Annotated in this window: 91 protein-coding genes and 2 pseudogenes (2 of these 93 only partly in view); 75 read left to right on the top strand and 18 right to left on the bottom strand. The window is 41.8% G+C overall.

What is annotated here, in order from left to right:
* The 5 genes from MHH63_RS13660 to MHH63_RS13640 form a co-directional block, all read left to right on the top strand.
* Positions 1-882: the 3' portion of a sensor histidine kinase gene (locus tag MHH63_RS13660; protein WP_341171668.1), read on the top strand. The gene continues 120 nt to the left of window position 1, outside the view; the window shows 882 of its 1,002 coding nt (coding positions 121-1,002); its start codon lies beyond the left edge, outside the window; the stop codon is at positions 880-882.
* A 95-nt stretch (positions 883-977) separates the two neighbouring features.
* Positions 978-1,661 carry an ABC transporter ATP-binding protein gene (locus MHH63_RS13655; protein ID WP_076125806.1) on the top strand — a complete coding sequence of 228 codons (684 nt, stop codon included), beginning with the start codon at positions 978-980 and terminating at the stop codon, positions 1,659-1,661.
* Positions 1,658-4,261 (top strand): ABC transporter permease, encoded by a 2,604-nt coding sequence (locus MHH63_RS13650; protein WP_341171667.1) that lies wholly within the window; start codon positions 1,658-1,660, stop codon positions 4,259-4,261. Before MHH63_RS13655 ends, MHH63_RS13650 begins: the two co-directional genes overlap by 4 nt.
* Before the next feature lie 143 nt (positions 4,262-4,404).
* Complete coding sequence (locus MHH63_RS13645) at positions 4,405-5,799, top strand: protoporphyrinogen oxidase (protein WP_340394269.1); 1,395 nt, start codon at positions 4,405-4,407, stop codon at positions 5,797-5,799.
* A gap of 187 nt (positions 5,800-5,986) precedes the next feature.
* On the top strand, positions 5,987-6,253 hold the full coding sequence (locus tag MHH63_RS13640) for a CD3324 family protein (protein WP_076184530.1): 267 nt from the start codon (positions 5,987-5,989) through the stop codon (positions 6,251-6,253).
* 64 nt (positions 6,254-6,317) lie between these two features.
* On the opposite strand, the gene MHH63_RS13635 is transcribed toward MHH63_RS13640, so the two are convergent.
* Entirely contained in the window at positions 6,318-7,115 is a 798-nt protein-coding gene (locus MHH63_RS13635; protein WP_076184531.1) for a hypothetical protein, read from the bottom strand.
* Positions 7,116-7,366: 251 nt separating this feature from the next.
* A pseudogene (locus MHH63_RS13630) lies at positions 7,367-8,006 on the bottom strand (DUF2935 domain-containing protein).
* A gap of 325 nt (positions 8,007-8,331) precedes the next feature.
* Here MHH63_RS13630 and MHH63_RS13625 point away from each other — a divergent pair.
* Positions 8,332-8,883 (top strand): GNAT family N-acetyltransferase, encoded by a 552-nt coding sequence (locus tag MHH63_RS13625; protein ID WP_076184532.1) that lies wholly within the window; start codon positions 8,332-8,334, stop codon positions 8,881-8,883.
* Positions 8,884-9,073: 190 nt separating this feature from the next.
* Here the strand turns inward: MHH63_RS13625 and sleB are convergent, their stop codons facing one another.
* Positions 9,074-9,715, bottom strand: a complete 642-nt coding sequence (gene sleB, locus MHH63_RS13620; protein ID WP_076184533.1) for a spore cortex-lytic enzyme — start codon at positions 9,713-9,715, stop codon at positions 9,074-9,076.
* 175 nt (positions 9,716-9,890) lie between these two features.
* On the opposite strand from sleB, the gene MHH63_RS13615 reads away from it, so the two are divergent.
* On the top strand, positions 9,891-10,442 hold the full coding sequence (locus MHH63_RS13615) for a YdhK family protein (RefSeq protein WP_076184534.1): 552 nt from the start codon (positions 9,891-9,893) through the stop codon (positions 10,440-10,442).
* Positions 10,443-10,533: 91 nt separating this feature from the next.
* On the opposite strand, the gene MHH63_RS13610 is transcribed toward MHH63_RS13615, so the two are convergent.
* Together MHH63_RS13610 and MHH63_RS13605 are read right to left on the bottom strand one after the other, a co-directional pair.
* On the bottom strand, positions 10,534-12,168 hold the full coding sequence (locus tag MHH63_RS13610) for an MDR family MFS transporter (RefSeq protein ID WP_076184535.1): 1,635 nt from the start codon (positions 12,166-12,168) through the stop codon (positions 10,534-10,536).
* Positions 12,169-12,197: 29 nt separating this feature from the next.
* Positions 12,198-12,626, bottom strand: a complete 429-nt coding sequence (locus tag MHH63_RS13605) for a MarR family winged helix-turn-helix transcriptional regulator (protein ID WP_036678010.1) — start codon at positions 12,624-12,626, stop codon at positions 12,198-12,200.
* A 205-nt stretch (positions 12,627-12,831) separates the two neighbouring features.
* Between MHH63_RS13605 and MHH63_RS13600 the strand changes: the two genes are divergently transcribed.
* The 8 genes from MHH63_RS13600 (at position 12,832) to MHH63_RS13565 (ending at position 21,476) form a co-directional block, all read left to right on the top strand.
* Complete coding sequence (locus MHH63_RS13600; protein ID WP_341171666.1) at positions 12,832-13,320, top strand: hypothetical protein; 489 nt, start codon at positions 12,832-12,834, stop codon at positions 13,318-13,320.
* Between the two features lie 129 nt (positions 13,321-13,449).
* Positions 13,450-14,511: an AAA family ATPase gene (locus tag MHH63_RS13595; RefSeq protein ID WP_076125793.1), complete on the top strand. Its 1,062-nt coding sequence runs from the start codon at positions 13,450-13,452 to the stop codon at positions 14,509-14,511.
* Positions 14,512-14,513: 2 nt separating this feature from the next.
* On the top strand, positions 14,514-16,313 hold the full coding sequence (locus MHH63_RS13590; protein WP_341171665.1) for a vWA domain-containing protein: 1,800 nt from the start codon (positions 14,514-14,516) through the stop codon (positions 16,311-16,313).
* A gap of 36 nt (positions 16,314-16,349) precedes the next feature.
* Positions 16,350-16,811, top strand: a complete 462-nt coding sequence (locus tag MHH63_RS13585) for an NUDIX hydrolase (RefSeq protein WP_076184650.1) — start codon at positions 16,350-16,352, stop codon at positions 16,809-16,811.
* Between the two features lie 72 nt (positions 16,812-16,883).
* Positions 16,884-17,954, top strand: coding sequence for a stalk domain-containing protein (locus MHH63_RS13580; protein ID WP_341171664.1), 1,071 nt, complete (start codon positions 16,884-16,886; stop codon positions 17,952-17,954).
* A gap of 170 nt (positions 17,955-18,124) precedes the next feature.
* A complete protein-coding gene (locus MHH63_RS13575) occupies positions 18,125-19,990 on the top strand; it encodes an acyltransferase family protein (RefSeq protein ID WP_341171663.1) in 1,866 nt (621 codons plus the stop codon).
* A gap of 90 nt (positions 19,991-20,080) precedes the next feature.
* Entirely contained in the window at positions 20,081-20,587 is a 507-nt protein-coding gene (locus tag MHH63_RS13570) for an RNA polymerase sigma factor (protein ID WP_341171662.1), read from the top strand.
* Position 20,588: 1 nt separating this feature from the next.
* On the top strand, positions 20,589-21,476 hold the full coding sequence (locus MHH63_RS13565) for an RsiV family protein (protein WP_341171661.1): 888 nt from the start codon (positions 20,589-20,591) through the stop codon (positions 21,474-21,476).
* Between the two features lie 342 nt (positions 21,477-21,818).
* On the opposite strand, the gene MHH63_RS13560 is transcribed toward MHH63_RS13565, so the two are convergent.
* Positions 21,819-22,403 (bottom strand): AAA family ATPase, encoded by a 585-nt coding sequence (locus MHH63_RS13560; RefSeq protein WP_076302040.1) that lies wholly within the window; start codon positions 22,401-22,403, stop codon positions 21,819-21,821.
* 231 nt (positions 22,404-22,634) lie between these two features.
* Between MHH63_RS13560 and MHH63_RS13555 the strand changes: the two genes are divergently transcribed.
* Both MHH63_RS13555 and MHH63_RS13550 read left to right on the top strand, forming a co-directional pair.
* Positions 22,635-24,191, top strand: coding sequence for an ABC-F family ATP-binding cassette domain-containing protein (locus MHH63_RS13555; protein WP_036677991.1), 1,557 nt, complete (start codon positions 22,635-22,637; stop codon positions 24,189-24,191).
* A gap of 110 nt (positions 24,192-24,301) precedes the next feature.
* On the top strand, positions 24,302-25,417 hold the full coding sequence (locus MHH63_RS13550; protein WP_076302041.1) for a phosphotransferase: 1,116 nt from the start codon (positions 24,302-24,304) through the stop codon (positions 25,415-25,417).
* A 72-nt stretch (positions 25,418-25,489) separates the two neighbouring features.
* Here MHH63_RS13550 and MHH63_RS13545 read toward each other — a convergent pair whose 3' ends face one another.
* Positions 25,490-27,157 carry a ribonuclease J gene (locus MHH63_RS13545; protein ID WP_248548233.1) on the bottom strand — a complete coding sequence of 556 codons (1,668 nt, stop codon included), beginning with the start codon at positions 27,155-27,157 and terminating at the stop codon, positions 25,490-25,492.
* A 123-nt stretch (positions 27,158-27,280) separates the two neighbouring features.
* Here MHH63_RS13545 and MHH63_RS13540 point away from each other — a divergent pair, with 123 nt between their 5' ends.
* The 6 genes from MHH63_RS13540 to MHH63_RS13515 all read left to right on the top strand — a co-directional run bounded on the left by MHH63_RS13540 (position 27,281) and on the right by MHH63_RS13515 (position 33,544).
* Positions 27,281-27,757: a GNAT family N-acetyltransferase gene (locus tag MHH63_RS13540; RefSeq protein ID WP_076302042.1), complete on the top strand. Its 477-nt coding sequence runs from the start codon at positions 27,281-27,283 to the stop codon at positions 27,755-27,757.
* Between the two features lie 117 nt (positions 27,758-27,874).
* Positions 27,875-28,408 carry a TetR/AcrR family transcriptional regulator gene (locus MHH63_RS13535; RefSeq protein ID WP_076278425.1) on the top strand — a complete coding sequence of 178 codons (534 nt, stop codon included), beginning with the start codon at positions 27,875-27,877 and terminating at the stop codon, positions 28,406-28,408.
* Between the two features lie 13 nt (positions 28,409-28,421).
* On the top strand, positions 28,422-28,748 hold the full coding sequence (locus MHH63_RS13530; protein WP_076125773.1) for a DMT family transporter: 327 nt from the start codon (positions 28,422-28,424) through the stop codon (positions 28,746-28,748).
* A 17-nt stretch (positions 28,749-28,765) separates the two neighbouring features.
* Positions 28,766-29,125, top strand: coding sequence for a DMT family transporter (locus MHH63_RS13525; RefSeq protein ID WP_076217536.1), 360 nt, complete (start codon positions 28,766-28,768; stop codon positions 29,123-29,125).
* Between the two features lie 290 nt (positions 29,126-29,415).
* Positions 29,416-32,946, top strand: a complete 3,531-nt coding sequence (locus MHH63_RS13520; RefSeq protein ID WP_076302043.1) for a discoidin domain-containing protein — start codon at positions 29,416-29,418, stop codon at positions 32,944-32,946.
* 256 nt (positions 32,947-33,202) lie between these two features.
* Positions 33,203-33,544 (top strand): DUF1801 domain-containing protein, encoded by a 342-nt coding sequence (locus MHH63_RS13515; protein ID WP_076125767.1) that lies wholly within the window; start codon positions 33,203-33,205, stop codon positions 33,542-33,544.
* 80 nt (positions 33,545-33,624) lie between these two features.
* On the opposite strand, the gene MHH63_RS13510 is transcribed toward MHH63_RS13515, so the two are convergent.
* Positions 33,625-34,047: a MarR family winged helix-turn-helix transcriptional regulator gene (locus MHH63_RS13510; RefSeq protein ID WP_256721010.1), complete on the bottom strand. Its 423-nt coding sequence runs from the start codon at positions 34,045-34,047 to the stop codon at positions 33,625-33,627.
* Between the two features lie 276 nt (positions 34,048-34,323).
* Between MHH63_RS13510 and MHH63_RS13505 the strand changes: the two genes are divergently transcribed.
* Positions 34,324-35,847 (top strand): MDR family MFS transporter, encoded by a 1,524-nt coding sequence (locus MHH63_RS13505; RefSeq protein ID WP_076184547.1) that lies wholly within the window; start codon positions 34,324-34,326, stop codon positions 35,845-35,847.
* Positions 35,848-35,925: 78 nt separating this feature from the next.
* Here MHH63_RS13505 and MHH63_RS13500 read toward each other — a convergent pair whose 3' ends face one another.
* On the bottom strand, positions 35,926-37,011 hold the full coding sequence (locus tag MHH63_RS13500; protein ID WP_076302045.1) for a helix-turn-helix transcriptional regulator: 1,086 nt from the start codon (positions 37,009-37,011) through the stop codon (positions 35,926-35,928).
* Positions 37,012-37,139: 128 nt separating this feature from the next.
* Here MHH63_RS13500 and MHH63_RS13495 point away from each other — a divergent pair, with 128 nt between their 5' ends.
* The 10 genes from MHH63_RS13495 (at position 37,140) to MHH63_RS13450 (ending at position 48,381) form a co-directional block, all read left to right on the top strand.
* The gene (locus MHH63_RS13495) at positions 37,140-38,219 is read left to right on the top strand and encodes a saccharopine dehydrogenase family protein (RefSeq protein WP_076184549.1); all 1,080 of its coding nucleotides are present in this window, start codon (positions 37,140-37,142) and stop codon (positions 38,217-38,219) included.
* A 35-nt stretch (positions 38,220-38,254) separates the two neighbouring features.
* Positions 38,255-38,821, top strand: coding sequence for an adenylyl-sulfate kinase (gene cysC, locus MHH63_RS13490; protein ID WP_076302047.1), 567 nt, complete (start codon positions 38,255-38,257; stop codon positions 38,819-38,821).
* 166 nt (positions 38,822-38,987) lie between these two features.
* The gene (locus MHH63_RS13485) at positions 38,988-39,758 is read left to right on the top strand and encodes a flavodoxin family protein (RefSeq protein WP_076302048.1); all 771 of its coding nucleotides are present in this window, start codon (positions 38,988-38,990) and stop codon (positions 39,756-39,758) included.
* A 76-nt stretch (positions 39,759-39,834) separates the two neighbouring features.
* The gene (locus MHH63_RS13480) at positions 39,835-42,219 is read left to right on the top strand and encodes a polyprenyl synthetase family protein (RefSeq protein ID WP_339282091.1); all 2,385 of its coding nucleotides are present in this window, start codon (positions 39,835-39,837) and stop codon (positions 42,217-42,219) included.
* 166 nt (positions 42,220-42,385) lie between these two features.
* Positions 42,386-42,883, top strand: coding sequence for an RNA polymerase sigma factor (locus MHH63_RS13475; RefSeq protein WP_076125874.1), 498 nt, complete (start codon positions 42,386-42,388; stop codon positions 42,881-42,883).
* Between the two features lie 17 nt (positions 42,884-42,900).
* Positions 42,901-44,382 carry a DUF4179 domain-containing protein gene (locus tag MHH63_RS13470; protein ID WP_076184553.1) on the top strand — a complete coding sequence of 494 codons (1,482 nt, stop codon included), beginning with the start codon at positions 42,901-42,903 and terminating at the stop codon, positions 44,380-44,382.
* A gap of 58 nt (positions 44,383-44,440) precedes the next feature.
* Complete coding sequence (locus MHH63_RS13465) at positions 44,441-45,067, top strand: HAD family hydrolase (protein ID WP_076184554.1); 627 nt, start codon at positions 44,441-44,443, stop codon at positions 45,065-45,067.
* A gap of 223 nt (positions 45,068-45,290) precedes the next feature.
* Positions 45,291-46,658 (top strand): Na+/H+ antiporter NhaC, encoded by a 1,368-nt coding sequence (gene nhaC / locus MHH63_RS13460; RefSeq protein ID WP_076302050.1) that lies wholly within the window; start codon positions 45,291-45,293, stop codon positions 46,656-46,658.
* Between the two features lie 94 nt (positions 46,659-46,752).
* Positions 46,753-47,973, top strand: coding sequence for a GNAT family N-acetyltransferase (locus MHH63_RS13455; RefSeq protein WP_076302051.1), 1,221 nt, complete (start codon positions 46,753-46,755; stop codon positions 47,971-47,973).
* A gap of 84 nt (positions 47,974-48,057) precedes the next feature.
* Positions 48,058-48,381, top strand: a complete 324-nt coding sequence (locus MHH63_RS13450; protein WP_076302052.1) for a hypothetical protein — start codon at positions 48,058-48,060, stop codon at positions 48,379-48,381.
* 44 nt (positions 48,382-48,425) lie between these two features.
* On the opposite strand, the gene MHH63_RS13445 is transcribed toward MHH63_RS13450, so the two are convergent.
* Complete coding sequence (locus MHH63_RS13445) at positions 48,426-49,301, bottom strand: deoxyribonuclease IV (protein WP_076302053.1); 876 nt, start codon at positions 49,299-49,301, stop codon at positions 48,426-48,428.
* Positions 49,302-49,501: 200 nt separating this feature from the next.
* Positions 49,502-50,533 carry a M23 family metallopeptidase gene (locus MHH63_RS13440; RefSeq protein WP_076302054.1) on the bottom strand — a complete coding sequence of 344 codons (1,032 nt, stop codon included), beginning with the start codon at positions 50,531-50,533 and terminating at the stop codon, positions 49,502-49,504.
* Between the two features lie 191 nt (positions 50,534-50,724).
* Here MHH63_RS13440 and MHH63_RS13435 point away from each other — a divergent pair, with 191 nt between their 5' ends.
* From MHH63_RS13435 to MHH63_RS13400, 8 genes are all read left to right on the top strand, one after another.
* Positions 50,725-51,480, top strand: a complete 756-nt coding sequence (locus MHH63_RS13435; protein WP_076125728.1) for a response regulator transcription factor — start codon at positions 50,725-50,727, stop codon at positions 51,478-51,480.
* On the top strand, positions 51,477-53,228 hold the full coding sequence (locus tag MHH63_RS13430) for a sensor histidine kinase (RefSeq protein ID WP_076302055.1): 1,752 nt from the start codon (positions 51,477-51,479) through the stop codon (positions 53,226-53,228). The genes MHH63_RS13435 and MHH63_RS13430 overlap by 4 nt, the downstream gene beginning before the upstream one ends.
* Before the next feature lie 196 nt (positions 53,229-53,424).
* Positions 53,425-54,291 (top strand): SDR family oxidoreductase, encoded by an 867-nt coding sequence (locus MHH63_RS13425; RefSeq protein ID WP_076184560.1) that lies wholly within the window; start codon positions 53,425-53,427, stop codon positions 54,289-54,291.
* 212 nt (positions 54,292-54,503) lie between these two features.
* Positions 54,504-55,049, top strand: a complete 546-nt coding sequence (locus MHH63_RS13420; protein WP_076125722.1) for a CueP family metal-binding protein — start codon at positions 54,504-54,506, stop codon at positions 55,047-55,049.
* Between the two features lie 413 nt (positions 55,050-55,462).
* On the top strand, positions 55,463-55,975 hold the full coding sequence (locus tag MHH63_RS13415; protein ID WP_076125721.1) for a DinB family protein: 513 nt from the start codon (positions 55,463-55,465) through the stop codon (positions 55,973-55,975).
* A 279-nt stretch (positions 55,976-56,254) separates the two neighbouring features.
* Positions 56,255-57,163, top strand: coding sequence for an NAD(P)/FAD-dependent oxidoreductase (locus MHH63_RS13410; protein ID WP_341171660.1), 909 nt, complete (start codon positions 56,255-56,257; stop codon positions 57,161-57,163).
* A gap of 301 nt (positions 57,164-57,464) precedes the next feature.
* Positions 57,465-58,946: an Lsa family ABC-F type ribosomal protection protein gene (locus MHH63_RS13405; protein ID WP_341171659.1), complete on the top strand. Its 1,482-nt coding sequence runs from the start codon at positions 57,465-57,467 to the stop codon at positions 58,944-58,946.
* A 180-nt stretch (positions 58,947-59,126) separates the two neighbouring features.
* Complete coding sequence (locus MHH63_RS13400; RefSeq protein ID WP_341171658.1) at positions 59,127-61,916, top strand: glycoside hydrolase family 3 C-terminal domain-containing protein; 2,790 nt, start codon at positions 59,127-59,129, stop codon at positions 61,914-61,916.
* A 91-nt stretch (positions 61,917-62,007) separates the two neighbouring features.
* On the opposite strand, the gene MHH63_RS13395 is transcribed toward MHH63_RS13400, so the two are convergent.
* Complete coding sequence (locus tag MHH63_RS13395) at positions 62,008-65,487, bottom strand: sugar-binding domain-containing protein (protein ID WP_341171657.1); 3,480 nt, start codon at positions 65,485-65,487, stop codon at positions 62,008-62,010.
* 471 nt (positions 65,488-65,958) lie between these two features.
* Here MHH63_RS13395 and spoVB point away from each other — a divergent pair, with 471 nt between their 5' ends.
* Positions 65,959-67,515: a stage V sporulation protein B gene (gene spoVB, locus MHH63_RS13390; protein ID WP_340395611.1), complete on the top strand. Its 1,557-nt coding sequence runs from the start codon at positions 65,959-65,961 to the stop codon at positions 67,513-67,515.
* A gap of 1,214 nt (positions 67,516-68,729) precedes the next feature.
* Here spoVB and shc read toward each other — a convergent pair.
* Both shc and MHH63_RS13380 read right to left on the bottom strand, forming a co-directional pair.
* A complete protein-coding gene (gene shc, locus MHH63_RS13385) occupies positions 68,730-70,622 on the bottom strand; it encodes a squalene--hopene cyclase (RefSeq protein WP_341171656.1) in 1,893 nt (630 codons plus the stop codon).
* Between the two features lie 134 nt (positions 70,623-70,756).
* The gene (locus MHH63_RS13380; protein ID WP_076125698.1) at positions 70,757-71,203 is read right to left on the bottom strand and encodes an OsmC family protein; all 447 of its coding nucleotides are present in this window, start codon (positions 71,201-71,203) and stop codon (positions 70,757-70,759) included.
* A 154-nt stretch (positions 71,204-71,357) separates the two neighbouring features.
* Here MHH63_RS13380 and MHH63_RS13375 point away from each other — a divergent pair.
* The 11 genes and pseudogenes from MHH63_RS13375 to MHH63_RS13325 form a co-directional block, all read left to right on the top strand.
* Positions 71,358-71,564: pseudogene (locus MHH63_RS13375) on the top strand (formylglycine-generating enzyme family protein); the annotation flags it as partial.
* Between the two features lie 113 nt (positions 71,565-71,677).
* Positions 71,678-72,007: a hypothetical protein gene (locus MHH63_RS13370; RefSeq protein WP_248548249.1), complete on the top strand. Its 330-nt coding sequence runs from the start codon at positions 71,678-71,680 to the stop codon at positions 72,005-72,007.
* A gap of 219 nt (positions 72,008-72,226) precedes the next feature.
* Entirely contained in the window at positions 72,227-73,582 is a 1,356-nt protein-coding gene (locus tag MHH63_RS13365) for an ABC transporter substrate-binding protein (RefSeq protein WP_339248688.1), read from the top strand.
* A 57-nt stretch (positions 73,583-73,639) separates the two neighbouring features.
* Complete coding sequence (locus MHH63_RS13360; RefSeq protein ID WP_076125692.1) at positions 73,640-74,539, top strand: carbohydrate ABC transporter permease; 900 nt, start codon at positions 73,640-73,642, stop codon at positions 74,537-74,539.
* Positions 74,539-75,378, top strand: coding sequence for a carbohydrate ABC transporter permease (locus MHH63_RS13355; protein WP_076125690.1), 840 nt, complete (start codon positions 74,539-74,541; stop codon positions 75,376-75,378). The genes MHH63_RS13360 and MHH63_RS13355 overlap by 1 nt, the downstream gene beginning before the upstream one ends.
* A 104-nt stretch (positions 75,379-75,482) precedes the next feature.
* Positions 75,483-77,249: a cache domain-containing sensor histidine kinase gene (locus tag MHH63_RS13350; RefSeq protein WP_341171655.1), complete on the top strand. Its 1,767-nt coding sequence runs from the start codon at positions 75,483-75,485 to the stop codon at positions 77,247-77,249.
* A complete protein-coding gene (locus MHH63_RS13345; protein WP_076125686.1) occupies positions 77,239-78,843 on the top strand; it encodes a response regulator in 1,605 nt (534 codons plus the stop codon). The genes MHH63_RS13350 and MHH63_RS13345 overlap by 11 nt, the downstream gene beginning before the upstream one ends.
* 201 nt (positions 78,844-79,044) lie before the next feature.
* Positions 79,045-79,437, top strand: coding sequence for a hypothetical protein (locus MHH63_RS13340; RefSeq protein ID WP_076125684.1), 393 nt, complete (start codon positions 79,045-79,047; stop codon positions 79,435-79,437).
* Complete coding sequence (locus tag MHH63_RS13335; RefSeq protein WP_076184571.1) at positions 79,424-79,909, top strand: nitroreductase family protein; 486 nt, start codon at positions 79,424-79,426, stop codon at positions 79,907-79,909. Before MHH63_RS13340 ends, MHH63_RS13335 begins: the two co-directional genes overlap by 14 nt.
* Before the next feature lie 18 nt (positions 79,910-79,927).
* The gene (locus tag MHH63_RS13330) at positions 79,928-81,667 is read left to right on the top strand and encodes an ABC transporter ATP-binding protein (protein WP_076309405.1); all 1,740 of its coding nucleotides are present in this window, start codon (positions 79,928-79,930) and stop codon (positions 81,665-81,667) included.
* A complete protein-coding gene (locus MHH63_RS13325; RefSeq protein WP_076125678.1) occupies positions 81,654-83,513 on the top strand; it encodes an ABC transporter ATP-binding protein in 1,860 nt (619 codons plus the stop codon). The genes MHH63_RS13330 and MHH63_RS13325 overlap by 14 nt, the downstream gene beginning before the upstream one ends.
* 318 nt (positions 83,514-83,831) lie before the next feature.
* Here the strand turns inward: MHH63_RS13325 and MHH63_RS13320 are convergent, their stop codons facing one another.
* Positions 83,832-84,311: a TetR/AcrR family transcriptional regulator gene (locus tag MHH63_RS13320; RefSeq protein ID WP_341171654.1), complete on the bottom strand. Its 480-nt coding sequence runs from the start codon at positions 84,309-84,311 to the stop codon at positions 83,832-83,834.
* A 115-nt stretch (positions 84,312-84,426) separates the two neighbouring features.
* Between MHH63_RS13320 and MHH63_RS13315 the strand changes: the two genes are divergently transcribed.
* The gene (locus MHH63_RS13315) at positions 84,427-84,654 is read left to right on the top strand and encodes a dihydrofolate reductase family protein (RefSeq protein ID WP_248548337.1); all 228 of its coding nucleotides are present in this window, start codon (positions 84,427-84,429) and stop codon (positions 84,652-84,654) included.
* 76 nt (positions 84,655-84,730) lie between these two features.
* Here MHH63_RS13315 and MHH63_RS13310 read toward each other — a convergent pair whose 3' ends face one another.
* A complete protein-coding gene (locus MHH63_RS13310) occupies positions 84,731-85,861 on the bottom strand; it encodes a glycosyltransferase family 61 protein (RefSeq protein ID WP_341171653.1) in 1,131 nt (376 codons plus the stop codon).
* A gap of 352 nt (positions 85,862-86,213) precedes the next feature.
* On the opposite strand from MHH63_RS13310, the gene MHH63_RS13305 reads away from it, so the two are divergent.
* The gene (locus tag MHH63_RS13305; protein WP_076125870.1) at positions 86,214-87,194 is read left to right on the top strand and encodes an aldo/keto reductase; all 981 of its coding nucleotides are present in this window, start codon (positions 86,214-86,216) and stop codon (positions 87,192-87,194) included.
* A gap of 460 nt (positions 87,195-87,654) precedes the next feature.
* Here MHH63_RS13305 and MHH63_RS13300 read toward each other — a convergent pair whose 3' ends face one another.
* Entirely contained in the window at positions 87,655-88,518 is an 864-nt protein-coding gene (locus MHH63_RS13300; protein WP_076125669.1) for a helix-turn-helix domain-containing protein, read from the bottom strand.
* 143 nt (positions 88,519-88,661) lie between these two features.
* Here MHH63_RS13300 and MHH63_RS13295 point away from each other — a divergent pair, with 143 nt between their 5' ends.
* On the top strand, positions 88,662-90,158 hold the full coding sequence (locus MHH63_RS13295; RefSeq protein WP_341171652.1) for a glycoside hydrolase family 43 protein: 1,497 nt from the start codon (positions 88,662-88,664) through the stop codon (positions 90,156-90,158).
* 503 nt (positions 90,159-90,661) lie between these two features.
* Here the strand turns inward: MHH63_RS13295 and MHH63_RS13290 are convergent.
* Positions 90,662-91,570: an AraC family transcriptional regulator gene (locus MHH63_RS13290; RefSeq protein ID WP_341171651.1), complete on the bottom strand. Its 909-nt coding sequence runs from the start codon at positions 91,568-91,570 to the stop codon at positions 90,662-90,664.
* 156 nt (positions 91,571-91,726) lie between these two features.
* Here MHH63_RS13290 and MHH63_RS13285 point away from each other — a divergent pair, with 156 nt between their 5' ends.
* From MHH63_RS13285 to MHH63_RS13200, 18 genes are all read left to right on the top strand, one after another.
* Positions 91,727-92,317 carry an SDR family oxidoreductase gene (locus MHH63_RS13285; RefSeq protein WP_341144311.1) on the top strand — a complete coding sequence of 197 codons (591 nt, stop codon included), beginning with the start codon at positions 91,727-91,729 and terminating at the stop codon, positions 92,315-92,317.
* A gap of 15 nt (positions 92,318-92,332) precedes the next feature.
* Positions 92,333-93,316, top strand: coding sequence for an aldo/keto reductase (locus MHH63_RS13280; RefSeq protein WP_076309411.1), 984 nt, complete (start codon positions 92,333-92,335; stop codon positions 93,314-93,316).
* Between the two features lie 290 nt (positions 93,317-93,606).
* A complete protein-coding gene (locus MHH63_RS13275; RefSeq protein ID WP_341171650.1) occupies positions 93,607-95,421 on the top strand; it encodes a hypothetical protein in 1,815 nt (604 codons plus the stop codon).
* Positions 95,422-95,591: 170 nt separating this feature from the next.
* Positions 95,592-97,952 carry a glycoside hydrolase family 95 protein gene (locus MHH63_RS13270; RefSeq protein WP_341171649.1) on the top strand — a complete coding sequence of 787 codons (2,361 nt, stop codon included), beginning with the start codon at positions 95,592-95,594 and terminating at the stop codon, positions 97,950-97,952.
* A 179-nt stretch (positions 97,953-98,131) separates the two neighbouring features.
* Entirely contained in the window at positions 98,132-99,025 is an 894-nt protein-coding gene (locus MHH63_RS13265) for an ABC transporter permease (protein WP_076190487.1), read from the top strand.
* An 18-nt stretch (positions 99,026-99,043) separates the two neighbouring features.
* A complete protein-coding gene (locus MHH63_RS13260; RefSeq protein ID WP_076125649.1) occupies positions 99,044-99,907 on the top strand; it encodes a carbohydrate ABC transporter permease in 864 nt (287 codons plus the stop codon).
* 171 nt (positions 99,908-100,078) lie between these two features.
* Positions 100,079-101,104, top strand: coding sequence for a response regulator transcription factor (locus MHH63_RS13255; protein ID WP_341171648.1), 1,026 nt, complete (start codon positions 100,079-100,081; stop codon positions 101,102-101,104).
* The gene (locus MHH63_RS13250; RefSeq protein WP_341171647.1) at positions 101,104-102,930 is read left to right on the top strand and encodes a cache domain-containing sensor histidine kinase; all 1,827 of its coding nucleotides are present in this window, start codon (positions 101,104-101,106) and stop codon (positions 102,928-102,930) included. The genes MHH63_RS13255 and MHH63_RS13250 overlap by 1 nt, the downstream gene beginning before the upstream one ends.
* Positions 102,931-103,138: 208 nt before the next feature.
* Positions 103,139-104,701, top strand: coding sequence for an extracellular solute-binding protein (locus tag MHH63_RS13245; RefSeq protein WP_111504065.1), 1,563 nt, complete (start codon positions 103,139-103,141; stop codon positions 104,699-104,701).
* Between the two features lie 59 nt (positions 104,702-104,760).
* Positions 104,761-105,960 carry a glucuronate isomerase gene (locus MHH63_RS13240; RefSeq protein ID WP_341171646.1) on the top strand — a complete coding sequence of 400 codons (1,200 nt, stop codon included), beginning with the start codon at positions 104,761-104,763 and terminating at the stop codon, positions 105,958-105,960.
* Positions 105,961-105,976: 16 nt separating this feature from the next.
* Positions 105,977-107,008, top strand: coding sequence for a glycoside hydrolase family protein (locus MHH63_RS13235; protein WP_341171645.1), 1,032 nt, complete (start codon positions 105,977-105,979; stop codon positions 107,006-107,008).
* Positions 107,009-107,055: 47 nt separating this feature from the next.
* Positions 107,056-108,222, top strand: coding sequence for a glycoside hydrolase family 88 protein (locus MHH63_RS13230; protein WP_076125641.1), 1,167 nt, complete (start codon positions 107,056-107,058; stop codon positions 108,220-108,222).
* Positions 108,216-110,018, top strand: a complete 1,803-nt coding sequence (locus tag MHH63_RS13225; protein WP_341171644.1) for an alpha-L-fucosidase — start codon at positions 108,216-108,218, stop codon at positions 110,016-110,018. The genes MHH63_RS13230 and MHH63_RS13225 overlap by 7 nt, the downstream gene beginning before the upstream one ends.
* 235 nt (positions 110,019-110,253) lie before the next feature.
* On the top strand, positions 110,254-111,000 hold the full coding sequence (locus MHH63_RS13220) for a metal ABC transporter ATP-binding protein (protein WP_341171643.1): 747 nt from the start codon (positions 110,254-110,256) through the stop codon (positions 110,998-111,000).
* Complete coding sequence (locus MHH63_RS13215) at positions 110,993-111,835, top strand: metal ABC transporter permease (RefSeq protein WP_036677866.1); 843 nt, start codon at positions 110,993-110,995, stop codon at positions 111,833-111,835. The genes MHH63_RS13220 and MHH63_RS13215 overlap by 8 nt, the downstream gene beginning before the upstream one ends.
* Positions 111,832-112,752: a metal ABC transporter substrate-binding protein gene (locus tag MHH63_RS13210; RefSeq protein ID WP_038571008.1), complete on the top strand. Its 921-nt coding sequence runs from the start codon at positions 111,832-111,834 to the stop codon at positions 112,750-112,752. The genes MHH63_RS13215 and MHH63_RS13210 overlap by 4 nt, the downstream gene beginning before the upstream one ends.
* Before the next feature lie 212 nt (positions 112,753-112,964).
* Entirely contained in the window at positions 112,965-113,855 is an 891-nt protein-coding gene (locus MHH63_RS13205; RefSeq protein WP_339174258.1) for a hypothetical protein, read from the top strand.
* Between the two features lie 221 nt (positions 113,856-114,076).
* Positions 114,077-115,343: the 5' portion of a BglG family transcription antiterminator gene (locus MHH63_RS13200; RefSeq protein WP_339174261.1), read on the top strand. It continues 656 nt past the right edge of the window; 1,267 of the gene's 1,923 nt are visible here — the first part of the coding sequence; its start codon is at positions 114,077-114,079; its stop codon lies beyond the right edge, outside the window.

The raw sequence follows: 115,343 nt of genomic DNA, 5'->3' as shown, positions 1-115,343 counted from the left end.
GTTCTGCTTATAGGTTGTTGTTTATTATTTACCCGCTGGAGATACCGCGAAATTGAGAAGCTTTCAGGGTATCTACGTCAAATTAGCAGTGGTAATTATTCGCTCGATGTTCGTGATAATCAGGAAGGCGAGCTTAGTATCCTGAAAAATGATATTTATAAGGTGACGTTGATGTTATCGGAGCAGCGTTTGCTTTTGCAAGAGGATAAAATAAAGCTTACCAATGCGATCTCCGACATCTCCCATCAGCTCAAAACACCACTTACCTCCATGACCGTGATGGCAGATTTATTAAGCGATCCTGATCTGGACGTTGAGAAAAGAATAGAATTTACGCGGAAAATCAGCCTTCAGCTCGATCGGGTTGGCTGGCTGGTTTCTTCATTATTAAAGTTCTCAAAGATCGATGCCGGAACCATTCAATTTAAAAAAGATTCAATAAAAGTAAAGAAGCTTGTTCAGAAATCTATGGAGCCCATACTGATTCCAATGGATATTAAGGAGCAACGGATCCTAATCGAAGGTGAAGACGCTACCTCATTAATAGGCGATTACAATTGGACAACTGAGGCGATGATTAATATTCTGAAAAACTGTGTAGAGCATACACCTGCTGGGGGAGAGATTACGATTTCTTTTGCAGAAAACACGCTGTTCACGGAAATTGTCATTACTGATAATGGCAAAGGAATTCCTAAGGCAGAGATCCCCTATATTTTCAAACGATTCTACAAGGGTACAAATGCAAACGAAGACAGCGTTGGAATTGGACTTGCCTTGGCGCAAAGTATTATCACTGAACAAAACGGCACGATTGATGTGGTGAGTGAAGTAGGAAAGGGTACACAATTTCGGATCAAATTTTACAAGCAAGTGATTTAACACTTATGGCTTAGTGACTAGAATGTCACTTAAGAGTCACTGAAGAGTCATTGTAGACAGATATACTGATCTCATCAACAAATGGGGGTCTAACAATGGATATTTTAAAGATTGAACATCTGTCTAAAACATATGGTAAAGGCGAGACCGCAGTAAAGGCTCTGGATGATGTATCTTTTTCAATTAAAAAAGGTGAATTCGTAGCGATTATTGGACCATCCGGCTCAGGAAAATCAACGATTCTGCATTTATTAGGTGGGGTGGATAGACCGACAAGTGGTAAAGTATTTGTAGATAACACGGATATTTATGATTTGAATGAAACACAGCTGGCGATCTTTAGACGCAGACAAATTGGTCTTATTTATCAGTTCTATAATCTCATACCGGTGCTGACGGTTGAAGAGAATATCACACTTCCGTTGCTGCTCGATCAGCATAAAGTGGATAAGAAGCAATTTGCAGATACCGTGAAGGCGTTAAATTTGGAAAATCGTTTAAACCATCTGCCGAATCAGCTATCAGGCGGACAGCAGCAGCGGGTATCCATAGGCAGAGCATTAATTAGTAACCCTGCAATTATGCTGGCAGATGAGCCAACTGGTAATCTTGACAGCAAGAATAGCAGTGAAATTATTGAATTATTAAAAATGTTTAATAAAACGTATAATCAAACACTGATTGTGATTACTCACGATGAACGTATTGCCTTGCAAGCAGATCGGGTCATTACTATTGAAGATGGAAGGATCGCTAAAGATGAGGTGATTCGTCCGTGAATATCGTAAACAAATTAACTATAAGACATTTGAAACAGAATAAGCGAAGAACATTGGTAACTATCATTGGAGTTATCATTTCAGTAGCTATGGTAACGGCTGTGGCGACGTTAGGTTTTTCTTTTATGGAATTAATGAAGAAGCAAAGTATCTCTACAAATGGAGAATGGCATGTCCAATATAGAAATGTTACTAAAGCTCAGCTCAAAGCGATAGAAACAGATGATGCGACAAAAGCCCTAGTGATCTCCAACGATCGTGGCTACGCCCCTTTAGAGGGTGGGAAGAATGAGAATAAACCCTATTGGTATATCAAGGAATATAATGCAGCTGGTTTTAAACAATTTCCGATTGAACTGCTGGAAGGTAGACTCCCGAAGACAAACCACGAAGTAGTCATTTCTGAGGAGATTGCAAAGAATGCAAAAGTCTCTTACAAGATTGGTGAAACTTTAACGCTTGATGTGGGTGAACGTGTCACTAGCGATGATGAAAATAGTGGCCAACCCCTATCTCAGAATGAACGATTACGGACTGAAGAGGATACCTTGCTTGAAAAGATTATTCATAAAAAATCAATGAACTATACGATTGTGGGAGTGATAAAACGTCCTACTTGGGAACCAACATGGTCTCCGGGTTATACTGCCATAAGTTATGTGGATGAAAGCATGATTGGAGCAGCTGAAAAAACCACAGCGACGGTTGTATTAAAAAAGGTGGACAGCTCCATATACAAGCATGCAGAGGAATTAGCAAAAGAAAATAAGATCGAGTCGATCTCTTATAATAATAGTCTGCTCCGCTATTATGGTGTGACGAATAACGATGGCTTACGTAACACACTTCTTTCATTGTCAGTAATTATTATGGTTGTGATTATCATTGGTTCCGTTTCTTTAATCTATAATGCTTTTGCGATCTCTGTCTCGGAGCGTGCACGTCATTTAGGGATGCTCTCCAGTGTAGGGGCTACAAAGTGGCAAAAGCAGAATTCAGTGTTTTTTGAAGGAATGATTATCGGTTTAATTAGTATTCCAATTGGGATCATTTGCGGTATAGCAGGCATCGGGATCACTTTTATGTTTATCAATTCGATGATTCAAGATGTATTAGGGATAACTCAGAGATTAACGTTGATTGTTACACCTCTGTCTCTACTAACCGCTTGTTTAGTTTCAATACTGACAATTTTTATATCCACCTATCTTCCAGCCAGAAAGGCTTCAAAGATCTCGGCAATTGATGCGATCAGACAAACAACCGATGTTAAGCTCTCTGGTAAAGCGGTGAAAACATCCAAGTTCGTGCGCAGATTGTTTGGTATTGAAGCAGAAATTGGTTTGAAGAATTTAAAGAGAAATAAACGCAGGTACCAAGCAACCGTGTTCTCACTTGTCATTAGTATTGTTTTGTTTTTATCTGTATCAGCGTTCACTTCTAATATGAGAAGATCGGTAGAACTCTCACAGGATGGTTTGAACTATGATATCCAAGTATATATGGGGACTGAGGACGCTCAAAAAGTGGACCGGTTGACGAACTCGATATCCAAATTACCTAATATAACGGAATATAATGTGACTAGGGAACTCAGTGTGAGTTCATGGATTGATGAGAAAAATATGGCAAAAGAATTGCAAGAGATTGTGCAGGCGGATAAGAGTGTTCTAAAGAACGGGAAATATCCTTACTATATTCAGATCTATGCACTAAATGAACAGAGTTTGAAAACCTATGCAGAAACGGTCGGTATAAATTATGAACAACTAACGAAGCTTGATCAGATGACTGCTATTGTGAATGATACGGTTACCTTTGAGGATGAGAAAGCCAAAAAAATTGTTGAGACCAAAGCTTTTCACTCTGAAGTCGGCCAAAAGCTTGAGCTTATTTATACGGATTGGGATACCAAAAAAGAGACGGATTTATCACCAGTAAAAATTGTCGCTTTAACTGATAAACGTCCAATGGGAGTACATTCAGCAATGGTTGGTGGAATAAACATCATCGTCTCTGAACAAGTCTTCGATAGACTAACAAATGATGCGATGAGCAAAGATATTCAAAGCCGGCTTAACTTGAACAGCACAAACCCATTAGCAACACAACAAGCCATAGAGGAAATGAAAGAGCGGAATATCTATGTTCAAAATGTGTATCAAAATAGACAAAATAGTGAGCAGATGATCATGTTAATGTCTATTTTCACCTATGGTTTTATTGCTTTGATTACTTTAATATCAATTGCGAATATTTTTAATACGATATCAACTAGCATATCTCTTCGTAAAAGAGAGTTTGCGATGCTGAAGTCTGTGGGCATGACGCCAAATGGTTTTAATAAAATGATTAATTACGAAAGTGTTTTTTATGGAATAAAGTCACTACTATATGGGCTTCCGATTAGTATCGTTATTATGTACTTGATCTATAGATCAATGATGAGCAGCTTCTCTTATGGATTCACACTTCCGTGGATGAGTATCTTGTGTGTCATATTGGCAGTGTTTATCATCGTTAGCGCAGCCATGTTATATTCAAGCTCAAAAGTGAAAAAAGAGAACATTATCGATGCATTGAAACAGGAAAATATATAACTATTACCCCAACATTGCCGCGTTTAACGCGGCTTTTTTGTGTCATATCTGACACGTTGGTATGTAAATTCTTATAAATTCCTATGATATAATGTACACAATTGAATTGAACAGATTATAACCACGAGGTAGGTGTCAACGAATTGAGAACAGTTGTCGTGATTGGCGGGGGAATTACTGGATTGTCTACCGCTTACTATTTACAGAAATCTATAGAGCATAACAAGCTAGATGTAAAAATCATTTTGGTTGAAGCCAGCGATAGACTGGGCGGCAAAATCAGAACACTAAAACAAGAAGACTTCATTATGGAGTCTGGGGCAGATTCTATTGTCACTCGCAAAACGAATGTTGCACCTCTGATTGAAGAGTTGGGTATTCAAAATGAGGTTGTATATAACGCGACAGGAATATCCTTTATTTATACAGAAGGTAAACTGAAGCAAATTCCTAAAGATGCAGTCTTTGGCATTCCGCTCAGTATGGAGTCGCTTGCTACAACAGAACTGATCTCAGCTGAAGGAAAGGTTGAAGCACTCAAAGATTTCTACACTCCCAATAATAAGTTTACGAAAAACGATTCCGTGGGTGATTTTCTAGAAGCATTCTTTGGAAAAGAACTTGTCGAGAAGCAAATTTCACCGGTTCTTTCAGGTGTATATTCCGGGAAGCTAAGCGAACTTACAATAGCCTCAACGCTGCCTTATTTGATTGATTATAAGAATGAATACGGCAGTATTATTCAAGGCTTATCCGCAAATAAAGCCAAATTTCAAGGGAATGGTGATAAGAAGTTCATGTCATTCAAGGGAGGTGTATCTGCCTTGATCGACTCTATGGAAGAACATCTTTCTAATTCGGAGATCATCAAAGGGATTCGTGCCGAAAGAATTGAGAAGCGTGGAGAGCAGTACCAGGTAACTTTGGCAGATGGACGAATCATAGACTCCGATGTTGTCGTACTTGGAACGATGCATTCTACTGCACAAGCGCTACTTCAAGACGAAGAACTAAATGAAGATTTCAATCAGTTATATAATAGTTCTATGATTAGTGTATATTTAGGATTTGATATCCCCGACAGTCAGCTGCCTGCGAATGGCACAGGGTTCATCACTGCCAACAGCGATGATGTTCTATGTAATGCGTGTACGTGGACAAGTCGTAAGTGGGAGCATACGTCAGGACAACAGCGTCTGCTTGTCAGACTCTTTTATAAAAGCTCAAACCCTCATTATGATTCGTTGATCAAGCTATCTGAAGAGGAACTATTGAAGGTGGCTTTGAAAGATATACAGACCAGTCTCGGGATAACAGGACAGCCAGCTACCTACGATGTGACCAAATGGCATGATGTAATGCCAAATTACCATAAACTTCATCATCAAATTGTAGTATCCTTAGAGAAGAAGATGACAGACAGGTATCCTAATGTTATCCTTGCTGGATGCTCCTATTATGGTGTAGGCATTCCAGATTGTATTGCGAATGGAGAAAAAACAGCAGAGCGTATTTTGGAACAAGTAATTACACATTAAAAAGGAGGGTGTACAATCGTGAGAAGATTAGCGATCAGCTCTATGCAAAGTCTAGACTTATAAACAACGGCGGTTGTTTGTATAGAGCGAAAAATTGATTTTACCGCTAGTGCAGTGTGCATGGGTTGTTTAAAGAATAGACTTTGCTACCTTCAAACTCATAAAAAGTTTAAGGAGCAGAGCGATTATGAAATATGTAAATGCAGATACGATTTTCCCAAAAGAATTATTAGAGGAAATTCAGAAATATATCAACGGGGGTATGGTTTATATCCCTAAACCTGAAGAATCACATGTAAAATGGGGCGAAAAGTCAGGGAGCAGAAAATACTTAAGATCTAGAAACATCGAAATCTGTCTAAGGTTTGCTGTGGGTGCAACGGTTGACCAGCTTTCAGATGAATATTGCCTATCTAGGGATAGTATTAAGAAAATCATTTATTCAAAAAAATAGCTTATCATCCAAAAAAACCACGTTAGAGGAAACTCTGACGTGGTTATTGGAATTTAATTATAATTTAATCTGAAATACCATACTTTTTCCGATATTTATTGATCCCATCTACAAACTGTCCTTCATACTTCACGCCTTCTTCCATCTTTTTATTTGCGGCATTAATAGCTGTACTAGAAACCTTTGTTTTGTATAGTGCTTCTTTCATCATTGTCATTGCTTCTAATTGCAACTTAATCGCTTTTAAGTAGATTTCATGTAACGCCTGCAATTCTGTATTGGGTGCTTTAATCTTTTTCGCCTCTATTACCAACTTAGTGTAATTAGGAATGATCACATTATTAAAAGCTGTATAGCGTTGTTTTCTATTGTTACCTGTATCTATTCTGTTCTTTACATATGCCTCAGAGGCAATTTCGTCAAATTTAAAAATCGCTGCTATTTGATTAGAATAGGTTGTGAAATCTATTACTTCTTGTGGCGTTTTCATCTTTTCTTCATAATCTGCCTCAGATAGAACGGTAATAGGGAATCTTTCTTCAGACCAACCAGGAATGTTGAAGACTACTTCTGCAGAACCTTCTTGAACTCCTGTAATAATATAATCTGAGTAACCATCCAATTCAATGGTAAGTATAGATTCATCAGAAACTTCAGGTGTCAATTTTGCATATGTAAGACTGGTCATTTCAGCTAGTAAGCGAACTTTTATTTTTGTGGTCCCACCCACGGGAATAACATCACTAGATAAAGTAATACTCGCTTCGTTGAGCAATTTCTTATCAGCAGCAAACACAGTGGATGGCATTAATAGAGCAATAACCATAGTGCATAGTATCAAATATCGACCAAACCTTTTCATTTTCAATCATCCTTATCTATTGATTTTGTATTTACTGGTAGCAATCTCGTCTTCCATAAACTTACTATTCCTCCCTGAGTTTTACTATAAAGTGTTTCTTCTCAAATACCAACTACTTTTTGTGCTTTAAATCTCTATACATCGATTGGGAATGGATTACTGAATTAAATGAAGTCAAATATAAAGATAGATAGGGCGACAACCTGTATTTTTTGATACAAGTAGTAGCCCTATCCATTAAATATGTAATGCTATACGATTTGTTTATTCATATTCAAAGAGGCTTCAAATGCATCAATTATATACAGGAATCGTTCTGCTTCTCGGAATACATGATCCGCAAGCAATGGATGGATGATGCTCTTTATTCGGCATTCCTCAATAAGATCACGTGCCGCTTTCTTAAAGTCACGGAGAGATTTAACTGAGACTTTATTCTCGTCAAGTTGCTGACTGAGCAGGGGTTTGGTTTTCATTAATAATTGCGTCTGATAAAAGATCTAACCTACCCTGATTCAGTTCTTCCAGTCGATTTCGAAAATAGTTGGCTTCCCTACTGACATGATCCACTAATAAGGGAAAGTTCGTTCCGCCTGGAAGCTTACATTGTAGAATTAGACCTAGTATTTTCCTTTTAAACGCCCAGATATGTGAAGCTGCACTATGAACTTCCTCATTAAACTTCCATATTACTGCTGGATCAGAATCCACAGTGAATCCGAGTGATTTATTCTCTATGGCTTCGAATGTGGCATAGAAATGGTTTGCTTCATTAATTAGTTGCGTATCTTCACAACGAAACCCTAATTTAAGAAAAAAAGAGTGTTCTTTCATGATTCGTGACCAGAATCTTATTTCATCTAGAGGTCTCGAAACAAAAGGATCCGGCATATCTGAGTACACCCCCCATTTTCATACAATTATAATCTGCGTGAGGTTTGTACTATATCCGCAAAAGTTAAGACGAGTATATAGAAGTACAGTAGGTACGCTTAACTTAATTATCAAATATAAATGGTGACATTATATAAAAATCAATTCTAATCGAATATGGCATATAACTAGAGCGAGGTCGTAATTATACTAAAAAAGAAGTGACAATAGACAAGAAATTGTGGAGGTATGATGGAGATTAAGCTTGTTCCAGTAACCATAATATTTGAGTGATCTCCATAAATATATTCAGGAATTCGACAGAAGGTAAGGAGGGAACGACATGAATATCACAATCACCTTAACTGACAGTGCCTCGAAGTTTATTATTAACAACCTTTACCCACTATACTTACACGATCTATCAGAAATATGGGGGACGATTCCTAATCGATATGGGATATTCGAGGAGGACGAGACACAGTCACTGCAGGAACAGAATAAAGTCTTCGACATTTGGTGGGAGAAAGCTGGCATTTTGTATCCTTATTTAATAAAAGAAAATGATATTCCAGTAGGGTTTGCATTAGTTGCTACACCACCATACACACCGTCTGCTTGTGAATTCTATTTGAATGAATTTTTTATTCTACGGCCCTTCCGTGGTAAGGGGATCGCTGAATATGCGGCTAAGGAAGTCTTTAAGCTTCATTTGGGTAACTGGGAGCTGCAAACGAATCCCACGGATACAAATAGGAGAGCACAGCATTTTTGGAGGAAAACTTTAAAAGAATACACTGGTGATAGTTATTTAGAGGAATGCGGGAAGTCATATGATGATGAATTAAAGATGATTTTTACATTCAATAACCAAACAAAATTATCGAATCCATAAAAGGGGATTTCGAAGTTATGTTTAAGAATTCATTCCTAAAGGCAAAAGCTTATAAGTACAATTCACTGCAATATTTAGTGGCTTTAGTGCTTGGAATGGATTCTAACACAACCGAATAGGTTTTATAATAAAAGCCGATCTAACTATCGTAGTTAGATCGGCTTTTGTTGATCTTAACTATTTGAAGTATTTAACTCGCAAATATATGCTTACCAATTTTTAAGTTTTGCGGACGTGACCAAATCCATGCACTAGTTGCTGTATCGGGATTGAAATAATAGATTGAATGGTTTGTCGGGTCCCAACCTCGAACAGCATCAAGAGCAGCTAAATAAGCTGTCTGATTTGGTGTAAGCCAATACTGGCCGTCAGATACGGCTGTGAAAGCTCCTTTTTGGAATACAACTTCTTTGATATTGTCAGGAAATTGACTAGATTGTATACGATTCATGACTACTGCACCCACTGCAACTTGTCCAACATAAGGCTCACCGCGAGACTCACTGTAGATAACTTTAGCCAAAATATCCATTTCATTAATATTAAGCGTGTGTTTTTTTAAAATATTCCAAGTTTTTGTCCCCGAAATCCCATCAGCGCTTATGCCATAGGCCTTTTGAAATTTAGCAACCGCTGCTTTCGTCTGTGATCCGTATACCCCATCTAAGGGCTCAGTATAGAAATCAAGGGTTTTTAATCTATATTGTAGATCCCATACATCTCCTGAAGAACTTCCTATGGTTAATACCGGAGCTGCATTAGCAGAACCGATCATAGTAGCCATGCTCACCAGACCCAAAAGAAGCAACAAAGTGAATATTTTAGTCTTCATTATAGCAGCCTCCTTTCTGAAAACATTATAAATATAGTTTAAGCATTGAGACAATACTCATTTAATGGAAAATAAATTACTGTTTTACAAACTGTGAATCCTTAGTTCCGTTTGTGATTTTCTGAAATGGGTAAAATAATACTTATAGGCAGATAAAATTTCGGAGGTCTTTTATATGAAAAAGCAATTATTTCTACTAGTCGTCGCAGCTGCTTTCAGCTTAAGTGCTTGTAGTAATGACAATAGCTATGGCAATCAGATGTCTTCTAACGATACACAAATGGAACATAACTCACATTCAAGTTCAGGTGAAGTTCCAAAAGATCTGAGGGTAGCGGAGAATCCTACTTACAAAGAAGGAAGTGAAGCTGTGATCCAAACTGACCATATGGAAGGGATGAAGGGAGCCATTGCGACAATTGTGGGAGCTTATGAGACGACAGCATATAATGTTTCCTATAGACCTACTACAGGAGGTCAGCCGGTCACAAATCATAAGTGGATTATTCATGAAGAAATAAAAGAAGCAGAGGATATATCCTATCAACCAGGCTCAGAGGTCATTATGGAATCTGATCATATGAAGGATATGAAGGGTGCAACGGCTCAGATTAACTCAGCAGAAAAAACCACTGTCTATATGATTAATTACAAACCTACTACGGGTGGAGATGAAGTGAAAAATCATAAGTGGGTAACAGAAGATGAGCTTTCACCTGTAAAATAATAGATCAACACAAAAACTGCAACTTACTCAGTTACGCATGAGTACGTTGCAGTTTTTGTTGTTTTATAGTCAGTTTCAAAGTAATTTGCGGTTAGGCTTTATCCACTGCAAGTTTTGAAGATTTCATGTTTGACGGGTCCTGTTCAGCTTCTTCAGGAACTGGCATTTGGTTAGAAGTACGAAGTGGAAGCTCCTTCAGGAAGAAGACAAGCACGAAAGCTACAACAAGCACAATGGTCCCGGTTAAGAACACGGATGACAATGTCTGTCCTAAAGCGTCACGGATACCCTCAATCATTTGTAAGAAGACAGGCTGCACATCGGCTGGCAGACTAGCTTGAGTCTGTTCAAGCAATGGTTTGTTCATTAATGCCTGTGGATTAGCGAAGGAGAGCATTTGCTCAGCAAGTTTTGGATCAATCTGTGTGAAATCCGGTGCTGATGACGATTGCAGAGCTTCCTTCAAGTTTTTGGTAAGACTATTGGACATAACGGTACCCATGACTGCGATACCGATCGTACCGCCTAAATTACGGAATAATTGTGAGGAGGCCGTTACTACACCCAGTTCGGTGTGTGAAACCGCATTTTGAGTAGCTAGTGAGAATACTGGCATCCCCAATCCCAACCCAAGACCAAACACAATCATACTTAGGACAGCCATCGGTACATTATTCATAAATACCATAATTGTCATACCAGCAATCATAATGGGTATTCCAATTAATGCGTAACGTTTATACTTCCCTTTTTTCGCCATCTTTTGTCCGGTAAGGGCACTGGCTACAACCATAACGATCGACATTGGCATAGTAACATACCCTGCATATGTCGCGGAGATCCCCAGAACACCTTGTACGAAGAAGGAAAGATAGATCATAGCTCCCATCATACCGAAGTTCATAATAAAACCAATAATATTAGATATGGTAACTACACTATTCTTAAATAGATGAAGCGGAAGGATTGGATTTTTAGCTTTGGATTCGACAAAAATAAAGAGAAGTGCCGAAACGACAGTTCCCGCCAACAGGCCGAGAATTTGCGAAGAACCCCAATCATATTCTGTACCTGCCCAGGTGAAGGCAAGCAGTAGAGGCACGATGGTGGTTGTCATTAGCAAGGAACCTAAATAGTCGATGCTGGTTGACTCCCCGCGTTTGCCTTTAGGAAATAAGGTAAGAATCATGACGAAGGCTACTACACCTAGCGGTAGGAAGATCCAGAACAGCCAATGCCAATCCATATTGTCAATCAAAAAGCCTCCAAGCGTTGGTCCAAGCACACTGGAGAAACCGAATACGGCCATCATCAACCCCATCCATTTACCACGTTCACGCGGAGGGAATAAGTCACCTACGGCAGTAAATGCGGTGGATTGAATAATACCTGCACCTACCCCTTGAATCCCACGATAAATGATAAATTGATAAACATCGGAAGATGTTCCTGTCAGAAAAGCCCCAACCATAAATAATAGAATACCTGCTAATAGAAAGGGTTTACGTCCGAACATATCAGATAACTTACCGACAAGAACGGTTGCTATTGTTGATGTTAATAAATAAATGTTAATAGTCCAAGTATAGTAATCCATGCCATCAAGAATTGCGATTATACGCGGCATAGCAGTACTTGTAATTGTCTGATTAATCGCTGCGAACAGCATTGCAGCCATAATAGCTATCATAATACTAAGTTTTCGTTTGCTGGATAAATGTTCCATTCGATTGTTTCCCCGCCACTTTTTAAATTTTATCTCTTGTCTAAATCAGAAATTATAACTGCGAAAATTCTTCTTAAATGCTCAATATCTTCATCGGGCAGTATCTTAAAGTAAGATTCCATAAGTTCTTGATGGCGTTCCTGCACCTCTTTAATCGTTGCTTCTCCTTTCTGCGTAATGGTGATGTGTACCACCCTTCGATCATCCTTGGCGCGTTCCTTATTTACGTAATCTTCAGCGATTAATTGGTCTGTTACGCCTGTAATTGCTGCTGAGGTAATACCAAGAGCTGCAGCAATCTGTGATACGTTTTGTGGACCGTTCTTAGATAAAGTCCTGAGGGTCTTGAACTGTGTAATATTTAGGGGGTAGTCTTGTTTGTTCCAATCTTGAGAGATTCCTTTTAAAAAGGATTTGAACATAGTAGAAATCTGAAGAAAATCTTCATTATTAGCCAAATCACGCCTCCTAAAGTTATGAAATAGGGCGGAATAAGTAATTCCATTAAATTTTAGATAACAACTAAATGATTAACTACTTAATTATTAAAGCGTGAAACAATATATCATCCTTTTTTATATCTCGTCAAGAAAAGGTTTGTTTTTTCGAATGAAATAGAGTGGGTTGATAATATATATAGGGAAAGGATCGGGGGAGTTTATATTGAGAGAATGGGTTAAGCATCAAGATCCAAACAATAAGTACGGTGCAAAGTTCACTTTAGGCGATAGAGATGTAGAGTTACCCCAAACGGCGATTATCTCAGTAACACGAGGAGAAAATTTCAATATATTCAGAATTATGATTAATGGAACTATTAATAATTTCGTTAAGAAGCAACTTCAGAAAAATGAAAATCTCCTATATGCTGAGCTCTCTGGACAACTTCAGGGAGGTGTCGGGCAGACTATAACGGTGTGGAAAAAAGGAAGCTCCATGAATAATTTCAGGAAAAAAGGTGCGCATAAATTTGCTATGAGATTTTTTTCATGGGTTTTTTATGGCGGGAAAGTACAGGCTTACTATTTAACATGGAAAATCTCAAACTCAATTCCTGAAGATAATGAAATTAAAGAAATAGTGAAAAAATATGGGAAACATTATGACGGTGGGAAATTATTAAAATCTGCGCAACAACCTCCCCTGATATAAATAGTAACCCTCGACTTAGGATGTGGGGTTATTCATCTGTTGTTGAAGTTCGTTCCTGAGCTAATGAATTATTTGTTATACTGTGTATAGTTATCGTTATTATCATTTCATTAAAAAAGGAGCATTTATTTGAATCTAGCAACGCCTGTAACACCTATTCAACTTATGCAAGTACTTCTAAACGTTTCTGTGATTCGCCCTGTTTTTATCTGGGGGGCGCCTGGTATTGGGAAATCTTCGCTAGTAGAAGCTTTTGCTGATCAGGTGGGTCTTCCTTGTGTGTCTCTATTAGGTTCTCAATTAGCACCTGAAGACATCATTGGAGTCCCGCAAATCGTTAACGGTAAGAGCCAATTCTGTCCTCCAAAAATGATTGCTCGGGATGAACCTTATTGTTTGTTCCTGGACGAGCTTAATGCCTGTTCTCAAGAAGTGCAAAAAGCTTTTTATAGTCTCATCCACGAACGCCGCATAGGCGATTATCACCTACCTGAGGGCTCTATAGTAATAGGAGCTGGTAACCGTGCACAAGATAGTGCAATTGTTAAACCTATGTCATCCGCGCTTATCAATCGGATGTTCCATATACAGTTAAATGTATCGTTTCAAAATTGGATCTCTTGGGCATATGAGCATAGCATTCATCCTATGGTTATTGAATATCTGGAATTGCGTCCCGATCATTTGTGGAGTGCACCTCCAAAGACTGAAGAGCCTTTCTCCACGCCACGCTCTTGGCATATGCTTAGTGATGCACTACATGAGTTTGGCGATGATATAAATGCGGATACCGTGGGGATTTTAGCGAATGGTTCACTGACACCTGCTCACGCCACACAATTCAGGGCTTTTTATAAAAATCTAACTGGAAAATATGAACTTAATCAAATTATAGATGGTAAATCCTCATTTCCAACGGCTCCAGAAGATCGGGATCTCCTGTATTTCCTGGCGCAATCCTTGCGTGCCCAGATTATCAAAGAACTCCCTCCGATTAAAGATAACGTACGAGATGGACATCGCCAATTTGCACACACTGTTAAAAAGCTGATTAAAGACCTGTCCGTCATTAGCTTTGAAATTGCACAGCTAGTAGTTGCTAAGCAGGAGCAAAGTGATAATATTCCAGATTGGTTAATGGTTGAAATTGTACGTGATTTACCACGTCTTGCAATAAAAGAGCGGGGGTAAATATGGCTAAAAAAACAACTCCAGATAATCCCGCTTTGAAAAATTTTAATGAAGCATGTTCGTTAATCGCGGATCATCCTATTTTTGCGCCGTTATCTGTTCGAGCTTCGATTATTCATAATGAAAATAGTCCCTATCCTGAAGACGGCTGGGCAATTGTCACTAATAACGGTTATATTTACACTCATCCTAAACGGCGTGGCGAGGTTGCTGAATGGATGTACGTTTTGGCACATTGTTTTCTTCATTTAGGTCTTGGACATTTAAAGATTAAAGAGAATCAAGTGGCGTGGAACGTTGCATGTGATGTGTACATAGCAAAGTTTTTAAATGACTTGAAGCTTGGGAAAGTACCCGCAGATATGGAGTCGCGAATTGATCTTACAATTAAAGATGAACAACAGCTTTACGAGCAGTTTATGATAAAAGGAATTCCGGACACCTCCAGATATTTTGGGACTGCGGGTGTTTCAAAACTGGATATGAATGTTAGAGAAATCACCAAAAGATACTGGGGAAAAGCACCGGATTGGGAAGCCTATTTTGCTTATGGGTTATCTAATGCTGTGACGAATGCAGTAAGTGTTGCTGGAGGCCATGCTAATACTATTAGTGACCCTGCACTTTCATTAACCGCTCCACAACGTGCAAAACGATGGTTTATGGACAGATATCCTTTATTAGGTGCGCTTGCCGCCGGCTTTGAGATTATAGAAGATCCAGCGATATGTCGGCGATTTGATATTTCCATAGCTGCCATTGACGTTATTGAGCGCAAAATATTTATGAACCCTGCAGCCGGACTAAACGATGAGGAGTGTATTTTCGTGATGGCGCATGAGCTTCTGCACGCGGGGCTTCAGCATCACGAGCGATGTCTTGGCCGGGATCATTATCTTTGGAATGTGGCTTGTGACTTCGTAATAAATCTATGGCTAGTAGAAATGAGTGTAGGGCAGTATCCGCGAATTGGACTCTTATTAGATCCTGAGCTTAAAGGTTTATCTGCTGAAACGATTTATGATCGTATGGTCGGAGATATCCGCACTTATAAGAAACTGGCGACCTTGAGAGGGAATGGACTTGGTGACATTTTAGATAACGGTTCATCAAGTTTTTGGGATGCGAGAGAAGGACAGACGTTAGATGATTTCTGTAAAAATGCTATGCAACAAGGACTGATGTATCATGAAGAGCAAAGCCGCGGTCTTTTGCCATCAGGCCTAGTTGAAGAGATTAGAGCGCTAGGCCAGCCACCTATTAAATGGGATGTAGAGCTTGCTCGGTGGTTTGATCATTATTTTTCACCGCTTGAGAAGACCAGATCTTATTCACGAATTAGCAGACGTCAATCTTCTACACCTGATATCCCTCGACCACAGTGGGTTCATAGCGGTGCTGCAGATGATGGCCGTACTTTTGGAGTTATTTTAGATACCTCAGGCTCAATGGATAAAAAGCTTCTGGCCAAAGCATTAGGAGCCATTTCAAGTTATGCGCAGGCTCGTGATGTTCCTTTTGCACGGATTATCTTTTGTGATGCTTGTCCTTATGATGCAGGTTTCATGCCCCCGGAGGCTATCGCGGATCGGGTACAAGTGAAGGGAAGAGGGGGAACGATCTTACAACCAGCTATTGATTTGATTCAACAAGCTGAGGATTTTCCGAAAAAAGGACCACTTCTAATTATTACAGATGGTTATTGTGACAAGCTGACCATTAAAAGAGACCATGCTTATATTTTGCCCAAGGGAAATGACTTACCTTTCTCACCCAAAGGACCTGTATTCAGAATAAATTAGGGCTTAGAATAAATTTAGAGAGAGGTAACAATGGATATGAATCCCCCCAAACATATTCTTTCAGCAGCTACAGTTGTATTCAATGATCAAGAAGAAATCTTATTAATAAAAGGTCCACGTAGAGGCTGGGAGTTGCCAGGTGGACAGGTTGAAGAGGAGGAGTCCCTTATAGAAGCAGCAATCAGGGAAGCCAAAGAAGAATCGGGCATTGATATAGAGATAAATAAGTTCTGCGGAGTTTTTCAAAATGTTGATCGATCTATTTGTACTAACCTATTTCTAGGGAAAGCCATCGGCGGCGAACCTGCTACTAGTTCCGAGAGCTTAGAAGTTGGTTTTTTTTCGATAGAACAAGCATTGGAAATGGTCACATGGAAAAACCTCAGACTGCGGCTGGAGTATTGTCTAAATGATAAGGTGCAGCCTTTTTACGTAGAGTTACGGGGTACAGAAGTTGAAAAAATTATATTTAAATTAGAAAACCAGCAAACTTTTTAGAGGTCCTCCTGCGTCCTAGCTAATGAGTGTCATCGGAAGGCACTTATAAATAGAGATGGAGGATGACGAGATATGAACAAAAGAACAAAAAATCTATTTAAAATGAGTGCAGTTGGATGTGTAGCCATTATGGGAGTGAGTGCAGCTTCTTTACCGGTTCATGCTATGGTTTCCACACAAGTAACAGCTAATGTTTCTGCGGCTTTACCGTCGAAGGCACCAGCCCTTGCTGGCATTGAAGTACAAGAAAAAGTACTTAACACAACAAGTAAATACCTGATTGCAGATTTAAAAGTACCACAGCTAACAGGAATGCTGGATACTCATTATCAAGATGAACTGAACGATATTATCCTCTCTCATGCTGAAAAGGATCTGGCACAGTGGGAGAAAGACGCCGCAGAAATGGGCAAAAAAGCACAGGCTGATCAAATGGAATTTCATCCTTATACTCTTTACATTACTTATGATCTGAAATCAGATGGAACAGGTTCTCCAGCAGGCGTTATCTCCTTGACTGTTACTACTGAAGGTTCTGAAGGTGGAACAAGCATGCCGCGGATCGATACTTATAATGTGAAAAATATAGCTGAGGCAGAACCTGTTGCACTAACGGATCTACTGGGCGCTAACTACAAAGAGAAGCTCGATGCAGACATTCTGGCAGAGATTAAAAAGGATTCAGATAAGTATTTCTTAGAAGAGTACACAGGAACTTCAACTGAGCAGTCGTTCTATATCGATAAAGGTGACTTAGTAATCGTATTCCCTAAATACAGCATTGCACCAGGTTATGTAGGTTCACCAGAGTTTCGGTTCAGCTTAAATCATAGTTCAACGGATACAACTAAGCTAGATTTGAAAAAAGTAGCTACTTTCACGAATAAGAAAGGCGTGCTCATGGTATCGCTTCGTGATGTGGCCAGTCAACTAAACTATGAATTGAAATGGAATCAGTCTACCAAAACCGCTGAGTTGATGAAAGGAACGCAGTGGACAAGTGTTACGCTTAACAAAGATTCATACTTCTTCGCAAAAATGACTCCTAAAGCTTTAGGTGCCGCACCTGTTCTGCAAGATAACAAAACCTATGTACCTGTTCAATTTGTATCAGAAATTCTACAGGTTGAAGTTCAGAAATAACCATTTAGAAGTTTGTGAAAGTAGTTAGATTTATTAAAAACATCCCGCAGGGTAATTCTTGCGTGGGTGTTTTTTACTTTTGATAACAGATTAGCCAGTTTAAAGAACTTTTTGAGCTGCTCCTGCGTCCTGCCTATGAACAACAAATTAAGGGTAAGGACTGAAACAGAATGAATGACAACAAGCGTTATATGCCTGGTATTGATGGACTAAGAGCTTTTTCCGTACTCGCTGTCATAGCCTATCATTTGAATTTGAAATGGGCTGGGGGTGGACTGCTGGGAGTGGGAATCTTTTTTGTGATCTCGGGTTATCTCATCACAGACCAAATCATTAACCAATGGGAGCGTCATCGAAGATTGGACCTTCTGGACTTTTGGATACGTAGAGCACGGAGGTTGCTGCCGGCGACGATAGTCATGCTGATCGTTGTCACCATATGGCTCTTAATCATAGATCCCACGAGATTAAATGGGCTGACAGGAGATTTCATGTCATCACTATTTTACGTTAATAACTGGTGGTTAATATTTCATGATGTTTCGTACTTTGAAAGCTTTGGACCTCCTTCACCGATCGGACATTTATGGTCACTTTCTATTGAAGAACAGTTTTATATTCTATGGCCGCTGCTGCTCGTATTAGGACTAAAGATCATACCTCGTCGAAGTAAACTTATTGCCTGGATTCTGGCTTGTGCTGCTGTCTCAGCTTTAGCCATGGCTATGTTCTATGTACCGGGCACAGATCCAAGCAGGGTCTATTATGGAACAGATACTCGCATATTTGCACTTCTAATTGGAGCGGCGCTTGCCGTTGCATGGCCTAGTCAGAAACTTAAAAATACAGTCACAGAAAGATCTCGTTATATGTTTGATATCATTGGTGCTCTGGGACTGCTGGTATTAATGGTGCTAGTTTACCGGGTTAACGAGTTTGATGAATCACTATATCGGGGTGGATTTTTGATCATCTCTATCATTACTGCAGTAGTGATTGCTGTGCTTGCTCATCCTGCCAGCTCTCTTGGACGGAAAATGGGCTGTAAACCCTTGCGATGGATAGGTATACGTTCATATAGCTTATACCTTTGGCATTATCCCGTAATTATTCTTACCAGCCCTAATGGGAATCCAGATGAGAGCGGCGTGCTTCGAATTATCCTTCAGTTAGCAGGAAGTTTTCTACTGGCAGCCTTATCATACAAATATGTGGAGGAGCCGCTCCGGCGGGGATCATTAAGAGATATTTGGAACAATTGGAGTGCAAAGCAACGCCGCAGCTACCGCCCAGTCTTTCTTATGACCATGATCTTTTTGGTTCTTATTCCGATTGCCTGCAATGGATATTTATCCAATGCTGAATCTGACACACCTACAATCGAAGTTGCAGATAAGCAGAATGTACAGCAAGAGGGAACAGCGCAAGATCCAATAGATCACAACTCATTGGCACCACCCGTAGAAAAAGATACGACTGATGTTGAGAAGCAAAAACCTGACACTGAAGAGCAACAAGTTGAACCAGAAGGAAACATAGCGGTAACCGAGAAAAATCAAACCGGAAAGAATATTACGGCCATTGGTGATTCTGTCATTTTGGATGCAGCTCCGTTTTTAGTAGAAAGTCTCCCTGGTATTGTCATCGATGGAAAGGTCGGCAGACAGATGATGCAGGCACAGGAGGTAGTTGATCAGCTTAGAGCACAAGGACGGTTAGGGAAGCGGATGATCATAGAGCTGGGGACGAATGGAGCTTTTAACTCCAAGCAATTACGTAAACTACTAAATTCGTTAAGCGATGCGGAGCAGATTATTTTGGTCAATACACGTGTGCCGAGAAAGTGGGAGCAGACAGTGAATTCCACCCTTTCAAAAGTTTCCAGTGAATTCAGGAATACGACCATAGTAGACTGGTACTCAGCTAGTGAAGGAAAAGACGACTACTTCTACAAAGATGGTGTTCATTTGAAACGTGAGGGTGCCAAGTATTATGCATCAATTCTAATTAAAGCTTTGGAAAAAGAAAATAAATAATTTATTTGGAATCTCCAAACTTTTTTATACTCACCAAACGTCTTACTCCTGTTACAACACCAGATCACAAACAGAGAAGGATAATCGACCATGTTGAATAGGAAAACCGAGAAAATATTGACGCGATGTATCAAAGAAAACAAAGAAAATGTATACCGGCTTGCTTACAGTTATGTGAAAAACAAAGAGGATGCCCTCGACATTGTGCAGGATTCTATTTATAAAGCGATGACACGAATGGATTTGCTAAAGGATCACGATGCCGTGAAAAGCTGGTTTTACAGGATTGTCGTGAATACTTCCTTAGACTTTTTGCGCAGAAACAAGAAGATTCAGACGATGGAGCCAGAGATAATAGAAACCTATAGTCCGGCTGTTGAGGATAGCTATACAGATATGGATTTGAAAAGAACACTGGAAGAGCTGCCGGCGAAATACCGAAGTGTGATTGTGCTTAGATATTTTGAGGATATGAAGATTAATGAAGTGGCTGAAGTTCTTAACGAGAACACCAATACAATAAAGACAAGGCTGTATCAGGCCCTTCAGTTATTGCGGGTGAAGCTGAATGATGAAGCCTTAAAGGAGATAAAGTAAGATGGACGAAAGAATACAAGAATTACATAAAGAGTATACCGATATTCCCATTCCGGATGAACTTGATTTGATTGTAAACCGTTCTATAAAGCAGTCACTTAAAGCCAATAGAAAAAAACACACGACAACTAAGTGGGTGGCTAGTGTTGGTGCGGCCGCAGTTATTTTTCTAGTAGCCATAAACACCAGTACAACCGTAGCTAGTGCATTATCTTCCATTCCAGGCGTAGATCGGATAATAAAAGTGCTGACTATTAAAGAATACGTTGTAGAAGAAGAGAACTACGATGCAAATATCAAGGTTCCAGCCGTTACGGATATGGAAAATAAAGAACTGGAGCTTGGATTGAACAGCAAATATTTAAGTGAGAATAAAGCACTATACGAAAAGTTCCAAGCGGAGATCGAAGCGTTGAAGGAACAAGGTGGGGGCCATTTGGGGCTGGACGTAGGTTATGAAGTGAAAACGGATAATGAGCGCATTTTCTCCATTGGCAGATATGTTGAGGAAACCGCTGGTTCATCTTCAATGGAAGTTACTTTTGATACGATAGACAAAGAGAACCAGATCCTTATTACATTGCCAATGCTATTTAAAGATGATCAATACATTGAACGCATCAGCGAAAATATTAAAGAACAGATGATTGCCCAAATGAAAGCAGACTCTGAGAAAGTTTACTGGATCCCTGAGTATGGCGATGATGTACCAACGGATCAGTTTACCTCCATTACGAAGGATCAGAGCTTTTATATCAACACCGAAGGTAAGCTTGTGATTGTGTTTAACAAATACGATGTCGCACCGGGTTATATGGGCTCAGTTGAATTTGTGATACCAACCGCGGTGCTTGCTGATGATTTAGTCAGTAAGAAGTATATTCAATAAAAGAATTGTGGGAATAACGTCATCTGCGGTCCGAAACTTTGCAGAAAAGGGGATATAAGCGGAAATAAGGTCATCTGGGTCCGATAGTCTAACCAAAACGCTTCGTCAAAGCCTCAAACATCGTTTGCTCTCGTTATTTTACGGGGGACGCAGCAGCTATCGGACTCAACTGACCCTAAACGCAGCATTATCGCACTTTTACAATTCTAACGGACCGCATCGTCGCTATTGGCACGAAAAACACGCCCCAAGCGCACTTTTCTAACGAATAGCTGCACTGGGGTCCGAAACCCTGCACAAAAGGTGATAAATGTGGAAATAAGGTCATCTGAGACCGAAAGTTTAGCCGTAAATAAATCGTTCTACTGCCGCAGCAGTAGCAGTAATATCCGGGTTAGAATTGTCGATCAACACAATATTTTCAGCCGGGAGCGGCCATTCTACCGTACGGTTGCCAAGAGAAGTGCGGAATTCATTCCAATGCTGGAACTTCCATTCATCTAGTGGTGATTGTCTGTCTTGAATTCGTTCCCGGTACAATTCCTCGTTGGCTAACCCTACCAAGACAACCTTGACCTCAACATCATGAAGGGAACGCCCGATCCGAGCTAATTCATGGCTGATCCAGTCAGAACTGGCCGCCTCTTTGGTAAAGGGACCAACCACAAAAGCATCGACGTCCAAGCTTATATTATCCAGCGCAGCATCCATAGTGATTCGATAACCTAAATCGCGGCATAACCTTTTGTACTCTGCTGAGTCTCTATCTGCCGGATCCAGTCCGTGTAAAGTCATTATCGCGTCAGCAGCAGGCCGTAGTAGGATATCCATATCGAAAAAAGGTATTTTGCGCCGCGAAGCAATCGCTTTAGCTAACGTTGTTTTGCCTGCTCCAGCTGGACCAAGAAAAAATACAAGTTTATTCATTTTTAATTCTCCTTAGTTCTCAAGTCAACTCCAATGTGTATCTATGCATACTATCATATAAAAGATGACGAGCAATCGCCAGCGCAAACCCATTCTCGGCAAGTGACGGTCCACAAAACTAAAATTGCTCGCAAATTAGCCCATAAAATGATAATTTTTTGCTTCTCCATTGAGTTTTTAGTTAATCCTGCTTATAATATAGCGAGAAAAATAAGAAAAAGGTGTCCATAAATGAGCATATTAAATGTTGAAGGATTAAGTCATGGCTTTGGAGATCGTGCGATCTTTAAGGATGTTTCATTCCGTCTCCTAAAAGGCGAGCATATCGGATTATTCGGCGCTAACGGCGAAGGGAAATCCACTTTTATGAATATTGTTACAGGCAAACTGCAACCTGATGAAGGTAAAGTCGAATGGTCCAAGCGGGTGCGTGTTGGCTACCTCGATCAGCATGCAGTGTTAACCAAAGGAATGACGATTCAAGATGTACTCAGAAGTGCTTTCCAGTACCTGTTCGATCTTGAGCAAGAGATGAACGATATGTATGGCAGAATGGGTGACGTTTCACCTGAAGAGCTGGAAAAGCTGCTTGAAGAAGTAGGTACCATCCAAGATACACTTACAAATCAAGACTTTTACATGATCGATGCGAAAGTACAAGAAACCGCGCGTGGACTAGGGATCACTGACATTGGATTGGATCGCGATGTAGCCGATCTTAGTGGTGGTCAACGTACCAAAATCTTGCTTGCTAAGCTATTGCTTGAAAAACCAGATATTTTGCTCCTCGATGAGCCTACGAACTATCTGGATGAGCAGCATATTGAATGGCTGAGACGTTACCTTCAAGAGTACGATAATGCTTTTATTCTGATCTCACATGATATGCCATTCTTGAACAGTGTTATCAACCTGATCTACCATATGGAAAATCAAAAGCTGACCCGATATGTGGGTGATTATGAGCAGTTCCAACAAGTCTACGAAATGAGAAAACAGCAGCTTGAGTCTGCTTACAATCGCCAAAAGCAAGAAATAGCAGAGCTGAAGGATTTCGTAGCTCGTAACAAAGCCAGCGTGGCTACCCGTAACATGGCGATGTCCAGACAGAAGAAGCTCGACAAGATGGAGATCATCGAGATTGCCAAGGAGAAACCGAAACCACAGTTTAACTTTAAAGAAGGTAAAACTGCCGGCAAGATGATTTTCGAAGCAAAAGAATTGGTTATCGGCTACGACTCTCCATTGTCCAGACCGCTTAATTTGTTGATGGAGCGTGGACAGAAGATCGCGTTGGTTGGGGCAAACGGAATTGGTAAAACAACTTTGCTGCGCAGTATTTTAGGTGAAATCTCTGCATTGTCTGGTTCAGTAGAACGTGGATATCATCAGGAGATTGGCTATTTTGAGCAAGAGATGAAGGAAGGCAATTACAAGACTTGTATTGAGGAAATCTGGGATACATTCCCGTCTCTGTCACAATTCGAAGTACGTGCTGCTCTAGCTAAATGCGGATTAACCACGAAGCATATTGAGAGTAAGATTGCTGTACTAAGTGGTGGGGAAAAAGCTAAAGTTCGTCTATGTAAGCTGATTAATAGCGAAACTAATATTCTTGTATTAGATGAGCCAACGAACCACTTGGATATCGATGCCAAAGATGAACTGAAACGCGCTCTAAAAGCATACAAAGGAAGCATTCTTATGATTTCTCACGAACCCGATTTTTATCAGGACATCGTAACCGATATCTGGAATTGCGAAGATTGGACAACGAAAGTATTCTAATAAGTAAGTCTTTGATGAACAAGCCTATGAGTGATAACGAATCTGTTACGCTTCATAGGCTTTTTTTAGTGGAATAGAATGGGATCTTAACAGAGACAGGGAGGGTCTATGTGCTAGAGAATAAAATGGATCAGCTTAACAGCTGTGTTCAGCGGATTTTTGAAGAATCCGAAGCAAAGATAGTCAATTTTACATGTGAAGATTTAGATTATAAAACACCTAACTTTACAACAGCGGGTATCTTTCGTCTAAGCGGTTTTGCATCTATTAATCATAAGCAGCTTCCATGGTCAATCATATTAAAGATAATCAAGCCAGATAGTGCGGAGAAAGATAATCTTCAGCATCACAATTACTGGCGACGAGAAGCTCTAGTCTTTGAATCCAAGATTCTCGACGAGCTTCCTAGCTCAATCAAGGCACCTAAGTGTTATCTTGTTGAGGAACAAGCAGATGGTACCGTATGGTTATGGATGGAACGAATAGATGGGGAATATGCTTACACAAAGGAACAGTTTGATTACATCGCTGAACAGTTAGGTCGTTTCAATGGAACTTATCTGACAGGAAAGAAAATTCCTGATGAGAAGTGGATTTGCAGAAACTGGCTTAAATCATGGACTACCTCGAGTAAAATCTACGCCCCTAATCCAGCAAAATATATAAATCAATTACACAATGATAATGAACGTAGTATCTGGACATGGTTCCAAGACTTCACAGACCAGATTGACAGAAGCTTGCGTTCTTTGAATAGCTTGCCGCGAGTGCTTGCACACCAAGACCTCAGTCAAATGAATATGCTGCTAACTCAAAGTGATACGGACGGCGAACGGCTAATATTAATTGACTGGCAATTTATGAGTATATCGGGGATAGGTGAAGACCTTGGCAAAATGTTTGGCGTAAATATGAGCTTAGGAGTTTTTCCTAATCATCGCTACGAGGAATATAAAGAGTCTTTATTCCAAAACTATATCGAGGGATTAAAAGATTCAGGATGGCAGGGGGACGAGTCCCTTGCAAGATATGGTTATTGTTTAGGCACTGCTTTACGTTGTATCTGGGAAGTGCCTCAATACTTTTCATTGGCCGCACAGTTAAAAACGGATCCAACTAACCTAAAGCTTCAAGATCGAGTTTCCCAATTGGAGCAAATTATTAATATTCAACGGAATATGGCGACAGAATGTATCAAGATGAATACATGGGCGCAATTTAGTTAAAATGTAGTTAAAATCTATCCTCTACAACTGGATACAAAGAGAAAAGGAGCTCCCCACGGGAACTCCTTTTTATTAAACCTCAATGATGATTGGAAGAATCATTGGCCGCCGTTTCGTTTTTTCGTATAGGAACTTACTTAATGATTCTTTGATGGTCTGCTTGATGATATTCCATTGGCCGAGATCCGTTTCGTTCATTTTTTTAAGGGTCGATGTTACATGCTGGTTGATCTCGTCCATTAAATTATCGGAGTTACGGACATAAACGAATCCCCTGGAAATAGTGTCTGGCTCGTTTAATAGACGTCCATCGGTTTGGCTCAGTGTAATCACTGTAATCAGAATGCCGTCTGCTGACAGCTGGCGACGATCGCGAAGCACAACATTTCCAATATCTCCGATCCCAAGGCCATCCACTAGAATTTGCCCAGCAGTCACTCGACCGGATTGGCGGACAACACCAGACGATGACTCAACGATGTCTCCATTTTTTAGAATAAAGATATTTTCCGGTTTGACGCCTACCGCCTCCGCTAACAAGCTGTGATGATGCAGCATACGGTATTCACCATGAATCGGAATAAAGTATTCAGGTTTCATTAGAGTCAGCATTAGCTTAAGCTCCTCTTGGCTGCCATGCCCGGAGACGTGAAGCTCACTGCGTGAACCATAGATAACTTTAGCGCCCAGCATATATAAATTATCGACAATCCTTGAAACATTCCGTTCATTCCCCGGGATGGGATTGGCTGCGAGCAGCACCGTGTCCCCAGCCTGGATCTCCATCAATCGATGGCTTGAGTTCGCTAAGCGGGATAGTGCGGCCATGGGCTCTCCTTGACTGCCTGTACATAAAACAGTTACCTGTGCCGGAGTGAGCTTAGCAGCTTCTGCAGGTTCGATCAGCATATCGTCCGGAATGTTCAAATAACCGAGTTCTTGGGCCACTCTGACTACATTTACCATACTTCTGCCGAGTAAGGTCAATTTACGTTCAGTTAAGTGAGAAGCATCAATGATCTGCTGTAGACGATGTACATTTGAGGCGAAGGTAGAAATAAAAATTCTACGGTCTGCTTTTAAAAAGGCTTCTTCTATGTGAGCGCCAACAAGCTTTTCAGAAGGGGTGAAGCCAGGACGCTCAGCATTAGTGCTTTCTGACAGCAAGATCTTTACACCGTTTTTCCCAATATCGGCCATTTTATGTATATCTGGATACTGCTTGTTGACAGGCGTCATGTCAAATTTGAAGTCTCCCGTATGAACTACGATACCTTCAGGTGTATCGAATACTACGCCAAGGCAATCTGGAATACTATGATTTGTATTAAAAAATGTTGTAGTAATGGCTCCCAGGGTTAACGTAGATTCTGAATTAATACAATGGAGTTTCGTTTGTCGTAAAATTCCATGTTCCCTAAGTTTATTTTCGATTAATCCTAAGGTTAAACGGGAAGCATATATTGGGATATTCAACTGTTTAAGCAGGTAAGGAATCCCGCCGATATGATCCTCATGTCCGTGAGTCACCACCAACGCTTGTACCTTATCAATATTATTTAATAAATACGAAACATCAGGAATAATTAGGTCAATCCCTAAGAGACTTTCATCTGGGAATTTAGAGCCGCAATCAATGACAACAATATCATCTGCGTATTGCAGGATATACATATTTTTACCAATTTCATGAACCCCACCTAATGCTGCAATCGAGAGTTGCTTAGCTGCCATTTTCATTGAAGCCCCTCCTAAATAAATTTCTCTATATTATGTTTGAATCCCATTATAATTATCCATTCTGAAGCTTGATACAATATAATAACTGAAGAAAGCTAATCGAAAGATAGGAGAACGTTACTCATGAATATCCGACTATTACAAATGAAAGATAATAGCTCCATTGAAAAGGTCATTAGGGACTGCCTAATTGAGTTTGGCGGGAATCGCTCGGGTCTAGCCTGGGAGGATGACAGCCTGCATCATTTATCAGATGATTATAATCATAGTGAGAATCGGGCTTATTGGGTTGTCGAAGAGGGAGGGGAAGTATTAGGGGGGTGTGGCATTGCTCCTTTCGGGAATGATGACAAGATATGTGAGTTGCAAAAAATGTATTTATCTCAGTCGATTAGAGGTAACGGGATAGCCAAAGAACTTTTAAATACAGCGTTGGACTTTGCTAAGCTTCATTACAACCAATGTTATTTGGAGACACTTCAAAACATGCACGCAGCTAACCGTTTCTATATGAAAAATGGATTTGAGCTTTTGGATGAACCGCTTGATGGGTCGGAGCATTTCGCTTGTGATGCTTGGTATATTAAAAATTTAATGTGAATTGCTTTAAAAATGTTGGAGGCCTGGATTACCAGGCTTTTTTTGATCTAAGGTAATGATTTTTTATTTGACAATAAAACCGTCCAGACGGTATAGTAAATAACAGAGGTGATTATCGTGAACAGTAATTCAAAACGAAGTAGTATTTTATTAGCAGCTTCTATAGTAGTTAAAAATAATGGGGTGGAGAAGCTTACGCTTGAAGCCGTTGCCAAAGAAGCGGGGGTCAGTAAAGGTGGACTGCTGCACCATTTTCCGAATAAGGAAGCTTTAATAAAAAGTATGGTGGAAGAGTTAACAAGTGATTTTTTCAGTAATGTTCAAGAAAGAGTAGCGAATACATCTAGAGAAACGGGGAAGTGGGGACGAGCGTTTGTTCAGGCGATTGACGACGATCTTAAGGAAGAGCAAGAGATTAGCACCGCGCTTTCGGCTGCTCTTTTTACGAATCCGGATATCCTTAAGAAATTTCAAGATCAATACTCAGTATGGCAAAACAATATAGAGAACGATGGAATAGATCCTGTACGTTCCACAATTGTCAGGCTGGCAGCGGACGGTTTATGGTATTCAGAAATGTTCGGATTAGGAGCTTTAGATAAGGATTTACGAGATAAAGTGATTCAAGAATTAATAAACATGACGGAGTAAGGAGGGGCTATTGTTGAATTCATATCTGTTACTGGCAACAGCGATTATCTGCGAGGTATTTGGTAGCTCCATGCTTAAGGTTTCTAACGGGTTTAAAAAGATTTTACCTTCAATAGGAGTCGTACTCGGCATGGGTTCAGCCTTTTATTGTCTTTCTTTAGCGCTTTCAACGATTCCACTAGGGACGGCTTATGCTATTTGGTCGGGGGTAGGTACGGCTTTAACTGCGTTAATTGGAGTCATCATTTATAAAGAAAACTTCAATCTGAAGAAATTACTCGGCCTGATTCTTATCATTGGTGGAGTAGTCATTATGAAACTTTCTGGTGGATCTCATTAGAGCTTGGAGGAAATGTTATGAACAAGAATAAGGGGTTTTGGGTACTGGGGGTAGCTATTATAAGCGAAGTAATAGGTACAACTATGCTGAAAATGTCAGAAGGGTTCACACAAATATTGCCTACTATAGGTGTTATTATTGGTTTTATTATCGCATTTTATAGTTTGTCCATAAGTCTCAGAGTTTTACCTTTAAGCCTAGCTTATGCGATTTGGGCAGGTGTAGGTACAGTTCTAACCGCCATCGTTGGTATCGTAATATGGGGGGATCCATTTAGTATGCTTACACTTGCAGGCATAGTATTAATAGTTGGAGGTGTGGTTTTATTAAACTCTCCAGATTCAGCTAATGAAAAAGAACTTAAAACCACAAGTTAATCTTCATAAAAAACTAGGGCCTGAGAAATCAGGCCTTTATTTGATGGACGTGATGTTAATAGATTCCATATTTAGGGTAGTTTCGCGATATTGGTATCACATATCTTTTCCGTAGAATTACATCTTATAGCTTGATCCGCTTCTTCTCTATAATGAGAGTGTCTCACATTGAAAGGAGGATCGGTTGTTATTTAATGTGCTCTGAGATGAATTTGATTGTAAACGCTATCATTTGAGCACTCCGATAAGGCGACACGTTAGTGAGTATCTACATTAAGAGGAGGATTATAATGCGCAACAAGTATGTCGTTTGGTCGCTTGTAGTAACCCTGTTGATTTCAAGTTTATACCTGGCAGCGGGTCCGTTCACATTTGTTAGTGCCTCTGGTGGCGCGAATTTGACGCTGGGCAAAACTGTGACGGCTAGTGGTCAATCACAAACGTATAGTCCAAACAATGTGAAAGACAGCAATCAAGAGACGTATTGGGAAAGCAGCAATAATGCATTTCCGCAATGGATCCAAGTAGATCTCGGTACAGAGACAAGTATTGACCAAATCGTATTGAAGCTGCCAACGGGCTGGGAGACGCGTACGCAAACACTCGCCGTTCAAGGCAGCACAAATGGATCTACATTCACTGACATTGTTGGTTCAGCTGATTATGTGTTCAATCCTTCAGCAGGAGGGAACACCGTTAAGATTGATTTTTCAGCAACCAGCACTCGTTATGTACGCCTGAATGTAACAGGCAATACGGCTTGGCCGGCAGCGCAAGTATCTGAGTTCGAAATTTATGGAGCTAGTACACCAACACCGACGCCAACAGCCACACCAACGCCAACAGTTACACCAACGCCAACAGCCACACCGACGCCAACAGCCACACCAACGCCAACAGCCACACCGACGCCTACAGCCACACCAACGCCAACAGTCACACCAACGCCAACAGTCACACCAACGCCAACAGCCACACCAACGCCAACGGCCACACCTGTTGCGGGCAGTAATATCGCGGTTGGCAAATCGATTACCGCATCCTCTAATACGCAATCATTTGTGGCAGCAAATGCTAATGACAACAACACCAACACATACTGGGAAGGTGGCAGTAATCCTAGTTCATTGATACTTGACCTGGGGTCAAACTACAACGTTTCCTCCATCGTTCTAAAGTTAAATCCAGCCGCTGCATGGGGAGCACGTACCCAAACGATTCAAGTGCTCGGTCACAATCAGAACACAACGACATTTGGGAATCTGGTGTCAGCACAATCGTATTCGTTTAATCCAGCTTCAGGAAATACAGTAACCATTCCTGTTACCGCAACTGTCAAACGTCTACAGCTTAATATTACTGCCAACTCGGGTGCTCCAGCTGGACAGATCGCCGAATTTGAAGTATACGGTACTCCAGCTCCGAATCCGGATTTGGTGATTACTGGCATGTCCTGGTCACCAACGAATCCGGTTGAGTCTAATGCGATTACGCTGAACGCAATCGTAAAGAATATCGGCAATGCCAGCTCTCCAGCTACTACTGTTAATTTCTATTTAAATAATGAGCTTGTAGGCTCAGCTCCGGTAGGTGTACTAGCAACTGGAGCATCGACAACAGCATCGATGACACTTACCGCAGGAGTTAAGCCTGCCGCAACGTATTCAGTTAGTGCCAAAGTTGATGAAGACAACCTAGTTATCGAACAAAATGAAGCGAATAACAGCTACACGAACCCAGCGTCACTTATTATCGCTCCAGTGTCCAGCTCTGACTTAGTGGGAACTGTTACATGGACACCAAGTAATCCTGTTGCTAATAACAATGTAGCGTTTAATGTAAATCTTAAGAATCAAGGAACCATTGCCTCTGCAAGTGGTTCACATGGTATAAGCGTTGTTCTTAAAAACTCTGCGGGGTCCACTATTCAAACCTATAATGGATCTTATAACGGTGCCTTAGCAGCGGGGGCAATAGTTAATGTTGCGATTCCAGGGACTTGGACAGCGATTAATGGTAACTACACAGTCACCACTACTGTTGAAGTGGATGCTAATGAGATAGCTGCCAAGCAAGCGAATAATGTAAGTGTTTCTAATCTCGTTGTCTATGCTGCGCGTGGTGCAAGCATGCCGTATAGCCGATATGATACCGAGGATGCTACACTCGGGGGTGGCGCGACATTGAAATCGGCGCCAACCTTTGATCAAGCATTAATCGCCTCTGAGGCTTCTGGTCAGCGTTATATAGCTCTTCCTTCGAATGGTTCGAACTTAGAGTGGACGGTCAGACAGGGTCAAGGCGGCGCAGGTGTAACTATGAGATTTACAATGCCTGACTCTGCAGATGGGATGGGATTGAATGGTTCACTGGATGTGTATGTGAATGGAGCGAAAGTAAAAACAGTTTCCTTAACCTCATACTACAGCTGGCAGTATTTCTCAGGTGATATGCCTGGCGATACACCTAGTGCTGGACGTCCACTATTCCGTTTTGATGAAGTTCACTGGAAGATGGATACACCCCTCCAACCTGGGGATAAGATTCGAATCCAGAAGAACAATGGAGATAGCTTGGAATATGGTGTGGATTTCCTTGAAATTGAATCTGTTCCAACAGCAATTGCCCGCCCAGCTAACTCCGTATCTGTAACAGATTACGGTGCTGTGGCAAACGACGGACAAGATGATCTGGCAGCTTTTAAAGCTACTGTAAATGCAGCCGTGGCAAGCGGAAAGTCTATTTATATTCCAGCAGGTACCTTTAATCTTAGCAGTATGTGGGAGATTGGTTCTGCTAGTAATATGATCAATAACCTCACTATTACTGGTGCTGGTCTCTGGCATACCAATATTCAGTTCACCAATCCTAATGCTGCGGGCGGTGGTATTTCACTCCGTATTTCAGGTAAGCTAGATTTCAGTAATGTATATATGAATTCTAATTTGCGCTCACGTTATGGACAAAATGCAATTTACAAAGGTTTTATGGATAACTTTGGAACCAACTCTATTATCCATGATGTCTGGGTAGAGCATTTTGAATGCGGAATGTGGGTAGGCGACTACGCTCATACACCTGCTATTTATGCTACCGGGCTGGTAGTTGAAAACAGTCGGATTCGGAACAATCTTGCAGACGGCATCAACTTCTCGCAAGGAACTAGCAATTCAATTGTACGCAATAGCAGTGTGCGAAATAATGGTGACGATGGTCTTGCAGTATGGACCAGTAACACAAATGGTGCACCTGCTGGTGTGAATAATACCTTCTCGTATAACACCATTGAGAATAACTGGCGTGCGGCAGCGATTGCTTTCTTTGGAGGAAGTGGTCATAAGGCTGATCATAACTATATCATTGATACAGTTGGTGGTTCCGGCATACGTATGAATACCGTTTTTCCAGGTTATCATTTCCAGAATAATACGGGTGTAGTTTTCTCAGACACAACCATTATTAACAGTGGCACGAGTAAAGATCTTTATGGGGGTGAACGTGGCGCAATTGATCTTGAAGCATCAAATGATGCTATCAAGAACGTTACATTTAATAACATAGACATCATTAATACCCAGCGTGATGCGATTCAATTTGGATATGGTGGTGGATTCGAGAACATCGTGTTCAACAACATCAATATTAACGGTACAGGACTTGATGGAATAACAACTTCACGGTTCTCAGGTCCACATAAAGGTGCAGCTATTTACACCTATACAGGCAATGGTGCTGCAACCTTTAATAACCTGACAACCTCCAACATTGCTTATCCGAATCTGAATTATATTCAGAGCGGTTTTAATCTAACGATTCACTAATTTTATGTACGAGGTTGAGGGAGAAGCTCTTAGGAGCTTTTCCCTTTTTAGCTTGAAACGAGCTGGATATCTCTAAATTGCCAGAAGGATAATGACTACATGAACAAGAAATTAATATAAGGGGAATTTAAACTATTAAATTTTTGAAATTCTTTTGCAGATGTGTTGATTTCTTAAAGGACCTCCTGATTTTGTTAAACAACTTACTGCGCTTATTCAGGCAAACCATTTAATTACTTAAAGGGAGAGATGAAAAATGAATCAGGAAGTAATCGATTTTATTGAAGCGCTAAAAGAATCATGGCAGGTGGAGTTGTCCACCTCACTACGTGAGGTTGTTCATCAGGCTATACCGGATGTGCAGGAACGTATTCAGTATAAGAAACCTCATTTTTTGAAAAATGGAAAATACGCTGCGGCCATCTCGACATCAAAAGACGCAGTCAGCTTTGTAATCTTTAATACAACCGAGCTAACGCTTCCAGAGGGAGTATTTGAGGGACCACCTGAAAGGAAAACCCTGAAGCTTCGAAAAGGAGACACATTTGATTCTGCACAATTGGTCTCTTTAGTTGCTCAAGCTTCAGCTTCTCTTTGATCCATACTTATATTAAAAGGACGATATCTCAAAGTCATTTGACTTCATGGGAGATCGTCCTTTTTGACGATTATACAGTTTTAGTTACTCGTTGTAGTGCTGAGATAGTGAATCTGCTCTTCCAGGATGGTACTTGCTTTGCCTAAAAATGTTGTTATAAGCTCAAGCTCCTGCTCAGTAAAGGAAGACGCCAGTTTAACCATCTTAGTGTGTAAAGGAAGGTAGGCATTTCCAACGTCGTTATTCTCATATAAAGGGACAATGATCACCTTACGACGGTCATTGAGGTCATGTTCTCTGCGAACAAAGCCGTTTTTTTCAAGTCGATCAACTAATGTGGTAATGCTGCCTGTAGTAAGTCCAGTTAATTTGGATAGCTCGCCGGCGGTGATAGGACCTTTTTCATGAAGGATATCTATAGATAGAAAATCGTTATTGTATAACCCTAGAGAAGTTGCTACTTTTTGCTGATACAAAACCGTTCGGCTACCTAGGCCCCGCATGCGTAAAGTTAAGTCTTCCTGCTGAATTGTAACTTGATTGTGTCGATCTCTTGACAAAAGAGGACCCTCCTTTTAAAATGTTTGTATCTTGATAGTCAAGATAATCAATGAACAAGATGCTTGATGAACATCTAATTAATTGTCTTGATTTTATCGAATTATTCACTAATTTGCAAAGGGTATAACATCACATGGTTTGGAATGAAGCCTGTGCACAATCCTTTAACAATTAGAGTAGAACTAAACATTTGGGAAAAGTGGAGGAGAAAAAGGAGCATGGAAAAGAAAAATAAAGTTGGGGTTATTATAGTAGCTCTATTGTTGGCTACACTTATGGCATCAATGGATAATACTATACTTGCAACCGCAATGGGAACCATTGTAGGTGACCTTGGCGGCTTTGACAAATTGATGTGGGTTACGTCCGCTTATATGATAGCTGAGATGGCGGGTATGCCGATTTTCGGTAAATTATCGGATATGTATGGACGTAAGCGATTTTTTATTTTCGGTATTATTGTTTTTATGATTGGTTCAGCTTTATGTGGTACGGCAAATTCTATTGTCCAGCTTAGTATTTATCGGGCAATTCAGGGTATTGGTGGAGGGGCACTCGTTCCTATTGCATTCACGATTATGTTCGATGTAGTGGCCCCAGAAAAACGGGGGAAAATCGGTGGGTTATTCGGTGCTGCCTATGGTATTTCCAGTATTTTTGGTCCTCTTATTGGCGCTTATATAGCGGATTATATTCATTGGTCTTGGGTCTTTTATATCAATTTACCCATTGGTGTTATTGCATTCTTTATGATCGCTTTCTTCTACAAAGAATCTGTTGAGCATTCCAAAGAGAAAATTGATTATCTTGGGGCTTTTACACTTGTAGCTTCAATCCTTTGTCTCATGTTTGCGATTGAGCTCGGGGGTAAGAAATATGCTTGGGACTCGACAATGATTCTGGGATTGTTTATGGCTTTTGTTGTGTTTTTAATTGGTTTTATTGTTATCGAACGTCGTGCAGAAGAGCCAATCATTACCTTTGGCATGTTCAAGAATCGTCTCTATTCTACGAGTAATGTTATGGCGATATTTAGCGGAGCGGCATTTATTACAGCCTCGGTGTACATTCCAATTTATATTCAAGGGGTTCTTGGCGGGTCTGCCACAAATTCGGGGCTTGTTCTACTTCCGATGATGATTGGTTCTGTTATCACTGCTGCTGGCGGAGGATTCTTGCTCTCTAAATTTAATTATCGCACGATCATGATTTCTACGTTAGTACTCCTTGTAGCAGGTATGGCTCTACTTACCACACTAACACCAGACTCCTCCCGGTTTATAGTCACTATTTTTATGTTTCTGGTGGGTCTTGGCATAGGTTCATCATTTTCTGTTCTAAGCAATGCAGCGATTCATGGATTTACAGCAAGACAACGGGGTTCTGCAAGTTCGACACTTAGCTTCACACGGGAGCTGGGAATGACACTTGGCATTACGGTATTTGGTATTATTCAAAGTCACATTTTTTCGAATAAACTAGCTTCCATGTTCAGTAAGGGAGGCGCGGCACCAGAAGGTGTTAATCTAAGTGATCCAAGTACAATTTTGACTCCCGACACACGGGCCAAAATCCCCTCTGAGGTTCTTGATAAAATCACCGAAGGATTATCTTCTTCTCTTGTTCATACCTTTGCTTGGGCGATTATTCCATCAGTTATAGCTCTAATGGCAGCATTTGTGATGAGCAGGGAGAAGTTTGATCCTGCTTCTGAGCTGGAAGAATTTACGGCATCGCATTAAGGAAATAAAAGATAAAATAAAAGCCCAAGTCCTTTGTTAATAAAGGCTTGGGCTTTTTTGATAAGAAGCTCGGCGATCCTATTTCTCTGAAATGCTATATCGAGAATGTAAATGCCAGATAAGCTCTCTACGGCTACTGACACCTGCTTTAGCGAAAATGGATTTTAAATGATCCTGAACCGTGTAAGCAGAAATATGTAACTCAGCAGCCAATTCTTTAGTAGATAATCCGCGAATTACTCCTTCAAGTAAATGCTGTTCCCGTTTCGTCAGATCATACGCTTCTGCAATGATAGGAAGCATATCTGCTGGACGTGCAGGCTCGAATGAAATAGCAATTTGCGTCTGACCGTCGTATGCATGAAGCCGGCTAGCCCGGATCACTAGATAAAGTCCGTCTGACATCCGGATACAGGACTTTGCCATCCCCGAAGATTCAGAGGGACTATTGATTGCTTGTGTGCTCACCGCCCGAATTGGTCGTGGCAGGATATGGTGATCAATTTTTTCTAATGAACGAAGTTTCTCTAACCAACGGTCCGCTGTAGGATTAGAGGAGAGGAGCATTAGTTGATCAGAAAGGACGGCAATTCCGGAACCGTAATCTTCTTCCAGCCAAGTCTGATTTCTCTCAGGCAACTCAAGACTGAAAGCCCGCATTCTAGCGGCAATCTCAGGAAGCATTAAGCTTATCCACTCACAATCTTCCAGTGAAAATACAGGCTGACCGGACTTTCTGTAAAGTGTCAGATACCCCCAACACGCATCTCCATGAACAAGTACAGCGCGTAATTCATCCTCAAATCCTGCCGGAGACAGTACTTTTTGATAGCGAGCACTCAAATCTGGCTGCCCTTCGGTTGCTTCATATAAAGTAGCTACGTGCACTTTACTATGAACCATTTGCTCATAGGGATTAATATCGTCTTCACCGTATTCGATCTGGAACAAGTGATGATGAATGGATTCCACGTTATCTTCTGTAACCGCACCTGTCGAGAGTAGTGTCTGTGGATCAACATGGGTACAACAGGCAGCATCAAAGGGTACAGCCTCGCGTAAAATCGACAGTAATGAAGTACGGTAGCTATGTGAAGATTCAGAAACAGCACCTAACCTTATGATTTGTTGTTTAATATGATTAAGTTGTCTTATGGTTTTCATAGGTCAGCCCTCTAGTCATGGAGTATAAAAACAAGTATCCCACATTTATGGGATAGTGAATGTAAACCATATCCGTATAATTGAGAATGGTTCTTAATTATTTCTATTATATAGGATGCGGTGATAAAATGCAGAGAAAAGAAGATATTGTAGTCGTCGGTGGATATGGCCATGTAGGGCGTACCATTTGTGAAATCTTAGAGAAAAAATATCCTGGAAAAGTATATGCTGCAGGGCGAAGCCTTGTAAAAGCAAAGCAATTCAGTCAAGCAACTAATGGGAAAATTAAGCCGATGCAGTTGGATATTAATAAACCTTTACCTACTGATAAGTTAGAACGAGTGAAATTAATCATTATGTGCTTAGATCAAACGGATACGGATTTTATAAGAGCGGTGTTTCGAAGCGGTATTCATTATGTGGATGTATCTGCGAACGGTTTGTTTTTGAATGAAATTGAGAAATACAAGAGAGAAGCTGAAGACAATGGGTCAAGTGCTGTCTTAAGTGTAGGACTTGCTCCCGGCATCACTAATCTCCTGGCCCTTGAAGCAGAGCGGCAGATGGATCAGATTGAGGAGATAGAAATTGCGATTATGCTCGGATTAGGTGATTCTCATGGCAAAGCGGCGCTAGAATGGACAGTTGACAGTTTAGCAGCTAAGTTCGAAGTGAAGCAGGATAATCGCCAGGTTGAGGTGGAGAGCTTTACAGACAGAAGGTTGTATCATTTTGGTGATGAGATGGGTAAGCGATATGCTTACCGTTTTCCATTCTCAGATCAACAGACACTTAGCAGAACACTAAAATCATCGTCTATCTCTACACGATTTTGTCTTGATTCAGCTGTAGTTACTAAAATACTGGCAATAACGAAAAGAACTGGAGCCGTTCGCTTACTGCAAATAGGCTGGCTGAAGAATTCAATTGTTCGTGTTATGGGGCGGCTGCATTTGGGGGATGATGGGTTCGCTATTAAGGTTGAGGCACATGGAAGAAATTCAGAAGGTAAATTACTTCATGCGGATTTTTTATTACAAGGAAAGAATCAATCTATCATTACGGCAAAAGTAACAGCGGCAGTAGCAAAACATCTATATGATTCACCACCCCCAGGTGGAGTTTACCATATTGAGCAGATGACTGATATAGCGTATATACAGAAGGAATTAGGATCAGCCATTTCTCTCAAGACTGCGGTAAACTAGTATAATATTAATCATATAGAAAGGGGCGTCTTAGAATGAATAGAAAAGATTGGGAGCTGTTGAACGGTCATAAAGCGGGCGTGTTTTGGTTCACAGGATTTTCAGGTTCAGGAAAAAGTACACTAGCACAACAAGCTGAAAAAGAATTGTTTAAGCAAGGCATCCGATGTGCTGTGATCGACGGCGACCAGCTAAGGAAAGGTTTGAATATTGATTTAGGCTTTTCAGAAGAGGATCGTAAAGAAAATATGCGTCGCGCAGCCGAAGTAGCATCTATGTTTTTGGATCTAGGCTTTATAGTGCTTGTCCCGATGATTTCACCTTCTTCAGCTGCTAGAGAAGCGATTAGATATCGTTTTCAGTCTGGCGAGTTTGCAGAGATTTATGTGCAATGTTCATTAGAAACCTGCGAACAACGTGATCCTAAAGGGCTGTATAAGAAAGCTAGAAAAGGTGAAATTCGTGAGTTTACAGGTATTGATGCTATTTATGAAGCCCCTGAACATGCCGAATTGACAGTTAACACAGAGATTTACGATATGGAGAGCAGTGTGAATCTGCTAGTTGATTTTGTTACACATAATTACGCTAAAAAGATATAGAGGGAAGTTAACAGAAGCCTGGTCAAGTCGGGCTTCTTTTTTTTGCATTCTCAAATGGAATTATATCGCATAAAAGGGATCAAGGTGCTACAATATGAATGAATAAAATATTATTCATTCATATTGATGGGTGTTATTCAAAATATGCATATATGGAGGGGTTCAAATGAAAAAAGTTACTGCATTTATTGGGAATCAACAAAAACATGCGACCTTTGAAGCGGTTTGTGAATTTGGCAATAATTTAAAAGCATATGGTGATATTGAATTTGAGTATGTCTTTTTAAAAGATTATCGGCTTGAATATTGCCGGGGCTGCAAGATATGTTTCAATAAAGGTGAGGAATATTGTCCACTAAAGGATGATCGCGATGTATTGATGGAGAAAATGATCCATTCTGACGGAATTATTTTCGCCACGCCTAATTATGCATTTCATGTATCGGCACCGATGAAGACCCTCTTGGACCGGCTTGCTTTTGTATTTCATAGACCTCGATTCTTCGGGAAAACCTTCACGGCTATTGTCAATCAGGGGATCTTTGGAGGCAGCAAAATTGTGAAATACCTTAGTAATATGGGCGAGAATTTCGGATTTCAAGTTACAAAAGGCTGTGTCTTGACTACTTTGGAGCCAAGAACAGAAGTTGCGCAGAAAAAAATGACGAGAGAAATAAAGAAAGCCTCCGAAAGATTCTATAAGGACCTTATGTCGCCCAAGACTCCAGTTCCTTCTTTTCTCAGATTAATGCTGTTTCGAATGTCACGTACAAGTATAAAAACAATGCTTGATGATCATTCCAAGGATTATCGTTATTACAAAGAACAAGGCTGGTTTGAGTCGGGTTATTATTATCCTGTTTCATTGGGTCCTATAAAAAGGACAGCGGGTCTGATCTTTGACTTTATTGGGAAACGTATGGCGAAGAATTCGTAACCATAAAGACACTTCTCCGTATAAGATATGAACATGACCGACAATTAACCAAAAGAGAAGTTGAGGTAATCCACCTATGAATGTGAATGTAACCGAACATGCCGATTCAGCCTATTCGCTAGCTGAGCAGAGGGCGGCTCAGTATTTTGTTTCACTGCACATGCAGTTCAAAGAAAAAACTTATGTATCTACTCTCACTGAAGATATTCAATTATGGAAAAAACATCATATTCATCGCCGCTCATGGTTGTCATTTTTCTCTAGAGGGAAAAGGAAACCTGATTCGCAGGATTATCATAGGTATATAGGCTGGCTAAATCTTAACGGTAAATTGGATGATTATTTAGATCGCAGCGTGTCCTATTTATATATGAGGGATCTGGGCAAAGCCTTGGATTCTACTGATACACAAAACAGGATTCAGCGAATGGTTGCTGACATTAGATCTCAATTGATCCCAGACGATTCAACAACGATAAGAGATCAATCGGAATTTATGAGCTTGGCAGGAGTATATCGCTGGGCGCAGAAAGAAGGCGTCGAGACCGCCACCATCTGGGTGATCGACAAGCTAAAGAACGTATCAACCCATATTCCGCAGGAAATGAATGCCGAACAAGCACAGCGTAAGTTAATTAAGATCATTATCGGGGTCATTCTGCATGTAATGGAGGAAATGGGGGAGAGTACCCCACCTTTGGAACGTTCTAAGAAGCTTAGTGAAGCCATTAGACTTGGTTATTCTTATGGGCTGACTTACCCTTTTATTGATGATCTTCTCGATTCCAGTGTCTTAACGGTTCAAGAAAAAGAGCAATTTTCCCTCATGATACGCGACGCTATCCTTACTAGATCTGTGCCTGAGCTTGAAGAATGGTCCGGAGAGAACATGGAATTCATTCGATACGTACATTCGGAGCTTAGTGAAGCTTTCGAATATATTAAAAGCTATCAACGTCCAGAAATGCAGAACATATTCTTCGAGCAATCCTTTGTGTTTTTTCAATCTCAGGAGCTGGACCGTGTTAAGGAACTTTCCAATGCTAAATACACCAATGAAGAGCTTTATATCCCCATTATCTTAAAATCCTCTTCTTCCCGTTTAATTGTCCGATCCGTTATTTGTGCACCTACAGATGATGGATTTGATCAACGCACTTTTTATTATGGTCTTTACAATCAACTGGCTGATGATTTTGCAGATATGTTTGACGATATGAAAGAGGGAGCGGTAACGCCGTATACCTATTTTCTGAAATACCGTGATCAACGTTCAGATTTGATAAACCCTTTTGAATTATACTGGACCGTCATCTCTCATCTAATCCATTCCGTATATCACTCCGATGCCAAAACCCGTGAAGTGATTCTAGATCGAGCAATTAACGGTTTGAAGCGTTGTAAAGTACGTGTGGGTACTGAAAAGTATAAAGAGATTATGGAGATCTTTGCTTCGGGTCAACCCGAATTTAATCGTCTCGTGCAGCAAATGGTGTTGAAAGCTGATGATGTGGATTTTTTTGACAAACTACTAAGAGATCAAATGCTTATGAATTTAAAAAACAACAAGCAGGAAAAGGTGGATTTTCACAATACGATTCAAAAGGTTCGTGGTGAAATCAACAATCAATTGCCGATTAATAAACCTGTTGGGACACCAGCTATGAAAGAAATGTTAATTGATGCAGCCAATTATAGTTTAGAGGGTGATGGCAAGCGAATACGACCTATCCTCACTTGGGTTATGGGGGTGAACGAATACGGATTAGACAGTGCGGCAATTGTGCCGCTTTTGAGGTCTTTGGAATATATGCATACTGCATCCTTAATTTTCGATGATCTGCCCTCTCAGGATAATGCCCCCACTCGAAGAGGCCGTTCAACTCTACATGAGGTGTATAATAGCGCAACGGCGGAATTGACAGGACTCTTTCTAATTCAGAAGTCGATTGAGGAACAGGCATCCCTTCATACATTCGATTCTATATCCGTAATTGCTTTAATGCAATATTCAGCTCAAAAGGCGGAAGATACCTGCATGGGGCAAGCGATGGATTTGAATTCTAAAGGGAAAGCATTGACGCTAGAGCAATTAAATATGATTTGCTTCTATAAGACGGGCATTGCGTTCGAAGCTTCACTAGTTATGCCAGCGATTCTCGCACAGGTTAAGGAGACAGAAATTGAAGCTTTGAAGAAATTCGCTTATCATGCGGGGATTGCTTTTCAGATTAAAGATGATTTACTCGACTTGGAAGGGGATTTACAATTACTGGGTAAGCCCACAGGGCAGGATGTTGAGAATAACAATGCAACGTTTGTCTCCATTCTGGGTTCAGAAGGCGCTAGAAAAGAGATGTGGGAGCACTATTGTCTTGCCATGGAGGCGCTAAAAGAGATCCCCCGCAATATCAATTTTTTAAAACATCTATTGAATTATATGGTTAATCGTGATCGATAAATATGAAAATGGAGTGTTGGCATCTTTGCCAGCACTTTTTTATGAAAAAAATCAATCGTTTTTACGTTCAACTCCGTCTTACTTATAAGAACCTCAGAACGATGACTTTATCCTAATACCGACACTGACAAAAAAAGAGGGGGTGTGGTGAGTGGTGGATAGGACGATGGACGAGGTCAGAATGGTTGATTTTGCCCGAATGGATGAGGAAGTTTTCTTTAAACGCCTGTATGTGGAGCATCGGAAAATGTACACCGTCGCTTATAGTTATCTACGGACAGAAGCGGACGCGTTAGAAGTTGTACAAGAGGCTTCATGTCGAGCCTGGATGAAACGTAAGAAGCTTAAAGATGAACAGTCATTTACACCTTGGTTGATTCGAATTACGATCAATTGCTGTATGGATGAACTACGACGAAAAAAACGAGTGATTCCTACGGAGAAGCTGGCAGAGGTTGCAACTCAGGAAATGAAAAGTAACGACCGGATTGATCTGGAACGTGCTCTGAACAGGTTAAAGCCCAAATATCGGCATGTGGTACTTCTTAAATATTACAATGACATGACTACAATCGAAATCGCAAAAGTGCTAAAAAAACCTGAAGGTACAATCAAAACCTGGTTACGCGAGGGACTTAAACAGCTTCGTAATGTGTTGAAGTGATATGGGAGGTGAACAGAGTGACAGATAAAGAAGATCGTATTTTGCAGAAAAATGTTGATGAAATGAATCAGAATACTGAAACTTTACAGGAAATGAAAATTTATAACGCGATGCGAAAGGGAATTATGGAAGGAAAAAAACGTGAGAAACGCCGCGTTTATACCGCAGGTTTGGGAGTGATCGCAGCTGCAGCCGCAGCCCTATTATTTACATACTCTTCAATCGGGTTACCGGCCAAGGAAGTGGCTCAACCTTCAGTTCAAACCGCCAGCCCTAAAAATACAGATGATTTTGCAGCGTATCGTTCATTTTCAAGGTTAGAACCAGCGCTTGCTAGTGCTCTGGAACAGAATCTCGTGATGCCGGTGGGTCAGAGCGCGGAAAACAAGGGGTACCGAGTAGATGTAACTGGTGCAGTAACAGATGGAAGGAAGGTGTATATTCTATACAGTGTTCAGAACAATACAGACAAAGAAGTTATACATGCGAATTTTGCGCTTCAATATGAAGGCATACAGGAGTCGAATCTACATAAAGGTGCTGCACTAAGTATGCTTGCCAGCGATAACCGAATTCAACCAGGCCAGTCTAAGGATTTTATATACACTACTAGTCTTTCACCAACGGTTAAATATCCAAAGGAAGTAAACTATAATGTCATTCTCACTGAAACTTCAGATAAGGCGCTACAATCCAGTAGTAATAAGTACCGGACTAATCTGGATGTTGCTTTCGAACTTAATCCTGATATGCTCAAAGCACAGGAAAGAATTCTAAAAACGGATAAAACGCTGACAGTTGACGGGCAAAAGATTAAAGTGAATCTAGTGCAATATACACCGCTTAGTACCTATGTAGATTTGGAGTATGATCTGAACAATGATAAACAAATTTTTCAATTGATTAATCCAGTTCTGATTAATACAAATGGGGGAGCTACCGAAAAATTATTTTACCCCGACATCGTCAACTCTGACAATTCTGAAGTCTATTCGGACAACACCAAGTTTACGCTGGTGTTCAGGAACAGCCAGAGCAGCCTAAACCGTCAGCCAGACACCGTTTCATTAAAAACCTTTGGTATCTCGGCAGTGGAAAAGAATAAAATGAAAATTGTTGTCGATCTCAATAAGCAGCAAATCATTGAAGCACCGGGAAGCGGCCTTGAGCTTGTTTCTCCAACGCAAGAGAATTATGCAGATGAAGGAGAGATCTTGTTACGGCATACAATTACTGATGCCGAATATTTAAAATACTATACTAGACTTGCTGAGACTTTTACTGATGCGGAAGGAAATGTGCATAAAAGAGCAATCAAAACAACTTCGGCAGGAAACTTCGGTGGCTACATGACTTCAAAGGAGGGTACAGCCGTGGATGAAATGCGTTATACTTTTGGAAAGGGAGCGAAAGATTATCCTCAACCCCTAACGATTACGCTAGAGAAATATATCAATCCGATTATGGATACACAAGCCGTAGAGTTATTTTCTAAGTAATAGATTAAGCTTAACGATTAATAATCTTGTATTTGTTGTAATCCTATAGGAGGTAGTTATGCGTAAATATAACACTGTAATCTTTGATGTGGATGGAACCTTAATTGATACAGAAATCGCTGTTCTGAGTTCTCTGCAAAAGATGTTAAAGGTGGATCATAACAGAGAGTATGAATTGTCAGAGCTCTATTTTGTGTTAGGTATTCCCGGTTCAGCTTCATTACCACAACTTGGGATCGAAGATATTCATGAGGGCAATGAGAGATGGAATGTTTTCATGAAAGATTTCTATGATACTATTAACATCTTTGACGGAATTGTAGATGTAATGAGTTCATTACAGTCAAAAGAGATCGTTCAAGGAATTGTGACTTCCAAGACAAGAGCTGAGCTAAATGATGATTTCGTTCCATTTGGCTTAACTAAATATTTATCATATACCGTTATCGCAGAAGATACAGCAAAGCATAAGCCACATCCAGACCCCTTGCTAGAATTTATTAGAGTATCAAAAGCAAACCCTGAATCATCTATTTACATAGGGGATACGATTTATGATTATGAATGTGCACGAGATGCTGGTGTCGATTTTGGATTAGCTTTATGGGGATGCAAGCAGCATGAGCATATTCCCGCGAAATATAAATTTGAAACTCCGCAGGATATTTTAAAGCTGCAATTGTAAAGTGAATAGGATGAATATAAAGCAGAGCGGCATTTTGCCCTCTGTTTTTTTAATGGAAAAACCTTCATTGTATGTTCTTAACATTGACTCTTCTCTATCTTATCGTTAATATTACCTCTGTGCTTCATTGCCCAAAAGCCTAAAAGCTTAAAAGCTTAAAAGTAAGGAAGCGCCGCAATCTCCGAATTTTATCCCAATCACAATGTTAAGGAGCACTATCGTTATGGACCGTCAGCTTAGTTTTTCAAAAAGTATGATTATCATCGCTTTTATTTTTGCACTTCTTTTTGTATCTATTTTCCTATTAAAAGCAGAACCTCATATCCCCCTTCTCGCAACCACAGTTGGCACAGCAGTCTTATTGGGTTTATTTGGCGTGTCATGGAAAGATATTGAGGCAGCTATCATTAAAGGCATCCAAACAGCTATAATGCCCATTCTTATCCTCATGCTAATCGGAATATTGATCGCTGTATGGATGATGAGTGGTACGGTGCCTACACTTTTATTTTATGGTATGGATTATATTAATCCGAACTACTTTGCAGTAAGCGCGTTATATGTCACAATTGTCGTCTCTATGTTTACTGGAAGCTCATTCACCACCGTTAGCACGATCGGCGTAGCTTTGATGGGTATTGCTTTGACGACAGGGATTTCTCCCACACTTGCTGCTGGAGCGATCATTTGCGGAGCTTGTTTTGGTGATAAAATGTCACCCTTATCCGATACGACGAATTTTGCACCTGCAGTGGTAGGTATATCCTTGTTCACACATATTCGTAATATGATGTACACAACGATTCCGGCGCTTATAATAACTACTGTCTTTTTCTTGTTCGCACCAAAAGCCGATGCGATTGATTTATCGTCGATTCAGGGGATTAAGTTTGCTCTACAAGATGGATTTCATATCCACTGGTTGACTTTGATCTCACCACTTGCCGTTATTATTTGCTCAATCAAACGAATCCCAATCCTTCCTACACTGATAGTTGGTATTGTTACTGGTCTTCTAGTGACCGCTATTATTCAGCAGCAGGCAGAAATCGGTGTCTGGTTCAGTGTGATGCAGAATGGATACGAAAGTACTATTGCCAATGAAACCGTTGCTTCTATCGTTAACCGAGGTGGAATGCAATCAATGATGAGTTCCGTTTCACTTATCTTGATTGCTTTATCATTAGGCGGACTAATACAACATTGTGGTGTCATAGAGGCTTTTTTTCGCAAAATCATTCAACCCCTCAAACGTAAAAGCAGTATCGTGCTTATGAGCGGCGCATCATCCATTGCGGTTAATGGGATGACTGGTGAACAGTATCTTTCTATTTTGTTGCCTGGTCAAATGTTCAAAGATGAATATAATCGCCGAGGCATTCCAGCAAAGACACTATCCCGTACGTTAGAGGATTGTGGAACCCTTGTTAATCCTTTAATTCCTTGGGGAGTTAGCGGTGCTTTTTTCGCTGCTACACTAGGTGTGCCGGTAATTGAATATATACCTTATGCCACCCTTTTGTGGTTAAGCCCATTCATCACGTTTGCGTATGCTTTGATCCCGAAGCTGCAAAAGAACTCGTTAGGCTAACCTTCTCTGAAAGAATGTATTTATTGTACGGATATTAAGAATAATAAGAGTGATTTCTGATTTATATCTGGGGAATTCAGCGGGGGTATTGCTAGTGAGTCGCAATAAGTTGCAGGATAGAATCAGGTTAGCAAATGTCGAGACTAAACATGCAGAGCAATTTAATAATTTATTACGTTATGTATTTCAAGTGACGAATCGTGATTTACAAATCTTTGGTTGGGAAAATCGTGAAATCACCCAAGCGAAGCTGCCAGTTCTAAAGTATGCTGATGTGGTCGGTTGGTTTGATGGTGATAAATTGATTTCACAGTTAGCAGTATACCCATTTCAAGTAAATATTTTTGGGCGAATTTATGAGATGGGTGGCCTGACGGGTGTTGGAACCTATCCCGAATATGCTAATTTAGGTTTAATGAATAAGCTGATGTTGCATGCATTAACTAAAATGCGGGGCCGCAAGCAATCAATTTCTTATCTATTTCCGTATTCTATTCCGTATTATAGGCGGAAAGGCTGGGAGATCATTACCGATAAAATCTCATTTGAAGTTCCGGATACCCAGCTGCCGAAAACTAAAAAAGTTCCTGGGAACGTGGAGCGGGTAACTATTGAACATCCAGATATCAAGGAGATATATGATCAGTTCTCCATGCAGCATCATGGAGCTATGCTTCGAAATAAGTTGGCTTGGGAAGAATATTTACGCTGGGATCTGGATGAAATGACAGTGGGCATCTACTATAACAATGATGATTTGCCCACAGGGTATTTGTTGTATTGGGTTGCTGAGGAGATCTTTTACATCAAAGAAATGGTATATATTAACGAAGAAGCTCGCGTGGGATTATGGAACTTTATAAGTGCACATTTTTCGATGATTACTCTTGTCAAAGGGGATATTTATAAAGGGGAGCCGCTTTCCTTCGTTTTAGATGATGGTGACATCAAGGAAACCATTGCTCCTTATTTTATGGCCCGGATAGTGGATGTGCAATTATTTATCGAACAGTATCCGTTTAAAAAACAGGATAAAGATGGTTGCCTTATCTTCACCTTGAGTGATCCGATGCTGGAATGGAACCGGGGTACATTTACGCTTAATGTGGATAAGGATGGAACAGGTATTTTGCACGCAGGAGGGACTAACCCTTCCTTGTTGATTGACATTCCTACTTTAACCACGATGTTAATGGGCTATAAGCGACCTACCTATTTGGCTAGGATCGGTCGGATCCAGGCAGATGAAGCTACAGTTCAATTCCTGGAAGGGTTAATCAGGCCAGAACATCCTTATTTCTCTGATTATTTTTAAAAAGCATACTCTAATGAGTGTGCTTTTTTGTTCTTTTATAGTAGAATTGATTCTCGGCAACACTAAATGATATGGGGTGTAAGAATGGCGATTAATTTCACCAAACCAATGATCCAAAGGTTAGAACAAGAAATCATAGAGGTAGAGAGCAAACTCAAAAACGTGAAGAACAAAAAGGAAAAATCCAAATTCAAAATTAATCAATTAGAACAGGATATGAAATTTAGCAAGTCTCACACAGATTTGAGCAGTAAAATGACGCGAATCAAAAAGCTTAACGATGAAATTAAAAACATGAATCGCCTGCAAGCTGATCTTTCCAAAGAATTAACAGCAAAGAAAAACTCGTTAAAAAAACTCCAGCTAAATGGAACCGCACCTACTACAATTGATTCCACAAAAGGATAGTCGATCATGGCTGCACAGATGAAAAACCGCGTAATTGGCGGTTTTTATTTTTTTACCAGCTCATTTGTTTCTCTCCTTAACAAGGAAATCTCATGCTTATAGGGTGCGTTTACATATTTCTTTTCACCGATGGAGGGAGTCTCTAGGAGTTTGGGAATGGTTGATAGTTGAGGATGGTGGACCACATATCGAAGCGCCTGAAGGCCGATATATCCGTGTCCTATATTTTCGTGCCTGTCTTTATGTGAGCCCATAATATTCTTTGAATCATTGACGTGAATTACCTTTAGTCGCTCTATTCCGATCAATCGATCAAATTTATCCAATATACCATCAAAATCTTCTTTTACGTTATAACCGGCATCATGGATATGGCAAGTATCCAAACAAATTGATAGACGCTCATTATGGGTCACTCCATCAATAATAGCTGCAAGTTCTTCAAAAGAGACTCCACATTCACTACCTTTTCCAGCCATAGTTTCTAATGAAACCTGAACATTTCGTTTATCTGTTAGCACTTCGTTTAAGCCTTCCACGATCCGAGAGATTCCAGCTTGAGAGCCAGCACCAACATGGGAGCCAGGATGTAGGACGATTTGGGTTGAACCCAAAGCTTCTGTTCTTATGATTTCTGATTGAAGAAACTCTATACTATGCTCAAAGACCTGTGCCGAAAGTGTATTTCCTAAGTTAACAATAAATGGAGCGTGTACAATAATATTAGAAATACCGTTATCTCTCATATGAGCATGTCCCGCTTCAATATTCAAAGCTTCAATGGGTTTGCGGCGTGTATTTTGTGGGGCTCCGGTATAAAAAAGGAAGGTGGTCGCTCCATAAGAGGCTGCCTCTTCACTAGCTCGAAGGAGCATTTTTGTTCCGGTCATAGACACATGAGAGCCTAGGAGTAAAGACATCGGGGTTGACACTTCCTTTCCTCTGAAAAGAGAGCCATATTTAGTCACTATATATCCTATATGTCTATTATTATTTGTGAATTACCCGGATTATATGTATTGGTATTACAAGAAAGTAGGATGTTTTTTAGGGAAGATCAAGGTTGTCTCATCTGATTTATTATTTATGAGAGACAACCTTAGCGACCCGGAATTTAGCGCTAATTAGCGGCGGAAATAGTCTCACCTTGAATTGGTTTTAAATTTTTCTCCCATTTAACTCTGATTGCCCGGGAAGTGAATAGATCAGCTCCATCTGAGATTTGGAAGTGTAGATGGGTCTCGCTCGTATTACCAGAATTACCTGTTAAGCCAATAACTTCACCTTTTTCGACTTTATCCCCCGGTTTTACAGTAACTGACCCTTGTTTGAGATGCGCCAAATGACTATATTCCCCGCCATGATCAATGACAACGATATTTCCGGTAGCTTGATTCGGATTCATGACCCCAACTGGCTCATTGTCTTTAATGTCATTCACAACCGATACAACGGTGCCGTCCGCTGGAGCGAGAATGTTTTTGCCAAAGGCATAATAGCTTTCATTTTTTAGTGGATCTCCTGTATAGGAATAGTTATCTTTGGTTTGTATAAAATCGTAAGCGTACCGCTGGATTTCTAACTCATAATGATAATTCACAAGCACATTTTCACCACCCCAAAATACATACCAATCTCCCTCAAACGGCAGTGCGTATTCATGTTTACTTAGTACATTGTCGGTTTCAGGAGAAGGGGTAAGCTCTTGAACTTGAATTAATGTAATCGTCCCATCCGGATCAAACATCCCGACAAGCCCCTTATTGCCAGCATCACTAACCCATGTGCGTCGATCAAATCCATTAAGCTGCATGGTCGATGCCTTTTCCAATGTATGGATACCCTTTGTGAATTCTTTTCCTGTCTCTGTTAATTCTGCTTCACTTATTTCATCTTTTAAAGGCTGATTAAAGCGGGCATACAACTCCTTGTACTTCCCGTCCAGTAGAATCTTTGATAGTTCATCTGGAGCAAATCCGCTCAGAATGGCAGCTGTGGCCGGGCTTGTTGTCTGCTCCGCCTTTTCAGTAGTCGGCACATCTGCATTCTCTCCTCCACAGGCAGCCATTAATAAAGACAGTGACCCTACAGCCAAGGCAGTTCTTGTATTCAAAATAACTTTATGAATGATTTTTTTAGGTTTTTTGTTCATATATATCGCCTCCCAGTATTACGATTGTAGCAGTCTATCCTTAGCTCTTCTGAAATTCTATATTAACACTTACATAATTTACTAGCTATTTAATGAATACGAATTAAGCTTCCGTTAAGATTAGTAAGATTGCTAGCCAAAAAAATCATGCTATGATGTTAAAAACGTCTATTGTGAAAGGGAAAATTTATATGAATGAGGCTTCAATTTTATTGGTTGATGATGAGGTATCGCTTTTAGACATTATGGAGACAGTGCTGCGTAAGGAAGGCTACGCCAATATAGATACAGTGCAAACAGGTGAAGAAGCAGTAAGTGCCTGTGAATCCAAAAAATATGATTTAATTGTGCTGGATGTAATGCTGCCCGGACGAAGTGGTATCGAAATCTGCCCTTTTATCCGTCAGACGACGGATGCCCCTATTCTTTTTCTGACTGCTCGAACGTCTGATTTCGATAAATTAACGGGATTTGCTATAGGCGGAGATGATTATATTACCAAGCCCTTTAACCCGCTTGAAGTGGTGGCTCGTATAAGAGCACAACTGCGGAGATATTTTGCTTCTGCTAACCAACAGGCTACTGGCAAGAGTGTAGAAATAGTCCCCCATAAATCTGCAAATGTATATGATTACGGAAGGTTTAAGCTAGATGAGACAGCGGGAGAACTCCTGGTAGAGGGTCAGTCTGTTGCTTGTCCGGCACTTGTATTTCAACTGCTGGTCTTCTTATGCAAACATCCCAATCAGATTTTCAGCAAAAGTGAGTTATATGAGAAAGTATGGGGCGATGAAGCACTGAGCGATGATAATACGGTCATGGTTCATATTCATCGAATTAGAGAACGTATCGAAGCAGACCCGTCCGATCCAAAATTTATTGTTAACGTTAGGGGTCTTGGTTATAAGCTGGTGAAGGTAGACCGCCAGGAGTTGTCCATGCCATGAATATCAAACGTCGGTTAACGTTAAGGTTCGTTCTACAGCTAGCAATTACGGGAATGGTTGTTCTCGCTATTGCAGCAGTAACGTTTACTTGGATGCTGTTGCGTTTTCTCGATATCAGTATTACGCGTGATTTTGCGAATGTTGGCTTAGAGCAACTGGTTGAATCCTCCAAAATTGATGAGAAGGGCATTCAATTTTCCCCGAGCTTGCTGGAGCAAGTGAAGAAGAATAAGGGCTGGCTGCAAAACATCGATGAAAATGGAAAAGTTGAAAGTGCCTACAACACTCCAAAAGATGTCCCAATTCAATATGGACCGGGTGAAGTAGTCGCCTATTGGACAGGGACTCAGCCTTTTCCGTATACTCTGGCTGTATGGATTCAAGAGAAAAATGGGAGACAATTCACGCTTCTTTATGGCGCGCCAAATATACTAGATCCTCTGTTAAAAAAAATGAGCGAAGGTACATTTGATGCAGTAGATGGAGATCTGGTTCTGCCTGATTCGATTGAAAGAGAAATTAAATCATCACAGGCTTTTGTTCAACTCATCGATTCATCGGGTACGGAGCTGCTCTCCTATAATAGGCCAAAGATGATTCCCACCAAGTACTCAGTGCCAGAGCTAGCACTACGCACTCTCTACAGTGAACGTTACGGCTATCATGTCCGATCTTCTTTTGATAAACAAACGGGCCAAACATGGATCGTTGGACAACCGAACGTAAAGGGTGCAGATACAGGACAAAAGGTATGGGTACCTGAAGAGGTTAAAATTGTTATTAAAGGCTCATTAGCAATGCTCGCGGCTTTATTGCTTGCATTTATATTGCTTTCTTTATGGCAAGCTCATAGGTTTGGAGCGCCAATGCTGCATATGCTTGTATGGCTCGATTCCATTGGAAATGCCATATATACAGAGCCTATGGACCGTAAAGGAAATCGTCGTAGTCGAACCCACGTAGGTAAATGGAGGCGGAGATACCGGGTTTTTTCTGATGTTATGGTATCCATAGAGAAATTATCTGCTAATTTGAAGAGAGATCAGGCGTTGCGGCAACAAACAGAGAATTTGAGGGAAGAATGGATCGCAGGTGTTACACATGATTTAAAAACTCCTTTATCTTCTATAACTGGTTATGCCCATTTACTGGCGGAGCCTTCGTATGATTGGTCGAAAGAGGAAGTTCGCAAGTTTACAAGGACGATGCTGGATAAATCAGCCCATATGGACATGCTGATCAGTGATCTTGCCATGACCTATCGGCTAAAAACAGGGATCAAGCCACCAGAGCTGATGGAGGTGGAATTGAACTCTTGGCTACATCAAGCCCTTGATCAAGCTGCTGCAAGTCCCGAATATGGGAAGCAACGAATTATATTTGTGCCGGCACCAAACGAAGTGAGAGCCCGATTGTATACTCCATGGCTAGAGCGGGTGGTCAACAATTTGACTGCGAATGCTTTACTTCATAACCCCTCAGATACGATTTTAACGGTTTCACTAACTATGAATGATGAGGACAGTGGATTTACTATTCAATTCTCCGATGATGGCGATGGAATGGATGAAGTCACACTTAACCGTCTATTTGAACGTTATTATCGAGGAACGGACACGGTATCTAGCTCCAACGGATCCGGCCTTGGCATGGCGATCTCCAAGGGATTAATCGAATGTATGGAGGGCAGGATTGCTGTTGAGAGTAGCCCTGGACAAGGGACCATTATTAAGTTGAGTTGGAGCTGATCATAGAACCAGCGTTTTTCCTAACGGAAATGACGGTGGTTTTTTTGTTGTGAATATAGTTTTTTAATTCTTCTGTTTATTATCCAGCCAGAGTTGGGATCATAAATAAGTTGACATCTAAACTTATTGTAACTACAATAGTTACAGGTAGTGGTTAAAAATAAATTTATCATCCTAATTTGAGGAGGAAGTAAAAATGAAAATAGCAATAACAGGAGCAACAGGTCAATTCGGATCATTGGTGATAGAAGCTTTACTTAAAACTGTACCCGCAGGTGATCTTGTAGTTAGTGTGCGGAACCCAGAAAAAGCAAGTGATCTTCAGGCGCGTGGAGTGGAAGTCCGTCATGGTGATTTTGATCAACCTGAGACGCTGGAATCAGCATTTGCCGGTGTGGATCGACTATTAATTGTATCTGCAGATGGTGATAATGAAACCCGGATTCGTCAACATAAAGCAGCTGTTGCTGCTGCGGAAAAAGCGGGCGTTGGCTTCATTGCCTACACAAGTGTAGGACAAGCAGACAAGAGTGAACTATTTCTTGCTGAAGTTCACCGCATCACCGAAGAAGCTATTCGCGCAACTGGCATTCCTTACAGCTTCCTCCGTAATAACTGGTATTTGGAGAATGAGATCGGCTCCATTCAAGGCGCTCTAGCAGGTGCCCCATGGGTGACTTCAGCAGGGAATGGTAAAGTTGGCTGGGCTACACGCGGAGATTATGCAGAAGCTGCAGCTAATGTACTGACAGGTGACGGACATGAGAACACAGTGTATGAATTGTCTGGCAACCCTTTAACACAAGAGGAATTGACTGAGATCATAGGCAGTGTAATCGGTAAAGAAATCAAAGTAATCCAGGTTGACGACGAGGCTTATGCCAAGACCATGTCGGAGGTGGGTGTCCCAGAAGCTGCGCTTCCAATAGTTGTAGCTATACAACGTGGGATTCGTGAAGGTTGGCTTAATATTGAAAGTAGCGATTTAGAGAAACTGCTGAAACGTTCAGCTACTCCTCTTGCGGATGTCATTCGTGTTATGGTCGGTAATTTACAAGCATAATAATATAAAAGATAAAAGGCTTCCTCGAGGTTGAAAAACCAGTGAGGAGGCCTTTTTTTGTGTTGATAGAGGATGAATCAAATACATAACTTTTCACTATTTTGCCTTGTTCATAATTGTGTTAGTTTAGTTTAACTAGTTATACTAAAAGAAATGGAAGATACTTTGAGTGAGTACATAATCTGGCGAATAAGCGAAGGAGATGATTACAAATGAAAAGAAATATCTTGGTGGTATCGGGAGCGGCGGTTGTTGCATTAGGTGCGTATTTGTTATTGGGAGGTATCGATAAGGATACGCCTTCAGCACAAGATACAACCGACATTAAGCAATTAGTGCAAGAATATAGTTCAAGCAGTCTGGAAAACCTGTCCGCGTCTATCACTTCTGAGCAACTTATTGTAACCGATAGTAACAATAAAGAGAAAACTTACGACTTGCCTAAAGATGAGTTTTTTGTTTCTATAGCTCCATATGTGGAGAATACGCATCCTTGCGCAACACATAGCTTGACTGGCTGCCAAGGGGAATTAACGGATGATGAGTTTAAAGTATATATCGAAGACAGCGAAGGCAATGTGATTGTGGATCAAGAAATGAAATCGCTATCTAACGGATTTATTGATCTTTGGTTACCCCGGGACAAAAAATATAACGTAACCATTGAGCAGGATGGAAAAGCAGCAAAATCTGAGCTTTCCACTTTTAAGAGTGATAATACATGTGTTACCACTATGCAATTGGCAGAAAGTATCTAAAAAGTTGCAGAGAGAAGACTTGAAAAACGAATGCTCAGCAGGATGTTTCTTAAGCGATGTCGAAGTCGTTATTCATAATCCAATTAGATCTTCCTTCTGATGTATTCTGTATTGGACTTTCGCCAAATGTCCATCGTATCGGACTCCATTGCAGCTATTTTAGATTTTCGCTGCATTTTTCAAGCTTATCGGACTGCATAGCTCTTATTGGCTTGTATTGGCACAGAATTGGAGTGTATTTAGGGAAATAACTGCATCTGGGTCCGATAACCTGGTGAAATGCTATAAATCTACGAAATAAGTGCACCTCGGTCCGATCTAGCGGAGAGTTAGAAAGTGTTTGGGAAAAGAAATCAAAAGTATCACACGAATGATCAAAAGAAATTGCTTTACAGAAGAGAGGAGAGAGATGAATGGTTAAAGAGCTGATCATTGGGGATGTTTTGCAAGAGCTGGCTGGTACACGTCGGATACTGGAGAAGCTGCCTCAAGAGAATATGACATGGAAACCACACTCTAAGTCAATGAGCCTGGGTGGGCTGGCCACACACCTCGTTAACCTTCTGAGCTGGCAATCTGCAATTCTACTTTACTCGGAGTTTGATTTGGCATCTGTGGCATATCGACGAGAAGCACTGGAGAGTCCCGACGCGGTTCTACAAGAGTTCGACCTGAAAGCTCGTGAGATTGAGGAATTAATTACTGCAAGCAATGTGGAGATGCTCGGCGCGGAGTGGACCTTGCGGAACGGGGAGCAGATCATCCGTCGTCAGACACGGGCAGCTGCGCTTCGTACCATCGGATTGAATCATATGGTTCACCACCGGGCGCAGCTTGGAGTTTATCTGCGGCTGCTTGACGTGCCGGTACCTGGTCTTTACGGACCCTCGGCTGATGATTTAGAATTAGCAAACGGTGAAGGTTGATAAGTGAGGAAGCCCTGCACTGCCAAGTAAGTTCAACATATAGCTCTTACCTGATATATTGGAGTATTAAGTTACCTCCAAACATAAGGTAATGGGCTTATTTACTTTTTTCTAGTATTACACTAAATAAAACTCACGGAGGATCGGAAAGTTTGGGTTGACACTTTAGCTAATTTGGAGATATTATAGATTCATTAAGTCTATGATGTGGCAAATATTTTTTTGGTTTAATAATAGACAAAAAGAGTCTTTAATATCTGCATATAGGAGATGATTCATATGATTTACGATTGCATTATTGTTGGTGGTGGCCCCGCAGGCTTGAACGCAGCCCTTGTTCTTGGTAGGGCAAGAAGAAAAATAGCTTTAATTGATAATAATCAGCCAAGGAATGCTGTTACCCATGCATCACATGGTTTTATTACAAGAGACGGGGTTACACCAGCCGAGTTTCGTCGCATTGCGTATGAGGAGGTACTACGTTATCCGTCAGTTGAGCATATCCAGACTGAGATTATTTCGATTAACAAAAATGATTCTGGATTTGCGGTACATGATTCGTTTGGTCGTCACATTGAAGCTCGCAGATTGATTTTGGCGACCGGGTTAAAGGAGGTCCTTCCTGAGATAGAGGGCTTACGACCATTATACGGAAAAAGTCTGTTTAATTGCCCGTATTGTGACGGCTGGGAATTACGAGATCAACCCCTTGTCGTTGTTTCCGAAAATCCACATGTTTTTCATATGGCAAAAATGCTGCTCAATTGGAGTAAAGATTTGGTTATCTGCACGAACGGCAAGACATTCCTTTCAGATGAACAGAAAAAAAGTCTTGAGGCCAAGGGGGTTGTAGTCAATGAACAATCAGTTTCCTCTTTTATGGGTCATGACGGGCAACTTCAGGCGGTTCGCTTTGCAGATGGTACTGAGATCTTAAGAACGGGAGGGTTTATTTCTCCGAATTTGATCCAAACGGCATCAATCGTAGATCATTTGACTGTAAAGCGGAATGATTCTGGTGGGTTTAGCACGGATGGTGCGGGGAGAACCTCGATTCCAGGATTATATTCGGCTGGAGATGTTTCTTATTTTATGCCTTCTCAGTTAGTGTATGCCGCGGCTGACGGGAGTCGGACAGCTATGAGTGTAAATATGGATCTTATAGAAGAAGAATTTGAACTTTTTTAACGAATTATGGGTAGGAAGTTGAAAATAATAAATATGCATGATAACATAATTACAAATTAATGATCGGAGTTGAAAAGTATAGTGTAGTAATTATTCTTGCGTCCCATGATGAATAAAACAACAACAATGGTTTATTTCGTTTGTTTTATTCTTTGTATGCAAGAAAGTTACTACTTCTTTTCACTCGAAAATATATCCATATCTAACTCCATTTGGGGCTGGATTTGCTGTATTTATTTGAGTCACAAGAAAGTAACTTTCTTGTGGCTTTTATTTTGTTAAAATACAGGAGGATTATTTTATGTCATTAATAAATGTCACAAATCTAACCTTTGCCTATGAAGGCAGCTACGATAACATATTTGAGAACGTAAACTTTCAAATCGATACCGATTGGAAATTAGGTTTTACAGGGAGAAATGGTCGAGGAAAGACTACATTTCTTAGCTTATTGCTTGGAAAGCATGAATACAGCGGTAATATTTCTGCTCATGTCAGCTTTGAATATTTCCCCTTTCAGGTGAATAACAAGGAGCTTAACACCATAGATGTGATCAGCGAGATTTTTCCGGATTATATTCATTGGAAGTTAATGCGTGAGCTTTCTTTGCTAAAGGTTTCTGAGGATGTGTTATATCGTCCCTTTGATTCATTGTCTAACGGAGAGCAAACGAAAGTGCTGTTAGCCACATTATTCATTAAGGAAAATAGCTTCCTGTTGATTGATGAACCTACAAATCATTTGGATATGACGGCAAGAAAGCTTGTCAGTAATTACCTCAATACGAAAAGTGGATATATTCTGGTCTCTCACGACAGATCCTTTCTTGATAATTGTGTGGACCACATCTTGTCAATTAACAAAACCAATATAGAGATTCAAAAGGGCAATTTTTCTAGCTGGTGGGAGAATAAAGTCAGACAAGATAACTTTGAGATAGCGGAAGACGAAAAACTTAGAAGAGATATCAAACGCTTGTCAGCCTCATCTAAACGAACAGGTAACTGGTCACATGAGGTGGAAAAAACTAAAAATGGAACTAGGAATTCTGGATCTAAGTTAGATAAAGGTTATGTTGGACACAAGGCAGCTAAAATGATGAAACGCTCTAAAGCCATCGAGCAAAGACAGCAATCTGCCATCAACGAAAAGTCTAAGCTTCTTAAAAACATCGAAAATTCTGAGAACTTAGAGATTACGCAGCTTGCTTATCATAAACGTCATCTTGCGGAGCTGGACAATGTTTCGGTTTTTTACGGAGAGAAAAGGGTATGTTCAGAAGTAAGCTTTACCATTGAGCAGGGGGAGAGAATTGCACTCTCGGGTAAAAATGGTTCCGGCAAATCAAGTATCATCAAATTGATCTGCGGTGAGGAGATAGATTATACCGGCACCTTCACTAAGGATAGCCAGCTTATCATTTCCTACGTATCACAAGACACTTCAGATCTACGGGGCGATTTAACAGATTATGCTAGAGAGAATGGGATAGATGAAAGTCTTTTTAAATCTATTCTGCGAAAGCTTGATTTCTCCAGAATTCAATTTGATAAGGATATATCCACTTACAGTGGCGGCCAAAAGAAAAAAGTCCTGATCGCCAAAAGTCTTAGTGAAAAAGCTCATTTGTATATATGGGATGAACCGCTTAATTTTATTGATGTTATTTCACGTATGCAAATTGAGGAGCTATTGCTTGAATATACACCAACACTCGTTTTTGTGGAGCATGATCGCGAATTTTGCCATAATGTTGCCACGAAGATCATTGAACTTAGCTGATATTTTTAACATCGATTGAAAATTTCCAACTCTAACAGACCAATATTATTATATTAATAAAGATAATTATTATATATATTACAGTTATCCAATGTACTATAATGGTATAGTTAAACTTTATGATATGTAATTGATGCCTAAAGAAACAACCTATAGAATTGAACAACAGGAGGAAACAAGTTGAGTACACAGAGTGTGGGAATTCCATTAGAAGGTTTTGCAGAATTTAGCCGGACGGTAGCAGCAGAAGGTGCGGTACTGTTGAAGAATGATCATCAGGTGCTTCCGCTTGGTGAAAGTGATAATGTTGCTGTTTTTGGCAGAACTCAAGTGAATTATTATCGCAGTGGTACTGGTTCGGGCGGTAGTGTTCATGTTACTTATACGACCAACCTGCTGGGCGGTCTTCGCAGTAAAAAGAACCTTACGGTCAACGAAGATTTGGCAGCATTATATGAGAAGTGGATTGAGCAAAATCCATTTGATAATGGTGGCGGCGTTTGGGCTGCAGAGCCATGGAACCAGAAGGAAATGCTTTTATCCGACGAATTGGTAGCTGAGGCTAGAAGTAAATCGAACAAAGCAATCATTGTAATCGGACGTACAGCAGGAGAAGATCAGGATAATGTCGATGGTTCAGGAAGCTACCAACTAACAGCTGATGAAAAAGCGATGCTGAAGCAGGTAACTACATATTTTGAGCAAACGATTGTTGTACTGAACGTCTCTAATATTATTGATATGAGCTGGCTGAACGATGAAAGCTATAAAAATCCGATTTCGTCTGTCATCTACTCTTGGCAGGGGGGAATGGAAGGTGGTAATGCAATTGCGGACGTGCTGGCTGGAGAAGTAACTCCAAGCGGAAAATTAACAGACACGATCGCATATTCCATCAACGATTACCCGTCAACACACAACTACGGTAATGAATTTACAAACCTTTATCAGGAAGATATCTATGTTGGTTATCGTTATTTCGAGACATTTTGCCCAGAAAAGGTTCAATATGAATTTGGTTATGGAATATCGTATACCACGTTTAAGCTCGAGCCAGAAGAAGCTAAACTTATTTACAAAGCTGGCGAACTTAATGTTGAAGTCGGCGTAACCGTAACTAATACAGGAACTACCTTTGCTGGAAAAGAGGTTGTTCAGGTCTATTATGAAGCTCCACAAGGAAAATTGGGACAGCCTGCTAAAGCTTTGGCAGCCTTCGCAAAAACAGAAGTCCTTCAGCCAGGCGAAGCTCAACGTCTTACCGTGAGTTTCCCTGTTCATTCAATGGCTTCCTATGATGATGCTGGTGTGTCAGGGCATGCTTCCGCTTATGTGCTAGAAGAAGGCACGTACCGCATATTTGTGGGAACGAGTGTTAAAAAAGTGGAGGAAGTCAAGGTTGAAGGGAATAGCGGCTATGTCGTGGAAACTCTTCAAGTTGTGGAACAGTTACAAGAAGCTCTTGCACCCACGCAAAGCTTTACAAGAATGCAACCTGGTGTTCAAAAAGCAGACGGTTCATATGAACTTGTTTATGCAGAGGTTCCAACACGCAAGATTTCGTTAGCAGAACGGATCGAGAGCAATCTACCAACAACGATCTCCCAGACAGGCAATCAAGGGCATAAATTAAGAGATGTATTTGAACAAAAAGTTAGTATGGAAGCTTTTATTGCCCAGCTTAGTGACGATGATTTGGCTGCCATTGTACGGGGTGAAGGTATGAGCAGCCCATTGGTTACACCGGGTACAGCTTCTGCATTTGGAGGAGTAAGTGATAGTCTATATAACTTAGGAATCCCTGTTGCATGTACGGCAGATGGTCCTTCAGGAATTCGTATGGATAGTGGAGCAAAAGCGACTCAGGTTGCGATCGGAACGCTTCTTGCAGCTACTTGGAATGCCGAATTAGTCGAAGAGCTGTATGTGTTAGAAGGACAAGAGTTGGTACGAAACAACATAGACACCTTGCTTGGACCAGGTCTAAATATTCGTCGCAGCCCGCTTAATGGCCGCAACTTTGAGTATTTTTCTGAAGATCCTTTGATCTCTGGGGTGTTTGCCGCTGCATGTACACGTGGGATTATGAAAGGTGGCTCTAATGCCACGCTGAAGCATTTTGCCTGCAATAATCAGGAGAAACATCGCAGTAAAGTGGACGCTGTTGTGTCGGAACGTGCGCTTCGCGAGATTTATTTGAAAGGTTTTGAAATTGCAGTGAAGCAGGGTGGAGCGAATTCAATTATGACCTCCTATAACCCTGTTAATGGACATTGGGCCGCTTCAAATTACGATTTGAACACTACAATTCTCCGCGGAGAATGGGGCTTCAAAGGTATTGTCATGACAGACTGGTGGGCTATCATGAATGATGTCGTTAATGGTGGAGCTGCAGACCGGAAATTTACAAATTGGATGGTCCGTGCACAAAATGACCTGTACATGGTTGTAGCTAACTATGGCGCCGAAATTAATGGATGGAATGACAACACCATTGAATCCTTGGAAAATGGATCTTTGACTAGAGGAGAGCTGCAACGTTCTGCAATGAATATTTGTGAGTTCATCATACATGCTCCAGTATTCTCGAGAAAACAGCAAATTGTTGAAACAGTTGAGTCCTTTAAGGCTAATCCTTCACTTACTGCAGAACAAGTACAATCCTTATCTCAAAATCCACAGGTTAAGCCAGCCGTTGAAGGATCGACTTTCTTTGAAGTTGGCCAAGCTGGACAATATCGGATCCTCGTGCATATCATGTCAACAGAGCCTGAGCTGGCTCAAAGTGCATGCAATGTTAATTTGAATGATCAATTGATGACAACCATTCAAACCAACGGGACAGAAGGTCAATGGATTAGACAAAAGCTTGTGAAAGTAGAACTCGAAGCAGGTCTTTATGAAATGAAACTGGAATTCATTAAACCAGGTTTACAGATCGACTGGATCGAATTTAATAAAGTTGACTAAGTAGCTCTAAATATAAGTTAAAGGAAAAACCCTGCGCTAATGCGTAGGGTTTTTCCTTTTGCTAATCGATTAGTTTAAAGTTGAAAATACCTTACTCTGCTTGGAACTGGAACCACTTAAAATCAAACTGGCTCCCCGGTAGAAATATAAAGGTGACGGTTTGCGGACCGGTTATGCGCTCCAATACAAATTCTCTTTCGCAATAATCACTTGACTGTGTAAACTCCACAAGCTGTCTCTTTTCACCCTCTGGTCCGCTAAATAGAATATGCAGAGTATTTTTATCGATAGGCGAATGCCCGCATAAGGTTAGTTTAGTGCTTCCAGTATGACCGAAGTCCATATCTTTAAAGATGAGAGAGACGTTGTTACCAATATTTTTGATTTGTCCATCTGCCAGCGTAAAGGAATCCCCATAAATCTGATTGTATTCCAGAACGTTAAGTTGTTCGTACGCTTTTAAAGGCTTGTTAAACTGAAAGCCCTTGAGATGAATCTTTTTATGAAGAACAAAACAAAGGGTGGTGACACCTTTTATTCGCTCAGGTAATGGGTAGGTCTCCTCTTGATATACATTCCATATGGATGGTTTTTGATAGGTTACCTGTGTCAGCAGAGCTGCGTTTGGAGCATCCGGTGTACCTTTCCATATATCAATCGTATATTTATCGTTATCTAGCGCGAAGATAGGAAGGGTAAGTTCAGTAGCTCCATAATCACCGAAATCGATGTTGTCAAAACAGATCCAGCTTTCTCCTTCTCTTGCAGTAGCCACTCCGCGTTCATTCCCATTTGTTAAGTTCCGGCTCGTATTGCTATGATAACCAGCGGAAACAAACTCATAAGGATTCAAAAAGGCAGCTCCCATATCTCGAATATGGAATTCCATAAGCGAATACAGGCGCACTTGATCTGCACCGTTTTTCGTTGCACACCGTACATAGACGTCTCCGTCTCCCAAAGCCGAAATTACTGCTTCATGCCCATTTGCCTCAAGAACGGCTATATTAGCGTCAATACCGGCAGCATTCGTAACTCGCCATTCAATTTCCTGATAGGTTGCGTTCTCTGGATGAATTTGCACACGAACCGGAAGTGAACGGGTGTCCTTCGTTAGTTGATTTCCTTGCGGGCATATGATTTCCAGCTTGCGAACGGGAATTTCATCTGATAAATAGTTTTGGGATAACTCGCTCACATCCGATAGTGATTGTGATGAGTGTTGATAAAGTACAAGCTCTTCGTCCTTAGAATGATCTAGCTCTCGTGCTTCCGAAGTCAGTGTAAGCTCAGCAGACTGTAAGCCATGGGAAGATGCACGTACAACGATTGTACCTGACTCCAATGAAGAGGCAATGACCGCAAGCAATTTGCCGCTGAACATCCGGCGACTTGTTCCTTTATATGAATCGTAGTCAGTGCTGTCACCATTATCCAAACCAACAAGACGCCCCGGTCCTTCTACAGAGATTTGAATACGATTATTGGCGTTCTCCACGGGACGTCCTTCTTGATCGAGGGTCGAGATCTCCACAAATACCAAGTCCGATCCGTCAGCAGTCATCTGAGTTTTATCAGGATTCATGACCACAGTGGCCGAATCTCCGAAAGAAGTTACCGTATCATCAGCGATCTGTACTCCGTGTTCATCATAAGCGACTGCTCGGAGAGTACCTTTGCTATAGGGGAGCTGCCATTCCCCAAGCAGCTTTTTACCATGTTTATGGTCAATGTTAACCGTGCCCATGGATTGATCATTAAAGAACAATTCGATTTGTGGTGCGTTGGAGCATACTCGCACATCAATAAGCTGCCCTTCAGAGAAATCCCAGTACGGAAAAATATGAATCATCGGGGCGACCTTGTAATCCGTCCATTCTGCTTGATAAATATAATAGGAATCCTTTTTGAATCCTGCGGTATCCAGTTGACCGAAATACGAGTTTTTAGTGAAGTACGGAGTCGGCTCCCCAATATAGTCAAATCCAGTCCAAATAAATTGTCCAGGTGAGTAGGTCGCATCACGATCTGCGATGATGCAAGCTTCTGTGTTTTTGGCACCCCAGCTAGTAGAACTGTTCCCTAAGGCTGAGCATTGTTCATCATCGTCAGACAATACAGACTGAGCATAAGGGAAGTGGTAGATGCCTCTGCTCTGTACAGTAGACGAAGTTTCACTACCATAAATAATCCAGTCGGGATGTTCCTCATGATGCTGGTCATAGTATTTTTCGGCATAGTTATACCCTGCGAACTTCACTAGATCTGCGCATTTCTGTGCATTCTCCCATGGCATATAGTTGGAACCGATAGTAACCACTGCATTTCCTTTAGGGTCATGAACCTGCACCAGATCACGTAATTCTATGGTTAACTCTTGGCCGCGTTCATCGGCATGGGTGTCGTATATTTCATTTCCGATACTCCACATGAGCATGGAGGGGCGATTTCTATCCCGGCGTACCCAGCTGGCAATATCTTGTTTCCACCAATCCGGATAAAATCTGGCGTAGTCAAAAGGAGTTTTACTGCGTTCCCACATATCGAATGCTTCGGAAACTATGAGCACGCCCATCTCATCCGCTAGTTCCATCAGTTCAACGGCTGGCATATTGTGGGCCGTACGAATAGCGTTTACGCCCATCTCCTGCAGGAGGATAATCTGTCTTTTTAGAGCTGCCTTATTAACCGCAGCCCCCAAACATCCCAAATCATGATGTTGGCATACGCCATGAATCTTCACCTTTCGGCCATTCAAAAAGAAACCTTGTTGGCTGTCAAACTCCATCGTACGGAATCCGAAGGTTTGGATTTCTTCTTCTATTACCTGATCATTCTCCAGCAGTTCAGTTTTTAGGGAATAGCAGTAAGGCTGGTTAATATCCCAGAGCATTGGATTATTGACGGATAAGAGGGCAGAGCTGGATACAGCAGACCCGACTTGTACTGGACTTTCATTTTCTGCATGAGAGATACAGATACCTGAAGCGTCCAGTATACTGTGACGAATTATGTAGTGTTTTTCGCTTTGCAATAGATCATTGCACAAGACTTCGGTATCTACCTCAACATTCCAGGAATCCTCTTTTTTGTGAGTAGAGATATAAATACCATCAGGCACAATATGTGTCCCCGGATACGTCTTCAGCCATACACTGCGATAGATGCCCGCACCAGAATACCAGCGTGAATTAGGAGACTCATGAACCACTTGAACATAGATTTCGTTGATACCTTCAATAATGTATGGCGTGATATCTATTTCAAAAGTGGAGTATCCATTTTTCCAGACGCCTGCGATATGGCCGTTCACATAGAGAGTGGAGTCCATGTATACGCCTTCAAAACGAAGCGAGACAAGACTATTTGGCACTTTCTCATCTATAACTATGCTTTTACGGTACCAGCCTTCTCCGCTTTCATATAGATTATGTGTATCAAAAATTAGCCAGTCATGGGGTAAGGTTACGTCGATCCACTCCGAATCAGCTGCTATCACCGATTCTAAAGTGGACTTAAGCGGCTGTTTGCTGAATAACCAGTCATTATTTAATCTTGTTTTCTGACTCATGAATGAAGTTCTCCTTTATCTTTGGAAAATTTAGAAGTGGTTATTAACGATGTGAATGATTTCCGTAAAGCCTTTTGTATTCTTTTTTATCATATCAAAGATTTTGCAAAAAGACATTCACGAAGAAGAGTAAAAAAACTGTAATAACAAAGCTATTGAAATCGCATTCAAAATGATAACATGCCATTGGTAAATTATCTATTTATTTCTTAATATATCTTTTATTGCGGAGGATGAAATTTATACAAAAACAGTACTAATGAACAATACAGAGAAGTATCTCTGGTCTATGAAAAATGTTATTGCTACAGAAGCTAATGAAAGTGAGGGAAATTGCCTGGTACACCGGCTAAGATGTGTTGGGCTTATCGCTGATTTAATACTTTACAAATACTTGTCTGCATGTACTTGTGTTTGTTCGAATAAGTTAGAAAGAAGGACAGGACAAACCATAGGTGGAGATGCGTATAAATGGGGATGCGTAAACAAAGTTTTATTCGTGGCACGTTCATATTAACCGTGTCGTCATTTTTCACAAAAGGGCTTGGTTTTTTGAACGGAGTCTTGCTGGCACGTTTTTTGGGAGCAGAGGGAGTAGGGCTGCTTATGATTGCTCATCCACTGCTTCCCTTATTTATTACGCTGACAGAGCTGGGGCTTCCTGTTGCGATTTCAAAGCTTGTATCGGAAGCTGAGGTTAAGCAGGATGAAGCGCGAGTAAAGCGTATTCTCACAGTATCCTTAAGCATTACGGGTACGTTGAGTATTATATTAACTTTAGTGGCTCTATTAGGCTCAAAATGGATCGCATCGATTTTTTTGGCCGATCAGCGGGCGTATTATGCTATGGTTGCTATTACGCCGATCATTCCAATTATTGCGATGTCTGCTGTACTGAAAGGTTATTTTCGTGGAAAACAGAACATGAACCCACTTGCCTTTTCCGATATTATTGAGAATCTGGCGCAAATCATTGTCATTATCGGTGTTGTCAACGTATTGTTGCCCTACGGTATTGCCTATGCGGCTGCTGGCGCAATGGCTGCCTCCGTTGTTGGGGAAGGTTTTGGTTTGCTCTATTTGTTTGCTGTTTTCAAATGGGCAAATCGAGGTAAGGTCAAAACCTCTCCACCACCTACGTCAAGAATTTCACTTAAAGGAGACAGTACGTTGAGAGATTTGCTGCGTATCGGCTTACCGATGACAGGCAGCGGTTTTATTCATTCGCTCTATCATGCCTTTCTACCACTGCTGATTACGAAAAGTCTAGTACTGTTTGGTGTAGGTGTTGAGATGGCGACCAAGCAATTCGGACTTCTAGCGGGTTATGCTCTTCCCATGTTGTTTCTCCCCAGCTTCTTCACACAATCGTTGTCGACTGCATTAATTCCGGCGATCAGCGAAGCAAGTGTGAGCAACAATAGCAAGCTTATGCATAATCGGATGGATATGGCTATGCGATCCGCGCTTATAGTAGGTTTCCCATGTACAATCATCCTGTACTTATGGGCTGTACCCTTAACAACTATGATCTATCATTCGCCAGAAGCGGGCGAGCTGCTAAGGTTAATTGCACCCTTATTTTTTCTTTATTATTTCGGAGCGCCACTGCAAGCAATTTTGCTTGGTTTGGGGAAAGCATCAACCGTTATGTGGAATCATATTCTTACGAATATTTTTGAAGTGATTGCGATCTTTGTTCTAGGTTCTAATATTGGAATCGAAGGGGTGGCCATGGGATTCGGACTGGGGCTCTTGCTGCTGACACTGTTGAATTTTTTATCTGTGGCAGGAACGATCGGGTTTTATTTTGACTTTCGTATTGTATTCAAGGTGGGAGCAGGAGGAATTGTCATGGCGCTTAGCGGGTTGGCGGCTCACGGAATTCTGGAAAGATTGCACCTGGGGCAGGTCATTGAACTGTTCGGAGCGTTGCTTGTTTCGTTAATCACCTATGCAGCAACATTGCAGGTAACCCATGCGTGGGAAAGGGCACCGAAACCACCAACGATTACACCTGTTTCTTGAAAAGGAATATTTCTGATATTCCGGTACCGTGCTCCAAAAAGTAAATTGAGTAATAATGCAACCCTCTGTGTACCAGTATGGGGGCGGATGAAGGTAACGGATGGGGAGCAGCGAGATGTTTAACTGTATTTTGTGCAGCTATAATCGTTCAAAACAGTTGTGTATTGAAAATAGCTGTATTTCTTACATCTATTCTCACGAGTTAAAGCCTATTAGGTGATTTCTCTTGATTTTAATTGTATAGAATGCAGTTAAAGTCGGAGTTATTCCCTAGCAATATGGATTAAGTGTATAAAATACAGTTATCTCATTAGATTGCGTTAAAATCTTGCGCTACAAATATACGGAGTGGGGATATCAGAAGTTACAGTCATAATTTGCTCAGGCAAACCGCCAGTGATCCAAAATATCAGGCAACGATCCTTGATTATCGGAGATTGCTGCCTAATTGACCATGTGTTAACTACGCTCAATTGCCTCAAAGCAAAAATGGAGTCTATCTCATAAGTAATTTAAGTAATTCCTATTGGGATGATTCATATGGCAAGTTGGATTGATTAGGTAACATTTTGCGCACACGTATTTGCTATCGGACACAGCTGACCTTAAGAGCAGATTTAGCTTACATTTGGAATTTTATCGGACCCCATCGCAGTTATTACCATGAAAAAAACCAAAAATGGCTCTCTTTTTGAGGAATAGTTGCACTGGAGTCCGTAACCTAACTAAAAATCCTAAAAACAAGCAAATAGCGTCTTCTGAGTCCGAAAAGCTCTAAACTTGATCAAGACTGGGTGATTTAGGTAGGTGCAACGGATAAAAGCATTCGACCCCCGGTTCATAACAGCAAAGCAACAATTCTCCTATAACGGATGATCGCTGCTCTGCTGTTTTTTACTAAAAGAAATAGTAGGCGGTCTTTATGGAAAGAAAACATGTAGTATAGTTTGAACAGATGAATACGTACTGGAGCAAGTTATTGGAGAGGGTAGGGGAGCTGATATACCAATCCCATGGCATTTAATGAATGATTTGGTTGCGTTACTGGTTCGTACCCGTTTACGGACTGACTGTAATGGAGATGTATACTATTAAGTAAGTACTGATAAGGAGAGTTTGTCGTAAAGGACGGCAAATGGTGCGATTCAAGCTTTTACGAGACAGTTAAAAAGTGGAGCAGGACAACGCTAGTTATTACCGAGTATTACCGAGTACTAACCTTGACCGTATTTTTTTCTGTAATGACTCAGTGTGAGTAGTGGCCAGATATACCGATAACTATGATAATTGGAATAGAAATTACCGGGGAGACCAGCGCCAGTGGGATAAGAAGTTTTCCAATCCTCTTCATGAATAGACGTGATTAGTCTTTGAATTCCTTTTTCCACCGCAGCTGTTGGCTCTGGCTGAACGGCGATAATCGCATCAAGTGCCCAGGCGGTTTGTGAAGGTGTGCTTTCTCCTAAAGGAACATATTGTAGTAGCCGGTCGCTGTGACAAGACTCTCCCCAACCGCCGTCCGAGTTCTGAATGCTTAGAAGCCACTTCACTCCTTTTTGCAATGTATCATGATTTATAGGCAGCCCAACAGCCTGCAGGCCTGTTAATGATGCCCAAGTGCCATAAATATAACAAACACCCCATCTTCCATACCACGAACCATCCTTCTCCTGATGTTGAATCAGCCATTTTGTACCCCTTTTAATGAACTCGTGTTGTGTATTTAAACCAGCGAAGTTTCCGAGAAACTCCAAAGTTCGTCCGGTAAGATCTGCTTCCGAAGGATCAATGGCTGCAGATTTAGCACCATCGATAGCGAGCCATGTGAGCATTTCTTTATTGGTGTTTTTTTCGAATGCCGGCCAGCCGCCGTCGTTATTTTGCATCGATAGGACCCAATTCAGTCCGCGATTCCATGATTCCAGATATGAAGGGTGAATGGTTGATAAGCTTCGGATGGCTCGCAAGGCTGCCGTTGTATCATCTACGTCCGGATTGATTGTATTAGACTCAGAGAATCCCCATCCACCGGGAACTATATCCGGATTATGGATGCTCCAGTCAGCAGTTTTATGATGCTGTTTATCCAGAAGATAAGAAGCAGCGTGTTTTATTTTTTTGTGATCAACTGGAATTTGTGCCTCTTGTAAAGCATAGGAGATTAACGCTGTATCCCATATTGTAGATGGAGAGTTTTGAATTGTAGTATTATGATTTGATTGGCATTGCAGCGCGGTGAGACCTCGAATGGCCTGTGTAATTATCGGATGCTGCCGATCATAATCGAGAGCAAGCAGGGCAAAAACCATAAGAATTGTACTGCTGGCATAGCTGTAAAAGGTACCGTCGGATTCGATTCGCTGGAGCATATATTGCTCCGCTTTGTTTTTGGCAGCTTCATGTATGTAGTGTGGACTCCCGAGTAATCTGCTCAAACCCATTTGAATAACATCCTGCATCTCCTGATATCCACGGGTAGGCGATTCATCTCTATCCAATCGTGTCTCCATAAGATCTGACAGATCAGGAGCATGGGCTGTAGTGATCGAAAATCGCCGATCGGCCATAATGAGCATAGGAGTGAGGTGTACCCTAGAGTAGCCAGAGAATTCGAAATAGTTAATAGGGAAGTAAGAGGGAAACAAAAGCACCTCCAGTGGAATCGAAGAAATTGCTAAAGGCCACTTGCTTTGACCCGTTGCAGCGAGTATGACTCTAGTTAAGATACTTGTGACTTTGCCTAATCCACCTTTAGACAGTATATAACGTTTAGCCCGCAGTATTGGCTCGTCTGTTATCTTACTGTATCCAGAATAGAGCAGGGCATAATAAGCTTCGACTGATGTGGATAAGTTCCCAGCTTCTTCGTCCTTATATAACTGCCAGCAACCCTCTCGCTGTTGTGCATCAAGAATGCGATCATGTAGCTGCCGAATGAGCGTTTCATTCTGCAGGTTCAACACCCTAAAGAGAATGATCATATAAGCATCGATCACAATCCCGTTCTCAAAACAAAAATGCCATGAGCCGTCATCCTTCTGCTGTTGTAGCAAGAACGTTGACAAACGTTCGATTTCTTCATCTACTTTACTTAGTATATCCGTCATGTTTTGGGTTCCTCCGAAGGCATTATTTTTAACATTATATGAAGTCGGAGAACAGGACATGAAAAAGAGCTGCTTAGTCGCTTTTAAGCAACTTTGCAGCCCTTTTTACATTCCGTCTTAGCATTATAAAACGGTTAATTTTCAATCACAATACGATTTAGCTTGAGATTAACCGGAGCTGCAATGGTGTCACCTACAGGGCATTTGCTCTCCAGAAATTGTACGAACTGTTCGACCTTCTCAGCAGGGGATGGAGTCTTTATGTAGAATGTATACCGAATATCGGAATAGCCAGGACGTACTTCAGAGCGGTTGAAGAATCCGTCGAGATCCAAGTCACCTTCCACATCTACTCTGAAATCTTCAAGCTCCACCTCAAATTTAGAGGCGTAGACCCGAGCTACTATGGATTGGCAGGCACCCAAAGAAGCGAGCAAAGCTTCAACAGGATTCATTCCTGTATCTGTGCCCCCAAGACTTGTCGGTTCATCGATGACCAGCTCGAATTGTCTTGCATTAGTAACGACCTTTACGCCGTCTTGCAAATGAGCAGTTGCTTTGAAAGTTTGAACATTTGGCATGTGTTTACACTCCTTCTTGTGGACAAACTAAGGATGATTTAATGTTTCTTATTTTTTGTAATTCATAGTATGTTTCTAGGAATTGTATAGATTATAGTTCTATTCTGTATACCCGTCAATACATGATTAAAATAATAGTTAGGAGACAACTAGAGTGTCGACCGAAATTGAGAGCTATTTGGACTATCCTAGGTTGCAAATTTTAGGGGGTGAAATAGAATTAAGAGACGATCGGATAAAGCGTAGATGGAAAGCAGAAATCAAACCGTTTCTTCTTGCACCCTATCCTGTAACTGAGGATCTATACAATGCTATAATTAATAACTCATCACATGGAGATCTAAAGCCGGTTGTGAATATATAGGTGAAGATGGTATATACATTACTCGGGATAAGGAGTCAGACGGCTTCCATCTTGCCCGGTCTTATTAATGAGTTATGGATTTGTAAGTGGAATTAGAGGAGGGAATAATTATGTGCGAAGGGCACATAGATAAGCACGGTTATAACGAGCATCGAGAATACGGAGAGCATGGAGAAATGAATATAAATGGAGTCAAGGAGGGTTCGGAGCATCCTCACAAAAGCGCTCAGACCTTTCGTCGTGCTAGGGCTATCGCATTTTTGGACAAGCTAATGATTAATCGTTCGGCGTTGCAGCAGCAGCTAAAAGAGTCAGAGATTGAAACGACAAAACAAGTCATTAGTGGTGAACTAAAAGCTACGGAAGCGATCATCGATGAGTTCATACATATGTTTCAGATTCATGAGATAACTTCTGATAATAGAGAAGATAGAACCTAAGCCACTCAGCTATATAGAGGTGTTCATGCCCTAGGTTTTGATATGAATGAAAAAAGAAGACTTCTGAAGAAATCAGAGGTCTTCTTTATGTGTAGCTAATAAAGAAAAATGTCTAATGTAAAGAGAATACATCATTAAGTAAAACGCTTTCATGTTCACTCGATAAATTGATTTATATAATTAGTCCTGTAAGTAATATAAAAAGGGGGGCGAAAAAGAATGAAAAAAGTCAACAAAAAAAGGATTAACCTAACTTTAACAGTGTTGATGGCTATGTCCATGCTTATCACTGCTTGTGGTGGGAACAACGGGAATAAAGTGAATTCTGAGGCTAATGCAAACGCAGGCAATACGGGAAAAACACCTGTGTCGGAAGAGAAGCTCAAGATTACCATGTGGTCCCAATTCGCGGATCCAAATTCTAAAGACGGCGGGTTTGTTGGTTTTTATAAAGCACTTGAGGCAACCCAGGCTAAATTCCCTAATGTAGAAATCGAGCATGTAGGTGTTGGAGGCGAATCTTATAAAACGAAAGTGAAAGCGGCTTCAGCAGCCAATGAGCTGCCCGACATTTTTTACACCTGGGGTGGTGGATTCTCTGAGCCATTTATAGCGGGGAACCGGATTCTGTCCATTGATGATCTCGCAAAAGATGGAACGCTGGACCAAATCGTACCAGGTACGACAGACAATTTCATCTTCGATAGCAAGCTTTACGGTCTGCCGATCAATATAGCTACTGCTCAAATGTACGTCAATAAAGAACTATTTGAGCAAGCAGGAGCAAAAATTCCGGAAACATGGGATGAGCTTGTTGCTGCGATTGAAGCACTAAAAGCAAAAGGCATTCAGCCGATTGCACTTGGGGCTAAAGACAGATGGCCAGCAATGCAATGGAACGCGATTCTAGCCATCCGGATGGCAGGCGTGGATGCTGTAAATGCCGCTTTAACGAAAACAGGATCATTCGACACAGCTGAATTCACAGAAGCTGCTGCGAAATACAAACAATTGATTGATGCGGACTCCTTCGGCAAACATTTTGTTGGAACTTCTTATGATGACGCGACAAATATGTTCCTATCAGGCAAAGCAGCTATGATGTTCATGGGCGCTTGGGTCAACGGACAGATTGAAGATGATAACTCTCTGGTCAAAGGTAAAGTGGTACCGATTAAATTTCCAACCATTCCAGGGGGGAAAGGAAATGCTGACGAGTGGTTCGGAGGTTCGGGTGAAACATTCGTGCTCAATGCCGATCTGAAAAACAAGGAAAGAATATGGGAAGTATACAAGTTCTTTATTGAGACCATGTCTAAAGAAGTATTTCTGGCTGGTTCAGGCTCCTCAGCATGGAAAGTTGATGTAGGTGACACATCTCAAATGAATCCACTGGCTCTGCAAATTGGTGAATTGTCCTCATCAGCAACTGGTTTCTCCTACTGGTGGGATCAAATGCTGAATGGTAATGACACTGAATCTATGTTCGGTTCGCTGATGAAATTCGTCGCCGGAAAAACAACACCTGAAGACTACACGAAAGAACTACAGAGCAAGGTCAATCAAGGACAATAATCTGCGTCAGGCGGCGAGAATTGTTCGCCGCCTGATCGATTTAAGGTGGAGTGAAGCATGCATCAAGTATTCGGAAACAAAAAGGCTATCGCCGTATTTGTTGTTCCTGCTTTGATTTTATACATTCTTGTTGGTTTTTTCCCGATCCTTCAGTCTATGTATTACAGTCTGCTGGACTGGGATGGGATACAACCGGCTAAATTTATTGGTTTAGCTTCTTATAAGGATTTATTTTTTGCAGATACGTACGGCATGGATTTTAATCATTCGATACTTAATACGTTGTATCTGGCAGTTCTTTCTGTTTTCATGCAACTTCCGATAGCTCTGGTGCTCGCTCTGGTTCTTGCCAGAGGGGTGTGGGGTGAAAAGCTGTATCGTACTTTGTATTTCATTCCAGTCTTGGTATCCTCCTCTGTCATCGGGGTTATGTTTCTGAAAATCTATCAGCCTGAATATGGCTTGCTGAATACGATACTCAATCAACTAGGCTTGTCCTCCTGGACACATGATTGGTTAACGGAAAGCGGAACTGCACTAATAAGTGTTATGATTCCAATCGTTTGGCAATATATCGGCTACCATATGCTTCTAATGTACGCTGCCATCAAAGGGATTCCTGAAGATTTGTACGAAGCTGCAAAAATTGACGGAGCATCAAGTATAAGAACCGCCTTCTCTATCACTATTCCACTTATTTCACCGATCCTGAAGGTATGTGTCATATTTGCTGTTTTGGGATCATTGAAGTTTTTCGATTTAGTCTTCATTATGACCAATGGCTACCCAACACCGGAAACTAGTGTTCCAAGTACATTGATGTATTCGTCGATTTTTAATCGCAATATGTATGGGTACGGCAGCGCGATGGCCGTGTTTATGGTTGTGGAATGTCTCTTTTTCTACTTAGTTCTACAAAAACTGATCAGAACCTACGATGATAAGGAGGAGAGCTAATGACAACAACACATAACCGCCGCTGGCCAAAGGTTGTTTTGCAGATTGCGTTTCTAATCTTCGCAGTTATTCAACTGTATCCGCTCGTGTGGCTTGTATTTTCCTCCTTTAAAACAAACATAGAAATTACAGGCTCAAATGTGATGGGCTTGCCTAATGAGTGGAGGTGGGCGAACTACGACTACGCACTATTTAAGGCGAATATCGCACGTAACTTTTTGAACAGCCTTATGTATACAACGGTAACTGTCATTATTTCTGCTCTGTTATCGGCAATGGTTTCTTTTGCTGTCGCAAGAATGAAGTGGAAGCTTAATAATGTGGTGCTTACTTTCTTCATGCTGGGATTGATGATCCCCGTTCATGCTACGCTGCTACCTGTCTTTCAGATGTTAAAAATGACAAGCTTGCTGAATACGCCTTGGGCCTTAATCATTCCTTATACCGTTAGTGCACTTCCTACTACAATCTTTATCATGATTGGTTTCTTTAGAGCGCTGCCAGGGGAGTTGGAAGAAGCCAGCGTTGTAGACGGCTGCAATATTTATCAGGTTTTTTTCCGTATTATGCTTCCGCTTGTAAAGCCGGCTATCGTAACCACTTCCATCTTTACTTTTTTATCCGCTTGGAACGAACTGATGTTTGCCAATACATTCATTAATGATCCTGACTTAGCAACAATTACCGTCGCCATCAATTCGTTTAAAAGTGCCTATGCCACAGAATTCGGACCTATGTTCGCAGGAATGGTTGTGGCTACACTACCCATGATCATTATCTACTTGTTCCTAAGTAACCAAGTCCAAAAAAGCATTATTGCCGGGGCAGTTAAGGGTTAAAGCAATGGGATAGGAATCCTTCGAAAAATGCTATACTAGTTTCGTATTGAAGTAGCTATAAATAAAAGTCCGTATTCGCTTAATTGTCGGCCAGGAGGTTACCGATGAGGTTTGCACGTATCCGATCACAAATCGTTTTTTACTACTTGGCCTTACTAGTGGTTTCCATGATTGCAAGCGGTATTATGTACCAACGAATCAATGAGAAATTCACCGAGGAAAAGGTAGGTGAGGTATCGCTTCAAACCTTAAACGCCATGAATTCCGGAATCGAATCACTTCTTGACAGCACGAATAATTATTCCAAGATGATCGTGTCGAACAATACGGTTCAGGAAATTTTGGGCAGTGATCTGGCGGGTAACGACATCGGAATTTTAACTTACAAGCTAGAGGTGGCTCTGTCAGATTTTATGCTCGCAGAGCCCTCTATCTCTTCTGTCTATCTATTCGATAATGCAGGACGTAAGTTTGCGATTGATTTGCAGTCTGCAAAACCGATCAGAACAGATGGGATCGAGTCAGCGGAATGGTACTCCGAGGCAGTCGCCTTGGACGGAAAAGCAATTTGGAGGAAAAATGCCGGAGGTATCTTCAATTTTGAGACGAAGGAACCCCAGCAGGATCCACAATATATTTCTCTGATTCGCATCGTAAACGACATGAACACTTCCAAGAAAATAGGAGTATTAGTCGTGAACATTACGGTTCAGGAGCTGAAAAAAAGCTATGAACGTTCGATCAACGATAATAAACCTGATTTAATGATCGAAACTGGATATGAGACACTCCTTGATTTTACACGGCCTGAATTATCGAACTATACAAACTCTTCTATGCTTGATGTGCCGCTCGGCAGTAGCAAAATCGTAAAGATCAAAGATCATAATTATCTGATCTCTTCTCTGGTTTCAATGGATCGTGGTTGGAAGTTTACTAGCGCTCAGCCTCTGGGAGAATGGGAAAGCCCCTATCGTCAATTTAATCTGATGCTGTTAATGATTATGTTGTTTAATTTCATTTCTATATTTTTAGGTTCCGTCTGGATTTCTAGATTCATTACTACACCTATTTTACATATGCTGCGATCCATGAAAAAAGTGGAGATTGGAGATTTCAGTTTGGTTCGGTACGAGGCGAGAACGGATGAGCTGAACCAGTTGAAAGATAGGTATAACAATATGATTATGACCATTGAGCAAGCGCTGAAGCGGGAGAAAGAAGAACAGAAATTGATTCGAAAACTCGAATTGGATATTTTGCAGCAGCAAATTAAACCACATTTTTTATATAACACGTTAGAATCAGCTGGCTATTTAACTTTGTCAGGAAATAATAATGAGGCGTACCAGATTATTTCTGAGCTTGCAGCCTTCTATCGTCAGAGTCTTAGTAAGGGCAGTGATGTAGTAACGTTAAGAGAAGAAGTAGAGATCACTAAAAGTTATCTGAGTATACAAAATATTCGCTATCCAGAAATTTTCATCAGTGAAATTGAGGTGCCGGAAGAAGCTGAGTATGTTCGGATACCCAAATTGACGCTTCAGCCGCTTGTAGAAAATGCGCTTTATCATGGTATTCGCCCTTTAGGGGAGTGTGGTAAGATTCGCATCCTTGCCCGTATTCAGGGGAATCGACTGAAGCTAGTCGTGGAAGATGATGGTGTGGGGATGAATGAAGACAAACGTCGGGAAATGCAAGCTGAACCCTATGGGCAAAATGAGTCCAGTTTTGGGTTGCGCGGTACTTTGATGCGTTTGAAGCTGTACTATGGGGCGGACATGAATTGTAGTTTGGTCAGTGCACCGGGAGAAGGAACTCGGATTGAATTGGAACTACCGCTTGAGGAGGGGAATAGTCATGGAGCTTGAACTGCTCAGAGCCATTATTGTGGATGATGAAATTAATGCGAGAAAAATTGTTCCCATCATTATAGATTGGCAAGCAGTTGGTTACAGATTCGTAGGTGAGGCCTCGAATGGAAGCGAAGCGTTAGATCTGATCGAAACCATGAAACCGGATGTAGTATTTACAGATATCAGTATGCCTTTTATGGATGGACTGGAATTAAGCCGGTTGATAAAAGAAAGGTATCCGCTAGTCAAAATTGTGATCATCACTGCACATCCCGAATTCGAATATGCAAAAAGAAGCCTGGACATTGGAGTGCAAAATTTTATCTTGAAGCCGCTCCAAGCCGAGGAGGTACGAAGAGTTGCGGTAGATCTTCATGGAAAAATCCGGGAAGAGACAGAGCGGTGGAACGAATATCAGGAGCTGAACCGACAGTTAAATGAAAACGCCGTTCAACTAAAAGAAAAATTTCTAAATGATTTGCTATCAGGCCTCTGGGACCCCGATCAGTTGGATAGCCGATTCCATTACTTTTTTCCTGAATCAGCGAACAGCTTGTTTTCAATCATGCTTATTGAACTTCAAATTCCCTTAGAAGAAGGGGAGGAACAACGAATCCTACAGTCTTTGCGTTGTAAGAGGTTTATTGATTACGCGCTTGAAGAGTATGAGGGAATCGAAGTTTTTTTTGATAACAGTCAACGGATTGTCCTTCTTAATAGAAAAGATAATCAGAATCTTACGAAGATTGGAGAGTGGCTGGCCCAATCGCTCCATGAAAAGCTAGGATGTAAAGCTTACATTGGCGTAGGTAGTACCTGTACGGATTTCAATAGGATCAAAGAATCCTATAAAGAGGCGCTGGAGGCAGTTAGATATGGTAAGTTAAAGGGCAGTAACGCTATCTATTTTTTTAATGATGAAATTCATTTCGGGGGCCGATCCTGGGAAGTTAAGACGATTGAAATTGAGGAAATTTTGTTTTTTGTAAAAGCTGGTGTCTTAGACAAGGCTGTGCAATCCATTGAGAAAATGTTTCAGGATTTGGAGAAGTCCGAGGCTTTTTCTGTGGAACGAGCTAGGCTGGTTTCCGCCCAATTTGTCTCCACATTAATCAATTCACTCGCTGAAATGGGAGTTATACTAGATAATAATCTTTCTTTCGATATTTCGCCATATAAAAGGATTTTTGAGCTCGATAGCCTGCCAGACATGCAACAGACATTACTTGAACTCACAGAGAAGGTAACCTCTCAAGTAACCCGGGCACGAAGCAAAAAAACTAATAATATTATCCATGAAGTTAAAGATTTTATTCAACAGGAGATGCACATTCCGGAGATGTCTTTATCCTATGTATCGAATAAATTCCACATGAATTCCAGTTACTTTAGCCGGATCTTTAAGCAGGACACAGGGATTAGCTTTACGGATTATCTTCTCAAGTGCAGAATGGAAAAAGCGGTGAAGCTTCTGAATGAAACGGATTGGAAAGCTTATCAAATTGCTGAAAAGGTCGGCATTAAAGATCCATTTTACTTCAGTAACTGTTTTAAAAAAGTAATGGGAGTATCCGTTCAGGAGTATAAGAAAAATAGCTTTTTCCTATAAATCTCTCCGTTGAATTTGATAATTTTCCTCTTTAAGCCCGCACTTTATGCGGGTTTTTTATTGTTTTTTTAGATATAAAGTAAGCAATAATGATGTTACAAAATGGAAAAATGATCTTGACAGAAATGGTTTCTATCGTATACATTTGTATACATGAAGAGCGCGTATACAAATGTATACACCGCAAAAGGAGGAAATAAAATGCGTGAAGGACATGTCGGCAAACGTGGCGGTCATAGGGAACATGGAGAGCACAGAGATCGTGAGGGACGTGGCGAACACAGAGATCGTGGCTTTATGAAACATGGGATGACAGAATCAATGGATCCACATCCTAAAAGTGCTCAAACTTTTCGCCGTGGCAGAGCCATCGCTTTTTTAGATAAGCTTATGGTTAACCGGGCTACATTACAGCGGCAGTTAAATCAGCCTGAGCTTGAATCGATTAAACAAGTGGTTAGCGGTGAATTAAAAGCAACGGAAGCGATCATTGAAGAGTTTAAACAAATCTTTCAGATTCATGAGATCGCTCCAGAAGATACAACATCAAAAGTTAATAAAGAGGAGAGTAAAGAAAAAGATGAAAATAACTGAGCTCATTAAAACCCGTAGAAGTACAAAACAATTCAAACAGACTCCAATTCGTGAAGAGGAGTTACATTCATGGCTGGAGGCTGCAAGTTACGCTCCTAATCATCGTATGACCGAACCTTGGGAGCTTCTTTTCATCGGACCCAATACTAGAGCGAAATTAAAGCATAAGACGGATTTTGGCAACGCACCTGTTGTTTTTGCAGTTCTGTCTAAGCCTGCCGCAACTGCGTTTGAACGCGATGAGAATGTTATGGCTGCTGCTTGTTTCGTACAAAATTTCTTATTAGCTGCACATGAAGCAGGTGTAGGTACGTATTGGGCTTCGCTGGGGGCTTTGCCTCATAATCGTGAGATTCTTAGTGTTCAAGAAAATTACGATGTTATTGGGATATTTGGAATGGGGTATCCGGAGGAAGTGCCGAATGCGAAACCCAGAACACCGATTAGTTCTAAAATCACGTATTTATCTTAAACAATTGAAGGTGGCGGAATGTGGAAGCTTAAGCATTATTTGAGGCCATATTGGGTGTGGTGTGTGTTGGCACCATTGCTGATGCTGGTCGAAGTAACTATGGATTTACTGCAGCCCACGCTCATGGCGAGCATTGTGGATAAGGGTGTCATGACAAAAGACTTGTCTCATATTTTCTCGACCGGACTGATCATGCTTGGTGTAGCGTTTATCGGTCTAATTGGTGGGGTGGGCTGCACTATTTTTTCGAGTATTGCTTCTCAAAACTTCGGAAATGATTTGCGGATTAGCTTGTTTGAACATATTCAGAAATTTTCTAATAAGAACCTGGATCAATTGAAGACGGGCTCACTGATTACACGATTAACAAATGATGTGGTACAGCTGCAAACCTTTGTGCAAATGATTTTGCGGAGTATTCGATCTCCCTTGCTATTAGTCGGAAGCTTGGTGATGGCGATTCGGATTAGTCCTATGCTGACCCTCATCCTAGCCGTTGCCGTGCCACTCTTGAGTTTAATTTTGTATGGGTTAATCCGACTTTCTTTTCCTTTGTTTCAGAAAATGCAGGTCAAATTAGACGGTGTGAACACAGTGTTGCAGGAAAATTTATCAGGCATTCGTGTAGTCAAAGCATTCGTCCGCGCTAACCATGAACAGAAACGCTTTAATACAGCTAACAAGGATTATACAGAAATTGCGATAAAAGCGGTACGGTTAATGTCATTAAATATGCCGCTAATGATGCTTGTACTAAATGCCAGTATTGTTGCTGTACTATGGTTTGGGGGAGTGCAAAGCTGGAACGGTGGGCTGCCAGTTGGTCAGCTGATCGCTTTTATTAACTATATAACCCAATTGTTGATGTCAATGCTGATGTTAAGCAATATGTTGACCTTCTTCTCACGAGCCAAGGTTTCTGCCGATCGGGAGAATGAAGTATTTTCCACCATTAGTGAGATTACAGAAGTTGCCAACGCTAAAAAAGATGCCATACACAACGGTCGGATCGTATTTGACAATGTATCTTTTGCTTATAATCCTTCGGATGAAAATCTAGTGTTAGACGATATTAATTTCACTGCGGAGCCAGGAGAAACAGTGGCCATTCTTGGTGCCACCGGTACTGGTAAATCATCATTGGTCAGCCTCATTCCCCGGTTTTACGAAGTGTCCTCTGGATCCATTACAATTGATGGCTCCGACACTCGTATGATTGCTCTGGAAGATTTGCGTAGCAGAATCGGATATGTTATGCAGCAGGCTATTCTGTTCAGCGGTACTATCCGCGATAATATCCGATACGGCAGACCGGATGCCACAGATGAGGAAGTGGAAGAAGCAGCAATAGCCGCTGAAGCTCACAATTTCATTTTAGAACTTCCACAGGGTTACGATACAGAGCTCGGCCAGCGTGGCATTAACCTGTCCGGTGGGCAAAAGCAGCGGCTTTCGATTGCACGGGCACTTTTAATTCAGCCAACAATCCTCATTATGGATGACAGCACTAGTGCGCTCGATGCAGCGACAGAGTCACGAATCCGGCAGATGTTAAAAACACGGCTGCGCAGCAGCACGAATATTTTGATAGCTCAGCGTGTCACCTCTGTAATTGATGCTGATCGTATTCTGGTATTAGAAAATGGCCGAATTGCTGTACAAGGTACACATGATGGGCTTATGAACAGCAGTGAAATATACAGAGATATCTGGAGATCACAGATGAAGGGAGAGGAGGTGCCTTATGTCAAAGCTTAATAATGGCATGAACACCACTCCTTTTAATCGATCAGGCGGATTCGGACCTGGATCTGGGCCTGGATCTGGCCCCGGACGGGGCGGAGCTGTGCCAATCGTACGTGCTAAGAATCAAGCGGGAACACTCAAACGCATCTGGATGTATTTGAACCGCCAGCGGTTCGGGTTAATCATTGTGTATGTATTTACTGTGTTAAATGCAATTCTTTCGTTGATTGGGCCTTATCTAATCGGTAAAGCGATTGATACTGCGGTAATTCCTCACGATTATCAGGGCCTTATTCGTTTTTGTCTACTCCTAATCGGTATTTATGGGCTAAGCAGTGTGGTTGCTTGGGTGCAAGCCTATGTAATGACATCCGTCTCACAGAATACCGTGTTTGAGCTGCGTCGTGATCTGTTCAGCAAATATCAACAGCTACCGATTAAGTTTTTTGACACGCAAGCTAACGGAGAACTAATGAGCCGGGCAACCAACGACATAGAGAGCGTATCCAGTACACTTAATCAGAGTGTGACCCAGTTATTAAACAGTTTGATCACCCTAAGCGGTTCACTAGTGATCATGTTAATGATGAACGTTCCGTTGACCGTAGTTTCACTGATAACGATCCCTCTTGTGTTATTGTCCAGCCGTAAAATCATAGGTTTAAGTCGAACTTATTTTAAAAATCAGCAACGCCATCTAGGTGAGTTGGGTGGATTTATCGAAGAAACCATCAGCGGACAAAAAGTAGTCAAACAATACAGCAGGGAAGAGACAGAAGTGAAACGGTTCCGCAAAATCAGCGGAGAGTTGAATAAAGTCGGCATTAAGGCACAAATTGTTTCCGGATTAGTGGGACCGGTCATGAACATGATTAATAACCTTGGATTTGCGATCATTGCCGGGGTGGGTGGCTGGATGGCTTTTCATAACATGGCTACGGTTGGCGTAATCGTTAGCTTCCTTACGTATTCCAAACAGTTCGGACGACCGATCTCCGATCTTGCTAACCAGTACAATCTAATTCAGTCAGCAATTGCTGGTGCGGAGCGTGTGTTTGAAGTTATGGATATGCCATCCGAATATGGTGACGGTGATGAACAAAGTGACGATCTGCCACGGTTAAAAGGGAATGTTGTTTTCAAAGACGTTTCATTTGCTTACAAGCCAGATTCACCAATTCTGAGTGGGGTTACGTTTGAAGCAAAACCCGGAGAGAAAATTGCGCTTGTCGGCCCAACGGGTGCTGGAAAAACGACCATTGTCAACTTGCTGATCAGATTCTATGATTTGAGCGGCGGCTCCATATTCATTGATGGCCGCGATATTGGAGAGCTGGATAAAAATGCACTTCGTAGTCAATTGGGAATGGTATTGCAAGACGCGCATGTATTCTCGGGAACGATTCGGGAAAATATTCGCTTTGGACGTCTTGATGCGACAGACCAAGAGGTAGAGGAAGCGGCAAGATTGGCCAATGCAGATGCCTTTATCAATAGACTGCCGCATGGATATGAGACTATTCTCCATGCGGAAGGCAGTAATTTGAGCCACGGCCAGCGTCAGCTTTTAACGATTGCCCGCGCCATTCTAGCTGATCCAGCTATTTTGATCCTAGATGAGGCAACCAGCAGTGTGGATACGCGTACGGAAATGCATATTCAACAGGCGATGGAAAAGCTAATGAAGGGACGAACAAGCTTTGTGATCGCCCATAGGCTTAGTACCATCCAGGATGCTGATCGTATACTCGTTATTCAGGGTGGCGGAATTGCCGAGCAAGGCAGTCATAAAGAGCTTCTTGCGCTGCAAGGCGTTTATTACGAGCTGTACAATACCCAGTTCAAACGAGCGATTTAAAAGAATCTTTACTTGAACTGATAACATTTGTAAGTAGATGCTTTTATCGGACTCCTCTGACCTTAAAGGCAAGATTTTCTGATTTTCAGAAGATTAAAGGACCCCACTGCAGCTATTGGCATGAAAAACACCAAATATAAGTCACTTTCTAAGGAATAACGTCCTTGAGGTCCGAAGCCCTGTTTCAAGAGCTGAAAACTACCAAATAACGTCATCTGGGACCGAAGTCCTTAAAAAGATGTGTAATCTATTGGCGTAATTAATGCCCGATAAAAAAGAGCGGCGTTTCACCTATTATAGGAGAATCGCCGCTTTTTTTTATAAATTCCTCTCTAATAACGTTCCGAGTTGTTCAGCCAAGACTTGATAGGTCACAGGTCTTTCATTCTTGAACCACCATTCCACTACCCCTGCATAAGCCGATGCAACAAAACTAATAATAACCTCTTCATGTAACCCTTCGTTTATGCCTTCGGTGGTAGTTACTTCATGTCTAAACTCATCGAGAAGAAAGCTTAAGAAACGATTTCGGAAATAAGGAGCACCTTTACTCGCTAGCATCATAGAGAAGAAAGAATAATTTTTATCGAAGTATTCCGTCCAGGTCAACGTTGCCTCGATAAAACCCAATTCAGAACCCGATTCACAAAGTGTTCTTAGGACCTCTATATGTTCTTCGATAAGTTTATCTAACAAATCATATTTATCCAGATAATGAAGGTAGATCGTTCCCCGGCTTACATTTGCTGTGTCGGAGAGATCCTGTATGGTAATGTCGTCAAAATTTTTCTCAGACATTATTTCAATAACAGCCTTTTTAAGCGCATCTTGAGTTTTGAATTTCAGAAGGAAGTCACAATAGAACAGAGGATCATATTATTGAAGTACTCAATTATTCTCAATCGATGAATTGATGCTGGAGGGTGGGGGCGTTTTAAATGGTTCCTTCCTGAATGAAAACTTAATTGATGAGTTAAGCTTGGTTATTGTTCCCATCGCAGATGGTGCCTCTAATTCGGTGACCTTATTTGAAATGGATGCATCTTTGAAACAACAGCCCCCAGCAAATTTCAGCTTGAAGAGTGTAGAAAAACTTGCTGATGATGGGCTATGGTTGAAGTATGTAACACGGCGTGATTAAATCTATGTTTCTTAAAAAGCGCAAAGCAAAATATGCTTTGCGCTTTTTGAATTCGAAAAAGTAGTAACCAATCTTCTCATTCCAAGCCTGCCAGATGCATCGTTTGTTTCAGACGATCTACGTTCACATAGATGTCCTCCAATCCTGGAAAACGAATCGCAGGATCGGGTACACCTTGCCCGTACACCATATAATATTCGAGATTATTATGGTTGCTGATCATCCAATAGGTTGGAACAACATGCTGGGCATGGAAAATTTCAATGACCTGTGTTCCAGGCTGGCAAAAAGCCAGATTAGCGAGTCCAGCACCATGTGGACCTACGATTACTTTCGCTGAGGCGAATAATTGGATTTGCTGGGAAACCGTCCAGTCCTCTAGACAAATCGGTACGATATTAAAATTCTCAAGGCAGCGGATGACATCATCTTCATTAACCAACCGTCTTGAGCTTGCTTTTTTTCGTGAGATATAAAAACGTTCTGGAGTGACTAGTGTTGTTTCTCTATGCGGTAACAAAAATCTCCGCAGTGTATCCGTGGTCCAAGGAGGATAATGTGAATTCATCATTAAGGAAGGGACAAGTAGCCGGTCAGCCTGAACATATACTTCTGAATTCGTCCGGATCACCAATGACTCGGATATCCCAAGCATGGCCCACGTTTGTTCCACAAAGGGTCCATACGGATTTGGATTCATGATAATAGTGGAGTAAGTGATTCCGCTCGATTGAAGCATCGCTAATCTAGGAAGCACATCATACATCCAATGAAAATAGTTATGGGCTCCGCAAAAGGTTAACACCGCCGCGGTCCCGGCAAAATGTTGAAGCTGCGGATCATTCCACCGGTGAAACACTGGGTGCTCATCTGCTTCAAGCATCCTATATTGCTTGGCGTCATATTCTTGGGAAAGATCAAAGATCAATTTCCCTTCTGGTGTTAGAACAGCACCAGATTCTCCCCACACCTTCCCTCTGGAAATGGTGGCAACGTATCCGCCAAAGGGCTTTAAACAATAAGGTGTTAGTGCTGGAGCAATGCTCGTTTCAATGCTTTTAGGCGCTCTGAACTCAGCCGCCCGTCCGAAGTCAAAAGGAACGACATTCCCCGCTTCCTTTGTACTGTTTTCGTTGTGGGAAGTAAAGTCCCAGATGCTTTGGTAATATCCTTGGGGTGGTACCCCTTGTGCAGAAAATAACATCATGTCACCTCATATTCCCAAGTAGAAGCGCAGAAACCTTATTAAGCTATTTTATGAAATGAACAATCTTCGGACACAGACTTACACGGAAAGAGGCGGATGAACAAGATTTGATTCAAATGCTGTTATTACTTGATTAATAGGCTTGACATGGACCAGGATTGAATATAAATTCAGTTTATTCAAACGCCGTTTAAATCATCGATTAGGTGCAATGTACTGCCGGAAGTGTTAACTATTCCGCAGTTCCTTTTCATCGGTATGCGTTGGAGCTGTTTTATGAATTAATATATACCCCTTTAAGACAGGGCATTAGGATATTACAATTTAATTGGAAAGTGTGGATTCGAGATAAATGAAGTATACAAAACTTGGAAAAACGGGGCTGGACGTATCCCAACTGTGTTTAGGTTGTATGAGCTTTGGCGTTGCCGAACGTTGGATCCATCAATGGGTGCTTGATGAGAAGCAGAGCCGTGTTATCATAAAAAAAGCGCTTGACCTGGGTATTAATTTTTTTGATACAGCGAATGTATACTCCGATGGAACGAGTGAAGAAATCGTTGGACGAGCGCTTAAGGATTATGCCAATCGAGACGAGATTGTTTTAGCAACTAAGGTCTTTAACCGTATGCATGAAGGTCCGAACGGAGCAGGATTATCCCGGAAAGCAATTATGAGTGAGATTGATAAGAGTCTCAAGAGATTGGGAACAGATTATGTAGATCTATATCAGATTCATCGCTGGGATTATCACACACCTATCGAAGAAACGATGGAAGCTCTTCATGATGTAGTGAAGGCTGGTAAGGCAAGATACATAGGTGCCTCAGCAATGTATGCTTGGCAGTTTCAAAAAGCGTTATATGTAGCGGAGAAAAACGGTTGGACCCGATTTGTATCTATGCAAAATCATCTCAATCTTATCTATCGTGAAGAAGAACGAGAGATGTTGCCGCTTTGTAAGGAAGAGAATATTGGTGTTATTCCCTATAGTCCCCTTGCATCAGGAAGACTTACGCGAGACTGGGCGGTATCAACTCATCGTTCAGAAACTGATCAGATTCAAAAATCTAAATATGATGGAACTGCCGATACCGATCAATTAGTCGTGGAGCGAGTTGCGACAATCGCCGAAAAACACGGTGTTCAACGGATTCATATCGCTCTTGCTTGGTTGCTTCAAAAAGAACCAGTTACAGCACCTATCATCGGGGCTACAAAAACATCGCATCTCGAAGATGCCGTAGGTGCGTTATCCATTACTTTAACCTCTGAAGAAATTGCGTTTTTAGAGGAGCCTTATGTACCACATTCCATCGTTGGTTTTAATTAATAAAAAATCAATGGGGGAGGATAATCCCGTAGAGCCGAAGTCAGCGTTGTTTACCAACGTTTAACTGTATTTCGTACAGCTATATTCCTTCAAATCACTCAGCTCGTGGATATAAGTGTACTTCGTACATCTATTTCCTTGATTTTCTACCCATTAGGTAGGTTTGGATGTTTTTAGTTGTATAAAGTGCAGTTAAAGTATGAAGGTTCTTTCTGCGTACGGAATAAGTGTATAGAATGCAGTTATCTCCCAGATTCCATTAAAACGTAGAGCTACATGAATGCGGAGAGGAACTTCCGATCGCCTCAAGTTCAAGGTTTGTTAAAAGCGATTAGCGACCATTAGTCTGTTTATATTCACTTGCCCATAATCTGATCAGGTAATGCGCATTGATTCAAAAACACCAGGGAGTGATTTTCCAATAATAGGAGAATCGCTGCCTGGTGTTCTTTTTTTACCCTCAAAGCTTGTTCCTATAGACCTTGGGTGACATCCCATAGATTTTAGTGAATTGGCGAGTAAAATAATTACTATCACTAAACCCGCATTCATGTGAGATTTGGGTGATACTGAGATTAGAATGCTTTAATAACCCGCAAGCCCGTTCCAGACGTAAACGATGAAGATAAGCGATCGGGGTTGTCTGATAGTAGGAGCGAAAGATCCGGTTTAAGTGTCTGACTGATATGTCCGAATGTTTGGCGATCTGATCCAGTGTTAACGGCTCAAGATAACGATCTTCCATATATGAGAGTGCATTCGCCAAATGCATCAGATGGTTCCCCTGAATCCCTTTTTCCTGTGGGTCATAATGTCTGGACAAATAGACGACCAGTTCCATAAACTTGGAGCCCAGCATGGTTTGATAACCCTGTAGCTTGTTGTGATATTCTTCAATCATACCCGCAATGAGAAAAGAGACATACTCCAGGTTAGGAATCGGCAAGCTGAGTTTGCTTGTGTAGGAATGTTTATGACGATACAGGGGTTCCAACACAAATAAGGCTTGAAAGCCGTTGGATGTCCGCAAATCTGCCCCAGCTGTCGATAGCAATTCAGGCTGAAACATAACATTGCAGATCTTGAAATCCTGAGGATCTTTAAAAGCATGCGGGGTCGAACCATTAATTACAAACACATTTCCCTTTTTGATAAAAGACTCCTCAGTATTAACAATATGTGTAGCTGTGCCACTCAATACAATTACGAGCTCTGAAAAGTCCGCATGTCTATGTAGATCGGTGTCTTCGTCGTGATAGCCGTATTGAATAAAAAATGGAAATTGACGATCAGATGTAAACCATTTTAAATAAAATTCACTCAACTCGTTACCCTCCAAAAGCTTGTCTAGATGAATGTCTATATCATGCTATTTTAGGACCGAATAATCAAGGCTTTCTATCCAGTTGAAGCAGTATAATCCTTGACATAGGTTTCAGTGATTAAGATAGAGAAGGAGAATACTACATGAAATATAACAATCCGATTATCCCGGGGTTTTATCCAGATCCAAGCATTTGCAGAGTAGACGAGGATTATTATCTGGTAAACAGTTCATTTGCCTATTCTCCGGGAATACCCATTTGGCACAGCAAGGATTTGGTGCATTGGAAGCAGCTTGGGTACTGTTTGACTCGTGAGAATCAGCTTCAATTTGATGAATCCGTGATGTCCGGAGGTGTGTGGGCGCCGACTCTTCGTTATTATAACGGTCGTTTTTATATGGTTACGACAAATCAGGATAGCGGGGGTCATTTCTACGTTTGGGCGGATGACCCGGCAGGCGAATGGTCGAATCCACTTTATGTGGAGCAGAAAGGCATTGATCCCTCCTTGTTTTTTGATGATGGAAAGGTTTATTTCACAAGCACAGGCTCCGAGCAAGGGATGGGGATCTACCAATGTGAGATTGATATTGAAACGGGTCAAAAGCTTAGCGATACACGCTTGATCTGGACTGGCAGCGGAGGAAAATTCCCTGAGGGTCCACATCTTTACAAAATAAACGATTACTACTATTTGATGTGTGCGGAAGGTGGGACAGAATATGGACATATGGAGACTATTGCAAGAAGTAGATCGCCATATGGGCCTTATGAATCGTCTCCTCACAATCCCATTTTGACACATCGAAGTTCAGATTACCCCATTCAAGCTACAGGGCATGCCGATTTAGTTGAAGCACAGGATGGTAGCTGGTGGGCGGTATTTCTGGGGATTCGACCAGTAGGTTATCCTTACCGTCATCATCTTGGCAGAGAGACATATTTGGCTCCGGTTCAGTGGACGGAGGAGGGGTGGCCAATGATTGGTGATAACGGAGTGGTTGGTTTAGAAATGGAAGCTGACCTGCCCTCACCAATGCCGTGGGAAGAAGAGCCTGAAACCGACGATTTTGATCAATCTGACCTAAGAATGAGCTGGAATTTCATTCGTAATGCTAATAAGGTGGATTGGTCATTGCAGGAACGGGGAGGGTGGCTAGCTTTACGTGGATCAGATGTGAGATTAAACGAAAAGGGAACGCCTGCTTTTATTGGCTGTAGACAGCGGCATTTGAATTGTGAAATTACCACCAAAATGGAATTTAGCCCTCTTGAGGGTGACGAAGCTGGTCTTGTAGTTTTTATGGATCAGAAGTATCACTACGCAATTGGACTAATGCAGATGGAAGGTGAAAATGTTATTACGCTGCGCAGACAGGTAGGGAGCATTAGTGATGTGGCATATTCTTCGGCTTTCGAAGGTACAGGGGTAGAATTGAGAATCCAGGCATTACCTGAAAAATATATATTTTACTATCGAGGTGTGGATCAAATATGGCATCTGCTTGGCGAAGCCGAGACACACTTGATATCTACTGAAGTCGCAGGCGGATTTACTGGAGTATTCTTCGGCATGTATAACTACTCTCCTTATGGAACAACTGCTTATTATGATTGGTTTAGCTATCAAAAGAAATAAAAGGCGGTCGGCTACGTGATCGTCAGAAAAAGCAGTGTTAGCTTGTGAAAAATACAAAGCAGCGATTCTCCAAGTATGGATGAATCGCTGCTTTGTGTTTTTTGGTTGTTGTTTTTTTGTCGTCGTTGGTTGTCTGCCTCAGCTTGTATTTATCAACCTCTTGGGCTCAAGGACCGAGAGGACGTTATTTGCGTATTTATCACTTTTTAAGCATAGTTTCGGACCCCAATGCAGCTATTACTTCGAAATAGATTCATATTGAGTGTTTTTTGAGCAAATAGCGGCTATGCGGTCCTTTAGCATCCCAAATGTGAGATAATACTGCGTTTAAGGTCCCGTGGGTCCGATAGTGATCAGCAGATAGGGAAAACCTGATAGGATAAGCCTGATAGGATAAACCTGATAGGACCAGCCCGATAGAATCAGCGTGTGCGCAAAGGTTACCCATACAAGTTGGTGTTAAGCTGATAGTGCCATATTGTGAATGAAGAACACGTTCGCTTTTATCCAATGAGCATATCTTCCTTCAAACGCTTGATGTCTGCTCTAGGTGGTGAACCAAACATCCGAGAATATTCGCGGCTGAATTGTGATGCACTTTCATAGCCAACTCGGAACGCGACATCCGCTGCATCCGCTGATTCAGATAATAAAAGGCGGCGAGCTTCCTGTAAGCGCAGATACTTTTGAAACTGAATAGGACTCATGGCAGTTACCTCTTTGAAGTGTCTATGGAACGAAGAAATACTCATACTGGCTGTTTCAGCAAGCTCTTCAATCCGCAAAGGTTTATCACAGTTCTCGATAATCTGTTCGATGGCCTCCCGAATGCGGTAGGTGCTGCTACCTTCCATCGCAATTTGAGCGAGTGTAACTCCATAGGGTCCCTGCAGAAGCCGGTATAGAATTTCATCAGTATAAATCGGAGCCAAAAACGGAATGTCCTTGGGATCATCCAGCAAACGTACCAATCTCAGGATCGCATCCAATAGTGGTAACTCTATCTGCCCGACATACATAGCGCGCTTAGCATTTTCTTTCGGAGCGAGTTTAAATTCGGAATCATTTAGTACTTTCAAAATCTGACTCTGCGTGAATTCTAGCTTAAAGCTTAAATAGGGTGCGTTGGGAGAAGCTTTTATAATCTGACCGATAACGGGTAAATTCATTGATGATATTAGATAATTTGCGGGACCATACTCAAAACGCTCCTTGGCCAATAGGATCTCCTTTGTTCCCTGCGCAATGAAACATAAAGAAGGTTTGTATACTCTGTATACTGGCTCGGTCACATTGGAGTTACGAATCACAAACAATGAGGGGATAGCGGTCTCATATACTCCATCCTGGCTCGAATGATGTTCAATCAATCTGGCGAGTTCTTCTTTCCGCTCTAGTAATTCTTTAGACATGTGCTCCTCCTAATGTTTTGTTCTTATTCAATTATAAAGTAAAAACATCTTTTGTGTTAGTGATAGTGAGAGGAATAGGCAATCATTTAAGATAATTGAGATAACGGCGTCCCCTTCATTTATCGCATAATTAGAACTAAGAAAGGGGTTTTGAAATTGAGCAATGTTTTGATCTTAGGCGCTAATGGCGGAATTGCACGACATGCGATTGATTTGTTTTTGAACGAAACCGATGCCCGCTTAACACTTTATCTCCGTAACTCGGACAGATTAAGCCATATAACATCCAGCCGTGCTCGAGTAGTTGAAGGAGATGTGTTGGATAGTGAGCAATTAAAAGAAGCGGTGATCGGGCAAGATGTTGTTTATGCTAATCTGGCAGGTAATTTGGAGAAAATGTCTAAGACTATCGTTGAAGCAATGAACACCACTGGTCTTAAACGTTTGATTTTTATCAGCTCAATGGGCATTTACGATGAAGTTCCAGGAGAGAAGTACAGCAGTATATTGGATCCATATCGTAAATCTGCAGAAATTATTGAAGCTTCAAATCTTAACTATACAATTTTGAGACCTGGATGGTTTACCTATAAAGACGAGATAGACTACGAAACAACTCAAAAAGGTGAACCTTTTAAAGGGAGAGAAGTGTCGCGAAAAAGTGTGGCTGCATTAGTTGTTAAATTGGCCGAGTCACCAGATATGGAAATTCGCCGCAGTTTAGGAGTAAACAAACCCAAAATCTAAAGGAGACACAAACTAATGGAATATACAAAACTTGGTCGTACTGGTTTGGATGTATCTAGAATTTGTCTTGGTTGTATGAGTTACGGAGTACCTGAACGTGGAATGGCTCCGTGGTCGCTAAATGAGGAGCAGAGCAGACCCTTTATTAAAAGAGCCCTGGAGCTTGGCATCAACTTCTTTGATACGGCTAATGTATACTCAGACGGAACAAGCGAAGAAATTGTCGGACGTGCCTTAAAAGAATTCGCTCGCCGCGATGAGGTAGTCATTGCTACAAAGGTGTTTTTCCGGATGCATCAGGGACCAAATGGAGCAGGACTTTCACGCAAAGCGATTATGACCGAAATAGACAACAGTCTAAAACGGCTGGGCACAGATTATGTGGACCTATACCAGATCCATCGTTGGGATAATGACACTCCTATCGAAGAGACCATGGAGGCCCTTCATGACGTAGTAAAGGCAGGTAAAGTTAGATATATTGGTGCGTCCTCTATGTATGCTTGGCAGTTCTTGCAGGCACAGCATGTTGCTGAGCGTAACGGTTGGACTAAATTTGTCTCTATGCAAAATTACTTGAATCTACTCTACAGGGAAGAAGAACGGGAAATGTTGCCTCTTTGCCGGGAAGAAGGAATCGGTGTGATCCCATGGAGTCCGCTTGCTAAAGGTCGACTAACCCGTGATTGGAATAAACAAACAGCTCGTTCAGAGATAGACGAAGTCGGAAAGGCATTTTATGCAAAAATGGCTGAGGCTGACCGCAAGGTTGTTGAGGTAGTTGCCGAAATTGCGGCAAAGCGCGGGATTCCACGTGCACAAGTAGCGCTTGCTTGGGTTCTGCAAAAAGAGCCAGTAACATCGCCTATCATTGGTGCAACCAAAGCAAATCATCTGGAGGACGCCGTTTCAGCGTTATCGGTGAAGCTGGAGCCAAGTGAAATAGCGAGTCTGGAAGAGCCTTATGTGCCACACCCAGTTATAGGAAATCTAAGCTAGATAAAAAAGCGTGATACCCTTGGGGATCGCGCCTTTTTTTTACCTAAGCTAAACTTTCATCTACCATTTAGTGCCTTTAGAAACTTGTCTTTAGTTTGGCTTAATCGTTGCTCAGCACCATGCGGGTGCAAGGGTTTGCATAAATAGGTGAATAAGAAAACACATTCCAATCGATAAAAATGACATGTTCATTCTTCTTTAGCCAAGGTAATATGTATCCGACATGTGAGAGTGAATATAGAAAAGGAGATGAACTCTTTATTATTAATTCCACATTGAAGCATACGCACATGAATACTGAAATTGGCCAACCAGCCATCCTCAATCCAAGTCAGGTGTACCCGACGGTTTCCTTCACACCGTGTGTTAACGGAAGGGTTGCCGGTGAATTGATTTTTGATAGAACGAAACTGGTGACTGAGTTGCCTGAGACTCCTATGGTTAAAGACTCGTTAATGGAATGGACACCGTTAGGCACGGCTGATCTACTGGGTACTTATGAACTGCGAATGACCCTCAAGCAGGACGGAAAAGCTCCTCAGTATGACTCATATTATTTTACCGTGCTGGATCCAAAGAGCATCCCCGCGGGACAGAGCACAATCGCTTTCCTTGGTAACGATGGAATGATGATGTATACCGGTGATTATCGAGGTAATCGGATCTTGGACTTTTCTAATGCGGGTTATAGGGGTGGTGGTGTTGAGATCCCGAATATTCCCGTTAAGTCGACCGTTCTACCCTTGGACGGAGACGCGACGGAACGTATTCAGGTGGCAATTGACCAGTTGGCTATGCTCCCGCTCGATAAGAACGGATTCCGCGGGGCAGTCCTGTTGAAAAAAGGCAGATATGAAGTCGGAGGCACGTTGTTCATTAAAGCAAGCGGGATCGTCCTTCGCGGTGAAGGTCAGGAAAAAGAGGGCACTATTCTCTATGGTACCGGAGCGAAACTGCGAAATCTAATTGAAATTGGTGAAAATGCAGATCTTATGCTGGACAGCAACTCGAAGCAGATGATTTCAGATTTGTATGTACCCTCAGGCTCGCGTTCTTTCCATGTAGAAGACGGGGGTGCTTACAATGTAGGCGATCAGATCATAGTCCGCAGAATAGGTAATAAAAATTGGATTCACGAAATTGGTATGGGTAACATATATAAGCGCCCGGGTGGAACCGTAACCCAATGGTCACCGTTCAATCTGGATTTTGACCGAGTCATCACTGCTATTGTAGGTAATACGATTACGGTCGATGCCCCATTGGCGAATGCTATCGAACGTCAGTGGGGCGGCGGAGAGATCTATAAATATACGGACGATGTCCGCATTCAGCAGGTTGGGGTAGAGAATATGAGGGTAGAGTCCGATTTTGACCCAAGTATTATAGATATTAAGATGGATAACGATACAACAGATCCTTATTATGCGGACGAAAAGCATGCTGAACGCTTCGTCGTGTTCAACAGTGTGAAGAATGGCTGGGTTCGAGAGGTGAGAGGTTATCATCTGTCCTATTCTCTCGTTCAAATGAAGTGTTATTCCAAATGGATTACGGTTCAGGACTGTCAAATGTACGATATGATCAGTGTGGTTACTGGGGGTCGCCGTTATGTCATACATCAGATGGGCCAGCTAAATCTCGCTCAACGTATTTATACAGAGACGGCGCGGCATGCGTTCACCGTCGATAGCTGGGTACCGGGGCCGAATGTATTTCTGGATGGAGAAGCTGTTAAAAATTATAACACCAGTGAACCTCATCATCGCTGGTCAGTCGGAGGCCTGTTCGATAATATCAAAGCTCCCATCTCTATTCGGGATAGGGCGTGGTTAGGCAGCGGACATGGTTGGGCAGGTGCGAATTATGTGACTTGGAATACACACGGAGAGCTCACTTTACAGCGGCCACCAACCGCTCAAAATTACGCCATTGGCCATGTTGGTAGCAAGGTACCCGGACTGGTTCCTAACGATTATGATTCCCGGCCCCGTGAAGATGGATATTGGTGCAGTTGCGGTCAACATGTCGTCATTAATAGTCTCTACAAGCAGCAGCTGATGGAACGTTTAGGTCGAAATGCGCTCAGTAATATAAAAAAATAATTTACAGTAGGGTGCGGAATTTTCCGCATCCTTTTTAGTGTGGATCATAAAAAAACACAACCCCTAACAATCTATGCCATGGAGAGACATCAGGATCAAGAGTAGCATAGGAAGTGGAGTTACTGACGAATGATTTGACCTGAAAATAGGAAAGGCCAGGTGAACAAGAGTTGAGTGAAAGAAGACGAGCGAAACAAGAGGTGGCATTACCGGCAACCAAGCAGGAATCAGAACGTCTTCGATTATGGTATACAAGCCCGGCGTCAAATTGGAATGAGGCTCTTCCCATAGGAAATGGGCGCCTCGGGGCAATGGTGTCCGGTATGATCGGCCAAGATAAAATCCAGCTTAACGAAGATTCAATTTGGTACGGCTGCCCTGGACGCGCAGCTAATCCTGCAGCTCAGCCATATTTAACAGAGATTCGGCAAATGTTGAAAGACGGCAGGCAGGCGGAGGCAGAACATTTGGCAAGAATGGCTATGACTGCTTCACCAAAATATGAGCAGCCGTACCAGCCACTTGGAGATTTGATTTTAAAGTTTCTGGATTCTAGTGAGGTTATTGAAGAATACGAGCGGGAGCTCGACTTAGAGCAAGCAGTCGTTACGGTATCGTACCGTTGTGGCGGGGTTCGCTATTACAGGCAATATTTTATAAGTGAACCGGACGGTGTATTGGTAGTCCGATTGACAGCTGACAGACTTGGCAAGATCACGTTGGCTGCGAATCTTATGCGTCGTCCGTTCGATACCGGCTGTAGCACTGGTCCTGCAAACACAGTTTTAATGAATGGGGAATGCGGAGCGGATGGCGTTCGCTTTTGCACAGCACTAAGGGCAGTTCAACAAGGGGGCCGCCAGAGGCTCATCGGGGATTACATCTCTATTGAGGGGGCAGACTCCGTCACCCTTATGCTGGCAGCGCAGAGTACCTTTCGCGTAGATCAACCTGAAAAAGCCTGTCTAGAGCAATTGGATCAAGCTACGGCTCAGTCTTTTGCAACTCTAATAAAGCAGCATAAGGAGGAATACAAGTCCCGGTTTGCTCGATTTTCAATCGATTTAACTAGGGATGGAGACCCGTACGCTGAGCTTCCTACCGATAAGAGATTACAGCGTTTACAGCAAGCAAAAGATGAAAGAAGCAATCCCAATGAGTCTGGTGATCCGGGACTAGTTGCTCTATATGTACAGTATGGGCGCTACTTACTGCTTTCCAGTTCTCGACCAGGTACGTTGCCTGCTAATCTGCAAGGCATATGGAATGATAGCTTTACCCCGCCATGGGAATCAAAATATACAATTAATATTAACCTCCAGATGAATTACTGGCCTGCCGAAGTCCTAAATATGGCTGAATGCCATGAACCGCTGTTTGATCTGATCGAACGGATGCAGTTGAACGGTCAAGAAACGGCAAAAGAAATGTATGGCTGTCGCGGTTTTGTTGCTCATCATAACACTAACTTATGGGCGGAAACCCGACCAGAAGGCATCCTAATTACCTGCACGGTCTGGCCAATGGGTGCTGCTTGGTTATGCCTTCATTTGTGGGAACACTACCGGTTTGGACTGAATCTTTCTTTTCTCAAGGAAAGGGCCTATCCAGTGATGAAGGAAGCAGCGATTTTTCTGCTTGATTACATGGTAGAGGTAGGTGGCTTACGAATTACTGGGCCTTCAGTCTCGCCGGAAAACCGCTTCCTTCTTTCGGACGGAAGCAGCGGCAGCCTCTGTATGGGACCATCCATGGATTTGCAAATCGCATATACATTGCTTTCCGCCTGTTCGGAAGCGGCATTAATTATTGGAGAAGAAGATACAATGTTTCTCTCTGAACTACATGAGACGCTTGAACACATTCCACAGCCGAGTGTGGGCAGTCATGGACAGATTAAGGAATGGCTGTTTGACTACGAAGAGCAAGACGCAGGTCACCGGCATATTTCTCAGTTGTTCGCATTACATCCGGGGGAACAGATTGACATGAGGCACACCCCTGAGCTTGCCGCAGCAGCCCGGCGAACGCTTGAACGCCGCCTTGACGGAGGTGGAGGTCATACCGGCTGGAGCAGGGCATGGATCGTCAACTTTTATGCCCGTCTCGGTATGGGTGCGGAAGCCTATGAGCATTTAATTAAACTGTTAGCCTCCTCCACGTATTCGAATCTTTTAGACTGCCATCCACCCTTTCAAATAGACGGCAATTTTGGTGGAGCAGCAGGGGTAGCAGAAATGCTGCTGCAATCCCACCGAGGAGAACTTCGACTATTACCTGCCCTTCCTAAGGAGTGGTCTTCAGGCAGCATAAGGGGGATGAGAGCAAGAGGTGGTTTTACCGTTGATCTTTCTTGGAGCCAAGGAAAGCTGGATGAAGCGACGATTCACTCTACGGTTACCGCTGAATATCGAATTTGGTCTGCCGTTCCGCTCGATCTGCCAGAACAATCTCTTATTAGCGATGGTCAGGGATTTGAATATACTTTTTCTTCAGTTGCAGGGAAGTCCCGCAAGATTCGTGCACAATAGTCAATCGTAATAAAACACAGGCAAGCCGAAAAATCTCCATTTTGAAGACCTGGATATTGGATTAACATTAGCCATACAACAAAATCCAAACTGCAACCAAAGGAGCGATATTTATGCCACAACAAGTGCCAGCCGCATTGCCAGCGAGCAGGCCAGATCTTTCCCCATTCCAAAGACGAATGACCAATTTGCGCAAATATAAGGCGCTGTATCTCATTTCACTTCCAGGCATTATTTTTTTTATCGTATTTAAATACTTACCCTTGGCGGGTTCCATCATGGCCTTTCAAAACTACAACATATTCAAAGGTTTTACAGGCAGTCCGTGGGTTGGCCTTGATCAGTTCCGGCGGATGTTCACCTATCCAGAGTTTTTGAGAATTCTTGAAAATACTATCCTGATCGGCCTATATGATATGGTCTTTGCGTTTCCGGTTCCCATAATATTCGCCCTCCTTCTTAATGAAGTGAGAAAAGCTTTCTATAAACGGATTTTGCAGACCGTCGTTTATTTGCCCCATTTTCTCTCATGGGTCATTATTGGGGGGATTATGATTGGCATTTTGTCCCCAACGACAGGTATCGTGAACCAGATCTTAAATACTTTTGGGCTCGACTCCGTTTATTTTCTGGGCGAGGACTCGTATATTCGTACCATCCTGGTTGGAACAGGCATATGGAAAGACAGTGGATGGGGAACTATTGTTTATTTAGCCGCACTCGCTGCTGTGAATCCTGAGCTGTACGAAGCGGCTCGGATTGACGGAGCAAATCGTTGGAAACAAACCTTATCTATAACGATCCCGACGATCTTGCCCACTATCATGATTATGTTCCTGCTTCATATAGGTAACTTCCTTGATTTTGGCTTTGAGCGAGTGTTTGTATTTATCAATTCGCTTAATGAGACCAATGGAGATATTCTCGATACTTATATATACCGAGTGGGTCTTATTGATCAGCAATACAGCTATACAACAGCTATAGGCCTCTTTAAATCGGTCGTCGGACTGTTGCTAGTCATGATCGGGAATACGCTTAGTAAAAAAGCATCAGGGGATGGACTTTACTAGAAAGGAGTCGAAGAGTAAATGAAAAATAAAGGTCGCCTATTTGACGTTTTCAACTATATATTTCTGATGCTGGTCGGGTGCTTGATGGTCTTCCCTCTACTGCATGTGCTCGCCAAATCATTTAGCAGCACTCATGCCATTAATGCAGGCGAGGTTAAGCTATTCCCTGTAGATTGGACGCTCATGAATTATCAAGTTATTCTTGGGGATACCTCCATCTGGAGAGCTTTCATGGTAAGTATATTTATTACAGTTGTCGGAACGCTTATTAATCTGATTTTAACTGCATCACTGGCCTATCCTTTATCCAGATCCGAATATTCGATGCGCAAAGGAGTTCTGATTTTAATCCTAATTACGATGATATTTCACGCTCCGCTCATACCGAACTATATGGTCATCAAAAACTTGCACTTGATCGACTCTTTATGGGTATTAATCATCCCATCGGCCATCAGTGCATATAACCTGTTCATCATGCGTTCTTTTTTCTCAGCCCTGCCTACTGAGCTGATAGACAGCGCGCGAATGGATGGAGCGGGAGAGCTGCGCACGATGTGGAGTGTCATCCTTCCTTTGTCCAAACCTGTTATGGCAACTATGGGCTTGTTCTACGCGGTATCCCATTGGAATTCTTATTCATCGGCGTTGTATTTTATCAATACACGAGCGCTTTATCCACTTCAGCTGCGGCTTCGGGAAATCGTACTGAGTAACGACCTTGGGCAAGCGGGCAGCTTATTAGAAAACGTAAATGAAGTATCTCCGGCAGGTGTGCAAATGGCAGTTATTGTCGTCTCCGTCATACCGATTATTATCGTGTATCCGTTTCTGCAAAAGTATTTTATCAAAGGGATGTTAATCGGATCTATTAAGTCTTAAATTAATCAGCTTGCATCATCCTTTAAAAGAAACAGCCATCTGCTTATCAAAATATGGTAAGATATAATCCAAACTCAAAAATGGAAGCGTTGCCAATAATCGCAACTTCAAATCAATTTCATACCACAAGACAACTGATTCTGATTCCATTCCGGAAGGGATTTGATACAAGTGCGAGTATTGATTGTAGAAGATGAGCCTGTCATTCAAAAAGGATTGGTGAAGATGGTCCAGCGTTATCCGGTCTCATTCACCGCGATTTATACAGCCGACGACGGAGAAGCAGCTTTAGAAACTATCCAAAAGCTAGAACCGCATTTAGTGCTGACAGATTTGCGCATGAAGCGGATGGATGGCCTTGATTTATGTGAACGAATTCACCGTGATTACAGTCATGTCCAGGTGGCAGTCATTTCCGGGTACAATGACTTTCAATATGCACAACGAGCAATGGCCTATGGCGTTAAACGGTATTTACTGAAGCCGGTTCTCCAGCAGGATGTGCATGATATGCTGAGAGAACTGATATCCGGCATGACAGGCAGCATTATTCCTGTTCATAAATACGTGGATTGGGCCGAACAGCTGGAACAACACATCTGGCTGCTGCAACGTGATGAGACAAACCATCTGCTTGATGAAAGAGAAACATCGGGTTTATTTGAAGGATTGAACGTCTTTAGCATGGATGCAGTGCTGAATGATTGTCTGCAAATGATCGTAGATCGCTTGGAACGCCGAGGCTGGAAGCCTCCGTCCCGGTGCTGTGGAGATGTGAAAGCCGCCAATACGAAAAAAGAAACGATGTTAGCATTTGTCGCGATAATAAACGGTATACTTGCGGAGCTGCAGCTTACTCGCAAAGGCAACTATAAGGACCCGGTTGAAGAAGCAAAAGCTTTCATTGATAAACATCTGGCTGAGGATGTGTCGTTAGAAGAAGTAGCCAAACGGGTGGGACTTGCCCGCACCTACTTCAGCGCATTATTCAAAAAAATGACGGGGGAAACCTTCGTACACTATCGGATCCGGAGACGAATGGAGGAAGCGCGCAGACTTCTTGCCGTACCCACCATGACAATCAGTGACATCTCGATTCATGTAGGTTACGAGGATTATCCTCATTTTACGAAGACATTTAAAAATCTCGTGGGTGTGTCACCTTCGGAATACCGTGCTTCGTTTGGCATTGAATAATGAGAGCAACCCTCAGCCGGAAGCTGCTATTTTATTTTACCATTGTCATCTTACTTTCCCTGTCAGCGCTGGGGATTTCCTTTTACAGCATTTCTGCCAAGCAATTGCAGGCAAGCACTGAAAACCAAATGATTCAGATCGTAAATAATGCAGTTCATCATACCAATCTCTATATTTCATCCTATCAACGGTCGACCGTGGCGCTACTAACGGATTTGAGAGTTAAAAGATATATTGATCTATCAGCAGATCGTGAGGAATATGAAAATTACCGCTACACGACCGATATTCGCGATGCTATTGTTGAACCTGTATGGATTCGCAATCCCGAGATTGAAGCCCTATATATTATCGGGTATTCCGGGAATGCGCTTTATTATTATAATGGCGGTTCAGCGCCATCTTTTACACAGGAAGACACCGCTAGACAGATCCGGTATTTCAAAGAACATACAGATGTCAGTGGACAGTTGAATGTAATCAATTACAGTATCCGTGGGGATCAAACGCCGATGTTGACCTTAATCCGCAGCATTCGCGGTCTTCAGTCACCAGAGATGAAAGGATTTGTAGGCATCGAAGTCAAAGCGGAGGAACTCTCTACGTTATGGAAAGGAATCGATCTTGGTCCCGAAAGCTATTTTTTTATTGTAGATGGCGAAGGCAGGATTCAATATCATAACGATCAAAACAAAGTAGGGACGTTGATTCCCGATAGTCTTGGCAAGCAAATTGAGCAAGCAGGAGAGGCGATGTTCCGCAGTTCGGCAGAGGGAGTGAAAAAATCTTATATCAGCCGTAATGCGGAATATTCCGGTTGGCATCTGGTTGTATCCATCCCAGACACTCAGCTGCAAAAGCCGCTAATTACCATCCGGAATTATATTATTATTGTCGCGATTTTGACATTTATGATAGCGCTGTTTCTGGCAAGCCGATTTGGTAAGTCCGTTACTACACCCATCCGTATACTGATGAAAGGAATGAGCCAGACCGAAAAAGGAAATTGGGAATTAATCTCCCTTCCGAAAAGCCAGGATGAGGTCACTGGGCTTATCGTTCGTTACAATCTGATGGTAACCCGCCTGTCAGAGCTTGTGGACACCGTGTATCAGTCAGAACTGAAGAACAAGGAAATGGAAGCTGAGCGGCAGAAGGCCGAATTCCAATCCTTACAGCTGCAGATCAACCCCCATTTTTTATACAATACGCTCGAAACGGTGGTCTGCTATGCAGTAATTCAGGATTCAGATGAAATATCAGAAATCGTCGGAGCCCTGTCCTACATGCTGCATTATTCGGTGCGCACCAATCTTGAAGAGATAACCGTGGCCAATGAGCTGAAGCATGTCATCCATTATATGGTCATTATCAATCACCGGATCGGAAGGCCGTTTGAAATCGATGTGCGGATAAAGCCTGAAATGCTTCTGCGCAAAATGGTTCGCTTGACCTTACAGCCACTTGTGGAAAATGTGTTCCAGCACGCCTTTCGTTATGGTGTTGAAGATTATCACACAATTACGATTGATGCTGGAGAGGATGGCGATATCTTCTGGGTCAGCATTACGGATAATGGCAGCGGGATGACCCCGGAGCGGCTTGAAGAACTTCGCCTCAAACTGAGCGAAAATCGACTCGCCGATGTGGAGGAAGGGAAAGGAAGCCCAGGCGGCATCGGTGTGCAAAATGTTCATCGCCGGATTCAGCTTGTCTTCGGAGAAGAATTCGGCGTTGACGTAGAAAGCAGTCCAGATTGGGGAACACGCATGATCATGAGAATGCCGATTTCCGGAAGGAAGGAACAGCAAGTGCTTAACGCATAGGCGCTACTCGCCGAAGAGAACGAGGATCAAAAAGCTGTCCTGAGGTCCGAGCCGCGGACTTTTGGGATGGCCTTTTTTTATAACGACAACCGATCACAAAAAAACACATCCCACAATAATCCACCCCATGGGAGTGCTGATGATACAGCTTTATGATGAGTACAGGTAAACCAAATACCTTTTTATACTAATAAGGGGGATTATCCAGATGAAAAAATGGGTTAGTCTGATCCTATCCACGGCGCTTGTCTCAAGTCTCGTCGCAGGATGCGGAAGCAATGAAACATCGGACGGTAACGTCGATGCAGCAGGCGAATCAAAACCGCTTAAATTTAGTATTTCGTTAAACACAAGCGGAAACGCTTACACGGAAAGTTCTAAAGACATTAACACCGATAAGTGGGTCAAGGAGTTAGAGAAACGGGCGAATGTCGATTTAGACATTAAGTTAATTCCTTTGAAGGACTTTGATTCCAAAATGGCTGTTATGTTTGCCGGCGGTGATATCCCGGATGTGGTTCAAAATGTCGGAGGGGCTACGGATAAATCGATGGCGGGGTCGGTTCAGGCTGGTGTTTTTATGCCGTTGGATGATCTGCTGAAGGAGAATGCGCCCAACCTGATGAAGGTTGTCCCGCAGGAAGCATGGGATGAAGTCAGCTACGACGGAAAAATATATGGCATTCCGACTTGGCTCAGCAATCCGTCTCGACGTGCCACCTTTATCCGAACTGATTTATTGGAGAAAACTGGCCTTCCGGTACCAGTAACGATTGAAGATTTCTTGAATGTGCTGCGCGCTTTTAAGAAACTCGGTGTGAGCGCTCCTTATCAGATGCGTGAGAACTTCAAGTATGCAGATATCGCATTTGGTGCATATGACGCGCTTGGCTATCAGTTTACAGAGGATAATGGAGAGATCGTACCCAAATTTTATAATTCCGAGAATATGGAAAAAGCACTGAACGTATACAAGACGATGTATGACGAAGGCCTCATTCAGAAGGATTTTGCGACAATTCAAACGGCACAGTATGGTGAAAATATTGCTGCAGGCAATGCAGGGATCTGGACAGCTAATGCGCAGAATCTCCTGGATTTCCGGACCCAGATCGCCGCGTCCAATCCGGAAGCGAAAGTGGATATTATCTCGTCGCCAACCGGTGACCATGGACAAAAAGGATACGGTTTGTATAGTTCGGTCAATACCTCACTGTATATCAACAATAAGGTCAGTAAAGAAAAGGCTGCCCGGATTGTCCAAATGTTTGAATGGATGCAGACCCCGGAAGCCAGTAATTTCTATAGCTTTGGGATTGAAGGCGAGAATTACACGGTAAAAGACGGAAAAGTTGATTATAAGCTGCCAGAGAACAAGGCTGCCCAAGACGAAGAGAAATTCCGCACACAGCTGCGCTGGGTAGGGGACGGAACAATCAACCGCGAACGAACTGAGCTGCTTACGGGTGGTAAAGATGTTTTGAAAGCATTGGATGAAACTCTGAGTAAAGAAGGCTTAGGGGGCATCGGATTTGTACCTGATCTGGAGTCTTTCAGCAAGTTCCCTGATCTTGCCTCCAAACGTCCCGATCAGGCACCAAAACTGATCATAGACCATATGGTCAAAATGATTTATGGCAAAGAACCGATTAGCGATTTCCCAAAAGTCATCGAGGAATATAAGCAAAAGGGCGGCGAAGAAATCTTAAAAGAAGCAACAGAACGCTACAAAAATAATGAGGGAATTCTTAATCAGCAAAGCCGGAAATAGATAGATTCTCAGGAAGCCTCTTCATTCGAAGGGCTTCCTGCCAGTTAGGAGGGAGATCAATGAGTCAAACTGCTTTGTGTGATGAAATCATGCGTCTGCCTGTAATCGATACACATACCCATCTCGTCGGCGATAAGCTAAACGCGGCTGACTTCTGGGAAATAGCCGATTATTTCTGGTTGAACCAAGAGCTTCAGTCAGCAGGATATCCGGCGGATGCGGACCAACTTTCGAAAGAGAAACGGGCTGACTCTTTTGTTAGAGCTTACCACGCTTCCCGTAATACGATGATGAATCGTGCTTTTACAGCAATCATGAAAGATTTGTACGGTATCTCCATCACTGATTCAGAGTCGGTGTTCAAAGCGGATATAACGGTTAAACAGCAAAGTAACGATCCCGACTGGGCGCAAAACGTAGCTGACCGTCTGCATGTGCAGCGGTTTATTGTAAACCGTTCGGAGCATGCCAACTTTGCACACATGAGAGAAAACGCTCTACTGATTCCTCGAATTGACTCCTGGCTGCCTGAGCTGGCAAAGAATATTGCAGATGCCTCTGATCCCAGCCGGGAAGCGGCTTATACTCTAGCAAAAAAGTTTATTAGCGAGCAGTTGCACTCATATCAGACGATGGGCTGTCCGGGAATCATGACTACGTTGCCTGCCTTTGAAGCCAATGCTCATGATGTTTACAATCTTAGCAGCGTAACTGGACCGGATGAAATCATGATGCTGCTCCTTCATCATATCTGTTCGGAACTGCAAGTAAGAGGAATGTTCTTGCAGCTGTTTCTCGGCGTCGAACGCAGATGGTGTAATAAATCGGCTGCGCCAGTTAACGATCCGCTACGGATTGTTAAACTGTATGGTTTGTTTGAACGGTATTCCATTCCGTTTGAGCTGGTGGTGGCTTCAGAATTAAATAACCTGGATATTGTGCAGGCTGCATGGAATTTCCCTAACGTTCATGTAGGTGGGATGTGGTGGTATAACTTCAGACCCAGTACCTATTTGCAGAGCATGCAGTATCGGTTGGAGGCACTCGCCCCGCTCAAGTGTTCGTTCATTGTCTCGGATGCGCGCTGTATCGAATGGACATATGGCAAGCTGCTGATCGTTAAAAAAATACTTGCGCGCTTTTTGGAAAGTCAAATAGCGGAAGGCTGGATCAGCCGGGAGGAGGCGCTGAATATTGCTGCGGAATGGCTACATGGCAGTGCTGCTAAACGTTATGGACTAACAGATGTAAAGCAATAAGCCGTGGAGGGAGAATATGACTTTTTCATTGATGAACCGAATGTTGCCTGCTCCTTTGAACGGAGGGTTCCGCATGGAGGATTGGTGGGTGTGGTGCGGTTCAGCTGTGCATGGCGAGGATGGGCGTTTTCATTTATTTGCATCCCGTTGGCCGAAGTGGCTGCCGATGCATCCGGGATGGTTACTTCGCTCAGAAATTGTCCGCGCATCTGCCGATAACGCGGAAGGACCCTATACGTACCAAGAAACCGTACTACCCGCAAGGGGAGCGGAATACTGGGACGGACGAAGCACCCATAATCCGCATATCCTTCGTTATGGTGATAAGTATCTGTTGTATTATGTGGGTTCAACTCATCCATTCGCTGAGCCGCAGCCTAATGAAACAGTGGAATTTGACGACTATCGGGTGATTGCCGCTCGTGCCAACAAACGTGTTGGCTTAGCTATAGCCGACAGTGTATTCGGACCATGGATAAGGATGGACGCACCTATTCTGCCTACACGTCCGGGCAGGTTCGACAGCTTTCTCACATCCAATCCGGCTCCTTGTATCCGCGAAGATGGCTCCTTGCTATTGGTATATAAAGCCCGCAAATACGAGGGCAATTCCTATGGACAGATGACGCTTGGCATTGCCGGTTCATCTAAGGACGAAGGGCCATATAAAGTAATTAACAACGCACCGCTGTTTCCAGCAGAGCGGTCTCATATTGAAGATCCATTTATCTGGCGGACCACGGACGGGTACCAAATGATCGCCAAGGATATGGATGGCCGGATATGTGGAGAAAAGCACGGTGGGATATTTGCATCATCTACGGATGGAACCGACTGGCAGCTGGCTGATTCAACGCAATCGTATTCCCGGCGGGTACTCTGGGAGGACGGCACAGAGCAGTGGATGGGAAGCTTTGAACGTCCGTTCCTATTATTTCAAGAAGGGGTCCCTACCCATTTATTCGCTGCAGTAGCAGATGGACCGGGAGGGTTTCGAAATGCGAAGCACACTTGGAATATGGTAATTCCACTACGGACAACGCTTTAAGAAATTAAATTTCATAAATATCATCAGTGTTTACAGGAGGAACTAAAATGAGTGAAGTAATACCAACTCAACAAACTCGCGGACTGGTAATTTCGGAGTCTACTCTGGAATGGGCGGATGGCGCTTGGCAACAAATTGTAAATAAAGTGGAAAAGACTAGTAAGCGAATTGGTGTTAGTTTTCCGCATGCTTCCGTGAGCGGAGTATACGACAACATGCGTCCATCGTGGTGGACAGCAGGGTTCTGGCCGGGTATTTTGTGGCAGATTGCCGCAGAAGGTAATCATCCGGCGCTGCAAGAAATCACCGAGCAAATTGAAGAGAAATTGGATGAACCTCTTTATGCCCTTACCGTACATCATGACGCTGGTTTTATATGGACACTCTCAGCTTTGGCCAATTACCGAGTGACTGGTAATGAACGCTCCAAGCAGCGCGGGTTGATGGCTGCTGCTCAACTGGCCAGCCGCTTTAACCTGAAAGGGTCATTTATCAGAGCCTGGCATGACACGGAGAAGATAAACCGGGCGGGTTGGTCCATCATTGATACTGTAATGAATCTGCCCTTACTATACTGGGCATCGGAAGTTACAGAGGATCCGCGTTACCGGCATATCGCCGCTGCGCATGCGGAAACGGTAGTTGAGCATTTTTTACGTCCGGATGGATCAAGTTATCATATTCTGGAGTTCAACCCGGAATCAGGCGAAAAAATCGGCGCTATGGCCGGCCAAGGTTATGCGGAAGAATCCGCTTGGGCACGGGGCAGCGCATGGATGATTTACGGTCTTACTTTGTCTTTTCACTATACCGGAGAGAATAAGTTTCTAACGGGAGCTAAAAGAGCTGCGCACTTCTTCTTAGCTAATCTTCCGGAGGATCATGTACCTCACTGGGATTTCAGGGCACCTGATGCAGGCGAAAAGCCGCGTGATACCTCTGCTGGTGCATGTGCGGCATGTGGCTTGATTGAGCTGGCAAAGATCGTACCACAGGCGGAAGCCTCTTTTTACCTGCGAGCCGCAGAACAAATCGTTCGCTCACTTTATGAGAATTATGGGACTTGGGACATTCCGGAAGAGGAGGGCTTGATTCTTTCTGGAACATCCAATCTTCCAGGGGGTGTGCACATTGATACGCCACTGATCTATGGCGATTATTTCTTCGTCGAGGCTGTATCTAAACTCCGCGGAGCCGTTCTTCAGTTATGGTAAGGAACGGAAAAACAACAGAAAACCTTCTCGATGATCCGTATAGTATACAGTCGGTCGAAACTCCGATAGATAACGAGCAGGCTCGGCGTATGGAATGGTGGAAGGAAGCCAGGCTCGGCTTGTTTATTCACTGGGGCCCTTATGCCCTGCCTGCGGGTGAATGGAAGGGAAAAGAAATACAAGCTTCTTACAGTGAGCATATTATGCTACGCGCGAAGATCCCAGTGGCTGAATATGAGGAAATGGCCGCAGCGTTCAATCCATCAGCTTTTGATGCATTGAAGTGGGTACGGACTGCCAAGCGTGCTGGCCTAAAATATATCATCTTTACAGCTAAACATCACGACGGCTTCGCGATGTATGACTCAAGTGTATCCGAATATTCGATCGTCAAGCACACCTCATTGGGCCGTGATCCCCTTCGGGAACTAATGGAGGCATGTCGTGCGGAAAAAATGGTACTCGGAATTTACTACTCTCATGCGATGGATTGGCATGATCCAGACTCTCAAGGGAATACCTGGGATTATCCACTGAATATCGGCGCTTACGATGACGTTCAAACGTGGATAAATGATACCGATAAACGCACCCGCTTTGAACGATATTTGCACAGCAAATCAATCCCTCAAGTCCGTGAGCTGCTGACGGACTACGGCAAAGTTGGTTTAATGTGGTTTGATTGCGGAGGCAAACTGACCCGTGAGCAAGGAGAAGCGTTTTTGGCGGCGGTTCATGCAATTCAGCCAGAATGTTTGGTCAATAGCAGAGTATGGAAAGCACCACTTGGAGATTATTCAAATACATCTGATAATCAACTTACGACTCGTAACCTTGGTAAGTACTGGGAGAATATTATTACGTTAAACGACTCATGGGGGTATAAGAGATCCGATCACCATTGGAAATCCCCTGTAACTATCATCCGCCAGATCATCGATGTTGTAAGTAAAAATGGAAATCTGGTAATCAATATCGGCCCAACAGCAACAGGGGAATGGGATCCGGTATCCGAATCCATTTTGCTTGATGTAGGAGATTGGTTAAATACCAATAGGGATAGCATTTACGGTGCTGGAGAATCGCCCACAGCCAAACCGTCATGGGGCAGATGCACTCTGAAAGGAAACACATTATATCTGCATGTTTTCGATCTTAAGAAGAGAAATAAGCTAATCGTCCCCGGTCTGAAGACCGCTGTTCAAAAGGTATTTGCTTTAGATGGAGGGGAGGAGCTGATTTTCACAAAGCTATCTGAGCAGGATCTGGAAGTCGAACTCCCCAGCTTACCGAACTTTGCCGAAAATTCTAACAACATGCCGCTGGTCATCGCAATTGTCTGTGCAGAACCTGTAGAAGGTAATCCAATCCGATTATTGGAATTTGGAGAAGATACCTTACAAGAATTAGGGGTATTTGAAAGTGAGATCGTTGGTCCAACCCTCCGTTACGATACAGGAAAAAAAGACCATGATAATCTGTTGGACTGGAAGGATAGAGAGGATACCGCAATTTGGCATGTCCGGACATTAGGTCCGGTAAGATTTCAGGTTAGTATCGAATATCGCAGCGAAGAAGGAGAGAATGGTGGTGGCGGAGTCTACCTCATCAAGGCAGCAAATCAAATTTTACAAGCTAAAGTTCATTCTACTGATGGGGTTAGTAATTTTCAAAGCTTTCAAGTAGGTGAGCTGTATTTCCCCACGGCAGGAGAATATACGATTCAATTGCAGGCAGAGCGTATTACAGGGGGGGATTTGATGCAGCCTAGATGTTTAAAACTACTGCAACTATGAGATTTTTATATTGAAATAATGCAAAAGAACTCAAATCACTTGGGTTCTTTTTTTTGTTGATTTAAGGAATGTTGTTGACATATTGCCCTCGGGTAAATATATTGTATATAAGAATAAAAGTTTACCAAGGGAAACAAATTGGATCAAAGGAATCATTGTTTCTATTGGGAAATAAATTAACAGGATGAACAGAACAGTGCTACATATGAACTTAACAGAGATAAGGAGTTTTTTTATGATTGAAATCAAAAACCTAAACGTAGATTATTTCGGTAATTCTGCACTAGAAAATGTAAATATTGATATCCCCTTTGGGTATACAATCGGAATTATCGGACCAAATGGTGCGGGAAAATCTACATTCATCAAGTCATTGCTAGAGGTGATAAAGAAGAGAACAGGATCAGTTATGGTGGAGGGAAAAGATATTTCTGAGTACAAACGGAAGATCGCATATGTGCCGCAAAAGAATGACATTGATCTTTCTTTTCCAATCACGGTAAGGGATACAGTGCTGACTGGAACTTACCCTAATTTGCGAATCTTCCAGCGTCCCGGAAAAACAGAGCGGCAAAGAGTCGAGGAATGTATGGCGATGGTGGATATAAGTGATCTTGCGAATAAACAAATCAGCAATCTGTCCGGGGGACAACTCCAAAGAGTTTTTATCGCCAGGGCACTTGCACAACAAGCAAATGTATTTTTTTTAGATGAACCTTTTGTTGGCATAGATTTAGTCAGTGAGAAAATCATTGTAAAGCTGCTAAAAGAACTTCGCGAAGAAGGAAAAACCATTCTCATCGTTCATCACGATTTGCATGAGGTCGAAGAATATTTTGACAAAGTCATCATTCTCAATAAGAAATTAATTGCTTTTGGTGATGTTAAAGACACCTTTACGCCAGAGAATATCCTCAGCGCCTATGGTGCCTCCTTAGGTAATCTGGTGATCAAAGGGATGGGGGCGACAGATCATGATTGATTATTTCTCAGGGGTATTAAACATTCCGATATATGCACTTAACGCGGGATTATCTGCTATCATTCTTGGAATTGTATCAGGGGTTTTAGGAAGCTTTATTGTACTTAGAAAGATGTCATTAATGGGAGATGCGTTATCACATGCGGTGTTACCCGGGGTGGCGTTATCTTATATCTTAGGAATCAACATTCTTCTTGGAGCTTCACTATTTGGACTATTAGCAGCAGTTCTCATTCAATTTATTACAAGTCGTAGCAATATTAAAAGTGACACCTCTATCGGCATTATTCTCAGCTCATTTTTTGCGTTAGGTATCGTCCTAATTACTTTTGCCAAAAGCGGGCTTGATCTAACTCACATTCTGTTTGGTAATATTCTTGCCGTCCCACAGTCGGAGTTAATGCAATCCTTTATTATTATGATTGTTGTTATTGCCATCATTTCATTGCTGTATAAAGAACTTTTAATGAGTTCGTTTGATCCGGTTGTTTCCAAAGCCTATGGGTTAAAAACAGGGTTCTATCATTATTTATTGATGATGCTCCTATCTGTGGTTACCGTATCTTCGTTATCTCAAGTAGGAATTGTGCTTGTGATTGCAATGCTGGTTATTCCGGCTGCTACATCCTATCTCTGGACGAATAAGCTGTTCCACATGATTATCCTGGCTTCTACAATCGGCGCTGTATCCGGGATTATAGGTGTAATTGTAAGCTTTAAATTCAATTTACCTACAAGTGCCACGATTGTTCTGGTCGGCGTAAGCATGTTCGGAATTTCATTTATAATCTCACCCAAAAATAATTTTTTCAGGAAAGGGTTGAAACAAGGATGAAGACCATAAAAATACTCTCTTTGACAATGTTTATCGTACTTCTTACCGCATGCTCAAAGGTTAGTGAAGGAGAAGCAGACCATGATAAGCTGCAGATTGTTGCAACGTACTCCATTATCGCTGATATGACCGAAAACATTGTAGGGGAGAAAGCTGAAGTTTACAGTATGGTACCCATCGGAACAGATCCGCATATGTACGATCCATTACCCAAGGATACAAGTAAGGTTTCTAGCGCAGATTTAGTGTTTTATAACGGTTTGAACCTAGAAACAGGTAAGGGGTGGTTTCAAGATCTTCTAGATGTGACTAATAAAAAGGATGTTGCTTTTGCAGTCTCAGATGAAGTATCTCCAATGTACCTAACAGAAAAAGGAAAAGAAACACAGGTAGATCCTCATGCCTGGCTGGATATTCAGAATTCAATAAAATATGTAGATATCATCACAAAACGTGTAATCGAAAAAGATCCCGACAACAAAGAATTTTATCTTAATAATCAATCGGAATATGTTAAGAAACTGAATGAATTGGATCAATATGCAAAAGAAGCAGTCGAAAAAATTCCACAAGAGAAACGTATCCTTGTTACCAGCGAAGGAGCATTCAAATATTTTTCTAAAGCTTACGGATTTGAATCAGCTTTTATCTGGGAGATCAATACGGATAGTCAAGGAACGCCTGAACAAATGAAGAATATAATTAAGATCATTGATGAAAATCAAGTGCCTGCATTATTTCTGGAAACTAGCGTAAATCCAAAAACAATGGAAACTATCGCAAATGAAACAGGAGTACCGATACACTCTAAGATTTTCACCGATTCTTTAGCTAAGAAAGGCGAAGAGGGCGACACATACATTAAAATGATCAAATGGAATATTGATAAAGTTATAGAAGGTTTATCTCAATCCTAAATGCCTGCTCCAAGCCTATATTAACCGACAGAAGGTTCAGTTTACAGCTGATTCCTATGTCGGTTTTTTATTGAATAAAATCTACATTCGAGCCTCGAAATATTACGTGTACGCCTTGGGATAACCTGCTACAGGAAATATCTTCTTGTCTACTTTTCAAAAAAATCTTGGTAAGGTAGAGGCTAACACTTAATAAGAGGTGAAGAGTTGTCATGATTAAGAAACACTGTTTGTTCTGTGATGAGATTGTTTCCATTGAACCAGAAGGCGATAACGATAGATATATAGGCTGTTCTTGTTCACCAGGCGGGTTTTATAGTCTACGTAGAGACAGCTACGAACCCATTAATTCGCTCCCGCATCAAAAGAAACGCGACATGCTGCATGTAGTATCGGCTTACATACGTGAGCTGACTGATTGTGATGAAAAGATCACTATATGTGCTGATGATTTAGAGTCCATTGTAAATTCACCCAAAATACCTGTGAGCATTGAAGATAAAGGAAACCGTCTACTGCAATATTTATATAGACATTCTGAAGGCCCGGGGGAAGCGGTTGTCATTCAACCCCTCTCTAGCAGCTATAACTTGACGTATTCTCCCAATCTGCAAGAGCTGGTATACATCATAGACAAGTTGATAAGTGATCAGCTTCTGATCAGGGAAGGCATGACCTTTAAGCTTACTGAAACCGGCTGGAATGAAGCTGCGGAAAGCGCTGGAGGTAAAAAACTAAAACCTTGTCTCGTGCTCGTGTCGGATGAAGAAAATTTGTCTACAACATGGCTGGAGAAGTTATTGCCCAAAATAGAACAGTGTGGTTTCCTGCCGCGCTTATTAACACATACGAAAACTCAAAACGGCGAAAAATACGAGTTGGATCAAATCGCAGAAAGCAAACTGATTATCGCAGATTTAACGGGGCAATCCCCAGAGGTGTATTTTTCAGCGGGATATGCACTTGGTTTAAACATACCCGTATTATGGACCGTAAACAGTATTGAGGCGGATAAACTTTTTGTACAGCTTAAGGATATTCGTCCTATTGTGTGGGATTCAGCAGAAGAGCTAGCAATTATACTGCAGCAGAAGTTGAGTTAACCCGCAAATTTCTTGCCATGACTCGTCAAACGAAGCTGAAATTTAAACAGGTGTCTTCTTAAATGAGGACGCCTGTTTCGTATGTTACTGTAAGAACACTATCAAATTTTCTTAGGAAGTGATATTGTAACCGATATAAAAAAATGAGCAAATGTATGTAAATGTATGCTTCAGTTAATATTAGCTCATATTCATACTCTGGTTAAGAAAGAGGGATACAATTGTTTTCAAAACGGCAAAAAGAAATACTTTTATACTTAATTAATTCCAATCAACCTGTCACAGCTGCATGGATTGCTAAAGAACTGAATGTTAGCGATCGAACGATCCGTAATGATTTGAAAGAGTTACAAAATATATCCGCCATAGTAGGACTAAAAATAGAGTTAATTCGTGGGAAGGGCTTCGTTGTAAGAGTCTTCGATAAAGATATATTTTCCCAAAAATTAAATGAGTTAACTAATGATAAAATCAATCCTTCTACAGTAGACTTTTCTGAACAAGATAATAGGGTTCTTTATTTGTTGAGTCGGTTTTTATTAGAAAATAAGTATATCAAGTTGGCCACTATTGAAGATGAGATGTTTGTATCTAAATCGACAATCCAAAACGATCTAAAAGAAGTGCGTAAGATACTGGAAAAATACAACCTGAATTTAGTTAATCGGCCTCATTATGGCCTGTTTATAGAGGGCGATGAATTTAAGAAACGAATATGTTTGTCTAATTTTTTATACAAAAGAGAAGAAAACTCCGATCCAACTTTCGATAACTTTACTTTGTTTGACAAAGAGGTATACACGAAAATCAAAGAAATAATCATCGGCAAAGTAAATAAATACAAAATTGAGATTTCAGATATTTCCTTGGAAAACCTCGCTATTCACTTAATAATAGCTTGTAAACGTATCGAAGAGGGATTTTTAATCGAACAACCGTCGGTAAATCTTATGGAAGAGTATCCTTTTGAAAAAATTGTTGCCCATGAAATTGTTAAAGACATAGAAGAGTTCACAGATCTGCTCTTTTCCGATTCAGAGATTAATTATATTATCATCCATTTGGTTGGAACAAAATTGCTGCCGAAAGAAAATCTAACGGAGTACAGTAAGTTCGATGAAGTGGACTCCATTGTCAGCTGTATTTTAAAAAGTTTACAAACTGAGTTGAATTGGGATTTTGGCCATGACCATGAATTTATTCAAGCCCTGACCCTTCACATTAGGCCTGCGATGAATAGATTAAGATACAACATGAATTTTAGAAATCCTCTGTTAAATGATATTAAGACGAGTTTTCCAGCCGCATTCGAAGGAGCACTTATTGCGAGTAAATGTATTAACTACTATTTGGATTCAGAAGTTGGAGAACATGAAGTTGCTTACATTGCTTTGCACATTGGGGTTGCTTTAGAAAGAATGAAAAATAAAAACAAAAAAATAAAACGAGTTATTCTTGTATGTGCGTCTGGTGTTGGAAGTGCCAAAT

It is taken from the genome of Paenibacillus sp. FSL H3-0310, assembly GCF_038002785.1.
Classification (GTDB): Bacteria; Bacillota; Bacilli; order Paenibacillales; family Paenibacillaceae; genus Paenibacillus_AQ; species Paenibacillus_AQ odorifer.
This window is presented reverse-complemented; position numbering and strand designations above follow the sequence as displayed.

What these genes read in the sequence shown, in the direction of transcription:
- MHH63_RS13655 (WP_076125806.1), top strand. Translation starts at nt 978, where the DNA reads ATGGATATTTTAAAGATTGAACATCTGTCTAAAACATATGGTAAAGGC.
- MHH63_RS13640 (WP_076184530.1), top strand. Translation starts at nt 5,987, where the DNA reads ATGAAATATGTAAATGCAGATACGATTTTCCCAAAAGAATTATTAGAG.
- MHH63_RS13635 (WP_076184531.1), bottom strand. Translation starts at nt 7,115, where the DNA reads ATGAAAAGGTTTGGTCGATATTTGATACTATGCACTATGGTTATTGCT.
- MHH63_RS13625 (WP_076184532.1), top strand. Translation starts at nt 8,332, where the DNA reads ATGAATATCACAATCACCTTAACTGACAGTGCCTCGAAGTTTATTATT.
- sleB (WP_076184533.1), bottom strand. Translation starts at nt 9,715, where the DNA reads ATGAAGACTAAAATATTCACTTTGTTGCTTCTTTTGGGTCTGGTGAGC.
- MHH63_RS13615 (WP_076184534.1), top strand. Translation starts at nt 9,891, where the DNA reads ATGAAAAAGCAATTATTTCTACTAGTCGTCGCAGCTGCTTTCAGCTTA.
- MHH63_RS13610 (WP_076184535.1), bottom strand. Translation starts at nt 12,168, where the DNA reads ATGGAACATTTATCCAGCAAACGAAAACTTAGTATTATGATAGCTATT.
- MHH63_RS13590 (WP_341171665.1), top strand. Translation starts at nt 14,514, where the DNA reads ATGGCTAAAAAAACAACTCCAGATAATCCCGCTTTGAAAAATTTTAAT.
- MHH63_RS13585 (WP_076184650.1), top strand. Translation starts at nt 16,350, where the DNA reads ATGAATCCCCCCAAACATATTCTTTCAGCAGCTACAGTTGTATTCAAT.
- MHH63_RS13580 (WP_341171664.1), top strand. Translation starts at nt 16,884, where the DNA reads ATGAACAAAAGAACAAAAAATCTATTTAAAATGAGTGCAGTTGGATGT.
- MHH63_RS13575 (WP_341171663.1), top strand. Translation starts at nt 18,125, where the DNA reads ATGAATGACAACAAGCGTTATATGCCTGGTATTGATGGACTAAGAGCT.
- MHH63_RS13570 (WP_341171662.1), top strand. Translation starts at nt 20,081, where the DNA reads ATGTTGAATAGGAAAACCGAGAAAATATTGACGCGATGTATCAAAGAA.
- MHH63_RS13565 (WP_341171661.1), top strand. Translation starts at nt 20,589, where the DNA reads ATGGACGAAAGAATACAAGAATTACATAAAGAGTATACCGATATTCCC.
- MHH63_RS13560 (WP_076302040.1), bottom strand. Translation starts at nt 22,403, where the DNA reads ATGAATAAACTTGTATTTTTTCTTGGTCCAGCTGGAGCAGGCAAAACA.
- MHH63_RS13555 (WP_036677991.1), top strand. Translation starts at nt 22,635, where the DNA reads ATGAGCATATTAAATGTTGAAGGATTAAGTCATGGCTTTGGAGATCGT.
- MHH63_RS13545 (WP_248548233.1), bottom strand. Translation starts at nt 27,157, where the DNA reads ATGAAAATGGCAGCTAAGCAACTCTCGATTGCAGCATTAGGTGGGGTT.
- MHH63_RS13540 (WP_076302042.1), top strand. Translation starts at nt 27,281, where the DNA reads ATGAATATCCGACTATTACAAATGAAAGATAATAGCTCCATTGAAAAG.
- MHH63_RS13525 (WP_076217536.1), top strand. Translation starts at nt 28,766, where the DNA reads ATGAACAAGAATAAGGGGTTTTGGGTACTGGGGGTAGCTATTATAAGC.
- MHH63_RS13520 (WP_076302043.1), top strand. Translation starts at nt 29,416, where the DNA reads ATGCGCAACAAGTATGTCGTTTGGTCGCTTGTAGTAACCCTGTTGATT.
- MHH63_RS13515 (WP_076125767.1), top strand. Translation starts at nt 33,203, where the DNA reads ATGAATCAGGAAGTAATCGATTTTATTGAAGCGCTAAAAGAATCATGG.
- MHH63_RS13510 (WP_256721010.1), bottom strand. Translation starts at nt 34,047, where the DNA reads ATGCGGGGCCTAGGTAGCCGAACGGTTTTGTATCAGCAAAAAGTAGCA.
- MHH63_RS13505 (WP_076184547.1), top strand. Translation starts at nt 34,324, where the DNA reads ATGGAAAAGAAAAATAAAGTTGGGGTTATTATAGTAGCTCTATTGTTG.
- MHH63_RS13500 (WP_076302045.1), bottom strand. Translation starts at nt 37,011, where the DNA reads ATGAAAACCATAAGACAACTTAATCATATTAAACAACAAATCATAAGG.
- MHH63_RS13495 (WP_076184549.1), top strand. Translation starts at nt 37,140, where the DNA reads ATGCAGAGAAAAGAAGATATTGTAGTCGTCGGTGGATATGGCCATGTA.
- cysC (WP_076302047.1), top strand. Translation starts at nt 38,255, where the DNA reads ATGAATAGAAAAGATTGGGAGCTGTTGAACGGTCATAAAGCGGGCGTG.
- MHH63_RS13485 (WP_076302048.1), top strand. Translation starts at nt 38,988, where the DNA reads ATGAAAAAAGTTACTGCATTTATTGGGAATCAACAAAAACATGCGACC.
- MHH63_RS13480 (WP_339282091.1), top strand. Translation starts at nt 39,835, where the DNA reads ATGAATGTGAATGTAACCGAACATGCCGATTCAGCCTATTCGCTAGCT.
- MHH63_RS13475 (WP_076125874.1), top strand. Translation starts at nt 42,386, where the DNA reads ATGGACGAGGTCAGAATGGTTGATTTTGCCCGAATGGATGAGGAAGTT.
- MHH63_RS13465 (WP_076184554.1), top strand. Translation starts at nt 44,441, where the DNA reads ATGCGTAAATATAACACTGTAATCTTTGATGTGGATGGAACCTTAATT.
- nhaC (WP_076302050.1), top strand. Translation starts at nt 45,291, where the DNA reads ATGGACCGTCAGCTTAGTTTTTCAAAAAGTATGATTATCATCGCTTTT.
- MHH63_RS13450 (WP_076302052.1), top strand. Translation starts at nt 48,058, where the DNA reads ATGGCGATTAATTTCACCAAACCAATGATCCAAAGGTTAGAACAAGAA.
- MHH63_RS13445 (WP_076302053.1), bottom strand. Translation starts at nt 49,301, where the DNA reads ATGTCTTTACTCCTAGGCTCTCATGTGTCTATGACCGGAACAAAAATG.
- MHH63_RS13440 (WP_076302054.1), bottom strand. Translation starts at nt 50,533, where the DNA reads ATGAACAAAAAACCTAAAAAAATCATTCATAAAGTTATTTTGAATACA.
- MHH63_RS13435 (WP_076125728.1), top strand. Translation starts at nt 50,725, where the DNA reads ATGAATGAGGCTTCAATTTTATTGGTTGATGATGAGGTATCGCTTTTA.
- MHH63_RS13430 (WP_076302055.1), top strand. Translation starts at nt 51,477, where the DNA reads ATGAATATCAAACGTCGGTTAACGTTAAGGTTCGTTCTACAGCTAGCA.
- MHH63_RS13425 (WP_076184560.1), top strand. Translation starts at nt 53,425, where the DNA reads ATGAAAATAGCAATAACAGGAGCAACAGGTCAATTCGGATCATTGGTG.
- MHH63_RS13420 (WP_076125722.1), top strand. Translation starts at nt 54,504, where the DNA reads ATGAAAAGAAATATCTTGGTGGTATCGGGAGCGGCGGTTGTTGCATTA.
- MHH63_RS13415 (WP_076125721.1), top strand. Translation starts at nt 55,463, where the DNA reads ATGGTTAAAGAGCTGATCATTGGGGATGTTTTGCAAGAGCTGGCTGGT.
- MHH63_RS13410 (WP_341171660.1), top strand. Translation starts at nt 56,255, where the DNA reads ATGATTTACGATTGCATTATTGTTGGTGGTGGCCCCGCAGGCTTGAAC.
- MHH63_RS13405 (WP_341171659.1), top strand. Translation starts at nt 57,465, where the DNA reads ATGTCATTAATAAATGTCACAAATCTAACCTTTGCCTATGAAGGCAGC.
- MHH63_RS13395 (WP_341171657.1), bottom strand. Translation starts at nt 65,487, where the DNA reads ATGAGTCAGAAAACAAGATTAAATAATGACTGGTTATTCAGCAAACAG.
- spoVB (WP_340395611.1), top strand. Translation starts at nt 65,959, where the DNA reads ATGGGGATGCGTAAACAAAGTTTTATTCGTGGCACGTTCATATTAACC.
- shc (WP_341171656.1), bottom strand. Translation starts at nt 70,622, where the DNA reads ATGACGGATATACTAAGTAAAGTAGATGAAGAAATCGAACGTTTGTCA.
- MHH63_RS13380 (WP_076125698.1), bottom strand. Translation starts at nt 71,203, where the DNA reads ATGCCAAATGTTCAAACTTTCAAAGCAACTGCTCATTTGCAAGACGGC.
- MHH63_RS13370 (WP_248548249.1), top strand. Translation starts at nt 71,678, where the DNA reads ATGTGCGAAGGGCACATAGATAAGCACGGTTATAACGAGCATCGAGAA.
- MHH63_RS13365 (WP_339248688.1), top strand. Translation starts at nt 72,227, where the DNA reads ATGAAAAAAGTCAACAAAAAAAGGATTAACCTAACTTTAACAGTGTTG.
- MHH63_RS13360 (WP_076125692.1), top strand. Translation starts at nt 73,640, where the DNA reads ATGCATCAAGTATTCGGAAACAAAAAGGCTATCGCCGTATTTGTTGTT.
- MHH63_RS13355 (WP_076125690.1), top strand. Translation starts at nt 74,539, where the DNA reads ATGACAACAACACATAACCGCCGCTGGCCAAAGGTTGTTTTGCAGATT.
- MHH63_RS13350 (WP_341171655.1), top strand. Translation starts at nt 75,483, where the DNA reads ATGAGGTTTGCACGTATCCGATCACAAATCGTTTTTTACTACTTGGCC.
- MHH63_RS13345 (WP_076125686.1), top strand. Translation starts at nt 77,239, where the DNA reads ATGGAGCTTGAACTGCTCAGAGCCATTATTGTGGATGATGAAATTAAT.
- MHH63_RS13340 (WP_076125684.1), top strand. Translation starts at nt 79,045, where the DNA reads ATGCGTGAAGGACATGTCGGCAAACGTGGCGGTCATAGGGAACATGGA.
- MHH63_RS13335 (WP_076184571.1), top strand. Translation starts at nt 79,424, where the DNA reads ATGAAAATAACTGAGCTCATTAAAACCCGTAGAAGTACAAAACAATTC.
- MHH63_RS13330 (WP_076309405.1), top strand. Translation starts at nt 79,928, where the DNA reads ATGTGGAAGCTTAAGCATTATTTGAGGCCATATTGGGTGTGGTGTGTG.
- MHH63_RS13325 (WP_076125678.1), top strand. Translation starts at nt 81,654, where the DNA reads ATGTCAAAGCTTAATAATGGCATGAACACCACTCCTTTTAATCGATCA.
- MHH63_RS13320 (WP_341171654.1), bottom strand. Translation starts at nt 84,311, where the DNA reads ATGTCTGAGAAAAATTTTGACGACATTACCATACAGGATCTCTCCGAC.
- MHH63_RS13315 (WP_248548337.1), top strand. Translation starts at nt 84,427, where the DNA reads ATGCTGGAGGGTGGGGGCGTTTTAAATGGTTCCTTCCTGAATGAAAAC.
- MHH63_RS13310 (WP_341171653.1), bottom strand. Translation starts at nt 85,861, where the DNA reads ATGATGTTATTTTCTGCACAAGGGGTACCACCCCAAGGATATTACCAA.
- MHH63_RS13305 (WP_076125870.1), top strand. Translation starts at nt 86,214, where the DNA reads ATGAAGTATACAAAACTTGGAAAAACGGGGCTGGACGTATCCCAACTG.
- MHH63_RS13295 (WP_341171652.1), top strand. Translation starts at nt 88,662, where the DNA reads ATGAAATATAACAATCCGATTATCCCGGGGTTTTATCCAGATCCAAGC.
- MHH63_RS13290 (WP_341171651.1), bottom strand. Translation starts at nt 91,570, where the DNA reads ATGTCTAAAGAATTACTAGAGCGGAAAGAAGAACTCGCCAGATTGATT.
- MHH63_RS13280 (WP_076309411.1), top strand. Translation starts at nt 92,333, where the DNA reads ATGGAATATACAAAACTTGGTCGTACTGGTTTGGATGTATCTAGAATT.
- MHH63_RS13275 (WP_341171650.1), top strand. Translation starts at nt 93,607, where the DNA reads ATGAATACTGAAATTGGCCAACCAGCCATCCTCAATCCAAGTCAGGTG.
- MHH63_RS13265 (WP_076190487.1), top strand. Translation starts at nt 98,132, where the DNA reads ATGACCAATTTGCGCAAATATAAGGCGCTGTATCTCATTTCACTTCCA.
- MHH63_RS13260 (WP_076125649.1), top strand. Translation starts at nt 99,044, where the DNA reads ATGAAAAATAAAGGTCGCCTATTTGACGTTTTCAACTATATATTTCTG.
- MHH63_RS13250 (WP_341171647.1), top strand. Translation starts at nt 101,104, where the DNA reads ATGAGAGCAACCCTCAGCCGGAAGCTGCTATTTTATTTTACCATTGTC.
- MHH63_RS13245 (WP_111504065.1), top strand. Translation starts at nt 103,139, where the DNA reads ATGAAAAAATGGGTTAGTCTGATCCTATCCACGGCGCTTGTCTCAAGT.
- MHH63_RS13240 (WP_341171646.1), top strand. Translation starts at nt 104,761, where the DNA reads ATGAGTCAAACTGCTTTGTGTGATGAAATCATGCGTCTGCCTGTAATC.
- MHH63_RS13235 (WP_341171645.1), top strand. Translation starts at nt 105,977, where the DNA reads ATGACTTTTTCATTGATGAACCGAATGTTGCCTGCTCCTTTGAACGGA.
- MHH63_RS13230 (WP_076125641.1), top strand. Translation starts at nt 107,056, where the DNA reads ATGAGTGAAGTAATACCAACTCAACAAACTCGCGGACTGGTAATTTCG.
- MHH63_RS13225 (WP_341171644.1), top strand. Translation starts at nt 108,216, where the DNA reads ATGGTAAGGAACGGAAAAACAACAGAAAACCTTCTCGATGATCCGTAT.
- MHH63_RS13220 (WP_341171643.1), top strand. Translation starts at nt 110,254, where the DNA reads ATGATTGAAATCAAAAACCTAAACGTAGATTATTTCGGTAATTCTGCA.
- MHH63_RS13215 (WP_036677866.1), top strand. Translation starts at nt 110,993, where the DNA reads ATGATTGATTATTTCTCAGGGGTATTAAACATTCCGATATATGCACTT.
- MHH63_RS13210 (WP_038571008.1), top strand. Translation starts at nt 111,832, where the DNA reads ATGAAGACCATAAAAATACTCTCTTTGACAATGTTTATCGTACTTCTT.
- MHH63_RS13205 (WP_339174258.1), top strand. Translation starts at nt 112,965, where the DNA reads ATGATTAAGAAACACTGTTTGTTCTGTGATGAGATTGTTTCCATTGAA.